Annotated in this window: 108 protein-coding genes, 2 tRNA genes, 1 other RNA gene and 1 pseudogene (1 of these 112 cut by a window edge); 49 read left to right on the forward strand and 63 right to left on the reverse strand. The window is 63.6% G+C overall.

The window, feature by feature from the left end:
* Positions 1-505: pseudogene (locus KKP04_RS05850) on the forward strand (hypothetical protein); the annotation flags it as partial.
* Between the two features lie 300 nt (positions 506-805).
* Here the strand turns inward: KKP04_RS05850 and KKP04_RS05855 are convergent.
* Positions 806-1237: a hypothetical protein gene (locus KKP04_RS05855; protein WP_215027935.1), complete on the reverse strand. Its 432-nt coding sequence runs from the start codon at positions 1235-1237 to the stop codon at positions 806-808.
* A gap of 140 nt (positions 1238-1377) precedes the next feature.
* Between KKP04_RS05855 and KKP04_RS05860 the strand changes: the two genes are divergently transcribed.
* Positions 1378-2181, forward strand: coding sequence for a M15 family metallopeptidase (locus KKP04_RS05860; RefSeq protein ID WP_215027937.1), 804 nt, complete (start codon positions 1378-1380; stop codon positions 2179-2181).
* Positions 2182-2206: 25 nt separating this feature from the next.
* On the opposite strand, the gene KKP04_RS05865 is transcribed toward KKP04_RS05860, so the two are convergent.
* Both KKP04_RS05865 and KKP04_RS05870 read right to left on the reverse strand, forming a co-directional pair.
* Positions 2207-2908, reverse strand: a complete 702-nt coding sequence (locus tag KKP04_RS05865; protein WP_215027939.1) for a phosphatase PAP2 family protein — start codon at positions 2906-2908, stop codon at positions 2207-2209.
* Positions 2909-3098: 190 nt separating this feature from the next.
* Positions 3099-5018: a cation:proton antiporter gene (locus KKP04_RS05870; RefSeq protein WP_215027941.1), complete on the reverse strand. Its 1920-nt coding sequence runs from the start codon at positions 5016-5018 to the stop codon at positions 3099-3101.
* Positions 5019-5407: 389 nt separating this feature from the next.
* Between KKP04_RS05870 and KKP04_RS05875 the strand changes: the two genes are divergently transcribed.
* The 16 genes from KKP04_RS05875 to tcuB all read left to right on the forward strand — a co-directional run bounded on the left by KKP04_RS05875 (position 5408) and on the right by tcuB (position 22823).
* Positions 5408-5611 carry a hypothetical protein gene (locus KKP04_RS05875; RefSeq protein ID WP_215027943.1) on the forward strand — a complete coding sequence of 68 codons (204 nt, stop codon included), beginning with the start codon at positions 5408-5410 and terminating at the stop codon, positions 5609-5611.
* A gap of 300 nt (positions 5612-5911) precedes the next feature.
* Complete coding sequence (locus KKP04_RS05880) at positions 5912-6475, forward strand: GNAT family N-acetyltransferase (RefSeq protein WP_215027945.1); 564 nt, start codon at positions 5912-5914, stop codon at positions 6473-6475.
* 409 nt (positions 6476-6884) lie between these two features.
* Entirely contained in the window at positions 6885-8984 is a 2100-nt protein-coding gene (gene nuoG / locus KKP04_RS05885) for an NADH-quinone oxidoreductase subunit NuoG (RefSeq protein WP_215027947.1), read from the forward strand.
* Positions 8977-10008 (forward strand): NADH-quinone oxidoreductase subunit NuoH, encoded by a 1032-nt coding sequence (gene nuoH / locus KKP04_RS05890; protein ID WP_215027949.1) that lies wholly within the window; start codon positions 8977-8979, stop codon positions 10006-10008. The genes nuoG and nuoH overlap by 8 nt, the downstream gene beginning before the upstream one ends.
* Positions 10009-10036: 28 nt before the next feature.
* On the forward strand, positions 10037-10528 hold the full coding sequence (gene nuoI, locus KKP04_RS05895; RefSeq protein WP_215027951.1) for an NADH-quinone oxidoreductase subunit NuoI: 492 nt from the start codon (positions 10037-10039) through the stop codon (positions 10526-10528).
* Between the two features lie 444 nt (positions 10529-10972).
* Positions 10973-11575, forward strand: coding sequence for an NADH-quinone oxidoreductase subunit J (locus tag KKP04_RS05900; protein WP_215027953.1), 603 nt, complete (start codon positions 10973-10975; stop codon positions 11573-11575).
* A gap of 5 nt (positions 11576-11580) precedes the next feature.
* Complete coding sequence (gene nuoK, locus KKP04_RS05905) at positions 11581-11922, forward strand: NADH-quinone oxidoreductase subunit NuoK (protein ID WP_215027955.1); 342 nt, start codon at positions 11581-11583, stop codon at positions 11920-11922.
* Between the two features lie 7 nt (positions 11923-11929).
* On the forward strand, positions 11930-13864 hold the full coding sequence (nuoL, locus tag KKP04_RS05910; protein WP_215027957.1) for an NADH-quinone oxidoreductase subunit L: 1935 nt from the start codon (positions 11930-11932) through the stop codon (positions 13862-13864).
* Positions 13861-15399 (forward strand): NADH-quinone oxidoreductase subunit M, encoded by a 1539-nt coding sequence (locus KKP04_RS05915; protein WP_215027959.1) that lies wholly within the window; start codon positions 13861-13863, stop codon positions 15397-15399. The genes nuoL and KKP04_RS05915 overlap by 4 nt, the downstream gene beginning before the upstream one ends.
* Positions 15400-15401: 2 nt before the next feature.
* A complete protein-coding gene (gene nuoN / locus KKP04_RS05920) occupies positions 15402-16880 on the forward strand; it encodes an NADH-quinone oxidoreductase subunit NuoN (protein WP_371818716.1) in 1479 nt (492 codons plus the stop codon).
* A 6-nt stretch (positions 16881-16886) separates the two neighbouring features.
* Positions 16887-17636 carry a biotin--[acetyl-CoA-carboxylase] ligase gene (locus KKP04_RS05925; protein ID WP_215027961.1) on the forward strand — a complete coding sequence of 250 codons (750 nt, stop codon included), beginning with the start codon at positions 16887-16889 and terminating at the stop codon, positions 17634-17636.
* Between the two features lie 48 nt (positions 17637-17684).
* Positions 17685-19373: a ribonuclease J gene (locus KKP04_RS05930; protein WP_215027967.1), complete on the forward strand. Its 1689-nt coding sequence runs from the start codon at positions 17685-17687 to the stop codon at positions 19371-19373.
* Between the two features lie 27 nt (positions 19374-19400).
* On the forward strand, positions 19401-19805 hold the full coding sequence (gene mce, locus KKP04_RS05935; RefSeq protein WP_215027970.1) for a methylmalonyl-CoA epimerase: 405 nt from the start codon (positions 19401-19403) through the stop codon (positions 19803-19805).
* A gap of 6 nt (positions 19806-19811) precedes the next feature.
* Positions 19812-20039 carry a hypothetical protein gene (locus KKP04_RS05940; protein WP_215027972.1) on the forward strand — a complete coding sequence of 76 codons (228 nt, stop codon included), beginning with the start codon at positions 19812-19814 and terminating at the stop codon, positions 20037-20039.
* Positions 20040-20488: 449 nt separating this feature from the next.
* Entirely contained in the window at positions 20489-21730 is a 1242-nt protein-coding gene (gene tcuA, locus KKP04_RS05945) for an FAD-dependent tricarballylate dehydrogenase TcuA (protein ID WP_215027973.1), read from the forward strand.
* A complete protein-coding gene (gene tcuB / locus KKP04_RS05950) occupies positions 21717-22823 on the forward strand; it encodes a tricarballylate utilization 4Fe-4S protein TcuB (RefSeq protein WP_215027976.1) in 1107 nt (368 codons plus the stop codon). The genes tcuA and tcuB overlap by 14 nt, the downstream gene beginning before the upstream one ends.
* A 12-nt stretch (positions 22824-22835) precedes the next feature.
* Here tcuB and KKP04_RS05955 read toward each other — a convergent pair whose 3' ends face one another.
* Genes KKP04_RS05955 through cbiE form a run of 4 tightly spaced genes read right to left on the reverse strand, consistent with a single transcriptional unit; the run spans position 22836 to position 26561 of the window.
* On the reverse strand, positions 22836-24173 hold the full coding sequence (locus KKP04_RS05955; RefSeq protein WP_215027978.1) for a cobyrinate a,c-diamide synthase: 1338 nt from the start codon (positions 24171-24173) through the stop codon (positions 22836-22838).
* Positions 24170-24934, reverse strand: coding sequence for a precorrin-4 C(11)-methyltransferase (gene cobM, locus KKP04_RS05960; RefSeq protein ID WP_215027980.1), 765 nt, complete (start codon positions 24932-24934; stop codon positions 24170-24172). The genes KKP04_RS05955 and cobM overlap by 4 nt, the downstream gene beginning before the upstream one ends.
* The gene (locus KKP04_RS05965) at positions 24931-25329 is read right to left on the reverse strand and encodes a cobalamin biosynthesis protein (protein ID WP_215027982.1); all 399 of its coding nucleotides are present in this window, start codon (positions 25327-25329) and stop codon (positions 24931-24933) included. The genes cobM and KKP04_RS05965 overlap by 4 nt, the downstream gene beginning before the upstream one ends.
* Entirely contained in the window at positions 25326-26561 is a 1236-nt protein-coding gene (gene cbiE, locus KKP04_RS05970) for a precorrin-6y C5,15-methyltransferase (decarboxylating) subunit CbiE (RefSeq protein WP_215027984.1), read from the reverse strand. The genes KKP04_RS05965 and cbiE overlap by 4 nt, the downstream gene beginning before the upstream one ends.
* A gap of 41 nt (positions 26562-26602) precedes the next feature.
* Here cbiE and KKP04_RS05975 point away from each other — a divergent pair, with 41 nt between their 5' ends.
* The gene (locus KKP04_RS05975; RefSeq protein WP_215027986.1) at positions 26603-27385 is read left to right on the forward strand and encodes a cobalt-precorrin-6A reductase; all 783 of its coding nucleotides are present in this window, start codon (positions 26603-26605) and stop codon (positions 27383-27385) included.
* On the opposite strand, the gene cobJ is transcribed toward KKP04_RS05975, so the two are convergent.
* The 4 genes from cobJ to cbiB form a co-directional block, all read right to left on the reverse strand.
* A complete protein-coding gene (gene cobJ / locus KKP04_RS05980) occupies positions 27352-28113 on the reverse strand; it encodes a precorrin-3B C(17)-methyltransferase (protein WP_215027988.1) in 762 nt (253 codons plus the stop codon). The two genes, KKP04_RS05975 and cobJ, sit on opposite strands and share 34 nt — an antisense overlap.
* Positions 28110-28868: a precorrin-2 C(20)-methyltransferase gene (locus KKP04_RS05985; protein WP_215027990.1), complete on the reverse strand. Its 759-nt coding sequence runs from the start codon at positions 28866-28868 to the stop codon at positions 28110-28112. The genes cobJ and KKP04_RS05985 overlap by 4 nt, the downstream gene beginning before the upstream one ends.
* Positions 28865-29530 carry a precorrin-8X methylmutase gene (locus KKP04_RS05990; protein ID WP_215027992.1) on the reverse strand — a complete coding sequence of 222 codons (666 nt, stop codon included), beginning with the start codon at positions 29528-29530 and terminating at the stop codon, positions 28865-28867. Before KKP04_RS05990 ends, KKP04_RS05985 begins: the two co-directional genes overlap by 4 nt.
* Before the next feature lie 123 nt (positions 29531-29653).
* Positions 29654-30628 (reverse strand): adenosylcobinamide-phosphate synthase CbiB, encoded by a 975-nt coding sequence (gene cbiB / locus KKP04_RS05995; protein ID WP_215027994.1) that lies wholly within the window; start codon positions 30626-30628, stop codon positions 29654-29656.
* Between the two features lie 28 nt (positions 30629-30656).
* Here cbiB and cobD point away from each other — a divergent pair, with 28 nt between their 5' ends.
* A complete protein-coding gene (gene cobD / locus KKP04_RS06000; protein WP_215027996.1) occupies positions 30657-31871 on the forward strand; it encodes a threonine-phosphate decarboxylase CobD in 1215 nt (404 codons plus the stop codon).
* On the opposite strand, the gene KKP04_RS06005 is transcribed toward cobD, so the two are convergent.
* Positions 31817-32815, reverse strand: coding sequence for a glutathione S-transferase family protein (locus KKP04_RS06005; RefSeq protein WP_215027998.1), 999 nt, complete (start codon positions 32813-32815; stop codon positions 31817-31819). The genes cobD and KKP04_RS06005 overlap by 55 nt on opposite strands.
* A gap of 351 nt (positions 32816-33166) precedes the next feature.
* A complete protein-coding gene (locus KKP04_RS06010; protein WP_215028000.1) occupies positions 33167-34024 on the reverse strand; it encodes a DUF1499 domain-containing protein in 858 nt (285 codons plus the stop codon).
* Between the two features lie 441 nt (positions 34025-34465).
* On the opposite strand from KKP04_RS06010, the gene zapA reads away from it, so the two are divergent.
* Entirely contained in the window at positions 34466-34819 is a 354-nt protein-coding gene (gene zapA / locus KKP04_RS06015; RefSeq protein WP_215028001.1) for a cell division protein ZapA, read from the forward strand.
* 17 nt (positions 34820-34836) lie between these two features.
* On the opposite strand, the gene KKP04_RS06020 is transcribed toward zapA, so the two are convergent.
* Positions 34837-35226 carry a DoxX family protein gene (locus KKP04_RS06020; RefSeq protein ID WP_215028003.1) on the reverse strand — a complete coding sequence of 130 codons (390 nt, stop codon included), beginning with the start codon at positions 35224-35226 and terminating at the stop codon, positions 34837-34839.
* Positions 35227-35385: 159 nt separating this feature from the next.
* On the opposite strand from KKP04_RS06020, the gene ssrS reads away from it, so the two are divergent.
* From ssrS to tam, 4 genes are all read left to right on the forward strand, one after another.
* Positions 35386-35548: non-coding RNA, 6S RNA (ssrS, locus tag KKP04_RS06025), on the forward strand.
* Positions 35549-35565: 17 nt separating this feature from the next.
* The gene (locus KKP04_RS06030; RefSeq protein ID WP_215028005.1) at positions 35566-36174 is read left to right on the forward strand and encodes a 5-formyltetrahydrofolate cyclo-ligase; all 609 of its coding nucleotides are present in this window, start codon (positions 35566-35568) and stop codon (positions 36172-36174) included.
* On the forward strand, positions 36174-37031 hold the full coding sequence (locus KKP04_RS06035) for a TIGR00282 family metallophosphoesterase (RefSeq protein ID WP_215028007.1): 858 nt from the start codon (positions 36174-36176) through the stop codon (positions 37029-37031). Before KKP04_RS06030 ends, KKP04_RS06035 begins: the two co-directional genes overlap by 1 nt.
* Positions 37032-37297: 266 nt before the next feature.
* A complete protein-coding gene (gene tam / locus KKP04_RS06040; RefSeq protein WP_215028009.1) occupies positions 37298-38065 on the forward strand; it encodes a trans-aconitate 2-methyltransferase in 768 nt (255 codons plus the stop codon).
* 10 nt (positions 38066-38075) lie between these two features.
* On the opposite strand, the gene KKP04_RS06045 is transcribed toward tam, so the two are convergent.
* The 3 genes from KKP04_RS06045 to KKP04_RS06055 all read right to left on the reverse strand — a co-directional run bounded on the left by KKP04_RS06045 (position 38076) and on the right by KKP04_RS06055 (position 39902).
* Positions 38076-38657: a TIGR00730 family Rossman fold protein gene (locus KKP04_RS06045; protein ID WP_215028011.1), complete on the reverse strand. Its 582-nt coding sequence runs from the start codon at positions 38655-38657 to the stop codon at positions 38076-38078.
* A 322-nt stretch (positions 38658-38979) separates the two neighbouring features.
* Positions 38980-39633, reverse strand: coding sequence for a 50S ribosomal protein L19 (gene rplS / locus KKP04_RS06050; RefSeq protein WP_215028013.1), 654 nt, complete (start codon positions 39631-39633; stop codon positions 38980-38982).
* A 56-nt stretch (positions 39634-39689) separates the two neighbouring features.
* The gene (locus KKP04_RS06055) at positions 39690-39902 is read right to left on the reverse strand and encodes a hypothetical protein (protein WP_215028015.1); all 213 of its coding nucleotides are present in this window, start codon (positions 39900-39902) and stop codon (positions 39690-39692) included.
* Positions 39903-40079: 177 nt separating this feature from the next.
* Here KKP04_RS06055 and KKP04_RS06060 point away from each other — a divergent pair, with 177 nt between their 5' ends.
* Positions 40080-40439: a hypothetical protein gene (locus tag KKP04_RS06060; RefSeq protein ID WP_215028017.1), complete on the forward strand. Its 360-nt coding sequence runs from the start codon at positions 40080-40082 to the stop codon at positions 40437-40439.
* 140 nt (positions 40440-40579) lie between these two features.
* On the opposite strand, the gene KKP04_RS06065 is transcribed toward KKP04_RS06060, so the two are convergent.
* The 3 genes from KKP04_RS06065 to KKP04_RS06075 are packed head-to-tail and all read right to left on the reverse strand — an operon-like array spanning position 40580 to position 43564.
* Positions 40580-41668 carry an HlyD family secretion protein gene (locus KKP04_RS06065; protein ID WP_215028019.1) on the reverse strand — a complete coding sequence of 363 codons (1089 nt, stop codon included), beginning with the start codon at positions 41666-41668 and terminating at the stop codon, positions 40580-40582.
* A complete protein-coding gene (locus KKP04_RS06070) occupies positions 41661-42449 on the reverse strand; it encodes an ABC transporter ATP-binding protein (protein WP_215028021.1) in 789 nt (262 codons plus the stop codon). Before KKP04_RS06070 ends, KKP04_RS06065 begins: the two co-directional genes overlap by 8 nt.
* The gene (locus KKP04_RS06075; RefSeq protein ID WP_215028023.1) at positions 42446-43564 is read right to left on the reverse strand and encodes an ABC transporter permease; all 1119 of its coding nucleotides are present in this window, start codon (positions 43562-43564) and stop codon (positions 42446-42448) included. Before KKP04_RS06075 ends, KKP04_RS06070 begins: the two co-directional genes overlap by 4 nt.
* Positions 43565-43854: 290 nt before the next feature.
* Between KKP04_RS06075 and dksA the strand changes: the two genes are divergently transcribed.
* Entirely contained in the window at positions 43855-44271 is a 417-nt protein-coding gene (dksA, locus tag KKP04_RS06080; RefSeq protein WP_215028025.1) for an RNA polymerase-binding protein DksA, read from the forward strand.
* Between the two features lie 65 nt (positions 44272-44336).
* Here the strand turns inward: dksA and KKP04_RS06085 are convergent, their stop codons facing one another.
* A complete protein-coding gene (locus KKP04_RS06085; RefSeq protein ID WP_215028027.1) occupies positions 44337-46679 on the reverse strand; it encodes an NADP-dependent malic enzyme in 2343 nt (780 codons plus the stop codon).
* Positions 46680-47116: 437 nt separating this feature from the next.
* Between KKP04_RS06085 and KKP04_RS06090 the strand changes: the two genes are divergently transcribed.
* Together KKP04_RS06090 and KKP04_RS06095 are read left to right on the forward strand one after the other, a co-directional pair.
* A complete protein-coding gene (locus tag KKP04_RS06090) occupies positions 47117-47962 on the forward strand; it encodes a formylglycine-generating enzyme family protein (protein ID WP_215028029.1) in 846 nt (281 codons plus the stop codon).
* Positions 47963-47983: 21 nt separating this feature from the next.
* Positions 47984-49606, forward strand: coding sequence for a L,D-transpeptidase family protein (locus KKP04_RS06095; RefSeq protein WP_215028031.1), 1623 nt, complete (start codon positions 47984-47986; stop codon positions 49604-49606).
* 232 nt (positions 49607-49838) lie between these two features.
* On the opposite strand, the gene KKP04_RS06100 is transcribed toward KKP04_RS06095, so the two are convergent.
* Together KKP04_RS06100 and KKP04_RS06105 are read right to left on the reverse strand one after the other, a co-directional pair.
* Positions 49839-49913: transfer RNA gene (locus KKP04_RS06100), tRNA-Gly, on the reverse strand.
* Between the two features lie 161 nt (positions 49914-50074).
* Positions 50075-50428 (reverse strand): carboxymuconolactone decarboxylase family protein, encoded by a 354-nt coding sequence (locus tag KKP04_RS06105; protein WP_215028033.1) that lies wholly within the window; start codon positions 50426-50428, stop codon positions 50075-50077.
* 68 nt (positions 50429-50496) lie between these two features.
* On the opposite strand from KKP04_RS06105, the gene KKP04_RS06110 reads away from it, so the two are divergent.
* The 3 genes from KKP04_RS06110 (at position 50497) to KKP04_RS06120 (ending at position 51421) form a co-directional block, all read left to right on the forward strand.
* On the forward strand, positions 50497-50820 hold the full coding sequence (locus tag KKP04_RS06110; protein WP_371818718.1) for an ArsR/SmtB family transcription factor: 324 nt from the start codon (positions 50497-50499) through the stop codon (positions 50818-50820).
* A gap of 29 nt (positions 50821-50849) precedes the next feature.
* Entirely contained in the window at positions 50850-51212 is a 363-nt protein-coding gene (locus KKP04_RS06115) for a rhodanese-like domain-containing protein (RefSeq protein WP_215028035.1), read from the forward strand.
* Between the two features lie 134 nt (positions 51213-51346).
* Positions 51347-51421: transfer RNA gene (locus KKP04_RS06120), tRNA-Gly, on the forward strand.
* A gap of 43 nt (positions 51422-51464) precedes the next feature.
* Here KKP04_RS06120 and dusB read toward each other — a convergent pair.
* Complete coding sequence (dusB, locus tag KKP04_RS06125) at positions 51465-52481, reverse strand: tRNA dihydrouridine synthase DusB (protein WP_215028038.1); 1017 nt, start codon at positions 52479-52481, stop codon at positions 51465-51467.
* Positions 52482-52706: 225 nt separating this feature from the next.
* Between dusB and KKP04_RS06130 the strand changes: the two genes are divergently transcribed.
* The gene (locus KKP04_RS06130) at positions 52707-53468 is read left to right on the forward strand and encodes a tyrosine-protein phosphatase (protein ID WP_215028040.1); all 762 of its coding nucleotides are present in this window, start codon (positions 52707-52709) and stop codon (positions 53466-53468) included.
* A 33-nt stretch (positions 53469-53501) separates the two neighbouring features.
* Here the strand turns inward: KKP04_RS06130 and KKP04_RS06135 are convergent, their stop codons facing one another.
* The 3 genes from KKP04_RS06135 to KKP04_RS06145 form a co-directional block, all read right to left on the reverse strand.
* Positions 53502-55352 carry an ABC transporter ATP-binding protein gene (locus KKP04_RS06135; protein ID WP_215028042.1) on the reverse strand — a complete coding sequence of 617 codons (1851 nt, stop codon included), beginning with the start codon at positions 55350-55352 and terminating at the stop codon, positions 53502-53504.
* A gap of 233 nt (positions 55353-55585) precedes the next feature.
* The gene (locus KKP04_RS06140) at positions 55586-55879 is read right to left on the reverse strand and encodes a hypothetical protein (protein ID WP_215028044.1); all 294 of its coding nucleotides are present in this window, start codon (positions 55877-55879) and stop codon (positions 55586-55588) included.
* Between the two features lie 254 nt (positions 55880-56133).
* Entirely contained in the window at positions 56134-56409 is a 276-nt protein-coding gene (locus KKP04_RS06145; protein WP_215028046.1) for a hypothetical protein, read from the reverse strand.
* A gap of 168 nt (positions 56410-56577) precedes the next feature.
* Here KKP04_RS06145 and KKP04_RS06150 point away from each other — a divergent pair, with 168 nt between their 5' ends.
* Positions 56578-57738, forward strand: a complete 1161-nt coding sequence (locus tag KKP04_RS06150) for a hypothetical protein (protein ID WP_215028048.1) — start codon at positions 56578-56580, stop codon at positions 57736-57738.
* Between the two features lie 99 nt (positions 57739-57837).
* Here the strand turns inward: KKP04_RS06150 and eno are convergent, their stop codons facing one another.
* Positions 57838-59118, reverse strand: a complete 1281-nt coding sequence (gene eno, locus KKP04_RS06155) for a phosphopyruvate hydratase (protein WP_215028050.1) — start codon at positions 59116-59118, stop codon at positions 57838-57840.
* Positions 59119-59224: 106 nt separating this feature from the next.
* Between eno and queC the strand changes: the two genes are divergently transcribed.
* Positions 59225-59953 (forward strand): 7-cyano-7-deazaguanine synthase QueC, encoded by a 729-nt coding sequence (gene queC, locus KKP04_RS06160; protein WP_215028057.1) that lies wholly within the window; start codon positions 59225-59227, stop codon positions 59951-59953.
* A 5-nt stretch (positions 59954-59958) separates the two neighbouring features.
* On the forward strand, positions 59959-60600 hold the full coding sequence (gene queE / locus KKP04_RS06165) for a 7-carboxy-7-deazaguanine synthase (protein ID WP_215028059.1): 642 nt from the start codon (positions 59959-59961) through the stop codon (positions 60598-60600).
* Positions 60601-60637: 37 nt separating this feature from the next.
* On the opposite strand, the gene KKP04_RS06170 is transcribed toward queE, so the two are convergent.
* Positions 60638-61021 (reverse strand): helix-turn-helix transcriptional regulator, encoded by a 384-nt coding sequence (locus KKP04_RS06170; RefSeq protein WP_215028061.1) that lies wholly within the window; start codon positions 61019-61021, stop codon positions 60638-60640.
* A gap of 253 nt (positions 61022-61274) precedes the next feature.
* Here KKP04_RS06170 and KKP04_RS06175 point away from each other — a divergent pair, with 253 nt between their 5' ends.
* Genes KKP04_RS06175 through KKP04_RS06185 form a run of 3 tightly spaced genes read left to right on the forward strand, consistent with a single transcriptional unit; the run spans position 61275 to position 64354 of the window.
* Positions 61275-62864: a lysine--tRNA ligase gene (locus tag KKP04_RS06175; protein ID WP_215028063.1), complete on the forward strand. Its 1590-nt coding sequence runs from the start codon at positions 61275-61277 to the stop codon at positions 62862-62864.
* Positions 62865-62876: 12 nt separating this feature from the next.
* Positions 62877-63290, forward strand: a complete 414-nt coding sequence (locus KKP04_RS06180; protein WP_215028065.1) for a DUF952 domain-containing protein — start codon at positions 62877-62879, stop codon at positions 63288-63290.
* Positions 63287-64354, forward strand: coding sequence for a quinone-dependent dihydroorotate dehydrogenase (locus KKP04_RS06185; RefSeq protein ID WP_215028067.1), 1068 nt, complete (start codon positions 63287-63289; stop codon positions 64352-64354). The genes KKP04_RS06180 and KKP04_RS06185 overlap by 4 nt, the downstream gene beginning before the upstream one ends.
* 19 nt (positions 64355-64373) lie before the next feature.
* On the opposite strand, the gene KKP04_RS06190 is transcribed toward KKP04_RS06185, so the two are convergent.
* From KKP04_RS06190 to KKP04_RS06250, 13 genes are all read right to left on the reverse strand, one after another.
* Positions 64374-64910: a bifunctional adenosylcobinamide kinase/adenosylcobinamide-phosphate guanylyltransferase gene (locus KKP04_RS06190; protein ID WP_215028069.1), complete on the reverse strand. Its 537-nt coding sequence runs from the start codon at positions 64908-64910 to the stop codon at positions 64374-64376.
* Between the two features lie 5 nt (positions 64911-64915).
* Positions 64916-65542, reverse strand: coding sequence for a dethiobiotin synthase (bioD, locus tag KKP04_RS06195; RefSeq protein WP_215028071.1), 627 nt, complete (start codon positions 65540-65542; stop codon positions 64916-64918).
* Between the two features lie 19 nt (positions 65543-65561).
* A complete protein-coding gene (locus tag KKP04_RS06200) occupies positions 65562-65966 on the reverse strand; it encodes a Rieske (2Fe-2S) protein (protein ID WP_215028078.1) in 405 nt (134 codons plus the stop codon).
* Between the two features lie 19 nt (positions 65967-65985).
* Complete coding sequence (nifA, locus tag KKP04_RS06205; protein WP_215028081.1) at positions 65986-67806, reverse strand: nif-specific transcriptional activator NifA; 1821 nt, start codon at positions 67804-67806, stop codon at positions 65986-65988.
* Between the two features lie 330 nt (positions 67807-68136).
* Positions 68137-68634, reverse strand: coding sequence for a ferritin family protein (locus KKP04_RS06210; RefSeq protein ID WP_215028082.1), 498 nt, complete (start codon positions 68632-68634; stop codon positions 68137-68139).
* A 203-nt stretch (positions 68635-68837) separates the two neighbouring features.
* Positions 68838-69134 (reverse strand): ferredoxin family protein, encoded by a 297-nt coding sequence (locus KKP04_RS06215; protein ID WP_215028084.1) that lies wholly within the window; start codon positions 69132-69134, stop codon positions 68838-68840.
* A 21-nt stretch (positions 69135-69155) separates the two neighbouring features.
* Entirely contained in the window at positions 69156-70460 is a 1305-nt protein-coding gene (locus tag KKP04_RS06220) for an FAD-dependent oxidoreductase (protein WP_215028086.1), read from the reverse strand.
* 30 nt (positions 70461-70490) lie between these two features.
* Positions 70491-71603 carry an electron transfer flavoprotein subunit alpha/FixB family protein gene (locus KKP04_RS06225; protein ID WP_215028088.1) on the reverse strand — a complete coding sequence of 371 codons (1113 nt, stop codon included), beginning with the start codon at positions 71601-71603 and terminating at the stop codon, positions 70491-70493.
* Between the two features lie 27 nt (positions 71604-71630).
* Positions 71631-72482, reverse strand: coding sequence for an electron transfer flavoprotein subunit beta/FixA family protein (locus KKP04_RS06230; protein WP_215028090.1), 852 nt, complete (start codon positions 72480-72482; stop codon positions 71631-71633).
* A gap of 25 nt (positions 72483-72507) precedes the next feature.
* Entirely contained in the window at positions 72508-72849 is a 342-nt protein-coding gene (nifW, locus tag KKP04_RS06235; protein ID WP_215028092.1) for a nitrogenase stabilizing/protective protein NifW, read from the reverse strand.
* 29 nt (positions 72850-72878) lie between these two features.
* On the reverse strand, positions 72879-74162 hold the full coding sequence (gene nifV / locus KKP04_RS06240; RefSeq protein WP_215028094.1) for a homocitrate synthase: 1284 nt from the start codon (positions 74160-74162) through the stop codon (positions 72879-72881).
* Positions 74163-74393: 231 nt separating this feature from the next.
* Positions 74394-74708, reverse strand: a complete 315-nt coding sequence (locus KKP04_RS06245) for a DUF2852 domain-containing protein (protein ID WP_215028096.1) — start codon at positions 74706-74708, stop codon at positions 74394-74396.
* Positions 74709-74801: 93 nt separating this feature from the next.
* The gene (locus KKP04_RS06250; RefSeq protein ID WP_215028098.1) at positions 74802-75494 is read right to left on the reverse strand and encodes a site-2 protease family protein; all 693 of its coding nucleotides are present in this window, start codon (positions 75492-75494) and stop codon (positions 74802-74804) included.
* A gap of 217 nt (positions 75495-75711) precedes the next feature.
* Here KKP04_RS06250 and KKP04_RS06255 point away from each other — a divergent pair, with 217 nt between their 5' ends.
* The 6 genes from KKP04_RS06255 to KKP04_RS06280 all read left to right on the forward strand — a co-directional run bounded on the left by KKP04_RS06255 (position 75712) and on the right by KKP04_RS06280 (position 89289).
* Entirely contained in the window at positions 75712-78222 is a 2511-nt protein-coding gene (locus tag KKP04_RS06255; protein WP_215028100.1) for a glycogen/starch/alpha-glucan phosphorylase, read from the forward strand.
* Positions 78223-78226: 4 nt separating this feature from the next.
* Entirely contained in the window at positions 78227-80425 is a 2199-nt protein-coding gene (gene glgB, locus KKP04_RS06260; RefSeq protein WP_215028101.1) for a 1,4-alpha-glucan branching protein GlgB, read from the forward strand.
* Positions 80426-80631: 206 nt separating this feature from the next.
* Positions 80632-81894 (forward strand): glucose-1-phosphate adenylyltransferase, encoded by a 1263-nt coding sequence (glgC, locus tag KKP04_RS06265; RefSeq protein WP_215028103.1) that lies wholly within the window; start codon positions 80632-80634, stop codon positions 81892-81894.
* Positions 81891-83366: a glycogen synthase GlgA gene (gene glgA / locus KKP04_RS06270; protein ID WP_215028105.1), complete on the forward strand. Its 1476-nt coding sequence runs from the start codon at positions 81891-81893 to the stop codon at positions 83364-83366. The genes glgC and glgA overlap by 4 nt, the downstream gene beginning before the upstream one ends.
* Positions 83363-87538: a glycogen debranching protein GlgX gene (glgX, locus tag KKP04_RS06275; protein ID WP_215028108.1), complete on the forward strand. Its 4176-nt coding sequence runs from the start codon at positions 83363-83365 to the stop codon at positions 87536-87538. Before glgA ends, glgX begins: the two co-directional genes overlap by 4 nt.
* 140 nt (positions 87539-87678) lie before the next feature.
* A complete protein-coding gene (locus tag KKP04_RS06280; protein ID WP_215028110.1) occupies positions 87679-89289 on the forward strand; it encodes an oleate hydratase in 1611 nt (536 codons plus the stop codon).
* Positions 89290-89613: 324 nt separating this feature from the next.
* On the opposite strand, the gene atpC is transcribed toward KKP04_RS06280, so the two are convergent.
* The 9 genes from atpC to KKP04_RS06325 form a co-directional block, all read right to left on the reverse strand.
* Positions 89614-90015, reverse strand: a complete 402-nt coding sequence (gene atpC, locus KKP04_RS06285) for a F0F1 ATP synthase subunit epsilon (RefSeq protein ID WP_215028112.1) — start codon at positions 90013-90015, stop codon at positions 89614-89616.
* 209 nt (positions 90016-90224) lie between these two features.
* Positions 90225-91658 carry a F0F1 ATP synthase subunit beta gene (gene atpD / locus KKP04_RS06290; RefSeq protein WP_215028114.1) on the reverse strand — a complete coding sequence of 478 codons (1434 nt, stop codon included), beginning with the start codon at positions 91656-91658 and terminating at the stop codon, positions 90225-90227.
* Between the two features lie 318 nt (positions 91659-91976).
* On the reverse strand, positions 91977-92837 hold the full coding sequence (locus tag KKP04_RS06295) for a F0F1 ATP synthase subunit gamma (RefSeq protein ID WP_215028116.1): 861 nt from the start codon (positions 92835-92837) through the stop codon (positions 91977-91979).
* A gap of 21 nt (positions 92838-92858) precedes the next feature.
* On the reverse strand, positions 92859-94400 hold the full coding sequence (gene atpA / locus KKP04_RS06300; protein WP_215028118.1) for a F0F1 ATP synthase subunit alpha: 1542 nt from the start codon (positions 94398-94400) through the stop codon (positions 92859-92861).
* Positions 94400-94957, reverse strand: a complete 558-nt coding sequence (locus tag KKP04_RS06305) for a F0F1 ATP synthase subunit delta (protein WP_215028120.1) — start codon at positions 94955-94957, stop codon at positions 94400-94402. The genes atpA and KKP04_RS06305 overlap by 1 nt, the downstream gene beginning before the upstream one ends.
* A 192-nt stretch (positions 94958-95149) precedes the next feature.
* The gene (locus KKP04_RS06310; RefSeq protein WP_215028122.1) at positions 95150-95650 is read right to left on the reverse strand and encodes an RNA pyrophosphohydrolase; all 501 of its coding nucleotides are present in this window, start codon (positions 95648-95650) and stop codon (positions 95150-95152) included.
* A gap of 160 nt (positions 95651-95810) precedes the next feature.
* On the reverse strand, positions 95811-96110 hold the full coding sequence (locus KKP04_RS06315; RefSeq protein WP_215028124.1) for a hypothetical protein: 300 nt from the start codon (positions 96108-96110) through the stop codon (positions 95811-95813).
* A gap of 91 nt (positions 96111-96201) precedes the next feature.
* Positions 96202-97560 carry a S41 family peptidase gene (locus KKP04_RS06320; protein ID WP_215028132.1) on the reverse strand — a complete coding sequence of 453 codons (1359 nt, stop codon included), beginning with the start codon at positions 97558-97560 and terminating at the stop codon, positions 96202-96204.
* A gap of 7 nt (positions 97561-97567) precedes the next feature.
* Entirely contained in the window at positions 97568-98980 is a 1413-nt protein-coding gene (locus KKP04_RS06325) for a murein hydrolase activator EnvC (protein WP_215028134.1), read from the reverse strand.
* A gap of 312 nt (positions 98981-99292) precedes the next feature.
* Here KKP04_RS06325 and KKP04_RS06330 point away from each other — a divergent pair, with 312 nt between their 5' ends.
* The 3 genes from KKP04_RS06330 (at position 99293) to KKP04_RS06340 (ending at position 100957) form a co-directional block, all read left to right on the forward strand.
* Positions 99293-99778: a peroxiredoxin gene (locus KKP04_RS06330; protein ID WP_215028136.1), complete on the forward strand. Its 486-nt coding sequence runs from the start codon at positions 99293-99295 to the stop codon at positions 99776-99778.
* Between the two features lie 163 nt (positions 99779-99941).
* Complete coding sequence (locus KKP04_RS06335) at positions 99942-100319, forward strand: hypothetical protein (protein ID WP_215028138.1); 378 nt, start codon at positions 99942-99944, stop codon at positions 100317-100319.
* A 68-nt stretch (positions 100320-100387) separates the two neighbouring features.
* Positions 100388-100957 (forward strand): YcjF family protein, encoded by a 570-nt coding sequence (locus KKP04_RS06340; protein ID WP_215028140.1) that lies wholly within the window; start codon positions 100388-100390, stop codon positions 100955-100957.
* Between the two features lie 4 nt (positions 100958-100961).
* Here KKP04_RS06340 and rnhA read toward each other — a convergent pair whose 3' ends face one another.
* The 3 genes from rnhA to ispH are packed head-to-tail and all read right to left on the reverse strand — an operon-like array spanning position 100962 to position 103377.
* The gene (rnhA, locus tag KKP04_RS06345; RefSeq protein WP_215028142.1) at positions 100962-101444 is read right to left on the reverse strand and encodes a ribonuclease HI; all 483 of its coding nucleotides are present in this window, start codon (positions 101442-101444) and stop codon (positions 100962-100964) included.
* A complete protein-coding gene (locus KKP04_RS06350) occupies positions 101434-102393 on the reverse strand; it encodes a homoserine kinase (protein ID WP_215028144.1) in 960 nt (319 codons plus the stop codon). Before KKP04_RS06350 ends, rnhA begins: the two co-directional genes overlap by 11 nt.
* 21 nt (positions 102394-102414) lie before the next feature.
* Positions 102415-103377, reverse strand: coding sequence for a 4-hydroxy-3-methylbut-2-enyl diphosphate reductase (gene ispH / locus KKP04_RS06355; RefSeq protein ID WP_215028146.1), 963 nt, complete (start codon positions 103375-103377; stop codon positions 102415-102417).
* A gap of 254 nt (positions 103378-103631) precedes the next feature.
* Between ispH and KKP04_RS06360 the strand changes: the two genes are divergently transcribed.
* Complete coding sequence (locus KKP04_RS06360; RefSeq protein WP_215028148.1) at positions 103632-104270, forward strand: hypothetical protein; 639 nt, start codon at positions 103632-103634, stop codon at positions 104268-104270.
* 133 nt (positions 104271-104403) lie between these two features.
* Here the strand turns inward: KKP04_RS06360 and KKP04_RS06365 are convergent, their stop codons facing one another.
* The 9 genes from KKP04_RS06365 to fba form a co-directional block, all read right to left on the reverse strand.
* Positions 104404-105291, reverse strand: a complete 888-nt coding sequence (locus KKP04_RS06365) for a hypothetical protein (protein WP_215028150.1) — start codon at positions 105289-105291, stop codon at positions 104404-104406.
* 141 nt (positions 105292-105432) lie between these two features.
* On the reverse strand, positions 105433-105864 hold the full coding sequence (locus KKP04_RS06370; RefSeq protein WP_215028153.1) for a hypothetical protein: 432 nt from the start codon (positions 105862-105864) through the stop codon (positions 105433-105435).
* A gap of 37 nt (positions 105865-105901) precedes the next feature.
* Positions 105902-107113 (reverse strand): 23S rRNA (adenine(2503)-C(2))-methyltransferase RlmN, encoded by a 1212-nt coding sequence (gene rlmN, locus KKP04_RS06375; RefSeq protein ID WP_215028304.1) that lies wholly within the window; start codon positions 107111-107113, stop codon positions 105902-105904.
* A gap of 71 nt (positions 107114-107184) precedes the next feature.
* On the reverse strand, positions 107185-107688 hold the full coding sequence (locus KKP04_RS06380; RefSeq protein WP_215028155.1) for a hypothetical protein: 504 nt from the start codon (positions 107686-107688) through the stop codon (positions 107185-107187).
* A 153-nt stretch (positions 107689-107841) separates the two neighbouring features.
* Positions 107842-108681, reverse strand: a complete 840-nt coding sequence (thiD, locus tag KKP04_RS06385; protein WP_371818721.1) for a bifunctional hydroxymethylpyrimidine kinase/phosphomethylpyrimidine kinase — start codon at positions 108679-108681, stop codon at positions 107842-107844.
* Positions 108678-109505, reverse strand: a complete 828-nt coding sequence (soxA, locus tag KKP04_RS06390; protein WP_215028157.1) for a sulfur oxidation c-type cytochrome SoxA — start codon at positions 109503-109505, stop codon at positions 108678-108680. Before soxA ends, thiD begins: the two co-directional genes overlap by 4 nt.
* A 39-nt stretch (positions 109506-109544) precedes the next feature.
* Entirely contained in the window at positions 109545-109964 is a 420-nt protein-coding gene (gene soxX / locus KKP04_RS06395; RefSeq protein ID WP_215028159.1) for a sulfur oxidation c-type cytochrome SoxX, read from the reverse strand.
* Positions 109965-110257: 293 nt separating this feature from the next.
* The gene (gph, locus tag KKP04_RS06400) at positions 110258-110941 is read right to left on the reverse strand and encodes a phosphoglycolate phosphatase (RefSeq protein WP_215028161.1); all 684 of its coding nucleotides are present in this window, start codon (positions 110939-110941) and stop codon (positions 110258-110260) included.
* A 198-nt stretch (positions 110942-111139) separates the two neighbouring features.
* Positions 111140-111760, reverse strand: the 3' portion of a protein-coding gene (gene fba / locus KKP04_RS06405; RefSeq protein WP_215028163.1) for a class II fructose-bisphosphate aldolase. The gene runs 444 nt beyond the window's last position; 621 of the gene's 1065 nt are visible here — the last part of the coding sequence; the start codon falls outside the window, past its right edge; it ends in the stop codon at positions 111140-111142.

Genomic DNA, 111760 nt, shown 5'->3' on the forward strand with positions numbered 1-111760 from the left:
GAAGGTTGTTCAGCCCGTCGCCGCTGAGAAGCCCGCCGCCGAGCCCGCGAAGGAAGCTGTGAAGGCCGACGAGGCGAAGAAGCCCGCTCCGGTCGAGGCCGCCAAGGCGGAAGGCGAAAAGAAGGCCAAGCCCGCCGAACAAGCTTCAAAGCCTGACGAGAAGGCCAAGCCAGCGGGAGCGGAAAAAGCCAAGGAAGCTGCGAAGCCCGAGCCTGAGAAGAAGGCAAAGGCCGCAGACACCGAGAAGAAGCTGAAGGGCAAAGCTGCCGCCAAGGAAGAAGAAAAGGCCAAGTCCAAGAAGAGCAAAGGCGAGGATGCGAGCAAAGGCCCGGCAAAGGTCAGTGTCGAGCAGCCGAAGCGCGGCCTGTTCGCCAGCGAGCGCAAAGCGGCGGCCAAATGTCGTGGCTCGGTCGTGTGGGTGGACAAGAACGGGCTCAACCACTACCCCGGCACCCGCCAGTACGGCCGGAAGCCTGGCGGCTTCAGCTGTGAAACCGGCTTGTGATGCAAGACGCCGCCTTCGGGCGGCGTTTCGTCCGCCAAGCTTTGCCTTGGCTCGATCCAGATAAGCCTGCGTTAGATCGGACTCGATTTGACGCAGAGAAGCTGAAGACAGCAACAATTTACAGCGTTGTGCCGCTTCTGATTTACGGCACGACGCTGTATCCGCACCGGATTTGGTTCGGCGGATAGATCGACCATGCGAAACCGGAGGCGTTCTGTTTGCAAGGGCGCTCGACGCCAGACAAGGCGCGTTCTCCAGGCGCTAGCTCCGAACGGCTGCGATCACTCTGATGCCGGTCCCTTAACCCTGCCGGAATCGCGCTGGCGGTTGGGGATTGTTGGCGGGGTTGGAGTCGTGCTTCGTGACGCGCGTGAGCGCGCCATGCTCGACGAGCGGCAACAGGTCCGCTTCGAGAGCATCTGCAACGGACTTTTCATAAACCTCATCGCCGTTGACGTGCAGCGTGCATAATTTCGCGAATTTCTCTCTTTTGGCCGGATCTTCCAGCGCAGCCTTCGTCCAGGCGTAGAGCGGATATTTCTCGACGCCCTGTTGCTCGGCCTCGCTGACATATCCGGCGAACGCGTCAAAGACTGTAATCGCCGCAGCGCGATGTTTCTGCAGGACGTCGGTTAAAGATTGCAGAGCCGTGTTTTGCGGATCGACATTGAGAAGGCTCGCCGCCTGATCGCTTAACCCGACGCGGATTTGATAAAGCCATTCCTCGGCCACGAAATACCTCCTGCCGGTTTCCCATTCTGTCATCTTATAATGGAAATAGACACAAAAACGGTTTTTCGGTTCGTTTCTTAGCCATCGATTTACGGATTATAACAAACAATTTCGTGAGAAAATCGTGAGGACGAAAGCAAATGAATTGGCGAAGCTTTGCGGTGGCTCTTTTCTGTTTCGCGGCAGGGCTGACTTCAGCGACCGCAGAGGCCGACCTGCCGGACGGCTTCGTTTATCTTCGCGACGTTGCCCCCGATATCGAGCAGGACATGCGCTATGCGGGGCTGAATAATTTCACCGGGGCGCCCGTTCCCGGCTATGAGGCACCCGAATGCGTGATGCGGCGCGATGCAGCCGAAGCGCTGAAACGTGCGCAGCGCTCGGCGCAGGGTCTCGGCCTCTCGCTCAAGGTCTTCGATTGTTACCGCCCGCAACGCGCGGTGCGGGCGTTCGGGGCGTGGGCGCGTGCGCCGGAGGACGGGCGCACGAAAAGCCAGTATCCGCGTCTGCCGAAGGACGCGCTCGTGCCGAATTATATCGCGTCGCGCTCGTCGCATTCGACGGGGCTTGCCGTGGATCTGACACTTGTCCGGCAGGGCGGAAGCGACCGCCCACCGCTCTTGCGTTCCACCTGTATCGCCGCCGCTCAAGCTCCGGCGGACGAGCCGAAAGCCGTGCGCAGCAATGCGAATGCCCTCGCGCTCGGCGAACTCGGTCCGGGCGAGCTAGACATGGGCACCTCTTTCGATTGCTTCGACCGCGCCTCCAAGACGGCGTTTCCCGAACTCACGCCGGAGCAACGGCAATCGCGCGATGTTCTCGTCACGTTGATGGAGCGGGCCGGTTTCACCAATTACCCCGCCGAATGGTGGCATTTCAGCCTCGCTCGGGCCAAGGACCGCCGTAGCTACGACGTCCCGATCACGCCACGCCCGCTGCGATAGGGGGCTTTCGCGCCCCCGCGCTGTCTCATGCAGGCCCGCGCCTTCCGAACCAGTCTGCGGCGGCCAAGCATAAAAGCGCCCAACTCGCTCCCGCGCACCACCCCGCAAGCACGTCCGATGGCCAGTGCATCCCGAGATAGACGCGGCTCAAACCAATGAGAAGCGTCAGCGCGACGGCAACGGCAAAAACGAAGGTTCTCCCCATAGCGCCGGGCCGCGCACGGGCGATGAGCGCGCCGAGGATCAGGAAGGTGACGGCCGACATGAAGGCATGGCCGCTCGGAAAGCTGTAGGTCGATGTCTCCGCGATTTCGGCGACGAAATCGGGGCGCGCGCGCTGCACCAGAGCCTTCAGCGTGTTGTTGACGAGTGTGCCGCCGACAATGGCGGCGAAGACCAGCGCGAAACCGCCCCAGCGCCGTTCGAGCGCGAAATAGCCGAGCGCGACGATGGTCGCGAGTGTCAGCACCGCCGTCGACCCGAGGGCAGTGACATCGCGCGCCGCGACGGCAAGCCAGCGCGGGCCAAGCGCGTTGGCGGGGTTCGCAGGATCGCGCAGCGCGAGAAGCAGGCCGCGATCGAAGTCGACCAGTCCGCCACCGTAAACCGCTGCCGATACCCCCGCGAACAGCGCGAAAAGGGCACCCGCCGCAACAAGGGCGGCGATGCGCGGCGGTGACGATCCACGCCGCGCGGGCAATGCGGTATTTTGAAGGGTGGGCGGCATCCGGGCTCCGGGAGGTTGCGAAGTGGGGCATTATCGCTCGCGCGCTCTTCCGGGTGGTAAATGCTCGGCGTCGGCGATGGCTCCGCAAGCCAAGAGTCGCTTCAAGCCGCGTCAGGCGGGAGGCTAGAGCCCGTTCCGATCTGATTGAATCGCAACCAGATCGGTAAAACGGTCTCTTATTTTTAGTTTATTACGTCACCGGCTTGCCATCGGCCAACGCAACCGCAGTCTTCGCCTTGGCTTCGGATCGCTTCTTTTCCTCGGTCTTCTTGTCGTCCTGCCGTTTCTTGTCATCCGCGCGCTTCGTGCGCTCGGCGGCGTTCTCCCAATCCTGCGCGAGGAGCTGCGCAAGCTCTTCCGACCGCTGCATCGCAAGCGCGGCCATCCTCTCGACATCGGTATAATGCGCGTAGTCTTCGTAAAGCCGCGCCTCGTCGTGCTCGCGGAATGTCTCGATGGTGAAACGGATCTCGCCTTCGGAAAGACCGAGGCCGCGCAGCAGGTCGCGGGTGATTTCGAGTGTCGAATGGAAGGCTTCGCGCTCGATGTTTTCGACGCCGAGATCCATGAGCTGATGCACATGGCGGCGGTTTCTCGCACGCGCATAGATGGGCACATGCGGGAAATAGGCCTTCACGAGTTGCGCCGCCTTGAGCGAACTTTCGACATCGTCGATGGCCAGCACAAAGGCGCGCGCCTTGCCGACTTCCGCCGCTTCCAGAATGGCGAGACGGCTCGCATCGCCGAAATAGCTCTTGTTGCCGAACTGCCCCACAAGCTGCACCTGATCGGGGTCTGCGTCGAGCGCGGTGAACGGAATGCCCTTGGCGGTCAGAACGCGTGCCACGACCTGCCCGACGCGGCCGAAGCCTGCAATCACCACATGCCCCGCGCTCGATGGAAGCTCGTCGTAGAGGGGTTCCGCCTTCACCGCCCGCTTTCGCAGGAAGTCGTCCAGCCCCAGAAGCAGAGGCGTCGTCATCATCGAAAGGGTGACGATGATCGCGAGCGAGGAAGCGAGCGGCGAGGTCAGCACCCCTCCCTGCTCGGCGCCGGCGAAAACCACGAAGGCGAATTCGCCGCCCTGCGAGGCGATAATGGCGAACCGCCGCGCCGAGGAGACGTTCAGCCGCTGCCAGCGCCCGACAGCATAAAGAACGGTGAATTTCACCGCCACGAGCGTGATGACAGCAAACGCGATCAGAAAGGGCTGGCGCAGCAGCGCGTGGTAATCGAGCGCCATGCCGATGGAGGTGAAGAAGAGCGCGAGAAGCAACATCTCGAACGGCTTGATGTCTGCTTCGATCTGATGACGGAAGCGCGAGTCGGCCAACAGAACGCCCGCGAGGAACGCGCCGAGCGAGGCCGACAGACCGATCGACGTCATCAGCAGCGACACCGCCGCAACCGTCAGCAGCGATGCCGCGATCATCGCTTCGCGCACCTGCGTCAGCGCGAGGACATGATACAGCCGGTCGAGAAGATAGCGCCCGGCCACGATGATCAGCGCAATGGCGGCGAAAATCTTCACCACGCCCGCGATGGTGAGAAGCTCCGGCGACGAAGCCTTGACCGCGAGAAGCGGCACCGCGGCGAGAAGCGGGATCGCGGCGAGATCCTGGAACAGCAGGACTGAAAAGGCGAGGCGGCCGTGGCGCGACGTCAGTTCGCCTTTCTCTTCCAGCGTCTGGAGCGCGAGCACGGTGGAGGACAAGGCGAGGGCGAGCCCGACGAGCATCGCTTCCGAGAAGGAAAGGTCGGTACTCGGATTGATGCCCCAGATCAGCACGACGAGCAGGATGCCCGTTATGATGAATTGGGCCGACCCTGCGCCGAAGACGGCCTCGCGCATCTTCCAGAGGCGTTTGAGGCGCAGTTCGAGGCCGATGAGAAACAGGAACATCGCGACCCCAAGCTCTGCGATATGACGCAACATTTCGGGATCGCTTGTCGAATAGCCCAACATGTAGCCGATGCCGTAGGGACCGATGAAGGCGCCCGCCAACAAATAGCCAAGAATTGAGCCGAGCTTGAGCATGCGTGCGAGAGGCGCCGCCAGCGCAGCGACCCCCAGAAACACGACAAGCTGAATGAGGAGTTTTCCGTCCATCGCTCTTTTTTTCAGAGGAACCGCAGCGGATGGCCTGCGTGAACTGCCCGAGCCATTAAGGCAGGAAACATTGTCGCTGCCAACCCGGATCAGACCGCGTTTCTGGTTTCGATTGCCCCCGGCGGAGCCTTCGCTCAATTGGTGCTTGTGCTTTCGAGGCGCAGACATTTGCTGGAGAGCGTGCAGGAACGTGGGCCAAATGAGCGAGAGCACCAGGGCGATAAGCAGCAGTGTTTAACTATTCATGCGCATTCTGATTCAGCTACCATTTGGTATCGAGTTATGATTACAATCTTAAGATGTGATTGCGAGGGTGCGAGTGATAGCGTGAAATGACGAACCTGTCTGTCTTTCCGTCCCGATTCGATTATGCCTGCCGGGCAAAAAGGATGCCCCCGGAGGAAGTGGCAGAGCGCGCCGGGCTTCCGGCCGAGGCGGGACAGGATCTTGCCGTGACGGCGATCCATCTGCCGCTTTATCGGCTTTGCTACGTCGCCGACGTGCTCGACGTCAGTCTCGATTGGCTGCTTGGACGCGAACCCGCAGCGCAAAGCGAGAAGCAGCAGCAGGCCCGCGCGGCGCCTTGGACGTAAATGGCCGCGCGCTTCGCATAAACTCGCGCTGTGCGCTTCCTCTCACAGGTGGGGGCTCCGGCCACAGGCCCCGAAAGATGAATGCGCTTCCCGGCGCGTATCCGGCAGCATTCCCATAGACGCCACCTGTTTACGTGCACCGCCCTTCGTGGTATGGGCAGGCCCATGGCCAGACTGGACGCACAGCCCCTGTCAACTTTCGCGAGCCGACGAAGATAGCGCGCCTTGCGTGAGGCTGCGCGCGCCCGAAGCGCCGCGAGCCGCTCCGTCCTTCCCGGTCTTACAGAGAACAGGTTCGCGATGACGATGCCGTCCGCCACGATCCGGCTGCAAACGCCCGACGATCAATCAGCCCTTTCCTATCTGAATGAATGCGCCTTCGGGCCGGGCCGTTTCGCGCGCACCGCCTATCGCGTCCGCGAGAACGCGGTCCGCGATCCGCGCCTCAATTTCTGCATGGAACTCGATGGCGAGATGGTGGCTGCGATGGACCTGACGCCGGTTACGGTCGGCGACGTGCCGGGCGCGCTGCTGCTCGGCCCGCTGATCGTTTCGGGGGAACACAAGAGCCTTGGGCACGGCCTTCGCCTGATGCTCTACGGCCTCAAGCGCGCGAAAGACCTCGGCCACCGGCTCGTGATCCTCGTCGGCGATCTGCCTTATTACGCGCGCGCCGGCTTTCGTCCGATACCGCACGGCCGCATTGAGCTTCCGGGGCCGGTCGATCCGGCGAGGCTTCTTTATGCCGACCTCGTGCCGGGGGCGCTCGACGAGTACAGTGGCGTTGTTCGCGGCGTACGCGTCGGGCCGCCCGTCTGCGCCGATGACGCCATCGACAGCGCGTTCCCGGCTCTTGTTGGATGACCGGTGGAATAATGCTTTAGGATCACCCTGCCTGAAATCATTGGAATGGCGAGGTCAACCTGAGATACAGATTGTTACCGCAAGCGTTGCGTCTGGAAGCGGAAGCAATGCGTTTTTCCATCCGGTCGAATCCTTCCGACTCGGTCGTCTCCGATAAACGACCGGGTTTGAAGGGCCATCAGCTTGTTCTTTGCCGTGCCTGCGATAAGAGCAAACGCGGCACACATGTTGGGCAATTCGTCCGTCAAATGATCACTGCGAAAGGGTGCGCTTTTAGGTCGCGCGTCGACTTGTTCTAAAAACAGCTCGTTGAAGCGGTCTGTTTGCAGTTTGGCTTAGTTAACCGTTGCCGCGCGCGGCCCCTTGATGACATAAAGGCGTCCGGGGGATGGGCTAATAAAGGACAAAAATGCCGAAGCTGAATATCAACGGCAACGAGGTCGAGGTCGAGGACGGCATAACGCTTCTGCAGGCATGCGAGCAGGCTGGCGCGGAGATACCGCGCTTCTGCTATCACGAGCGGCTGTCCATCGCGGGCAACTGCCGCATGTGCCTCGTGGAAATCGCGGGAATGCCCAAGCCGATGGCATCTTGCGCGATGAATGTCAGCGATTTAAGGCCGAACCGTGACGGCACGCCGCCCACGATTCTCACCGATTCGCCGCTGGTGAAGAAAGCGCGCGAAGGCGTGATGGAGTTCCTGCTGATCAATCATCCGCTCGATTGCCCGATCTGCGATCAGGGCGGCGAGTGCGATCTTCAGGATCAGGCGATGTATTACGGCTCCGAAGGCAGCCGCTACCGCGAGAACAAGCGCGCCGTCGAGGAAAAATATCTCGGGCCGCTCATCAAGACTTTCATGACGCGCTGCATCCAGTGTACGCGCTGCGTCCGTTTCATGTCGGAAGTCGCGGGCGTGCCGGAACTCGGCGCGATCGGACGCGGCGAGGACATGGAGATATCCACTTACCTCGAACGTGGGCTCCATTCGGAACTGAGCGGCAACGTCATCGATCTCTGCCCCGTGGGCGCGCTGACGTCGAAGCCCTATTCGTTCCTGGCGCGGCCATGGGAATTGCGCAAGACCGAATCCATCGACGTGATGGACGGTCTCGGCTCGAACATTCGCATCGACAGTCGCGGTCGCGAAGTCATGCGCATCCTGCCGCGCAACCATGACGGCGTGAACGAGGAGTGGCTCTCCGACAAATCCCGCGCGCTCGTCGACGGCCTCAAGAAGAAGCGGCTCGACCGGCCTTATATGCGCCGTGACGGCGTGCTCGAAGAAGTGTCGTGGTACGAGGCGTTCACCGAGATCGCAGCGCGGGTCGAGAAGGCCGGCGCGCGGAAAGTGGGCGCAATCGCGGGCGACCTTTGTTCGGTCGAAGACATGTTCGCGCTGAAGACGCTGCTTGAGCTTCTCGGCTCGCCGAACATGGATTGTCGCCAGCACGGCCAGAAGCTCCACCCGAGACACGGGCGCGGAAGCTACCTGTTCAACGCGACCATCGCGGGCATCTCGAAGGCCGACGTCATCCTTCTCGTCGGCACGAACCCGCGCAAGGAAGCGGCGGTGCTCAATGCCCGCATTCGCGGCGCTTATCTGCACAATCACGCGCGCATCGGGCTGATCGGCCCGCAGGTCGACCTCACTTACCCCTACGAATGGCTCGGCAATTCGCTGGCCATGCTCGACGAGATCGCAAAGCCCGACAATCCGGTGCTGAAAGCGCTGGCCGATGCTTCGCATCCGCTCATCATCGTCGGGCAGGACGCGCTTTCGCATGAGGCGGGCGATGCCGTGCTGGCGAAGGCGGCCGAAATTGCGGCGGCGGCGATGAAGGGCCGCGAGGATGCGGGCTGGAACCCGCTCTCGATCCTTCACGCGAGCGCGGCGCTCGTCGGCGGCCTCGACATCGGCTTCGTGCCGGGCGACGGCGGTCTCGACACCGCGGGCATCCTCGAAGGGACGCAGAGCGGCGATATCGAAGTGCTCTATCTGCTCGGCGCGGACGAGTTCGACGTGAGCCGCACCGGCGACGCCTTCGTGATCTATCAGGGATCGCACGGCGATTCGGGCGCTCGCATTGCGGACATCATTCTTCCCGGCGCGGCCTATACCGAAAAGAACGGCACCTACGTCAACACCGAAGGCCGCGTTCAGCTTGGCGAACGCGCGATCTTCCCGCCCGGCGATGCCCGCGAGGACTGGACCATTCTCCGCGCGCTATCCGAGCATCTCGGCGCGAAGCTGCCTTTCGACTGTTTCGGGTCGCTGCGCAGGGCGCTCTACAAGGCGCATCCGCATCTCGCCGCCATCGACACGGTTGAGGCAGCCCCGCTTGAGCTGAAGCTCGGCGATTTGCCGCCTCTGCCGGATGCGCCATTCGGCGTTTTCATCGAAGATTTCTACCAGACCAACCCGATTGCGCGGTCCTCGGCGGTTCTCGCCGAGCTTTCAGCGCTGCATCAGGAATACGAGCAGGGACTTGCGGGCGCCGATGGCTGATTGGAGCACACTTTGGAGTAACTACGGCTTCCCGACCGCGCTGATCCTCGGTCAAAGCCTGTTGACGCTCGTCGCGTTGCTCCTGTTCATCGCGTATCTGCTGCTGGCGGATCGCAAGATCTGGGCGGCGGTGCAGCTTCGGCGCGGCCCGAACGTCGTCGGCGCTTACGGGCTCCTTCAATCCTTCGCGGACTTCCTGAAATTCGTGGTGAAGGAGCCGGTCATCCCGGCGGGAGCGGACAAGACGCTTTTCCTGCTGGCGCCGCTCGCGACGACGGTGCTTGCTCTCGCCGCCTGGGCAGTGATCCCGGTGGCGGACGGGTGGGTTGTGTCCGACCTGAATGTCGGCATTCTCTATATCTTCGCGATATCCTCGCTCGGGGTTTACGGCGTCATCATCGGCGGCTGGGCTTCGAACTCCAAATATCCGTTTCTGGGGGCGCTTCGCTCCGCCGCGCAGATGGTTTCCTACGAGGTGTCCATCGGCTTCATCCTGGTGACGGTGATCCTGTGCGCGGGCACGATGAACCTGTCCGGCATCGTCGAGGCGCAACGCGGCGATTACGGCCTCTTCGGCTGGTACTGGCTGGCGCTGTTCCCGATGTTCGTGGTGTTCATCATCTCGGCGCTCGCCGAGACGAACCGGCCGCCGTTCGACCTGCCCGAGGCCGAGTCCGAACTCGTCGCGGGCTTCATGGTGGAATACTCCTCGACGCCCTATCTTCTCTTCATGCTCGGCGAATACGTCGCTATCACCGTGATGTGCGCGCTGGCTACGATCCTCTTCATGGGCGGTTGGCTGCCGCCGTTCGAGGTCGCGCCCTTTACCTGGGTGCCGGGGATCTTCTGGTTCGTTCTGAAATTCTGTTTCGTCTTCTTCGTGTTCGCGATGGTGAAGGCGATCGTGCCACGCTACCGCTACGATCAGTTGATGCGGCTGGGTTGGAAGATCTTCCTGCCGACGTCGCTCGCGATGGTTGTGGTTGTGGCGGCGGTTCTTCAATTCGGAGGTCTCGCGCGCTAGCGCGGGCTTATCCAAAGGGAGTGCATGCATGGGCGGCTTCGGCCAGTCTTTGAGATCAGCGGTTCTCGGCGAGTTTATCGTCGCGACGTGGCTTGCCATGAAGTATTTCTTCGCGCCGAAAGCGACGATCAACTATCCGTTCGAGAAGAATCCGCTCTCGCCCCGCTTTCGCGGCGAGCACGCGCTGCGCCGTTACCCGAACGGCATGGAGCGCTGTATCGCGTGCAAGCTTTGCGAGGCCATCTGCCCGGCCCAGGCCATCACCATCGAGGCTGGGCCGCGCCGCAACGACGGCACACGCCGGACGACTCGCTACGATATCGACATGGTGAAATGCATCTATTGCGGCTTCTGTCAGGAAGCCTGCCCGGTGGATGCCATCGTGGAAGGACCGAATTTCGAATTCGCCACAGAGACGCGAGAGGAACTGCTGTACGACAAGGAAAAACTGCTCGCGAACGGGGACAGATGGGAGCGCATTCTTGCAAAAAATATTGAACTCGATGCGCCCTACCGTTAACCTTTACTAACGGTAGCTTCCGAATGTCTCCACCCACGGGCTTGCGCGTGTAACGCCTCAACGGCGCAAATGGCGCGCGAACGATTGGCTTTCTTCCGACGAGGGGCGGAAGGAGCTTGAACCGCCATGATCGGCAAGTTCTTCCCCCTCACCGCAGAACGCCGCCGCCGGCAAGTGGGCACGAACCGGAGGCGGCCCCCTAGAGGGTTCACACGAGATCGATCCGTCGTCAGGCCGAAATGCCCCGGCGGATGCGATAGCAGGGCACGGCGCCGCGCGTTCACCGACGGTGGGGTGTTCCGAAAGGTCGATTTGCGAGGGCGCTTGGCGGCCTTGCTGTCGAGCTTGAACGAAAGGACGGGTTGCGTTCGTTTGGCGGGCGCGATCCAGAGGACGAACCATGTCTTCCACGGCTTACGCCGCATTTTTCGAGATCGGCCGCGCATGACAATCGCTGGATACTTCTTCTACCTGTTTTCCATCGTGCTCATCTCATCGGGCGCGATGGTGATTTCCGCGCGAAATCCGGTCCATTCCGTGCTGTTCCTCATTCTCGCCTTCCTGAACGCGGCGGGGCTTTTCGTTCTGCTCGGCGCCGAGTTTCTCGCGATGATCCTGATCATCGTCTATGTGGGCGCGGTCGCGGTCTTGTTCCTGTTCGTGGTGATGATGCTCGACATCGACTTCGACCAGCTTCGAAAGGGCATGAGCCGTTATCTGCCCGTCGGCATTCTGGTCGGGCTCGTGCTGCTCGCCGAGTTGATCCTCGTCGTGGGCGGCTTCTCCGTTGCGCCGGGCGCGTTCCGGCCGGTAACGGGCGAGCAGGTCACCAACACCGAAGCGATCGGGCGCGTCCTCTATACGGATTACCTCTATTTCTTCCAGCTTTCCGGGCTTGTGCTTCTTGTCGCGATGATCGGGGCTATCGTGCTGACGCTCCGTCACCGCTCCGATTCGAAGCGGCAGAACATCGCGCGCCAGGTCGGACGCAAACGCGAGGACGCCATCGAAGTGGTTAAAGTCGAAACCGGGAAAGGGATCTCCTGAGGGCCATGCTGAACACGATCTCACCCGTCGAGGCCGCGACCGGCATCGCACTCCAGCAATATCTCACCGTCGCCGCGATCCTGTTCACGCTCGGCGCCTTCGGCATCTTCCTCAACCGGAAGAATGTGATCATCATCCTGATGTGCGTCGAACTGATGCTGCTTGCAGTGAACGTGAACCTCGTCGCCTTCTCGGCCTATCTGAACGACCTTACTGGCCAGATCTTCGCGTTGATGGTGCTGACCGTTGCTGCGGCGGAAGCAGCCATCGGGCTGGCCATCATCGTCATCTACCACCGGAACCGCGGCTCCATCGCCGTTGACGACATCAACTCGATGAAAGGCTGAGGCGGGCATGTATCAGGCCATCGTCCTACTTCCGCTGATCGGCGCGCTTTTTGCCGGCTTTTTCGGGCGCTCGCTCGGCGACAAGAATTCGGGCTTTCTGACGAGCGCTCTGGTCCTCGTCTCGGCGGCTCTTTCGTGGCTCGCCCTCTATCAGGTTGGCGTCGAGGGGCAGGAAGCGCGCATAACGCTATTGCCTTTTATTGGCGTCGGCGATCTGCAAACGACGTGGTCGCTTCGAATCGACACGCTCACAGCCGTCATGCTGGTGGTGGTGAACACGGTTTCAGCTCTCGTTCACATCTATTCGGTCGGCTACATGTCCGACGACGACCGCCAGCCGCTGTTCTTTTCCTATCTATCGCTGTTCACGTTCGCCATGCTCGCGCTGGTGACGGCCGATAACCTCGTTCAGCTCTTCTTCGGATGGGAGGGCGTTGGCCTCGCATCCTATCTCCTCATCGGCTTCTGGTATCGACGCGAGAGCGCGAATGCGGCCGCGATCAAGGCGTTCGTGGTGAACCGCGTCGGCGATTTCGGCTTCGCGCTCGGCATCTTCGGCATCTGGTACATCTTCCGCGATGTGAATTTCGACACGATCTTCGCCGCCGCGAAGGAGCATCAGGCCACAACGATTCCCTTCTTCGGCTATCAGGTGCCCGCGCTCGACCTGATCTGCCTGTTCCTGTTCATGGGTGCGATGGGAAAGTCGGCGCAGTTCCTGCTGCACACGTGGCTGCCCGACGCGATGGAAGGCCCGACGCCGGTCTCCGCCCTCATCCACGCCGCCACCATGGTGACGGCGGGCGTGTTCATGGTGGCCCGCCTGTCGCCGCTGTTCGAACTGTCCCCGACGGCGCTCATCGTGGTCACCTGTGTCGGCGCGATCACCGCATTCTTCGCGGCGACGGTCGGCGTGGCGCAGAACGACATCAAGCGCGTCATCGCCTATTCCACGTGTTCGCAGCTCGGCTACATGTTCGTCGCGCTCGGGCTTTCGGCCTACGGCGCGGCGATCTTCCATCTCTTCACGCATGCCTTCTTCAAGGCGCTTCTGTTCCTCGGAGCCGGTTCCGTTATCCATGCGCTGCACGGCGAGCAGGATCTGCGCAAGATGGGCGGCATGCGAAAGGCCATCCCGCTCACCTTCGGCATGATGGTCATCGGCACGCTATCGCTCACCGGCTTTCCGTTTACGGCGGGCTATTTCTCGAAGGACATGATCATCGAGGTAGCGGAAGTTTCGCATTCCGGGTTGGCGCATGTCGTCTACTGGATGCTGATATCCGCTGCCTTCCTCACGTCGTTCTATTCGTGGCGGCTGATCTTCATGGCGTTCTACGGCCAGCCGAAAGATCATCACGCTTTCGAGCACGCGCATGAATCGCCGCCCGTCATGACCGGGCCGCTCCTCATCCTCTCGGCCGGCGCGCTGTTTGCTGGGCTTGTCTTCGCACCGTACTTCGTCGGCGCCGACTACGCACAGTTCTGGCGTGGCTCCCTGTACTTCCTTCACGGCTGGCACGAGCCGCATGTGGCCGACATCGTCATGAAGTGGCTGCCGACGATCGTGATGGCTGCGGGATTCGGCGTCGCCTGGTGGGCCTATATCGCGTCGCCCGGCGTTCCGGCCTGGACCGTCAAGACCTTCAGGCCGATCCATGCCTTCCTCTACAACAAGTGGTACTTCGACGAGCTGTACGACTGGATCTTCGTGCGGCCGACGCGATGGCTCGCCCGTGTGCTGTGGAAGTACGGCGACGGCGCGATCATCGACGGGCTCGGTCCGGACGGTGTCGCCGCCAGCGTGGTTGCCACCACGAAGCGCGTCGTCCGCATCCAGACCGGTTTCGTCTACACCTACGCCTTCGTCATGCTGATCGGCGTGACGGTCCTCATCACCTGGTTCGCCTACCTTTATCGCGGGGCTTTGTTCACCCTATGAAAGAATGGCCCATCCTGACGACGCTCATGCTGCTGCCGGTCATCGGCGCGCTTTTGCTCGCCGTCCTCCGAGGCACCGACGCAGCCGCACTCAAGAACGCGCGCTGGATTGCGCTGTGGACGACCGTCGTCACCTTCGCGCTGTCGCTCATCCTTCTGAACGACTTCGACCATGCCAATCCGGGCTTCCAGTTTGTGGAGCACCGGCCCTGGCTGTCGGACACAATCACCTATTATGTCGGCGTCGACGGGCTCTCGCTGCCCTTCGTGATCCTGACGACCTTCCTCATGCCGCTGACGATCCTTGCGAGCTGGAATTCGATCACCGTGCGCGTGAAGGAGTACATGATCGCGTTCCTGATCCTTGAAGCCCTGATGATCGGCGTTTTCTGCGCGCTCGACCTCGTGCTGTTCTACCTGTTCTTCGAGGGCGGCCTCATCCCGATGTTCATCATCATCGGCGTGTGGGGCGGACCGCGCCGCGTCTATGCGAGCTTCAAGTTTTTCCTCTACACGCTGCTCGGCTCGCTGTTCATGCTGATCGCGATCCTCGTCATGTACGGCATGGCGGGCACGACCGAGATTCCGGCGCTGCTGAAATACGACTTCCCCGTCAATGTGCAGGCGTGGCTCTGGTTCGCCTTCCTCGCGTCCTTCGCGGTGAAACTGCCGATGTGGCCGGTTCACACATGGCTGCCGGACGCCCACGTCGAAGCGCCGACGGCGGGTTCCGTGGTTCTGGCGGCAATCCTGCTGAAGATGGGCGGCTACGGCTTCATCCGTTTCTCGCTGCCGATGTTCCCCGATGCGTCGGTGCAGTTCGCGCCGCTGATGTTGACGCTCGGCGTTGCGGCCATCATCTACACCTCGCTCGTAGCCTTCGCGCAGAAGGACATGAAGAAGCTCATCGCCTATTCATCTGTGGCGCATATGGGCTTCGTCACCATCGGCGTGTTTTCCGGCACCGAGCAGGGCGTGCAGGGCGCGGTGTTCCAGATGATCAGCCACGGCATCGTGTCGGGCGCGCTGTTCCTCGCGGTCGGCGTCGTCTACGACCGCATGCATACGCGCGAAATCGCGGCCTATGGCGGGCTTGCCGACCGCATGCCGATCTACGCCTTCTTCTTCATGGTATTCACCATGGCGAATGTCGGCCTGCCCGGCACGAGCGGTTTCGTCGGCGAGTTCCTGACGCTGATGGGCACGTTCGAGGCCAACACGGTTGCGGCGTTCTTCGCCTGCTTCGGCCTCATCCTCTCGGCCGTCTATGCGCTCACGCTCTATCGCAAGATGATCTTCGGCAAGCTCGAAAAACCGTCCCTCGCCACCATCAAGGATATGAGCCCGCGCGAAATCGGCATCATGGCGCCGCTCTTGATCCTCACCATCGTGCTCGGCTTCTATCCGAAGCCGGTGCTCGACATGACGAGCGGGTCGGTCAAGGCGATGATCGAGCCGTATCAAAAGGAACTTCAGGCGAAAGCCGACACGGGCGCGGCGGCGAAGTCGTTCGCCGAACTTGAGAACAGGCGGTGACAATGCTGTCCGACGCTTTCACCAAGGCTTCCACAATGTTTTCGACCTACGCGCCGATCTACCCGGAACTGTTCGTCGTCCTAGCGGCCTTCGTGCTCCTCATGTGGGGCGTGTACAATCGCTATCCGGCGGGGCTTTCCATCAGCATCGTGGCTGTCGGCGTCCTCGTCGGCGCGATGTTCCTCATCGCGCGCCAGCCATCGGTCGCGCAGGAACTCTTCAACGGCGCTTTCGTGGATGACGGCTTCGCCCGATTCATGAAGATCCTCACGCTTGCGGGCGCGGCGCTGGCGATCCTGCTCTCGCTCGACTATATGCGCCGCGAGCGCATCCTTCACTTTGAATATCCGGTGCTGATCCTGCTTGCGACGGCAGGCATGATGCTGACGATCTCGGCGAACGACCTGATTTCGCTGTATCTCGCACTCGAATTGCAGAGCCTCGCGCTTTACGTCCTCGCCGCATTCCACCGCGATCAACTGCGCTCGACCGAGGCGGGCCTGAAATACTTCATCCTCGGCATCCTGTCTTCTGGCCTCCTGCTCTACGGCGCGTCGCTCGTCTACGGCTATACGGGCGCGACGAACTTCGCGCGCATCGCAGAAGTGGTGCAAGTGAGCGGCGCATCGGTGGGCCTCGTCTTCGGCCTCGTCTTCATCCTCGCCGGGCTTGCCTTCAAGCTCGCGGCGGTGCCGTTTCACATGTGGACGCCCGACGTTTACGAAGGTGCGCCGACGCCCGTCACCGCCTTTTTCGCGACCGCCGCCAAGATGTCGGCGATGGCGATGCTCATCCGCGTGGTGCTGACGGCCTTCCCCGACGCGACGCAGCAATGGCAGCAGATCATTATCGCGATCTCGGTCGGGTCCATGGCGCTCGGCGCCTTCGCCGCCATCGGCCAGACCAACATCAAGCGGCTGCTCGGCTACTCGTCCATCGGACATGTGGGTTACGCGCTTGTCGGCCTCGCGGCAGCCGTTCCGGGGGGAGCCGCCGCCGATGGCGTGTCGGCCGTGCTGATCTATCTCGCGATCTACCTCGCGATGACCGCCGGGGCCTTCGCCTGCGTCCTCGCCATGCGCAACGGGCGCACGACCTACAGCGAAAGCATTTCCGATCTCGCGGGCGTCTCGAAGGAGCAGCCGCTGTTCGCCTTCCTGTTCGCGATGCTGCTGTTCTCGCTCGCCGGTATCCCGCCGCTCGCCGGGTTCTTTGCCAAGCTGTACGTCTTCAGCGCCGCCGTTCAGTCGCAGCTTTACTGGCTTGCCATCGTCGGCGTTGTGCTTTCGGTGATCAGCGCCTACTATTATCTCCGTATCGTGAAGGTGATGTATTTCGATGAGAAGGGCGAAACCTTCCAGCCGATTGCACCGTCCGTGAAGATCACGCTCGGCATTACAGCCGCATTCACGCTGTTGTTCTTCCTCTATCCGAGCCCGCTCAAGCTTGCCGCCGACGCAGCCTCGCGCACGTTCTTCTGAGGCTCGATGACGCTCCCTGACATACCGGTTCTTCGCTTCGACAGTATCGATTCCACGAACGAGGAGGCCCTGCGTCAGCTTGCTGGCGGGGCGCGCCTTCCGTTCTGGATCGTGGCGCGGACGCAGACGAAAGGGCGGGGCCGCGCGGGGCGCTCGTGGCAGTCGCCGGCGGGCAATGTCTACGCGACGCTCGTTCTGAAGACAGGCGCCAGCGCGGCAACCGCAACGCAGCTTTCCTTCGTCGCGGGGCTCGCCGCCTACGACGCGGCGGCCGCGCACCTTGCGCCGGATGAGGCGTCCCGCTTGCGCCTGAAATGGCCGAACGATCTCATGCTCGGGCGCGCGAAGCTCGCGGGGAACCTGTTGGAAAGCATCTCGCTCGCCGAAGATCGCAGCCTCGCCGTCGTGCTCGGCGTTGGAATGAATGTCGCCGCGCCGCCCGCCGACACCGGCCGCGAGGTTGCGTCGCTCGGCCTCGTATCGTCATCGGTGGAGGCGGTCTTCGCCTCGCTCGCGCGCGCCTTCGACATAAGGCTTGCGCGCTGGGATGAAGGCCGGGGCTTTCCCGCGATCCGCGAGGCGTGGCTTTCCCGCGCGCTGGCGCTCAACGAAAAAATCAGCGTAAATTTGAACAATTCCATTATTCGCGGTAGATTTTGCGGCGTCGACGATACCGGCGCATTGATGCTTACGACCGAGGCGGGGGTTGTCATGACCGTCACCGCGGGCGACATTTATCTGGATGCGCTTCGCTGACCGCCACGGCCGGCGACTTAACTCCCTTTGTTGGAAACCATAAAAAGAATGACAGTGACAGGAACGCCTGCCAATCCCGAACTCGTTTTTTTGCCCCTCGGCGGCATCGGTGAAATCGGCCTCAACGTCTACCTTTACGGCATCGGCCCCGAGGTAGACCGGCAATGGCTCATGATCGATTGTGGCATCACTTTCCCCGACGATTCCGAGCCCGGGGTGGACGTGGTTCTGCCCGACCTCCGGTTCATCGAGAACGATCGACAGAACCTCGCGGGCATCCTCATCACCCACGCGCATGAAGACCACATCGGCGCGGTCGCCGAGATGTGGCCGAAGCTGCGCGCGCCCGTCTATGTGACGAAGTTCGCCGCGCATCTCCTGCGTTCGAAGCTTCAGGAACACAGCCATGGTTCCGAAGTCCCCATCGTCGAGATGGTGCAGGGGTCTCGGTTCAACATCGGGCGGTTCGATGTCGATCTCGTTACCGTCGCGCACTCCATCCCCGAGTGCAATTCCGTGTTCCTTCGCACGCCCGCCGGCAATGTGCTCCATACGGGCGACTGGAAATTCGACGATACGCCGGCCTATGGCGATCCGAGCGACGAAGCGAAATTCGCGCGGCTCGGCGACGAGGGCGTGCGCGCCCTGATCTGCGACAGCACGAACGCGCTCGTCGAAGGCATCAGCGTCACGGAAGAAGTGGTCGCGAACAATCTCAAGCTCGTCGTCGGCCGCCAGAAGGGCCGCGTCGCGCTCACCACCTTCGCGTCGAACGTCAACCGGCTGATTTCCGTCGCGGAAGCGGCTCGCGCGGCGGACCGCGAAGTGGTGCTGATCGGCCGCGCGATGCACCGTATCGTGGAGGCTGCGCGCGATTCGGGCCTCTGGCCGGAACATCTCACCTATTCGGATCAGGACGCGTTTCCGTCCATCCCGCGCGACAAGGTGCTGGCGCTCGTGACCGGCAGCCAGGGCGAGGCCCAGGCTGCGCTCGCCCGGATCGCCAAGGGCGAGCATCCTTTCGTGAAGTTCGACAGAGGCGACAGCGTGATCTTCTCTTCGCGCACGATCCCCGGCAACGAAGACTCCGTGATCCGCATCCAGAACCAGCTTGCGGATCGCGGCATCTCGATCATCACCGAGGCGCATGAGGGGCCGATCCACGCATCCGGCCACCCGCGCCGGGGCGAACTCACCCGCATGTACCGGCTCACGCGCCCGCAATACCTCATCCCCATGCATGGCGAGCCGCGCCACCTCGAAGCGCACGCCACCTTCGCCGAAGGTCACGGGATCATGGCGCTGCGCGGCGTCCGCGACGGGAAGCTTGTGCATCTCGGGCCGAGCCATCCGCATATCGCGGACAGCGGCATACCGATCGGCCGCCTTTATCGCGACGGCAATCTCGTGCTCGACGCGGGCGACCCATGCGTGACGGAACGCAGGCGGTTGTCCTGGAACGGGTATATCGCCGTGTCGGTGGTGATCTCGCGCAGCGGCGACATCGCGGCCGATCCGGTCGTCAGCATGGCGGGCCTTCCCGCTCGCGACTCCAAGGGCTCGCCGATGAGCGAACGCGCGTTGTCAGCGGTCTACAATGCGGTCGAGAGCATCCCCCGCCCAAGGCGCAAGGATCCCGCGTTGATCCGCGACGCGGTCGCCCGCTCGATGCGTGCGGAAATGCGCCTCGTTTGGGGCAAGAAGCCGCTTTGCTCAGTGCTGGTTTCCGTGCTTTAACACCTGCGAAATATGAGGACCAGCCGCATGATCGGACGCTTGAACCACGTTGCGATTGCCGTGAAGACTATCGAAGCGGCCGCCGCCGTCTATCGCGACACGCTCGGCGCGGAGGTGTCGGAAACCGTGGCCCAGCCGGACCACGGCGTCACCACGATCTTCATCGCGCTGCCGAATACGAAGATCGAGCTTCTGGAACCGCTGGGCGAGAACTCGCCCATCGCGAAGTTTCTGGAAAAGAACCCGGACGGCGGCATCCATCACATCTGCTACGAGGTGGACGACATCCTCGCCGCCCGCGACAGGCTTGTGGCAAAGGGCGCGCGCGTGCTCGGCAGCGGCGAGCCGAAGACCGGCGCACATGGCAAGCCCGTGCTCTTCCTTCATCCGAAGGATTTTTGCGGCACGCTGGTAGAACTGGAACAAAGGTAAGACGCCATGAATATCCTGCTGGCGATTGCGCTGTTCGTGACTTGCTGGTGGATTGTGTTTCTTTTCAGCATCCCCCGAAAGGTCGGCGCCGATGGCGAAATTGCTGTCCCCAGTACGGGACTGTTCGCTAATGCGGTGCTGGCAACCGTCGTGGCGACGGTGATTGTTGCGGCGTTGCATGAGGCGATCTCGCTCGGGATCATCGATACCGCCGCCTTCCTCCGCCGGGACTAAAAATAAAAACAGCAAGGCGAACCTTGCTGTTTCCAAGTTTTTCTACTGCCTGGCTTTTATATTTGGAGCACCCGCGCCCTTGGGGGCGGCGCAAGCGCTTTCCTCCCTAGACTTGGGCGCCGTGCCTCGTTCTCTGCTCAACCATCCGTTACCCATGTCGAATTGTTATGGCAGACTAGCGAAAAACGCAGAGGTTGTCACCTTCAACTTATGGGCAACAGAGCAAAAAAATACGCTCATTGCCTAATCGCGCGTCATATCGTCGGTTTTCGCCGATTTCAGCGTGCTTTGGCCAAGCTCCTGGAATAATCTTGCGCTGTTCCGACGCCGAAGCGCTGGCTTGGGGTAGAATCGGTTCCCCATTGCCGGGCAACGGTGCATCACGCAATGCGCTGGCGGCATGAGGAAAATTCCTATATGTGAGGCCAACCTCAACACCCTCGCGCGGCATGACAGGCGCAAATCCCGAACAGGTTCTGGTGATCGGCGGCGGCTTGGCCGCGCTCGCGGCTGCGATCTCGGCGCGTCGCGCGGGCGCTCGCGTGACGATGCTCGAAGCCGCTCCGCGCGAGCTTCGCGGCGGCAACACGCGCCATTCGCGCAACCTTCGGATCGCCCATGACGGGCCGACAGCGCGGATTCCCGGCATCTACCGTGAGGAGGAGTATCTCGCCGATCTTGCCAAGGCGAGCGATGGCCGGAACGACGCGCATCTCTCGCAGCGCTTCGTGCATGCGTCGACCGATCTGCCGGACTGGCTCGCCGCGCAAGGGGTTGTATTTCAGACGCGAGGCATTCCTTATTCGCGCAAGACCGCGTTCTTTCTTGGCGGCGGCACGGCGGCGGTGAATGCGTTGTATGCGACAGCGGAGCGTGTCGGCGTTCGTATCCTGTACGACGCGCAAGCGGACGGCGTTGACCTTGAGACCGGAGCGGCGGGGCCGTTCCGCCCGCGCGCGACGGTGCTCGCGTGTGGCGGCGCGCAAGCCGCCATGCAAGCCGCATCGCCGAGGCTCATCAATCGCGGCACACCCTACGCGCTAGGCGAGATTTTGCGCGCGGCTCTGGCGCAAGGGGCGCAAGCCGTGGGCGACGCCGACGCCGCCCATCTCGTGGCAGTCGACGCGCGCTCGCCCTCGGCCGATGGCGGTATCGTCACCCGCGTGGACGGAATGGAATACGGCATGGCTGTCGATGCTCGGGGCGCGCGCTTCACGGATGAAACCGCAGTCACCGGCCCGACGCGCTACGCGACGTGGGGACGGCTCATCGCCGCTCTGCCGGAACAGCGCGCCACCCTCGTTCTCGACGCCGACGGCATCGACCGCGCGCCGCTTTCGGTATTCCCGCCGCTCGAAGCGCCGACGCTCGCGGACCTTGCGGCACGCATCGGCGCTGACGCCGCCACGCTGGAGGCATCCGCGCGCGAAGCAGGGCGCGTGACACGCCCGCCCTTTTTCGCCTTCCCGATTCGCCCCGGCATCACCTTCACCTGCCAGGGGCTCCGGGTCGACGAAACCGCGCGCGTGATCCGTGGCGACGGCTCGCCTTGCGCGAACATCTTCGCGGCGGGCATGATCATGGCGCCGAACATCCTCGGCACTGGCTACGTTGCGGGCGGCGGCATGACCGTGGGCGCCGTCTTCGGCCGCATCGCGGGAGAGGAGGCCGCCTGCCATGCGCTCGCCTGATGCGCCTTCGCCCGAAAGGCTCGCTCCGCTGGCCGAAGCCGGTCGGGTCGCCACAATTTGCGCCGTCTGCAACTATTGCAACGGCTTCTGCGAGGCGATGCGCGCCATCGAGCAGCGCGGACAATCTCCGCGCCCTTCCATTGCCGACAACGGCGCGGGCAAAACCGGCGTGGCGCCAGCCTTCAGCGACGGCGACATCGCCTATATCGCGCACCTCTGCCACAACTGCGGAAACTGCCTCACATCATGCCAATACGCGCCGCCGCATGTCTTCGCGGTGGACGCCCCCAAGGCTTTGGCGGACGTGCGCGCCCTTTCGTGGCGTGAGCGGCCATGGCTCGCGCTCGCGATCTTCGTCGCCGTCATGGTGCTGACCGTTGCGCTCGTCCCGTGGGGCATGCTCACCGCGCGACACGCGGGCGAGGGCGCGTTTTACGCCGTGATCCCGTGGGCGACGATGACGGCGGCGACGCTTGCGCCATTCCTGTTCGGGATCGCGCTTGTGGGCATCCGCGTGACGCGGTTCTGGCGCGCGATTTCGGGCGGCGACGACGCGCCAATGGCGGGCTCGGCGTGGCGCGCCATCCCGCTTGCGATCCGCGACGCGGCAACCTTGCGCAACCTCGAAGGCGGCGGCATCCCGTGCGAGCAAAGCGCCGCGCGCCGCTTCTTTCACCATGCGCTCGCTTACGGCTTCCTGCTCTGCTTCGCGGCGACCTGCACCGCAACCGTCTATCATCACGGCTTCGGCTGGCTCGCGCCATATCCGCTCTTGAGTTTGCCCGTAATCCTCGGCACGGTCGGCGGCGTCGGCATGGTGATCGGCGCGGCGGGGCTCGCGGGTGTGCGCACGGGCGGCGGCGCGGCCTTCGACACGACCGGCGACTTTATCCTGCTAACCCAGCTTTTCGCCGTCGCCGCGTCCGGCCTCGCGCTGCTGGCGCTGCGCGATACGCCCGCGATGGGGGTGCTGCTCGCCGTGCATCTCGGCACGGTGCTTGGCTTTTTCGCGACGCTACCATTCGGCCGGTTCGCGCATGCGCCCTACCGCGCGGCGGCGCTTTTGAAAGCGGCGATGGAGCGGCGGCGATAGTTACGCTGCGGCTCAGGCTTCCACAGCGATGGCGTGGAAGAACGTGCCGCCGACGCTTCCGCGCCGCGACCCCGTTTCGGCGCAAGGCTCGCCGCGCGCGTCCACGGCATCGAGCAGCGGCGCGTCGTTGACCGCGAGCACGCTCGCATAATGAAACTCGTGGCCCCAGAGCGTGCCGCCCGCCTGCCCAAGCGCGCCATCCGCCAGCAGCCGCGCGCGCCGATAGCCGAGATGCAGCTTGCGCCTGGCGAAACTCGTCTCAAGGCCGAGCAGGCCGGCCATGGCGTGCCGCGCGCCGTCCGTATCTTCGAGCCCGGAGCCCAGCACCATGTAGCCGCCGCACTCGCCATGGATGCATGCGCCGCGCGCGGCCGCATCGCGAAGCCCGTCGAGGAGGCGCGAGGCGGCGGCAAGTGCTCCCGCGTGTAGCTCCGGGTATCCGCCCGGCAACCACACCGCATCCGCTGAGGCGTCCGGCGCTTCGTCGGCCAGCGGCGAGAAGAAAAGAAGGTCTGCCCCCGCGTCGCGCCAGCCTTGCAGCATGTGCGGATAAAGGAAGGAGAACGCACGGTCCTTCGCAACCGCGATGCGCTGACCGGGCGGCGGCAGCGGCGGCGCGGATGGGGCGGCTCCGAGCGTTGAGGGCGCGGCACTCGCGACAATGGCGTCGAGCGAAACCTGCGCGGCGACCTCATCCGCCAGCGCGTCGAGCCAGCCGTCGAGATCCGCATGCTCGCCCGCCTGCACGAGGCCGAGATGCCGATCCGGCAGCGCGATGGCGGCGCGCCGCCGCAATGCGCCGAGCACCGGCATGCCGATGCGCTCCAGCGCCGCGCGGATGGGCCGCTCATGCCCCTCCCCTGCCACGCGGTTGAGGATCACGCCCGCGAGCCTCACATCGTCGCGATAGAGCTTGCAGCCGAGCGCCACGGCCGCCGCCGTCTCGGATTGCGCGGACACGTCGAGCACGAGCACCACCGGCCAGCCCGTCAGCGCGGCGAGGTCGGCGGTCGCGCCGCGCGCCGTCCGCCCTTCCGCCGCCACGCCGTCGAACAGGCCCATCACGCCTTCCGCGATGCAGAGATCCGTGTTTGCGCTTGCGCGCGCGACAAGGCCGCCGATCATTGCGCGCGGCATCGCCCAAGTATCGAGGTTGAAGCTTGGCCGTCCGCAGGCCGCTTCGTGGAAGGCGGGATCGATGTAATCCGGCCCGGATTTGAACGGCTGCACCGTATCGCCGCGCCGCGTCAATGCGCGCATCAGGCCGAGCGAAAGCGTGGTCTTGCCCGCGCCGGACCTGACGGCCGAGATGATGACGCCGCGCGGCCCCGATGGGCCATCGCCGCTCATTCTCCTCGGCCCCGGTAGCGGCGCTGATAGCCCGGATCGTAGAGCGAGCTTTCGCGGAAATCCGTCGCGCCGAGCGAGCGCCCAACGAGGATGAGCGCGGTACGGTCGATCGTGCCCGCTTCCGCCACCTTCGCGGCGAGTTCGCCAAGCGGCGCGCGGATGATCGTTTCCTCGGGCCAACTCGCGCGGTAGACGACCGCCGCCGGGCAATCCGCGCCGTAGAACGGGAGAAGCTCCGACACCACGCGGTCGAGCGCGTGGATCGACAGATGCACCGCGAGCGTGGCGCGCGTGGCGGCGAAGGCGGCGAGCGTCTCCGTCTCCGGCATGGCTGATGCGCGCCCCGATGTCCGCGTCAGCACGACCGATTGCGCCACTTCGGGCAGCGTAAGCTCACGGCCGAGCGCCGCCGCCGCCGCCGCAAAGGACGGCACGCCGGGCGTCACGGTGTACGGGATGGCGAGCGCGTCGAGGCGGCGCGTCTGCTCGCCGAGCGCGCTCCAAACCGACAGATCGCCAGAATGGAGCCGCGCCACGTCATGGCCTGCCGCCGTCGCATCGACGATTTCGGCGACGATCTCGTCGAGCGACATGGGCGCGGTGTTCACGATGCGCGCGCCGGGCGGGCAATGGCCGAGGATCGCCTGCGGGACGAGCGAGCCCGCATAGAGGCACACGGGGCATCGCGCGATGAGGTCGCGGCCGCGCAGCGTCAGGAGATCGGGCGCGCCCGGCCCCGCACCGATGAAATGAACGGTCATTCGGTCTCTCCCTTAGCGATGGCGCAAGCGGCTTCGCGGTTGGTGACGCGCGGGCCAAGCAGTCGCGCGCCCGGACCGGCTGCTGCCAGCGCGGCGGCTTCGGCAACCGAGGGCACGCCCTTTTCCGCCATCACGCGCGCCGACACCGTGAGCGCGCCCGCCGATGCCTCGGCCAGATCCGCCTCGCTCACGAGCGCCACGCGCAGGCGAAAACGCTGCGCCGCTTCGAGAAATCCCGGCTCGGCGGCTTTATCCGCGAGCGTGGCCAGCGCGCCGAGCGAAGCAGCCTGGACGCCCGCCGCTTCGAGCGCCGCCGCCACAGCGTCGACGATGGCGTCCGCGCCTGCATTCTTGCGGAAGCCGAGCCCCGCGACGATGGTCGCCCTGTCCGTCATGATTTCACCGCGCGCCACTGCGTGACGGGCATCGCCGCGCGCCACCCGGTGAAGCTGCCGAGCGCCGCCGCGCGCGAAATCTCGATGCGCGTGAGTTCGCCGCCGCGCCGCTTGAACGCGTCGACCAGCAGGGCCTCGCTTTCGAGCGTGACGGCGTTGGCGACGATGCGGCCGCCCGGCTTCAACGCGGCCCACGCGGCGTCGAACACGCCCGCGTCCGTCAGACCGCCGCCGATGAAGATCGCGTCCGGCGAAGGCAGGTCGGCCAACGCATCGGGCGCGCGGCCCTCGACCACGCGAAGGTCAGGCGCGCCGAGTGCCAGCGCGTTGCGCATCGCCCGCGCGGCCCGCTCCGCGTTCTCCTCAATGCCGATGGCGCGCATGGACGGATGACGCAGCAGCCATTCGATGGCGATGGAGCCGGAGCCAAGACCGATGTCCCACAGGAGTTCGCCGGGGCGCGGCGCGAGGGCCGACAGCGTCACGCTGCGCACCTCGCGCTTCGTCAGTTGGCCGTCGCTCTCGAACAGCGAATCGTCGAGGCCGGGTGTCAGCGGCACGATGCGCGCGCCCGCGTCGCCCGCGACTTCGATGGCGAGCAAATTCAGCGCGGCGATATCGTCGAGCGCAAAGCCATCGGCGCGCGCGCTGCTGATGCGCTCACCCATCCCGCCCATTTCTTCCAGCACCGTGAGCCGGGACGCGCCGAAGCCGAGGTCCGTGAGAAGCCGCGCGGCCTTCGCGGGTGTCGTGCCGTCCCACGACAGCGCGAGAATGCGCGCGCCGGGAAACAGATGCCGGATCAGCCCTTCCAGCGCCCGGCCGTGCAGCGTGATCGCGGCGACGTCCTGCAACGCCCACGCCATGCGCGACGCGGCGAGGCTGAAGGATGACGGCTGCGGGATGCAGAAAATTTCGTCCGCCCCGGCAAAGGTCGCGATCTGCTTGCCGACGCCATAATGAAACGGATCGCCGCTCGCCAGCACGCACACTGGGCGCCCGCGCCGCTCCACGATCAGCGGGAAGGCGTCGGAGAGCGGGCTCGGCCATGCGAGCGCCTCGCCCCGGATCAGCGGCGCCGCGAGCGCCAGATGTCGCGCGCCGCCGACCACCAGCTCCGCGCCCGAAACGAGCGCGCGCGCATGCGCCGTCAGCCCGTCGACGCCGTTCTCGCCGATGCCGACGATGGACAGCCAGCGTCGAAGCGTGTTTGTTTCTCGCGTTTCCATCATGAGGCCCGTCGCGCCTTTGCGACATAGCGTGAGAGTTTACGATGCGACTTCTCATCCTTGGCGGCACGGCTGATGCTTCCGCGCTCGCGAAGTTGCTGGCGGGCGACGCGCGGTTCGAGCCGACGCTGTCGCTCGCGGGCCGCACCGCTTCGCCCGCAACGCCGCCCATTCCATACCGCATCGGCGGCTTCGGTGGAGCGCACGGCCTCGCGGCATACCTCCGCGACGAGCGCATCGCAGCGATGATCGACGCAACGCATCCCTTCGCCGCGCGCATCTCCGCCAATGCCGTGAAGGCGGCGGAGGCGACGGGCGTTCCGCTTGCGAGCCTCGTCCGTCCCGCATGGGCGCGGCGGGAGGGCGACCGCTGGATTTCCGTTCCATCGCCCGAAGCCGCCGCCGCCGCGCTTGGCGACGCGCGGCGCAATGTGTTTCTCACGGTGGGGCGCCTCGAACTCCCCGCCTTCGCAGCCGCTCCGCAGCATCGTTACGTCGCGCGTGTGATCGACCGGCCCGAGGACGTGCCATTGCCGCCGGACCTCGCCTTCATCGAGGCGCGCGGCCCCTACGACGCCGAAGCCGAGTTGCGGCTGATGCGCGAAGGCGGGTTCGATGTGATCGTTTCGAAGAACTCGGGCGGCGCGGCAACCTACGGCAAGATCGAGGCGGCGCGCGCGCTCGGCCTGCCCGTGGTGATTATCGAGCGGCCCGAGAAGCCAGCGGGCCAGGCGCTCGGTTCGCCCGCCGAAGCGATGGCGTGGCTCGAAACGCAGCTCGCCGCGCGCGGGTCTCATGCGGGAGTGCGCTCCGAACGCGGCGTATAAACCCAGGGTCGCGCGCCGTCGCGCTCGATGAGACGCGTGGTGCTCGCGCCGATCATGACGAGCGTGCGCATGTCGGCGATGGATGGGTCCGCTTCGGCGAGCGTGGTGATGGTCGCGCGCGCCTCCGCCGTGCCCGCCGCGCGCACGAACAGCACGATTGTTTCGTCCGCCTTCACGCTGCGCAGGATGTCGAACGCGTGGCCCAATTGATGCGGCCGCGCGAGCGACTTCGCGTTGTAGAGCGAGATGACGAAATCCGCTTCCGCCGCCGCGCGAAGACGGCGCTCTACGGTCTCCCAGCTCTTGAGATTGTCGGAAAGCGAGATGGCGCAGAAATCGCCGCCGAGCGGCGCACCGACCGCCGCCGCCACGGCCAGCATCGCGGTCACGCCCGGTTCGACGCGGATGTCGAGCGCGCGCCAAGCGGGATCGCCCGCGTCGACCGCCTCGAAGATGGCTGCCGCCATGGCGAAAACGCCCGCATCGCCGCCTGAGACGACGGCAACCCGACGCCCCTGCGCGGCAAGCTCCAGCGCATGGCGCGCGCGGTCGATTTCCACGCGGTTGCCGGATGCGTGGCGCGTCTGCCCCTCGCGCTCGGGCACGCGGTCGAGATAGAGGCCGTAGCCGATGAGGTCGGTCGCTTCCGCCAGCGCGAGGCTCGCGGCGGGCGTGGTGTAGTCCGCATCGCCCGGCCCGACGCCGACGATGACGAGCGAGCCCGTCATATGCGCCTCCCGTTGCCGGGGATGAGGATCATGGAGAAATAGGGAGCCCTCGCCGCCTCGATCTCGGCCAGCGGCGCGATGCGCTCGCCGGGCATGGTGCCGCGCTCCACATAGATGGCACGGTCGAGAAGCCCTGCCTGAGCCACGGCACGGCGCACCTTCGCGAGGTTGCGGCCGACTTTCATGATGGCTGCGGCGTCTGTGTCCGCGAGACGGCGAGCGAGCGTCGCCTCGTCAAGCGTGCCGGGCAACACCGTCAGCACGTCGTCGCCCCAGGTGAGCGGCGCATTGGCCGAAGCCGCGCAGCCCGAAATGCCGATGACGCCGGGCACGATCTCCACCGGAAACTCGCGATCAAGCCGCCGCCACATATGCATGAACGAGCCGTAAAAAAATGGGTCGCCCTCGCCCATCAGCCCGACCGATCTGCCTGCACGAAGCAGCCCAGCCAGCCGCTCCGCCGACGCCTCGTAGAAATCGCGCATCGGACTCGTATAGGCGGCGTCATCAACCGGCGCTTCGGTCGTGACCGGATAATACAGCGTCAATTCCTCGCGGTCCGGCTCGATCAGCGGCGCGGCCACGGCGCGGGCGCAGCTTTCGCGGCCCTCCTTCGCGAAACACGCGAGCACATCGACCGAGCGGATAAGCCCCGCCGCGCGCAGCGTCATATAGCGGACGTCGCCCGGCCCGACGCCGATCCCGTAGAGCGTGCCGCCGGTAGCGCCACCCGCGATAAGGTCGAGCGCGCTCATTCCTTCTCGCTCGCAAGCGCGTTGACGGCCGCTGCGGCCATGGCGCTTCCGCCCCGGCGGCCTCTCACCACGAGATACGGGACGCGGCCATCGGCGGCGAGCGCGTCCTTCGACTCGGCCGCGCCGACAAAGCCGACCGGCGTGCCGATGATCGCGGCGGGCTTGGGCGCGCCTTCGTCCAGCATTTCGAGGAGGCGGAACAGCGCGGACGGCGCGTTGCCGATGGCGACCACCGCGCCTTCGAGATGGGGCCGCCACAGTTCCATCGCGGCGGCCGAGCGCGTGTTGCCGATGTCCTTCGCAAGGTCGGGCACGGTTTCATCCGCAAGCGTACAGATCACGGCGTTGCTCGCAGGCAGACGGGCGCGCGTGACGCCGAAAGCCACCATGTTCGCGTCGCAGAGGATCGGCGCGCCGTTCAGCAGCGCCTCGCGCGCGGCGGCGGCGAAGCCCGGCATCATGTCGAGGTCGTTCACCACATCGACCATTCCGCAGGCGTGGATGATGCGCACGGCGACCTTCGCCTCAAGCTCGTCGAAGCGCGAGAGGTCGGCCTCGCTGCGGATGATGGAGAAGGAGCGGCGATAGATCTCGGCTCCGTCGCGGATATAGTCCCTCGGTGCGGGCTTCTGGGCGTCGGTCATCGATTTCGGGGCGGACATGGACGTGGCTCGGATCAGTCGGATCGGCTCAATAGATCGGCTTGGCGCTCCGGCAAAAATGCAGTTAGCCAACGCGCGCGCGGACTGTCAAACGCAATCGGGGCGCGTGGAATGCCGGAAGCCTCAAAGCGCGGTGAAGGCAACGACGGCGACTGCAAGCGCATTCGCCTGAATGAGGCACGCCGTGCGATACAGGCGCAGCGCCGCGCGGATGTCCTCCGCCGCGAGCGCGCTTCGCCCGTCACCCATCCATGCGTCCTCCACCAGCGTGCCGCCATAGATGCGCGGGCCGCCGAGCTTGAAGCCGAGCGCGCCCGCCATCGCGGCTTCCGGCCAGCCCGCGTTGGGCGAGCGATGACGGCGGGCGTCGCGGAACACGGCACGCAGAGCGTTTTCGGCGGAGGCGGAAGGCTGAAGCAGCGCGGCAAGCACGAGCCACAGCGCGGCAAGGCGCGAGCCCGGCAGGTTCAGGAGATCGTCGAGCCGCGCCGACGCCCAGCCGAAGGCGTGATAACGCTCGGACTTGTGGCCGATCATGCTGTCGGCGGTATTGACGGCCTTATAGGCAGCCGCTGCCGGAATCCCGCCCACCGCCAGCCAGAACAGAGGCGCGACAACGCCATCCGAAAAATTCTCGGCGAGGCTTTCCACCGCCGCGCGGCTGACGCCTGCCTCGTCGAGCGCGGACACGTCGCGGCCGACGAGAAAGGTCACGGCCTCGCGCCCGCCGTCGATCCCATCCGCTTCGAGCCGGTCGGCGACAGCCTCTGCGTGCTCGGCGAGGCATCGCTGCGCGAGGAGCGAACTCGCGAGAATGCCGCCGACGACGATGGCGGCAAGCGGCGGCAGGGCGCTTTCGAGGGCGGCCCATAGACCGGCGCTGATCGCGACCGTTGCGCCAAGCATTAGCGCGAGCGTGACGACGCCGCCTACGCGCCGCTGCGCGAACGTCCACGCTGGCCGGTTCAAGTTCCGGTCGCACCATGATAAGAATGCGCCGATCCACGTCACCGGATGGCCCACGGCGCGGAACAGCGCTGGCGGGTAACCTGCTGCGGCTTCAACCAGAAGCGCGATGAGGGCGAGCGTGACGAACATGATCCAAAGGCGAAAGCGCGGACGCGCGATGAAATGTAACGCTCCTATAGATGAAGCCGAGGCTGCGGGAAATCGCCGGGACGAAAAAAATCCGGGCGAGCGCTCGCTTGCGGACGACCGAGGCGATGCTTCGGCGAGCGGTATCATTGCCCATGGGGGCGCAATCGACGAGGCGCGGCGGCGCTGGCCGAACGCACCCAAGCCGTGGATCGATCTTTCGACCGGCATCAACCCGGTGGCTTATCCGGTGCCGGAGATCGGCGCGGAGGCGTGGACGCGGCTGCCGCTGGCCGCCGAAGAACGCGAGCTTCTGCGGGCGGCGGCGGCGCGTTACGGCGCGACCGGCGCGGACTGCGTTGTCGCAGCGCCCGGTACGCAGGCGTTGATCCAGATTCTGCCGAGGCTGATGGCGTCCCTTTCCGCGCGACCTATTCCGAATAGGGGGGATACTGCCGAACATGATGAAGGCGCACGGCCGTGGGTGGCGGTGCTTTCTCCGACCTACGCCGAGCATGCGGCGGCGTGGCGGCGCGAGGGGCACGATGTGCGAGAGGTCGCCTCGCTCGCGGAAACACACGGCGCGGGGGCCGTCGTGGTCGTCAACCCGAACAATCCGACCGGCCGACTGATGGCCCCCGAAGCGCTTTCCGAATGGGCCGCCTCGCTCGCGCGGCGCGGCGGCCTGCTCGTTGTCGATGAAGCGTTCGCGGATGTGTCGGAGCCGGGTGCGAGCCTTGTCCCGGTGCTGCCGCCGTCCACCATCGTGCTGCGCTCCTTCGGCAAGATGTACGGGCTTGCGGGCGTGCGTCTCGGCTTCGCCATGGCGGAGCCGGCCCTCGCTGCGCGGCTTCGGGGCATGCTCGGCCCATGGGCGGTTTCCGGCCCCGCGCTAGCCATCGGCACGGCCGCTCTCAACGACGGCGCGTGGCTCGAAGCGGCCCGCTTGCGTCTCGCCGCCGATGCCGCGCGCCTCGACGCCCTTCTCGCGGATTCGGGATGCGCAATCGTCGGCGGAACGACCCTCTATCGCCTCGTCGCGTGCGCGAAAGCACCCGCGCTCGCGGACAGCCTCGGCGCGCATGGCATCCTCGTGCGGCGCTTCGAGTACGAGCCCTCGTGGCTGCGTTTCGGCATTCCGGGCAGCGCGGACGCCTGGAAGCGCCTCGAACGCGCGCTCGGTGTCGGCCGTCACGCCGCACCGGCCGCCGCCGGGAGCCTGTCGCGGCCGTGCGGCGCGCCGTAATCGATGTCGGGCCCGACCGGCACGATGCCTGTCGGATTTATCGTCTTGTGGCTCTGATAATAATGTCCCTTGATGTGCTGGAAATTGACCGTCTCCTTCACGCCCGGCCATTGATACAATTCGCGCGTGAGGCCCCAGAGATTCGGATAATCCGCGATACGGCGGATGTTGCATTTGAAGTGGCCGACATAGACGGGATCGAAACGTAGAAGCGTTGTGAACAATCGCCAGTCCGCCTCGGTAATACGTTCGCCGCACAAATAGCGGTTTGAGGCGAGCCGCGCTTCGAGCTTGTCCAGTGTCTCGAACAGCGGGCGCACGGCCTCCTCGTAAGCCTCCTGCGATGTGGCGAATCCCGCCTTGTAGACGCCGTTGTTGACGCGATCGTAGATTTCGGCGTTCAGAGCGTCGATTTCCGGGCGCAGTGACTCGGGATAATAGTCGCCTTGTTTCGCGCCGATGCCATCGAAGGCGGAGTTGAACATCCGGATGATCTCGGAGGATTCATTGCTGACGATTGTCTGCCGTTGCTTGTCCCAGAGCACGGGCACGACCACGCGGCCGGAATAGTGCGGGTCGGCCTTTGTGTAGATCTGGTGAAGACGCGTCGCGCCGTTGACTGTATCCGGGATCACGCCGGGGCCCGGTTCGAAAGTCCACCCCTCCGAACCCATGTACCAGTTCACAGCCGAAATCGGGATCAGGTCTTCAAGCCCCTTCAGCGCCCGAAAGATGAGGGTACGGTGAGCCCAGGGGCAGGCGTAACAGACATAGAGATGATAGCGGTCCGGCTCGGCCTTGAAGCCCGCCACGCCGCCTGGCCCAGCGCTTCCGTCAGGTGTAATCCAGTTGCGAAACCGGCTTTCCTGACGCTCGAAGCGACCGGCGGACGAGCTTGTGTCGTACCACTGATCTTTCCATTCGCCTTCAACCAGAAGCCCCATGGTTCAACTCCTTCCGCAGCACATTTCGATTCACGCGGTTGACTTGATCCGACTACGACGTTAAGTTCGATATATGTTCTCTATCCGTATCGTTTCGTTCTCATGATCGGGCGCGCGTGTCAAGGAAAACGTGGAGGGGGGCGGCAACGTTCCTGAATCGGGGAATCGAAATGGAGCGAAGTTGTTTTCGCGTTTGTGGCAATGAACGTTCGAGTTTTTCACCGCGCATGACACAAGAGATAAATATACTCTATGCGGGAGCGGACGACGCAATTTATCGCGAGAAAGGGCTGTAGATGAAATCCAGTTAAGAACTCCGGTGAGAGGTTATTCTGACAAAAGTGCGTTCGATCAGTTGTTGTCGCGCTTTCGGCTCCCGGTGCCGGGCTTTGCCTTCTCTTTCTCTTCGGCCTGACGAGCAGCCACGACACGCTCCATGCGCTCAAGACGCTCCAAAGCGGCGAGACGGCTCTTCACCTCCGCCATGAACCGCCGTACACGCTCGGCATTGCGGCCAAGGTCGTGCTGGCCAAAACGCGAAGACGAGCGGATATCGACGCGCGCCGACTCCGAATTGCCCGTGACGCGGATCACCACATCTTCCAGAAAGCCGAAAAGGAGGGTTTTATCCACGGCCTCGATGCGGCCCGCCCTCCTGGCCTCGGGCGCTTGCTCTTCCAGTATCTGCCAGTCGAGCGTCTTCACGACATCGCGGACGGAGGTGTAGACGTCGACGAGCGGCCGCTGGACAATAAGCGGCTTCACGTCCGGGTAGGCCTGCGCCTGAAGCGGGGCGAATGCCGTTTCGTAGCGCACAGGGTTAGCCTGGCCCTGGCGGATTCTGGCGACACGATCGAAGGCGAGAGGGGCCGCCGGATCGCTTGTCACTTCGTAAAGGCGGGGAAGCGTGACCAGCGCGGGAAGCGACCACAACGGAGCCGCCAGCACGAGAGCGGCGAAAAAAAGAGCGGCCGTTGCCCGGCCCGCGCCCCGATCGCCGTCTTTCCAGATCGCGACAAGAGCGGCGACTGCAAGGACCGCGGCAATGATTGCCCCGGCGATTGCCGCGCCCATGATCTTGAAGGCGAGCGGTGTTGCCAGGCCGAAAAAGCGATGCCAGATGAAACCGCCGGCGAATACGAGCACCGAAAGGGCTGCGATCCGGTAGCTCCACACTGCCCGCCTCGAAAGAGTTTCGTAAAGTCGCAATTTTTCTCTCCGCCGCTTCAACCTGCCCGGGAGAGGCGCGGCCGCATCGCCGCGACGGCCGAACAGGAGCATTTCGCGCACCATCAAATCGCAAAAATGTTTCATCGTCATGTTCCAAGCGTCGGTTTCGCTCGAAATCGATGTCGCGGCTCCCTTCATGATCGCATTCGCGCCCTGCAAGGAGGGCTACTCGGCCGCCTTGCAGCTTACCGGAGGGCATGGCATCGCATCAAGGTTAAGAAGCATTTACCGATTTTTTACGACCTTCACTCATAATGCACGATGGGTTGGCACGATATTTTAACCCTGATGGAGTTAAGTTACCGGTAGCTTTTCGATTTCATCGAACCCACTAGCCGACATGTGTCCCGTGATTCGCGAGTGCTCAAGCCGATGCGGCAAAGTCGGGCTTGAAGCGTGATGTAACGAAGGAGGGCGTCGATGGCCCAAGTGTCTTTTGTCGTTAACGGTCGTAGTTTCAGGCTGTCATGCCGCGACGGGGAAGAACCCCGCGTTCAGGAGTTGGCCCGCGAAATCGATGCACTGATCCAGAAGCTCAATGGCAACGCGAAATCCGCGCAGGACGACCGCCTGTTTCTCATGGCGGCCCTGTTGCTGGCCGATCAGCTTTCCGATGCCCAAGCGGAGTTGCAGCGGCTGCGCCAACTCGCGGACGGGCGCGCCTACCACGTCATCGAAGGCGGCGCGCAGGCGATGCAGCGCGACCTGTCGCGGGCGCTCGAAGCCGCGGCTGCACGGGTGGAACCGTTGCCGCGGATCTCGAACGGCTCGTAAGCCTCCGCCCGCGCGCCTTATTTCGGGCGGCTGTGCGTCAGCGCAAAACCGCCCGAGCCGAAGGCGAAGACCTGAATGAGGCCGCCCGCGAGAGCGATATTCTTCATGAAGTGCTGAAGCTGGTTGGAGTCGCCGAGATTGCTGTGGAACCCGATCGCGGCCACGAGTATGTAAAACGCGAGGATGAGGGCCACGTAGCGGGTGCCGAGGCCCAGCGCGAGGAAGATGCCGCCGAAAATCTCGATCGATGTCGCGATGTAATAGACGGCCGTCGGCTCGATCATGCTGATCGACGCGAATTTAGCGATCGTCTCGTCCTTCTGCAGCAAATGGAAAAATCCGTAGGCAATGAATATCAGCGCCATCATGATGCGGCCGATGGCTGCCATGTAATTGATGCTCGTCATTGCGGCTCCTTCATTGCGACGTTGACGCCGAACAAGATGGATAGACGTCCAGCCGGACGTCGATAAAAGCGCGCACCACTCGAATTACGCAAATGCGCTTTGTTTTTTAGCTTTTGGCCGCCGCTGGGGCTAGCATTTTCCGCTGCGTCATTTATATCTCGATAGCTGCGGGGTGCGTTAGGGGCTCACTGAATACCCGGGCCCTATAAGATCCTTAAGGGAGCTGACCCTGACCGAGGCCCTGGCCTCGGATATTCGGCGCCCACCTGCTAGCCAGGGACCCAGGGGATCGAAACGCCCCGACGGCCTTCGCGGCTCCATTATTCAAGACCGGTTTTCGTGCTGACAGAAGCGATTCACGGCCTCGACACGGTATCGGGGATCAAGATCCGGCTCCGTGCGCAGGCTCTCGTGCGCCGTTCCGAAGCGTGGATTCGGGCGGGCGAAAGCGCGGCTGAAGCGCTGGCCGAGGCGGGACTGCGCCTCGTCGCAGCGCTTGAAGGTCGGCCGGTCGTCGCCGGTTATCATCCCTTCCGTCACGAACTCGACGTGGTGCCGCTTCTCGCAGCCCTCCATGCGCGCGGCTATCCCATCGCGTTGCCGCGCTCGCACCCGGAGCGGAGGCTCACCTTTCACGCCTGGACGCCCGACGCGCCCCTCGAACGCCGAAAGTTTGGGATGCTTGAACCGCCGGAAACGGTCGAGGAACTGCATCCGTCCGTCATCTTCGTGCCGCTTCTCGCCTTCGACGCGCGGGGCAATCGCCTTGGCTACGGCGCAGGCTTCTACGATGTCGCGCTGGGCACGATGCGCGCCGATGGTCGCGTGCTGGCGGTTGGCGTCGCATTCGATGAACAGGAGTTTCCCGCCATTCCCGCCGAACCGCTGGATCAGCCGCTCGACATGGTGCTGACACCGAGGCGCCTCCTCACCTGCGGGGCTTCCTGATGCGCCTTCTTTTTCTCGGCGATGTGCTCGGCCGCGCGGGCCGCAATGCAGTGTGCGAGGCGTTGCCCGACCTTCGCGCGCGGCTGGCGGCGGATTTCGTCATCGTCAACGGCGAGAACGCGGCGGGCGGCTTCGGCATCACCGAGGTGATATGCCAAGATCTGCTCGATGCGGGCGCGGACGTCGTCACCACCGGCAATCATGTGTGGGACCAGCGGGAAGCGCTCGTCTTCATCGGCCGTCAGCCGCGCATGCTGCGTCCGCTGAACTTCCCCTCAGGCACGCCCGGCCTTGGCGCGGGGCTTTTTCGGGCCGCGAACGGCGCCGATGTGCTTGTGCTGAATGTCATGGGCCGTGTGTTCATGGATCCGCTCGAAGATCCGTTCAAGATGGTCGAGCGGGAGATAACCGCCTGCCCGCTCAAGCGCGGCGCGGACGCGATCTTCATCGATTTCCACGCGGAGGCGACATCGGAGAAGCAGGCTCTCGGCGCGGCGTTCGATGGGCGCGTGAGTGCTGTCATCGGCACGCATACGCATGTGCCGACGGCCGACGCGCGCGTGCTTCCCGGCGGCACGGCCTATCTCACGGATGCTGGCATGTGCGGCGACTATAATTCCGTCATCGGCATGGACAAGGAAGAGCCGGTGCATCGCTTCCTGACGCGCATCCCCTCGGGGCGGTTCACGCCCGCGCTCGGGCCCGCCACGATCTGCGGCGCGTTCATCGAGATCGACGACGCGACGGGGCTCGCAACCTCCATCGTGCCGGTGCGCGACGGCGCGGCGCTCGGCGGCAAGCGCGAGGACGAACTGACAAGCCGCGCCATCGCCGAATGGCTGGAGAAGAATCGCTAGCCTGGATCAGGCTCGCGAAATGACGGAGCTGGTGAAGTACAAGGTGCGCGCACTCGCGAAGCTTCAGCCGACGACGGCTGACGGGTAACGCACTGACAGGGCTTGGGATTCGGCTGCTGCCGCCAATTCACGCCAGACCGCGCTCACCACCTTGCCACCATTCATGACGTCTCTGGCCATCAATGGCCGCGCTGCTGGAGCGACAAATCATGATAAGCTCGCTGGCGAAGCGCTGCTGCTTGAGCGATGTGCAATCGGAGGCGTGCATGCCGTGGTCGTCCGAGCAATATCTGAAATTCGAGGATCAGCGCACGCGCCCCGCGCGCGACCTGCTCAACGCCGTGCCCGCCGAGGTGATCGCGAGCGCCGCCGATCTCGGCTGCGGGCCGGGCAATTCGACCGAACTCATCGCCGGGCGCTTCCCGGAAGCCGACATCGTGGGCGTGGACAGTTCCGCAGATATGCTCGACGCGGCGAAGAAGCGCCTTCCCGGCGTGAAATTCCGCTTCGGGCGCATCGAGGAGTGGAGCGAGCCGGGGCCGTGGGGCCTCATCTACGCGAATGCCTCGCTGCAATGGGTGGGCCAGCATGAGCGGCTCCTGCCGCGGCTCGCGGAACGGCTTTCGGAGGGCGGATCGCTTGCCGTGCAGATGCCGGACAACCTCGCCGAGCCGTCGCATGCGAGCCTGCGGACCGTCGCGGGCACGCCCGCCTATGTCGCCAAGCTGGGCAAGGCGATCAAGCTCAGGAACCCTCTGCCGCGCGCTGAGTGGTATTACCGCCTGCTGAAGCCTTATGCGTCGCGTGTCGACATCTGGCGCACGACCTATCTGCACGTGATGGAGAGCCACGACGCCATCGTCGAGTGGGTGAAGGGCACAGGCGCGCGGCCATTCCTGAAGCCCCTCGACGAGGACGAGCAGACCGCGTTTCTTGCCGCCTATCGCGAGGAACTGGCAAAAGCCTATCCGGCGCTCGACGACGGCACGGTGCTGCTGCCGTTCCCGCGCTTCTTCTTCGTCGCGACGCGGTGAACGCGTCGGCTCAATACTCGCTTTCCTCGATCCACTTGACGGCGGCGGGCGCGCGATAAGCGTCGAGCGCCGAAAGCAGAGCGCCGGGATCGTCCGCCACGATCAGCATGTCGCGGTGCAGCGGGCGAAGAAAACGCTGCGCAACGACATGGTCCAGAAAGCCGACCAGGCCGTCATAAAAGCCGTTCACGTTGAGAAGCGCGCATGGCTTTTCATGGTCGGAAAGCTGCGCCCACGTCCAGACCTCGAAAATCTCCTCAAGCGTGCCGATGCCGCCCGGCAGCGCGACGAAGCCATCCGAAAGCTCCGCCATCAGCGCCTTCCTCTCGTGCATCGAGCCTACGATGCGAAGGTCCGACAGGCCCGCATGCCCGACCTCCTTGCGCATCAGCGCGTCTGGGATGACACCCGTCACCGTACCGCCCGCCTCCAGGCACGCATCGGCCAGAACGCCCATAAGGCCGATGGCCGCGCCGCCATAGACGAGACCGATATCGGCTTCGGCGAGCGTGACACCAAGTTGGCGCGCGGCCTCGGCATAGGCCGGGTCCACGCCCCGGCTCGATCCGCAGAAAACGCAAAATCTCTTCATGATGTCTTCCCCATACTGTCAGGGCGCGCCGCGTGGAAGAGAAGACGCACTCCGCGATTCTGCAACGCCGACTCCTATCTAACCGGGATTCTCTCTTCGGCCATGCCCACTCATTTCCGCCCAGGATCGAAGACGGCCCAGGATCGCGCCAAGCGGCGGCATGCCCGCGCATCGCGCAACCGCATGACGACACCCCGACAAGAAAAGGGCCGGGCATTGCCCGGCCGTAGCTGACCGCCGAAGCGGTTAGTTGAGCGGTTCTGATTGCCGCTGCTGATTTCCGGCATCTGGCGGGCGATGAACCGCGTTCGCCGCGAATCGCTTACGCCTCGGCCTTTTCCTCGGCCGGAACTTCGTCCGCCGTGGTTTCGGCGAGAAGCTTCAGCGCCTGACCCGGCCAATCTTCGCGTTCAAGGCGACCGCCAAGCTTCAGGTAATCGTCCACGAGAGCGATTTCGTCGTCGGTAAGGTTCGCGAGCTGCTCGAACTTGATGACGTTAAGCTCGGCGAGGCGCTTTTCGTCAGCGGCCTGCAGGCCCTTGATGAGCTTGAGGTCGTCCGGGTTGCCCTTCGGACGCTTGAAGCCTTTGAACTCGGCCTTGAGCGCCTTGGCGCGGACGTCAGTGCGCTCCGGGATACGGGCAGCCTTGCCGCGCAGGCCGCGCAGATAATAGAGTTTCGCGCGACGAACCTTGCCGCGGCGAATGACCGTGATGCTGTCGATCAGCGGCGAATACAGCGGGAACACGCGCTCCACGCCTTCGCCATAGGAAATCTTGCGGACGGTGAAGCTTTCCTGGAAGCCGCCGCCGAACCGCGCAATGCATACGCCTTCATAGGCCTGAACGCGCTCGCGCGTGCCTTCAACCACCTTCACGTTGACGCGCAGCGTGTCGCCAGGCTGGAACGTCGGGATGCGGCGCTTTGCCTCAAGCTGCGCCATCTGCTCTTTTTCAAGCGTCTGGATGATGTTCATCTCTGCGAAATCCTTCTACGGCGATCAAAGGCACCTTCTTGCCGCGCTGAAGAGCGCTAGCCGCCGCGCCAGTTGAGCTGGAATTCGGCTTGTGTAAGCGAAAAAAACCGGCTTGTCGATTGCAACGTTTCGGTGACGGGCCGATTTCCGCGCAAGATAACCGGATTATGTTGGCGGAAATGCAACGTAGCCCCCACATCAGGAGCATGATGCGACACCTCACTTTCGGCTTGGCCGCCGCCGCATTTATTGCGCTTTTCGCGTTTCATTCTCCGGCCCGCGCGGGGGATCAGGCGAAGACGATCGTCAATTCGCTGGACCCGAAGAGCATGACCGAGTTGTTCGAGGTTTCGCGCCGTCAACCCGACGCCGCGTTGACGAACATCACTCCCGTTTCAGCGAACACATTCCGCTTTCTGTTTATTTGGCCCGGGTCGAACCCTGTGATGACATATGATCGCGTCGGGCGCAGTTTCGCCGAGCGATTCGTCGGCTTCGCGGATCAGCTCAAACTGCTGGTAAGGGGCTTCTGCCTGCCGACGAGTCACATGTTCTTCGGCACCGCGGCCTATGGCGGCGAAAAGGTGAACGTCGCGTACCGCGATATTCAGGTGCGTTTCCGCGCCGGTTGGCAGCCCGATTGCGCGGGCCGGTATCTTTCCGTGGCGGATGTGGATCGGCTTTTTTCCCCGCTGCCGATGACGGGCTATGGCGCGGCGTTGCCCTATCGTCCGCGCCCGGAAACGCCGCCCGCGAACGAATTGCAGCCCTTCCTCAATCCCGTTCAGCCCGCGCCGGTTCGTTAGATCAGCCTGCGTTTAATCGGACTCGATTCGACGCAGAGAAGGTGATCGACAACAGAAACCTACAGCGTCGTGCCGCGTCTGATTTGCGGCACGACGCTGTAGGCACGGGCACGCTGGACTAATCGCGACGAGCGATCCGCCTACCGCGCGGTGACGTCCTTCGCGAGCGAAGTCTGTTCGGCGCTTTCCGCATCGCGAAACATCACGTCGACGCGCATGCCGGGAAGCAGCGGGCCGCCAGGCTCCATGTCGAGAACCACTTCGAGAATGTCGACATCGGTATGTTTGCGCGGACCGCGCGAGGTAAGCTGCGGGCCGCCGAGCGTTTTCGCCATGGTGGCGACGCGCGCGTCGAAGACGCGATCCGGAAACGCTTCGGACTTCACGACGGCGCGCTGGCCAACGAACACCTTTCTAACGTCTCGCTCTTCCACTTCGGCGCGTGCCTGCATGTGCTCGCTGTCGCCGAGCAGGATGAGCGGTGTCCCCGCGGCGGCCATCTCGCCTGCGCGCGCGTCGACCTTGAGGACGGTCGCGTCGTTCGGCGCGCGGACGCGGAGCCGTTCGAGATTGGCGGAGATAGCGGTCACTTCCGCGCGCGCGGCGGCAAGCGCCGCTTCCTCACGCGTGAGCGCCGGAGGGTCTCGATCTTCCACGCGCCTGAGCTTCTGCCGCTCGCGTTCGACACGGTCGGCGGCGGTGGAGACAGCCGCGCGCGCTTTCGCAACATCGGCTTCGCGCGTCCTGTATTGCTTCCAGCTTGCGAGCGTGGCGTCGAGGTCCATGCGCGAATCGAAGGCTTCGCGCTCGGCATCGTACACCGCGTCTTCCGCCTTGCGTCGGTCGAGCGCCGCTCCTTTGACCTTGGCGTCGTCGCGGTCGGCGAGCTTGACCGCCACCTGCGCTTCGAGCGCAGCAAGTCTCGCGGCGAGTTCTCCATCGTCGAGACGAAACATCAGGTCGCCCGTTTTCACATGATCGTCCGCACCGACGAGAACGTCCTTGATCGTCGCATGGACAGGCGCGGCGATGCGAAGCTCGCGCCCCTTCGGTTCGACACGGCCGGGCGCGGCCGCCGCCCATAGCGACGTCGCGGGCGCGGCGGGCTGCGGCTCTGACCAGGCGGGACCGCCGCCCGGCTGGTAAACGCCGGTCGCAATGAGGATGGCGAGGCCGAGGCCAGCCGAGCCGAAGACGAGCGCCACTGAATTGGAACGAAAATTACGCATGCGCCTGTCTCTTTCTATCCTGATAGGGGGCGGCCTTGCCGTGAGCCGCCTGCGATTGTCTCGGCCGCGCCGGGATGACGGTCGCGGCGTGCTTTTTCCGCTCTCCGGTGATGATGCCGTCTTCTATTTCGATCACGCGGTCGGCGAAGGGAACGGTGCGAGGGTCGTGCGTCACGGCGAGCACGGCGCGGCCGTTTTTGCCGGCGACGCGGCTCAGAAGCTCCATGATCGCGTAGCCGTTTTCGGTATCGAGGGCGGCCGTCGGCTCGTCCGCGAGAATGACGGGCGGTTCCGGCGCGATGGCGCGGGCGATGGCGACGCGCTGTTTCTCGCCGCCCGACAGCGTGCCGGGATAAGCCTTCAGCCGATGACCGAGGCCGACCTCGATCAGCGCCTCTGCCGCGCGCTCCTTGCATTCGCGAGATGAGAAGCCGCGCACGTCGAGGCCGAGCCGCACATTGTCGAGCGCGGAGAGCGTCGGAAACAGGTTGTAGGACTGGAAGATGAAGCCGAGATGGCGGCGGCGCAGATCCGCGAGGTCTTCGGCCGAGCGGTGGGTGACCGCTTCGCCGCCGAGCGTCAGCGTCCCGGATGTGGGGGTCAGCAGACAGCCGAGGATCGACAGCAGCGTGGTCTTGCCGCTGCCGGACGGCCCCATCAAAAGCGTGAACTCGCCCTCGTGAAGCGCGAGGTCGACGCTCTTCAGCGCCTGCACCTTGCCCTCGCCCTGACCGAGTTCCTTCACGATCTGACGGGCTTCGAGAATGGGAAACGCTCTCATCGTGCAAACACCATGGCGGGATCGATCTTCGTCACCTTGAAAATTGAGGAAAGGGCCGACACCGCGCACATGACGACGGTCACGACGAGCAGCATCGCGGCGAGCTGCGGCGTCAGCATGATCGGCATCGGCGTGTGGAGACTCGCCTGCGCGACCGCGAACGAGACCGCGATGCCGAGCCCGTAGCCCAGGAACGCACTGACGGTCGCCTGTGTGAGGATGACCTTGTGAATGTAGAAGGACGACGAGCCGAGCGCGCGCAGCGTGGCGAACTCCGCGAGGTGGTCCTTGGTGCTGGAATAGAGCGTCTGCGCGACGACGACCGTGCCGATGATCAGGCCGAGCACCGCGCCGCCCAGGAGCGCGACGCCCGCCCCGGTACCGAACAGCCAGTAGTCGAGGTTCGTCTGGCGGAATTCCGCATTGGTGAAGATGGAGGTGCCGGGAAGCTTCTTTTCGAGCGCATGCTTGACGCCGGAAACGTCGACGCCCGGCTGCACCTTCACGAGATAGAACGTCGCCTGATCCGACGGCACGGAGAGAAGCTCCCGCGCCTTCGCGAGCGACATGAAGATGTAGGGCGAGGTGGTGAATGAGCGGATGCCGTCCGTCAACGCATCGACGCGAAGGCGCTGGCCATTGATCTCGGCGACCGCGCCGATCCCCGAAATGCCGAGCGTATCTGCATAAGTGCGGTCGACCGCGACGCCGTCGGGCGAGAGCGCGGACACGCTGCCTTCAACCACGTTCCACGGCGACAGGGTGCCGTTGTCGGCGCCGACAACGACCACGCTCGTGGTGCTGGTGTCGCCTCTCGTCCACGGCGCAAACGAGGCGACGAGCGGCTCGACGGCGCTGACGCCGGGAACCGAGAGCGCCGCGAAGCGCTCGCGCCCGTGAAGGATCGTCGCCTGCTCGAAGCTGTTCGAACCGTAGGCGGCTATCCAGATGTCGCCGCCCGCGTGGTCGATGGTGTCGACGATCATCTTGCGCGCGCCGAGATACAGCCCGAGCTGAACCGCCAGCAGGACGACAGCAAAAAGGATGCCGATGAGCGTCACGAGAAAGCGAGCTCGATCGTGAACGAGATTGCGTATTGCGAGTTTGGTTACCATATGAGCGCGGGCGTATCCGTCCTTTTGGCGCGGCGAAGGGCGGGTTCCCGGAGCAATATCTGCCACGCGCCGTGGCCGGCAAATGTGGACGCCCAACTTCTGATAGGTGTCGGTTGATCAAACAACTGTGGCAAGATGCGGGCGAAGTGTATCGGGCCTTCGCGCCGGTGCTGCGATCTTGACTTGCGACGCGTTGAACGTCATAAGGGCTGCAATCATCGCGATTACAAGTTTTTGGCGTCTTCAAGAACCTGCCGGACCAGGCAGGCATTCGTGCGATAGGGGGCGACATGGGAGCAGTCGATCTGCCTCCGGACTACCGGCCAACTGAAGACGAACCTTTCATGAATGAGCGCCAGCGCGCTTATTTTCGGAAGAAACTTCTGGATTGGCGAGACGAGATTCTTCGCGAAAGCAGAGAAACGCTCGATTTTCTTCAGGATTCTACCCAGCATCCCGACGTAACCGACCGTGCGAGCCATGAATCCGATCGCGGGATCGAACTTCGCGCGCGGGACCGTCAGCGGAAACTCATCTCCAAGATCGATGCGGCGTTGAGCCGGATCGATGACGGCTCCTACGGCTATTGCGATGAGACGGGTGAGCCTATCGGCGTGAAGCGCCTTGACGCGCGCCCGGTTGCGACGTTGAGCCTCGAAGCGCAGGAGCGGCACGAGCGCCGTGAGCGCATCTATCGCGACGACTGATCGCGTCGAACTTTCTTCCGACAATCGCACCCGCCGCCTGCAAGGGCGACGGGTTTTTTGCATCGTCAGCCCGTGACATCGAAGGCCGCAAGCGCCGCCATATTGACGAGGTCGTTGTCCGACGAACCGAGCGAGGCGATCTGCACCGGCTTCGACAGGCCGACCAGCATCGGGCCGATCACGATCCCGCCGCCAAGCTCCTGAAGCATCTTCGTCGCGATGCTCGCCGCGTGGAAGGCGGGCATGATGAGTACGTTCGCCGTATCCGACAGGCGGCAGAACGGATAGAGCGACATCGCCCGGCGGTTCAGGGCCACGTCCGCCGCCATCTCGCCGTCATACTCGAAGTCGACGCCGCGCTCGTCGAGCAGCTTCACCGCGCCGCGAAGCTGATCAGAGCGGTCGCTCTGCGGGTTGCCGAAAGTCGTCGCGGCGAGCATGGCGACGCGCGGCGTCATGCCGAAGCGGCTGGCCACGCCCGCTGCTTCCACCGCGATGTCTGCAAGCTCCTGCGCGTTCGGCATGTCATGCACCGATGTGTCCGCGATGAGCACCACCTTGCCACGGCTCACGATGACCGAAACGCCGATCACGCGGCGGCCCGGCATCGGATCGAGCACGCGGCGAACGTCCTGAAGCGCGGTCGACCAGTTGCGCGTGACACCCGTCACCATCGCGTCGGCGTGGCCCATCGCGACCATGCAGGCGGCGAAGACGTTGCGCTCGTTGTGCACGAGGCGCAGGCAATCGCGGTAGAGATAGCCCTTGCGCTGGAGCCGCTGATACAGGAATTCCGCGTATTGCTGGTTGTGCTCCGATGTCGCGATGTTGTGCTGCTCGAAGCTCTCGACGTTGTTCACGCCCGCCATGAAGAACGCCTGCCGGATCTGCGCCTCCCGGCCGATGAGGATCGGCGTTCCGAGCTTCTGGTTCGCGAACGAGCTTGCGGCGCGGATGACCTGTTCTTCCTCGCCCTCGGCGAAGACGACGCGCTTCGGGCGCAGACGCAGCGCATCGTAGATCGAGTTGATGAAGCCCGCCGCCGGATCGAGCCGGGCTGAAAGGCGCACCCTGTAGCCGTCCATGTCGACGATGGGGCGCCGCGCAACGCCGGAATCCATCGCTGCTTTCGCCACGGCGGACGGGATCGCGGTGATAAGGCGCGGGTCGAACGGCGCCGGGATGATATAGTCCGGGCCGTAGCGGAGCCGCCGCCCGTAGACCTTCGCCACGGCATCGGGCACGTCGGCACGGGCGAGTTCGGCGAGCGCATTGGCCGCCGCGATCTTCATCGGCTCGTTGATGGTGCTCGCCTGCACGTCGAGCGCGCCCCGGAAGATGTAGGGGAAGCCCAGCACGTTGTTGACCTGGTTCGGATAGTCGGAGCGGCCCGTCGCGACGATGGCATCGCTGCGCACTTCGGCCACCTCTTCCGGGGTAATTTCCGGGTCCGGGTTCGCCATCGCGAAGATGATGGGTTTGTCGGCCATCGAGGCGACCATGTCTTTGGTCAGCGCTCCGGCCGCCGAGAGGCCGAAGAACACGTCCGCGCCCTCGATCGCATCGGCGAGCGTGCGCGCTTTCGTGTCGATGGCATGCGCCGACTTCCACTGATTCATGCCCTTCTCGCGGCCGCGATAGATCACGCCCGACGTGTCGCACAGCGTGGAATTTTCGTGGCGTATGCCCATCGCCTTCATCAGTTCGAGACACGCGATGCCCGCCGAACCCGCGCCGTTGACGACGAGTTTCACGTCGGCCATCTCGCGGCCCGTGAGGTGAACGGCGTTGATGAGCCCCGCCGCCGCGATGATCGCGGTGCCGTGCTGGTCGTCGTGGAAAACGGGGATGTCCATCAGTTCGCGCAGGCGCTGTTCGATGATGAAGCAGTCGGGCGCCTTGATGTCTTCGAGGTTGATGCCGCCGAAGGACGGCCCGAGATAGCGCACCGCGTTGATGAAAGCGTCAACGTCCTGCGTATCGACTTCGAGGTCGATGGCGTCGACGTCGGCGAAGCGCTTGAAAAGCACCGCCTTGCCTTCCATCACCGGCTTCGACGCGAGCGCGCCGAGATTGCCGAGGCCGAGGATCGCGGTGCCGTTCGAGATGACGGCGACGAGGTTGCCTTTCGCCGTGTAATCATAGGCGAGGCGCGGATTTTCGGCGATGGCCTCCACCGGCACGGCCACGCCCGGCGAATAGGCGAGCGAAAGATCGCGCTGCGTGGCCATGGGCTTGGTCGGCACGATTTCGAGCTTGCCGGGCTTGCCTTCTGCGTGGAACTGGAGCGCTTCCTGCCGGGTGAATTTCGGCGGCGCGGCAACCGGCGTGGCATGGCGATGTTCGCCGGACTGGCTCTCGGAAACGGCTTTCGGTCGCGTCGGCGACGTGTTTTTGGAAACGGACATGTCGATCTTCTGATGAGATGGAGACGCGGCCCGGTCTCGCACGCCGGAACGCTTTGGGTCAGGACGTTAGCGCCCGCGAACCGGGCACACAAGCGCGCTGGCGCCTCATGCCGAACCTTTTTCGTCACAACCTTTCGATTGATAACAGCTTTTGGGTATCTATCCCGCTGGCGCGCGAGCTTCTCCGATGCAGCCGGAAGGCGATCTGTCGAGCCTATGCAATTATAGGACGTGTAACGATTTTTTTGCTTCCGGGCGATCGGTTTTTATTCCTATTTGTTGATCGGATAGGAAAGCAAAGTTTTAGTCATGACGTGCAAAAAACGGGGCGGCCCCATGGCCGGGCCGCTGTGGGAGCCTCCTTCGCGTTCGATCTCAGCACTGTGGTAACGATGGGTGGGTTAGACGTGGGGCAGTGTATCGATTGGAAGCATCCCATGATTGGCGCATTTCTCGTTGTGCTCGTTCTTCTGTTCATGCCGCAAAGCGCCGACGCGCAGCGGCGCGCCCCGCGCGATGACGCTGCAAAAACCTTCCGCGACTGCCCGAACTGCCCTGAAATGGCGCCCGTGCCCGCCGGCGAGTTCCTTATGGGGTCGCCCGAAACCGAGCGCGGTCGCAACCGGGACGAGGGGCCGCAGCACCGTGTTGCGGTTCCGGCCTTCGCGGCGGGCAAATACGAAGTGACCTTCGCCGAATATGACGCCTGCGTGGCGGATGGCGGCTGCGCCTACAAGCCCGCGGACGAGGGATGGGGACGCGGCCGCAAGCCCGCGATCAACGTGTCGTGGGACGACGCGCAAGCCTATGTCGCGTGGCTCGCACGGAAGACGGGCCAGCCCTATCGTCTCCTCACGGAAGCCGAATGGGAATACGCCGCGCGCGGCCAGACAACCGTCGCGGAGCGCACGCTGCCCTTCTCCACGGGGCGAACCATCAGCTACCGCCAGGCGAACTACGACGCGAATTTCGTGTACCCCGGTGGCCAGCAGGGCGGCTACAGACAGAAGACGACCAATGTCGGCTCGTTCCCGAGGAATGCCTTCGGTCTTCACGACATGCACGGCAACACGTGGGAATGGGTCGAGGATTGCTATCGCCCGACCTATGAAGGCGCGCCGACCGACGGCACGGCCGTTCAAGATGCGGCCTGCGAGCTTCGCATTTTGCGGGGCGGCTCATGGAACTATCACCCCCGCCTTTTGCGTTCGGCGTATCGGTATGCGACGCCCGGAACCATTCGTCTCAATTCGTTCGGGTTTCGCGTCGCGAGGCCGATGTGATGCATTTTTGAGGGCCACGACATGAAATTCAAGCTCATCACGTCCTGCGCGTTCGCGGTTCTCGTGGTGGCGGGATTGACCGCTCCCGCGCCGACGCCCGCCGACGCCCGTTCGAACCGCTACATGGACGACGACTATACGCGGCCCAGGTTCGGACCGGCGCCCGTGCTCGCCATCGTCGGCCTGAAAGAGCAGCGCATCACCGTCTATGACGCGCGCGGCAAGATGCTGGAGTCGCCCGTATCGAGCGGCGCGACCGGCTATGAGACGCCGCCCGGCATTTACAGCATCGTGCAGAAAAAGGAACAGCATCACTCCAATCTCTATGACGATGCGTCGATGCCCTATATGCAGCGCATTCTCTGGACAGGCATCGCCCTGCATGAGGGCGTTCTGCCGGGCTATGCCGCAAGCCATGGCTGCATCCGGCTGCCGGGCTCGTTCGCCCGGCGTCTGTTCGGCCTGACGAACATGGGCATGCGCGTGATCGTGGCGCGCGAGGACATCGAGCCCGCTCCCATCGCACAGCCCTTTCTGTTCGGGCCGCGGGAAATGGCGGACGGAAATGACGGTGAAACCTCGATCCTCGGCATTCCCGTGAGCGTCGGGCGCGATAACGGCTCCGACCTGTTGCAGCGGCTGCGCCTTACCGCCATGGCGAAGACGGGCGAAGCCGAAGCCGCCGCCAGGCGCGAGAAGGAACTGAAAAAGATCGCGCAGAGGAAAGCCGCCGAAGCCGCTCCCGCGCTGAGGGTGGTCGCGGCGGCAGAGCGCGATGTCGCGAAGGCCGAGGCGAGTCTCGCGGCGGCGGCGAAGCTGATCGAGGCCGCCGACACGGACGCGAAGGCGGAAAGGGCGGCGAAGGCGAAGGAACTGGCCACGGCGAAACTCGCCTCCGCGCGCGAGAAGCTTGAGCAGGCGAAGATCCAGGCCGAAGCAAAGACCACGGCGGCAGCGACGGCAAGGCAGGAGGCCGAGGCGGCCGAAGATGCGAAGATCGCGGCGCAGGATGCCGCCGAGGAGGCTGAACTCAACACCGCGCCGGTTTCGGTGCTCATCAGCCGCAAGACGCATCGGCTTTATATCCGCAAGGCAAACCAGCCGATTTACGAGGGGCCGGTCTCGATCCGCGATGACGACAAGCCTATCGGGTCTTTCGTCTACACGGCGGTCGACACATCGCGTTCCGGCGCGCTGAACTGGAATGTCGTTTCGTTGTATAAGGATGCGCTGAACGTCGAGCCTTACGTGAAGCAGAAGCAACCGGCTTCGAAGAAGAAGCAGCCCCCGGCGCCTCCGCAAGCGACCGACGTCGCGGCCGCGACAGCGGCTCTCGACCGGCTGACGGTGCAGCAGGAAGCGCTCGACAAGATTTCGGCGGTGGTGCTGCCGGGATCGTCGCTCATCATCACCGATGAAGCTCCGAGCGTCGAAACCGGCAAGGACACCGATTTCGTTGTGCTCATGAGCGGCGAACCGCAGGGCAGCATGGCAATCCGCAAGCGCGCGCCGAGCCGCGGCTGGGTGCGTCGCAGTGGCGAGACCGACTTCTGGGGTAATCCGCGTCCGCGCCGGCATGGCGGCGGCGGTGGCTGGTCGCGCGGCGGGGGCGGAGGCTTCCCGTCGTTCTTCGGGGGCTTCTAGTGGCCGGATCCGATCTGATTGCGATTCGGTCAGATCGCAACGGGCTCTAGCGGCGCTGAATTGCAGAAGGCCGGGGCGCACTCCGGCCTTTCCTGCTTGCGAATCCGCCCGCTACCGGGAAGCGGCGGCGAAGCTGGAGACCGATAGCCAAGTCGAGCGGCGGGCACGCGCGATCACGCGCCGGAAGCAGCAAGCTTTCCGATCAAGGGATACGCGTAGTGTCTTTGAAAATTGGAGCGGGCGAGGCGATTCGAACGCCCGACCCTAACCTTGGCAAGGTTATGCTCTACCCCTGAGCTACGCCCGCTCTGGCGATGCGGCAACATCCTGAAGGACGCCGCCGCCGGGTCCGTGTCTTATTACGCAAAGCCGACGGCGATGCAAGCCCCTTTTGCCGCCGTCCCCCGCCAATCTCAGAGGGTGTGGAAAGCCTGCGATTGCGGCGGCGTGAGGCGAAACACTTGCCGCTCAGGCGGCGCGCTTTCCTGCGTACTGGTCGTAAGCGCCGATGGCGTCCGCAGCGTACATGAGCGAGGGGCCGCCGCCCATGTAGACGGCCATGCCCAGCACTTCCAGCACCTCTTCGCGGGAGGCGCCCAGCCTGACGAGCGCCTCGGTGTGAAAGCCGATACAGCCGTCGCAGCGCGCCGCGACGCCGAGGGCAAGCGCGATGAGTTCCTTGGTCTTCTTGTCGAGCGCGCCGTCCTTGGTGGCGGCGGCCGCAAGCGCGCTGAAGCCTTGCATCGTCTCGGGGATGCCCTTGCGCAGTTCCTTCATGTTGGTGGAGATGGCGCGCGTGATGTCGGCGTAATTCTTTTCCATGAGGGCCTCTTGGGGCTTGTGTGGCATCGTGTTGATCGTATATTAGAGGACGCTAATATGGTGTCAAGATGAAGCCAGAGAATTCCCCTGTCCCGGCAGCGGCGGACGCCATGAAAGGCCATGCCGAAGCGGCGGCGGAGATGCTGAAGCAACTCGCCAATGCGCATCGTCTGCTCATTCTCTGCCAGCTCATCGGCGGGGAGAAGTCGGTCGGCGAGCTTTGCGAAACGATCAACCTGTCGCAATCGGCCGTTTCTCAGCATCTTGCCAGGCTACGCGAGTCCGGCGTGGTCGCCGCCGAAAAACGGGGGCAAATGGTGTATTACCGGCTGTGCAGCATGGAGGTTCACGCGCTGCTCTCGACGCTCTATCTCATCTACTGCCGACCGTGAAAACATTAGAACAAGCTTAAGGAAATCCCATGCCGATCCAACCCGTCAAACCCGCTGCGCTGAAGACCTGGCTGGAACGCGGCGATGCCGTCCTCGTCGACGTGCGGGAGCCGCAGGAATACGCGGCGGAGCACGTCGCGGGCGCAACGCTCGTTCCGCTGGGGACGGTCTGCTGCGCGGAACTGCCCGATTACGCAGGGAAGAAGCTCGTCATCATGTGCAAGCTCGGCGGGCGCGGGGGAAAAGCCTGCGAGAGGCTGGCGGCCGAGCTTTCCGCCCATTCCGTCGTCTACAACCTCGATGGCGGCATCGAGGCCTGGAAACAGGCGGGGTTGCCCGTCGAGCGCGCGCCGCGCCGGGGCTTCATGAACTGGCTCACGGGACGCGGCTGAACGACGGCGCGCCGCAACTTACGGCGCCTCGACCGGAAACAACGCGGATGTAAATTTCGGCTCGCATTCCGTCAGGCTTTGCTTATAAGACACGGACCCGGCGGCGACGTTCAGGACGTTGCCGCATCGCCAGAGCGGGCGTAGCTCAGGGGTAGAGCATAACCTTGCCAAGGTTAGGGTCGGGCGTTCGAATCGCCTCGCCCGCTCCAGTTTTCCTGAACGTCGGAAATCGCTATCAGCCGTAGCACGCTCTCACAGGAGCGGCTCCCACAACGCGCGCATCTGCCGTCGCACTTCCGCCGCCCCCTCCGCCCCGTTGATTGCGTCCCGAAACCCGCTCGCTCCCGGCAGCCCCGCGCTGTACCAGCCGAGATGCTTGCGCGCGATGGGCACGCCTGTCCGCTCGCCGTAATAGTCGACCATCGCCTCGAAATGCTCCGCCATCGTATCGGCGCGGGTGCGCAACGAAGGCTCGCCCGTGCCGGTTTCGCCGCGAAGGGCCGCCGCCACCTGTGCGATGATCCACGGGCGTCCGTAAGCGCCGCGCCCGATCATCACGCCATCGGCTCCGGACGCCGCCAGCGCGCGCGCCGCGTCGTCGGGAGTGACGATGTCGCCGTTGACGATGACGGGGATGGAAACGGCTTCCTTGACGCGCCGCACGAAGCCCCAGTCGGCTTCGCCGCCGTAGAACTGGCATCGCGTTCGGCCATGCACCGTCACCATGACGATTCCGCAGTCTTCCGCGATTCGGGCGAGGCGGGGCGCGTTGAGCTGGTCCGCGCTCCAGCCAGTGCGCATCTTGAGCGTGACCGGCACCCTCACCGCTTTCGCCACCGCTTCGAAGATTTTTGCGGCGTGAACTTCGTCGCGCATCAGCGCCGAGCCGACCAGATCCTTGACCACCTTCTTCACCGGGCAGCCGAAATTGAGGTCGATGATGTCGGCGCCGCCATCCTCCGCGAGACGCGCGGCGTCGGCCATGATCGCGGGATCGCGGCCGGCAAGTTGAACCGCCATGAGGCCACCGTCGTCTTCGCGCTCCGACATGCGAAGCGTCTTCCTGTGCTGGCGCACGACGGCCTTGCTGGCGAGCATCTCGGTGACGACGAGATCGGCGCCGAATTTCCGCACGATGCGCCGGAACGGCCTGTCGGTGACACCCGACATCGGCGCAAGGATGACCGGCTTTTCGAGCGTCAGCGCGCCGATTCGGACGGGCGGCACGCGCGCCGTGCCTTCTATCGAGTGCGCCGCTTCATCGAGCATGGGGCAGTATCTCTCCGGCATATTCCGTGAGTGTGCAGCGTCCCTATATCAACACGCCAAAGAACTCAAGTTTACGTCTGTGTGGAATCAAACACATGTCTACTTCCGCTCGGAAGACTGGTTCGAGGTTACGGCCCGGTGTGGCGATCAATTTTGGCGCTTGGAGGTCGGCCCGGAAGCGGGGTATATCAAACGATCGAAGCCAATTCCAACGTCACAGGTTGCATGACCTTCAATCCGTTTCGATCAGCCAAGCGCTTCCTGAAGCCCTACTCCAAGGCAGTGGGCGGCAGCTACCGCCGTTGGCGGCATAAGCTCGACGAGCGAGCGCCCGAACGGACCAGGCGTCGAGCGAACAAGGTGCTCGACTATTTCGATCTGTTCTTCATGGACCATCATTTTTTCCGCTCGGTCTATTCCAACCGGCATCAGATCGCGCCGGGAGTGTGGCGTTCGGCGCAGCCGAGTCCGGCGCATGTCGCGTGGCTGGCGAAGCGCGGCATCAAGACGGTCGTCAACCTGCGCGGAGAGCGCGATTGCGGCAGCTACCGGCTTGAGGCGGAGGCCTGCGAGCGCCACGGCATCCGGCTGATCAACTTCCCGCTTCAGTCGCGAATGGTTCCGCGTGCCGATGTCATCCGGCAAGCGCGCGCGCTTTTCGACGAGATCGAATATCCGGTGCTGTTTCATTGCAAGTCGGGCGCGGACCGCGCCGGAATGATGAGCGCGCTGCTGATGTATATGAAGGAGGGCCAGCCCATCGAGCAGGCCGCGAAACAACTTAGCCTCAAGTTCGGTCACATCCGCAGTTCCGAGACCGGCGTCCTCGATTATCTCTTCGAGCGCTACCTGGCCGACAATACGGAAGAGCCGATGACCTTCTTCGAGTGGGTCGAGACGCGCTACGATCCGGGCGAGATCAAGCGCGGCTTCAAGCCGAGCAACTGGGCGAACCTTGTCGTCAACCGCGCGCTTCAGCGGGAATAGCAGGCAGCGGGGTGGGCACGGTTCGAGCGGCGATCAGGCCGCGCTCACTTCGGCAGCCTTTTCCTGCTTCTCGGCCTGTGCCGCGGTGCGCTTCGCATGGTCCTGATCCTCGGGAGTAAGCATCTGCGACTTGCAGAACTGCGCATAGGCGCCGTCCTGCGCCAGAAGTTCGGCATGCGAACCCTTTTCGACGATGCAGCCATCCTCCATCACGCAGATCAGATCCGCGTTCTTCACGGTCGAAAGCCGATGCGCGATGACGAGGGTGGTGCGCGACTCGCTGAACTTTGCGAGAGCCTCCTGCACCAGACGCTCGGACTCCGCATCGAGGGCGCTCGTCGCTTCGTCGAGGAGCAGGATTGGCGCGTCGCGGAGAATTGCACGGGCGAGCGCCAAGCGCTGACGCTGCCCCCCGGACAGCCGCAGGCCCCGGTCGCCCAGACGCGTGTCGTAACCTTCAGGCAGGTCCTCGATGAAGTCGTGAGCGTGGGCAGCCTTCGCGGCGGCGACGATGTCGTCACGCGTGGCATCGAGCCTGCCGAGTGCAATGTTTGCCGCGACCGTGTCGTCGAAGAGGGTGATGTCCTGGCTCACCAGCGCCATCTGATCGCGCAGCGATTCGACGGTGATATCGCGGAGGTTCTGGCCATCGATCGTGATGCGGCCGAGTTGCGGATCGTAAAGGCGCGGGACGAGATTGAAAATCGTCGACTTGCCGGCACCGCTCTTGCCGACGAGCGCTACGGTCGTGTCGGGTTCAACCGTCAGCGAGAAATCGCGCACGGCGTTGCGGCCGTCGTCATTGTAAGAGAATGAAACATCGTCGAAGACGATCCTGCCGCCGCCAGTCAGCGTCAACGGCTTTGCGTCCGGCGACGAGACCACGCTCGGCTTCTCGTTCAGCACACCATAGTAGCGCTCGGCAGCCGCCAGCCCTTCCTGAATGCGGTTGTTCAGGTTGCCGAAGGAGCGGATCGGTTGCGCCGCCATGAGAAGCGCCGCGATAAACCCGGTGAAATCGCCGACAGTCTTCGAATCCTGCGAGATGCGGTAGGCGGCGAGCCCGACGACGCCCGCGACGGCGATGCCACCGAAGACTTCAAGCGTCGGGTTCAGCGCCGCCTTGACGCGAACGGTCTTGCGCTGAAACTCCACCGCTTTTTCGAGCTGCTCGCTGACGCGATCGAAGGAGTACTGTTCGAGGCGGTAAGTCTTGATCAGCCGCTGCGATGACAGATGCTCGACCAGGACGGCCGTCGTGTTGCCGATCTGCGCCCAGCCGTGCGAGGAATATTTCCGCACGATGCGCCCGACCTGAGCGATGGGAAAAGCGGCCAGAGGGTAGAACAGCAGGATGACGAGCGTCATCACCCAGTCGAGATAGAGCATCGAACAGACGAGCGAGAAGACGGTCAGCACATCGCGGATCGCAACCGTGAACACCGTCATGATCGCGCCTTGAACCTGGCCGAGGTCGCCATTGATGCGCGTGACGAGATTGCCGGGGGGCTCCTTGGTCAGCCGCGCGAAGTCGGACCGCATGAGGTGCGCATAGAGGCGCTTCTGCATGTTGAGGCCAAGCGTGATGCTGATTCGGTTCGTATACACCGCCTGAAAATAATCGAGCATCCCCTTGAGCGCCGTCACCCCCACCATGGTTAGCATGATGAGCCAGAGATAGCTCATCTCGCCCTTCGCAAGCAGGTCGTAGGAATATTTGATGACGATCGGATAGAGGCCGGTGACGCCCGCGAGGATCGAAATCAGGATGAAGGCGCCGATGAGCCGCCACAGGTAGATCCTGATATGATCGGACCAGAGCTGGCGTATGAGCCAGAGGGAGTTTTTGTGGATCGGGCGATCCTGTGGGCGACTGTTCGACATGTAACCGCGCGATAATGGGGCGCAGCAACAAGGCCGCGCACAAGCCTTGACGTCAGCTTGCACAAGTGCCGTTCGCTGTCAAACGCCCCTCTACCGCCGGTTGACAAGTGCGGGGATATCGCCTGGACAGGGCGCCGATTGCTGCGCGGGGGAGACCCGCTCCGTCAACGCGACTCCTGTCTTAAAACAGAAAACGGCCCCCGAAAGGGCCGTTCGAAGCGGTTAGAAGGCGCCTACCAGCGCGAGCCCCAGCGCCAATGGCTGCGACGACGGTTGTGGCCCCAATTCGGGCGCGGACCCCAACCCGGACGCCAGCCGCGACCGCGCGAGCCCCAGCGCCAATGGCTGCGGGAGCGGTTATGCCAGCCGCCGGAACCCCAACGCCAGTGCTGAACCTTCACCACCGCGTCGGCTTTCGCCACTTCGCTCTGAATGACCGAGGCTTGAGAAGAAACGGGAGCAGCCTGCACCGAAGCTCCGAACAGAGCCGTGCATGCGACTGCAATCGCAACGAGATACTTTTTCATTTGATCAGACCTTATCTGAACGCTCCTTTCCTCGGCACACTGAGTATATGGCATGCAAAAAAGAAGTCCAGCCCCTAAAACATGACATTTTTTTTATGAAAAGCGGCGATTCCGGTCACGGAAGCACCTTGAAGCCACCAAAATTGGAGCAAACGCAAAATAAAACCTGCGGTCCAGCCGAAACCGGACCGCAGGTTATCGAACATGCCAATGCGCCTGTTGAACGCATTGGCTGAAGGAGACGTTCGCCGTGATTAGCGGCGCGATCCCCAGCGCCAGTGGCTACGCGCGCGATTGTGGAAGCCGCGGCCGCCCCAACGCGGACCGCGCGAACCGTGGCGCCAATGGCTGCGGTCGCGCCGGTGATAGCCGCGCGAACCCCAGCGCCGGTGCTGAACCTTCACCGTCGCCCCCGCCACGGCTGCTTCAGCCTGAAGCACCGGAGCCACGGACGAGGCCGGCGCGGCCTGGGCCGAAAGTCCAAACAGAGCGCCGAACGTGATGACGGCGGCGAATGCAAATGCCTTCATGAGAAAAACCCTCTCGTGTTGGTTACGTTGGTGAGCATACGGAAAACCAACGCTCAGATCTATGGGTCCATTAACATTAATTTTACGACAGATTTTCCGTCGCGCTTTACCTCGCCTCATTGCTTTGTTAGCCCCGTAGTGCCGAGAAAGACAAAGAGATGCTTCATCATGACGGTTTCCCGACGCTCCCTTACCCGAACTATTGCCATCGTTATCCCAACACTTTTTGTTGTGTCGCCTCTGGCCGCCGCTGATAAGGCCACACTCAAGCTCCGCACGAACCAGCAGGTCATAGAGGATCTGACGCGGCAGACGCCGGAGATCGACATGGCCAATCCCGATGCCGTGTTCGCGGCCGTGTTCGAAGCGCTGCCCGAGAAGGCGGTCGTATACCCGACCGAGAGCTATTATTATTTCACGTTTCCCTACAAAGGCATGGTCTACGCGGGCAACATCCGCCTCGACGCATGGGACCAGTTCGACGGGAAGGTGCACTTCGCCTATTTCCCTGAGTATGCCTTCTGGCGGAAGCCGCTCGATCCCGCCTACAAGAAGCTCGGCACGGAAGACGGCGTCGACGTGAAGCAGATCGACAAGCTGCATTACACGGTGACGTTCAAAGGCAAGACGGTCGCCTTCGAACTGCCGGACTTGTCGAAGACAAAACCGGCGCCGGGCGCGGTTCGCGACGACGAAACCTATATCGGCCCGATCTGGGACGAGTCCGGCGTGAAGTTCGAGCTGGTGTTCAACAAGCCGTCGAAGACGTTCCTCTACGTGCTGAACGACATGCCGAAGGTCGATCAATATGAAGACACGACCATGCCGGGCGTTACAGTCGGCCACCGGACGAGTTTCGCCTTCTACAAGGACAAGCTCGCCGACCGCCGCATCCTCATCGGCGTCTTCATGGGCAATACGCAGCTCAACAACTATTTCGACGGCCCCTTCGACCAGTTGCCCGACAATTTCATCGAGGGCGATGCGCTGCGCGACGCGCTGATCGAAATCGAACCGAACATGAAGGGGAAGATGGACCGCTACGGCTCCGACCCCAGCGGCGAGGTTCGCTACGCGATCACCACCTACATCTATTACGACGGTGTCGCGGATCTGAAGCCGATTGTCGATTGCGCGGCGAAGGAAAGCGACGCGCCGAAATATTACGCGTGCTTCGACGCCAAGCAGCCGGGCGAGGACGGCCCCGAGCAGGGCGACGGCAAGGGCGAGCCAGCGTCGGGCAACGATGCTGGCGAGGCCCCGGCCGCAGCCACAGCTCCAGAGCCGACAAAAGCAGAACCGAAGTCCTCCGAGAAGAAGACGAAGTAAATAAAAAGGCGGCCAATCGGTCGCCTTTTTCGCGTCTCGCGGGCCTCGCGAATCAACGCGAGGTCTGCTTGGAATATCACTTCGAGCGCGGTTATAGACTTAATGCGCGCCGCGCAGGATGCTCCGCCCCGCGAAAACTGCGGTATCGCCAAGCTCTTCCTCGATGCGGATGAGCTGGTTGTATTTCGCAATGCGGTCCGAGCGCGACAGCGAGCCGGTCTTGATCTGGCCCGCATTCGTGGCGACCGCGATGTCGGCGATGATCGAGTCCTCGGTCTCGCCGGAGCGGTGCGAGATGACCGCCTTGAAGCTCGCGCGCTGCGCGATGTCCACGGCGTCGAGCGCTTCGGAGAGCGTGCCGATCTGGTTCACCTTCACGAGGATCGCATTGCCCGCGCCCATCGCGATGCCCTCGCGCAAACGCTTCGGGTTCGTCACGTACAGGTCGTCGCCGACGAGGTTGACCTTCCCGCCGATTTCGTCCGTGAGCGCCTTCCAGCCCTCCCAATCGTCCTCGGCCATGCCGTCCTCGATGGAGATGATCGGATAGCGCGAGACGAGGTCGCGATAGAGCGCCACCATCTGGCCCGCATCGAGGCTCTTGCCCTCGCCCTCAAGCTCATACTTGCCGTTCTTGTAGAATTCGGTCGAGGCCGGATCGAGCGCGATGGCGATATCCTCGCCCGGCTTGTAGCCCGCCTTCTCGATGGCGCGCATCACGAAGGTCAGCGCCTCGTCGGCCGATTTCAGGTTCGGCGCGAAGCCGCCTTCGTCGCCGACGTTGGTGCTGTGGCCGCCGTCCTTCAGAAGCTTCTTCAGCGTGTGGAAAACCTCGGCGCCCCAGCGCACGGCTTCCGCAAGCGTCGGCGCGCCGAGCGGCGAAATCATGAATTCCTGGAAGTCGATCGGGTTGTCGGCATGCGCGCCGCCATTGATGATGTTCATCATCGGCACCGGCAGCACGCGGGCGTTGACGCCGCCGAGATAGCGATAGAGAGGCGCGTCCGCCGCGATGCTGGCCGCCTTCGCCACAGCAAGCGATACGCCGAGGATGGCGTTCGCGCCGAGGCGGCTCTTGTTTTCCGTGCCGTCGAGGTCGATCAGCATTTGATCGATACGGCGCTGGTCTTCCGCGTCGAAGCCCTGAAGCGCGTCGAAGATTTCGCCGTTCACCGCGTCGACGGCCTGAAGCACGCCCTTGCCGAGATAACGGTCGCCGCCGTCGCGCTTCTCGTTCGCCTCATGAGCGCCGGTCGACGCGCCCGACGGCACGGCCGCGCGGCCAACGGCGCCGTCTTCGAGCACCACGTCCACCTCGACGGTCGGATTGCCCCGGCTGTCGAGAATTTCGCGGCCGATGATGTCAGTAATGGCGGTCATGTAAACCTCGTGAAAACGAAAGCGTGAGCGGACGCGCGTCCGGCTGGAATCCCGCGGTTGTCATAAAGGACTCGCGCGCCCGCTTAAAGCGGTTTAATCGGTCCGCATGACAGCTACACCCGAAAGCGCGACGAAAAGTCTTGTTCTTTTCTCCGGCGGACAGGATTCCGCCGTCTGTCTTGCCTGGGCGTTGACGAATTATGCGCAAGTCGAAACGCTGGGCTTTTCCTACGGCCAGCGCCATAGCGTCGAACTTGAATGTCGGCCGAAGCTGCGCGACGCGATGGCGGCGCTCTCGCCGGAGTGGGCGGCGCGGCTCGGCCCCGATCACGTGCTCGATCTCTCGGTTCTCGGCGCGGTGAGCGATACGGCGTTGACGTCGGATGCGGAAATCGCGTTCGGCGCGAGCGGCCTGCCGAACACGTTCGTGCCGGGCCGCAATCTCCTGTTCTTCACGCTGGCGGCGGCGCTCGCCTATCGCCGCGGCATCCGCGACCTCGTCGGCGGCATGTGCCAGACCGATTTTTCCGGCTATCCCGACTGCCGCGACCAAACGCTCCAGACGCTCGCCACCGCCATATGCCTCGGCACGGACGAGCAATTTCGGATCGTGACGCCGCTCATGTGGCGCACCAAGGCCGACACCTGGTCCATGGCGCACGCGCTCGGCGGCAATTCATTTGTGGATATCGTTGCGGAGCATTCACACACTTGTTACAAAGGCATTCGCGATCATCGGCATGAGTGGGGTTATGGATGCGGGACGTGTCCGGCCTGTGATCTTCGCGCGAAGGGCTATTACGTCTGGCGCGATATGGCAGCTTCGCAAGAATAGGCGGCATGTACACGGTCAAGGAAATCTTTCCGACGCTTCAAGGCGAGGGCGCGCAAGTGGGCCGCGCCGCCGTTTTCCTGCGCTTCGCGGGCTGCAACCTCTGGACCGGCCAGCACAAGGACAAGAGCAAGGCGTTCTGCCGGTTCTGCGACACGGATTTTGTGGGCTATGACGGACCGAACGGCGGCAAGTTCGAGACGGCCGACCGACTGGCCGACGTCGTGCTCGGCATGTGGAATTCGCTGACGAAGGGCAAGACCGCATCGCCCTATGTGGTTTGCACGGGCGGCGAGCCGACGCTTCAACTCGACACCCCGATGATCGATGCGCTGAAGAAGCGCGGCTTCACCGTGGCCATCGAATCGAACGGCACCCGCCCCGCGCCGCGCGGCGTCGACTGGATCTGCATCAGCCCGAAGGCTGGCGTGCCGCTCGCCCAGCGCGAGGGCAACGAACTGAAGCTCGTCTATCCGCAGACCGGCGCGCTGCCGCAGCTTTTCGAGCGGCTGAAGTTCGACCACTTTTTCATTCAGCCGATGGACGGCCCGCAGCATCGGGACAATATCGAAGCGGCGATCCGCTATTGCATGGCGAACCCGCCGTGGCGGCTCTCGATGCAGATGCACAAGCTCGTCGGCATCCGCTAGCACGCGGCAAAATCCACGCGCAGGCAAAGCCGCTGCGTCAGCCGCAAGCCTCGCCCTCGGTCGGAGCCGCGCCGCACTGTTCCGCGTGAGACCGCGCGGCGGCGCAAGCGTCCATGTTCCTGAGCACGGCGTCGAGAAGCCCCGGAAAGCGCGCGTCGATCTCTCCGCGACGAAGCGCCGTGATGAAGCACACGCCTTCCTTCCGCTGCGCAATGATTCCCGCCTCACGCAGGACGCGGTAGTGATGGGATTGCGTGGATTTCGCAATGTCGAGACCTGTCACCGCAGCGTAGCAGGCGAGTTCGCCACGCTCGGCGAGATTCCGCACGATGTGCAGCCGCACGGGATCGCTCAACGCGTAAAGCACCGCTTCAAGCCTGAGCGGCGCATATGTTTCGCGGATGGGAGCGTCCTCGGCCATGGCCTAGAGATGGCGCGCCAGCGGCCGAGTTCAACGCTTGGAGGCCATCGAACGGGCACGCTTGCGCCTCGATTTCGCCATGCCGCCCCAAGCCGGAAATCCTTTGGCAAAGCTCGGTGCTCGCCTCGGACCGGATGCATGCAATCGAGGGGCGGTTGTTGTGCGTTCGATGCGATGGCGGTTGACGCGATAGGCGCGGCTTTCCATAGTCCGCCACAACCGAAATGCACAAATACCGATAAGCACAGAACCCATGACCGCCGCCGACACCCTCGCCGATCTTGCGCACACCTCCAAGGCCTGGCCTTTCGAAGAGGCACGCAAGCTCCTGAAACGCCTCGAAAAGGCGGACCCGGCGCGGGAGGTCGTGTTCGAGACCGGCTATGGCCCCTCTGGCCTGCCGCATGTCGGCACGTTCGGCGAGGTGGCGCGCACAACCATGGTGCGGCACGCGCTCGAAGCGCTGAAGCCCGGCGTGAAGACGCGGCTCGTCTGCTTCTCCGACGACATGGACGGCCTGCGCAAGGTGCCGACCAACGTGCCCAATCAGGGGCTGCTGCAGGCCGCGCTCGAAAAGCCGCTGACCGCCGTGCCTGATCCGTTCGGCACGCATTCGAGCTTCGGCGCGCATAACAACGCGCGGCTGCGGAGCTTTCTCGACAGCTTCGGCTTCCAGTATGAGTTCCTGTCCGCGACGGAGTGCTACCGCTCCGGCATGTTCGACGAGACGTTGCTCAAGATGCTCGCCGTCTACGATGATGTGATGGCCATCATCCTGCCGACGCTCGGCCCGGATCGCCGCGCCACCTACTCGCCCTTCCTGCCGATCTCGCCAAACTCGGGCAAGGTGCTGCAAGTGCCGATCGAGGCGCGCGACGTGGACGCGGGCACCATCGTCTACACCGACCCCGACACCGGCAAGCGCGTCGAAACGCCCGTCACCGGCGGGCATGTGAAGTGCCAGTGGAAAGCCGATTGGGCCATGCGCTGGGTCGCGCTGGGCGTCGATTACGAAATGGCGGGCAAGGATCTCATCGACAGCGTGACGCTCTCGTCGAAGGTGGCACGCGCGCTCGGCGGCCGTCCGCCCGAGGGCTTCAACTACGAACTGTTCCTCGACGATCAGGGCCAGAAGATTTCGAAGTCGAAGGGCAACGGCATCGCGGTGGAGGAATGGCTGGCCTATGCCACGCCGGAGAGCCTCGCGCTGTACATGTTCCAGAAGCCGAAGACGGCGAAGCGGCTTTACTTCGACGTCATCCCGAAGGCGGTGGACGAATATTTCACCCTTCTCGACGCGTTTCACAAGGAAACGCCGCAAAAGCAGATCGACAACGCCGTCTGGCATATCCATGGCGGCACGCCGCCGCAACATGGCGTGCCCTTGAGTTTCAGTCTTCTGCTGAACCTCGTCAGCGCTTCAAACGCCCACACGAAGGACATTCTCTGGCAGTTCGTGCGGAACTACGCGCCGGAAGCGAACCCGGAGGATTATCCGGAACTCGACCGGCTCATCGGCTTCGCGATCCGCTATTTCGATGAGCGCGAGAAACCGTTCAAGGTGTACCGCGCGCCGACCGATGTCGAACGCGCCGCGATGCTCGATCTGGACGGGCGCCTTGCCTCCGCCGATGCGTCTCTCGACGCGGAAGCGCTGCAAGGCATCGTCTACGAGGTCGGCAAGTCGCATCCGTTCGAAAATTTGCGCGACTGGTTCAAGGCGCTCTACGAGGTTCTGTTCGGCGAGAGCGCGGGGCCGCGTTTCGGCTCGTTCATCAAGGCGTACGGGATCGAGAACACGCGCGCGCTGATCGCGGAACGGCTCGCGGCGGCGCAGGCGTAACGGGAGGCGGCGGTGAGCGACAGGCCGCGCATCATCTACAAGCTCGTGACGCGCGGCGAATGGGAAGCCGCGCGCGCGGGCGGCATCTTCGCCGGTTCGGAGGTGGATCGCCGCGACGGCTTCATTCATTTCTCGACCGCTGCACAGGTGGCGGAAACCGCGCGTCGCTACTTTGCGGGCGTGCCGAGCCTCCTGCTCGTCGCGGTGGACGCAGACATGCTCGCCGCCCTGCCCTCGCTCGCGCTCGATGCGGCAAGCGCGAGCAACGCCGCCGAAACCGGCCAACTCCGTTTCGAGGCATCGCGCGGCGGCGAACTGTTCCCCCACCTTTACGCACCGCTGCCGTTCGCTGCCGTCATAAGCGAAACCGACATCCCGCTCGGGCCGGACGGCGTGCCGCTCATCCCCGAGGATCTCGCGTCGTGAGCCTGTGGCGGGCAGCGCAGGCGGGGCTATTCCTCCTCGACCCCGAAACGGCGCATGAGGCATCGCTGCGCGCGCTTGAAGCGGGCATGCACCCGCGCGCCGCGCTCGACGATCCGCGCCTCGGCGTCGATCTCTTCGGCCTTCGCTTCCCGAACCCGGTCGGCGTCGCGGCGGGCTACGACAAGGACGCGCGGGTTTACAATCCGCTGTTTGCCATCGGCTTCGGCTTCGTCGAGGCGGGCACCATCACGCCGAAGCCGCAACCCGGCAATCCGCGCCCGCGCTCGTTCCGGCTCATCGCGGATCGTGGTGTCATCAACCGCTTCGGCTTCAACAGCGAGGGCCACGCGGCGGCCCTGAAGCGGCTCGCCGCACATCCGCCGCGCGGGCTTCTCGGCGTGAACATCGGGGCGAACAAGACGAGCGAAAATCGGATCGCGGATTATGTCGCGGGCGTGGCTGCCTTCGGCCCGGTCGCCGCATATCTCGCGATCAACATTTCCTCGCCGAACACGCCGGGCCTGCGCGATTTGCAGGCGCCGGATCAACTCGCGGCGCTGCTCGACGCGGTGATGGATGCGCGCGCGAAGCTCGCGCGCAAGGTGCCGGTGCTCGTCAAGCTCGCGCCCGACCTGCGCGACGACGACATCGCACCGACGATGCGCTGTCTGCTCGACCACGGCGTCGATGGCGCGATCCTCACCAACACGACGCTTTCGCGCGAAGGCGTGACCGACCGGCGGCGCGGCGAAGCCGGCGGGCTTTCCGGGCGGCCGCTGTTCGCGCGCTCAACGCGCTTCCTCGCGCGCTGCTTCATCGAGACGGACGGGCGGCTGCCGCTGATCGGCGTCGGCGGCGTCGATTCCGGCAACGCGGCGGTTGCGAAGATCCGCGCGGGCGCGTCGCTCGTGCAGCTTTATACCGGCCTCGTCTATGAAGGCGCCGGGCTTCTGCCCGCCATCAAGGCCGCGCTCGTCGCCGAAACCGTCGCCTCGGGCGCGCCGCTCGCCGCGCTCGTCGGGGCCGACGCGGAGAAATGGGCCGCCTTCTCTCAGCAAGCCTGATGGCCAGCGGTGACGCGCCCTATTTCAGCCGGACGCCGCAGCCCGCCACCATAAGCCACGCCTCGCTCGCCGCCGCCGCCGTGCGCTGGCCGAGAAAGCCCGCGAGGTCGCGGAAGCGGCGCAACTCGGCCTCCATCGGCACGATGCTCCAGCCCACCTCATCGCCGATGATTACTGTCGGCCAGGGCGCGGTGCGAAACCCATCAAGCTCGCGGCTCCACGTGTCGAGAATCGCCTCATCGCTCATCCCTTCTGTGCCGCCAAACCCCGTGCGGAAGGCGAGCCACGTCACAAGACTGTCGATCAGCACACACGAGGGCGCGGGATCGAGAGCGGCGAGCGACGCAGCGATGTCGTCCGGCGCTTCGAGCGTGCGCCATGTTGCGGGCCGCTCGGCCTGATGACGGCGCACGCGCTCGGCCATCTCGGCGTCGGCGGGATCGCGCGCATAGGTGGCGACGAACGCGACGCGGTCGCCGTAGCTTTCGGCGATGTCGACCGCGCGGCGGCTCTTGCCGCTCCGGACCGGCCCTGTGAGGAAGATGATGTCGCCCATGCTGCCTACCTGAACGCGGCGAGGTCGAAACTCTGCCGGAATGCGAGAGCGAGCGTCGGGGCGTCGAGCGGATCGACGCGCGGCAAGCGCCCGAGACGGCGCGCGCCGCTGAAAGCCGCGACCGCCGCTTCTTCTTCATCCGCCGGATCGCCGAGAAAGGCAACGCCGTGGACGCGCATGCCGCGCCGCGCCAGTGCTTCGAGCGAGAGCAGCGTGTGATTGATCATGCCGAGCGCCGTCCTCGCGCAGAGGATCACGGGGAGCCCCATGCGCGCGAAAACGTCGATGGTGAGAAGCCCCGGTGCGAGGGGCACGAGCAAGCCACCCGCGCCTTCGACGACGAGCGGGCCGTCGACGTCGGGCACGGCGAGCCGAGACGCTTCGATGGTGACGCCCTCGCGCGCCGCCGAGATATGCGGCGAGGCGGGGAGCGCCAGACGGTAGGCTTCGGGCAGGATGCGCGTCGGCGGCAGGCCGGAGAGACGGCGAACGGTGTCGCTGTCGGTTTCGTCTTCAAGGCCCGATTGCACCGGCTTCCAGTAGTAAGCGCCGAGCGCACCCGCAAGCGCCGCGCTGAACACAGTCTTGCCGATGCCGGTGTCTGTGCCGGTGACGATGAAGCCAGCGCTCATTTTCCCTCTCAGGACGGCCTCAGAGCGCGGGCGGCGCGGCTTCCGCCTCGTCGTCGTCCAGCTCGGCAAGCTCCACGCCGATAACGCAGATGTCTCCATCAAGCACGCACACCGCGACCGGTTCTAGGTCTTTTCCGAGACACGGCCCGTCGATGCATTTGCCGGACGCAAGCTCGAACAGCGAGCCATGCTTTCCGCACACGATATTCTTCGTTCCCGGCTCAAAAAACTGGTTCGTTTCCCAGTCGAGATTGACGTTGTTGTGCGGGCAGCGGTTCACATAGGCGAAAACCTGCTTGTCCCAGCGCACCACGAAAATGGGCCACGGCTTTTCCGCGCCATCGGCCACGCGCACAAGCTCGAACCCGCGTCCCCGGCGATTCGGGATGTCCGACACGGCGCAGATGGCATAGGCGACGCTCATCGATTCTTCCTCCACTGCATCAATAGCGCTTCATCTCGATGCCGTGCTTCTTCAGCGCATAGCCGACCTGACGCGGTGTCAAACCCAGCATGCGCGCGGCCTTCGCCTGAACCCAGCCTGTCTTTTCGAGCGCGTTGATGAGCGCATCCTTGCTGAGTTGCGCGTAGCCGCTGCCGTCGTCTTCATGCGCGGCCGAGCCGTTGCCATGCGGGGCGCCATTATGCGCCGCCCCGTTATGCGAAGCGCCGTTTCCATTGGCCGCGCCGTTCGAGTGGCCGTTCATGCTTTCCGCATATTCAGCGGGTGGCGGCGTATAAGGCGACGGCGCGGCTGGCGGGCTGACGCGCGGCTGACTGCTGTTGCCCTCGGTAAAGCGATGCTGCTGGGGCGGAACATAGGTCACCTCGCCGCTTGCCGGTCCTTTCCACAGCATCGACGAGAGACAATGCCCGTGCTGGCAGGCGAAATCGGCCGCGTGAATCTCGTCGCCAAGCGTCATCGCGGCGGTGCGGCGGATGCAGTTTTCCAGTTCGCGGATATTGCCGGGGAAGTAGCATTTGCAAAGAACCTCCATCGCATCCGGTCCGAAGGAAAGCTGATAGCCGTTCTCTTCGGCGAACCGGTTCAGGAAGTGCTGGGCAAGTTCGGGGATATCGCCCTGCCGCTCGCGCAGAGGCGGCAGCATGAGCGGCACGACGTTGATGCGGTAATAAAGATCGGCGCGGAACTTGCCGTCCGCGACCATCTGTTCGAGCGCGCGGTTCGTGGCGCAGACGAGGCGGAAGTTGATCTTCAGCGTATGCTGGCCGCCGACGCGTTCGAACTCGCCCTCCTGAAGGATGCGGAGCAGCTTTGCCTGGAAAGACGGCGAGATTTCGCCGATCTCGTCGAGGAAAATGGTGCCGCCGTCCGCCAGTTCGAAACGGCCCTTGCGAAGACCGACAGCGCCGGTGAACGCGCCCTTCTCGTGCCCGAAAAGCTCCGACTCGATGACGCCTTCGGGCAGCGCCGCGCAGTTCACCTTCACGAACGGCTTGCCCTTACGGCGCGAAAGCTCGTGGATCGCGCGGGCGAAAAGCTCCTTGCCGGTGCCGGTTTCGCCGCGAATGAGAACCGGCGCGTTGGACTTCGCCACCTGTTCGATGCGCTCCGTCACCGCACGGATCGCGCGGCTCTTGCCGAGGATGCCCGTCACCTTCGGCGGCGGCGCCTTTGCCTTGATGTTCGACAGTTCCTTGGCGAGGCGGTGCTGTTCGTGGATGAGGCGTTCGCGATCCTCGGCGACGACGCGATGCAGCTTCAGCGCCTGGCCGACAAGGTTCGCGACCATCGTGAGGAAGCGGACATCGTGATCGATGCGCACGTCCATGCTGCCCTGCCAGACGCGTTCGATGGCGAGTGTGCCCACCACCTTGGCGTCGACGCGGATCGGAACGCCGATGAACGTCTGCACGACATTCGGCCCGGCGCTGCCCAGGCGCTTCCAACCGGCGAACGACGGGTGAAGGGCGCAGTTCTGCACGACCAGCGGCGACGCGGTGGCAACGATCTGGTCGATAACAGCGAGAGGGAGGTCGCCATCCTCGTTGGGGTCGATGCTCGGCTCCGTCGAGGCCGAAACCTTGATCTCGGGATCGCCCGCCTTGTCGAGCAGCATGAGCGTCGAGAGCCTCATATCGAGGAACGAACTCATCACCGAGACGACATTGTTAAGCATCACCCTCAGGCTTGAGGGGGATGTCACGATCTTCGAGATTTCGTAGATGCCGCTCAGCGCTGTGTCGCTGTATCTCACGCTTCCCGGAACCGTGACGGTGCCCGCCGGTGCGGAAGATGTCATAAATAACCTCATCCGACAAACTCGGGCTGGGCCGAAGGCCAACCCACGAGCCTGCTTGGTAGTTTCACGTTTGAAGCTATTATAACAATGACCTGCGACAATGTCGCGCCCATAGAATAGTCAATTCTGCCCTCGCCTGATCCCACGCATCGCGAAAAAACGCAAAAAAGTCAATTTAGATCAAAGGCCAATACAGAGATTGCCTCAAAAGAGGGCAAAAATTATTTTTTGTTCAATTCCAGACTCGCCCGCTGAAGGACGGGCATTGCCCGCCCGTGAGGTGTGAGACCGCAGACGTTCTCAACACGATGAAGAGAGAGGCGTCCGTTTTCAATGCGGGGCCGTGAGATTGGTTTCCTGCGGAAGCTGCTCGCCCGCCTTGTGCAGCGCCATCCACCGCTTCAGTTCCGCCACGTGCTCCTCCTCCTCGGCGACAAACTCCTTGGCGAGGACCTTGATCTCCGGGTCGGTCGTCGTGTCGTAGACATGCTTGTAGAACTGATAGCCGCGAATCTCGGCGTCGAGCGCGATTTCAAGCGCCTGTCCGCGCCCGATGAGCGGGTCCGTTCCCCAGATCGCCGCCGCTTCGGGGCTTTCGAGGTCCGGCCATTCGAAATCGCCCGGCGCCTTTTTCGGAATGTCGCGATAACCGGCGCGCGCCATCGCGTCGCCCATATGAAGACGCGAATAATCCGAAAGCTGGCGGAACAGCTTTCCCACTTCACGATTGCCGGCGCCGTCCATGGCGTCGGCGAGTTGCGCGAAACGAAGCGTGGCTTCCTGTTCGAGCTTGATGGAATAGGCGAGAAATTCCTCGACGGAATCCATGATCAGTCCCCTTGTGTATCTGCGACCAAGCGCCTGTCCGGCTAGCCTGAACTGCCGGTGCGCTGAACGCGACCCCATTATAATCGATTTTGCGGGCGCGTTTCCAAGTAATTCCGCGGAGACCGGTCAAGCCGAACCCCGCATACCGGAAGCCCGGCTGCTTTCAGAGCCCTCTGAAAGCGCCGCCTCTAGCTCCCAAAGCTTTAGCCGAACTTGAACAGAATGCCGTAGCCGCCGCGTGGATAGGTCCACGTCAGCGCGCCCGAGCCTTCCGCCAGCACGCGACAGGTGCCGCATTCGAGGCAACCGTCGGGGCTCACCTCGACCTGACCCTTGCCGTTCACCTCGTAGCAGTGCGCGGGGCAAAGCTTGACGAGGAGCAGAAGCTCCTTCGACGGCTTCTCGTGCGGCGCGACGACGATATGAGGGCGCCCGGCATCGACGAGATAGCGGTTCTGATAGAGCTTCTCTTCGACGCGCACCGTTGATGTGTCAGCCATTCCAGTGTTCCTTTCCTGTTCCTAGCGCCACGACCTTGCGAGCTTCCAAGCGTCGCTCGCGAGGCCTCTCACGCCGCGCGCCTTGACGAAGGAACGAACGATTTCCTTTTCCTTGCTCTTCTTGTCCTTGCCGTCCACGCGGAACCAGTTCTGCGCGGCCTTGGACACGAGTTCGGGATAGCTGCCGAAGAGACGATCGCGCGCGCCGTGCATGAAATCGGGCAAGCGCTTGTACTTCTTGAGATCCTTCATCACGAAGGACTGTTCGAGCATCTTCTGGTAGAGGGACAGGTTCTCCGCCGAGAACTTGTCCTTGCGGGACTTGATCTGGAAGATCGCTTCAGCCGCGATTCGGCCCGTCGTCATGGCGAGGTTCGAGCCTTCGCGATGGACCGCGTTCACGAACTGGCCCGCGTCGCCGACGATCACCCAGCCATCGCCGAACAGCTGCGGCACGGCGTTGTAGCCGCCTTCCGGGATGAGATGCGCCGCGTATTCCTTCACTTCCGCGCCCGCGATCAGCGGAGCAACGGCCGGGTGCTTCTTGAAGTCTTCGAGAAGCTCGTAAGGAGCCTTGCCGGTCAGTGCGAAGTCGGAGACGAGGCAGCCGATGCCTATCGAGATGCTTTCCTTGTTCGTGTAGAGGAAGCCCGTGCCCGCCATGCCCCTGGTGATCGTGCCGGCGGCCTCGATCACGACGCCTTCGTCGCCCGAGATGTTGAAGCGGCTTTCGATCACATCGGACGGCAGGAAGTGCATTTCCTTCACCGCGAGCGCCACCGTGTCCGGCTTCGGACGCGGACGCAGACCCGCCTTCGTGCCGAGGACGCCGTTCACGCCTTCGGCCATCACGACCACATCGGCGAGAATGGTGCCGCCCGCGCGGTCCGTCTTCACGCCGATCACCTTGCCGCCCGAAAAACAGAGATCGGTGACGGTCGTCTCAAGAATGAGGAGCGCGCCCGCCTCCTGCACCTTCTTCGAAAACCACTTGTCGAACTGCGCGCGGATGATGGTGTAGCGGTTCGGCGCTTCCTCGTTGAAGTCGTCGGAACGATAATGCACGCCCGTGTAGGAGGAGTCGTCCATGTACCACAGACGCTGCTCGATCAGGTGGCGCTCAAGCGGAGCGTCGTCCCGGAAGTCCGGGATGATCTTTTCGAGCATGTTGGCGTACATGATCGCGCCCTGCACGTTCTTCGAGCCCGGATATTCGCCGCGCTCGATCTGGAGCACTTTCAGGCCGCGCTTCGCCAGAGTGTAAGCACAGGAATTGCCGGCCGGTCCGGCCCCCACGACAATGACGTCGAATTTTTCTGCGGGCATGCGAGTTCTCCTTCGAAACCTTCCGCTCAATCAGCCGACGAGGCGCGAGCGCGTGTTGGGGGCGATCCGCTGACGGACTTCCTTCGCGAGCGCGGGGAGGAAGCGGACGGCGTCGGTGATCAGGCCGATATGGGCGAAGTCCATGATCGGCGCGTTCTTGTCGGTGTTGATCGCAAGGATCAGGTCGGCGCCCTCGACGCCCACGCGATGCTGGATCGCGCCGGAGATGCCCGCGGCGATGTAGAGTTTCGGACGGATGGTCTTGCCCGTCTGGCCTATCTGGCGGTCGGCCGGGATCCAGCCGCGCTGCACGAGCGGACGCGAGCCGCCCCATTCCGCGCCGAGAGCTTTCGCCAGATCCTTCACGAGCTGGTAGTTTTCAGCGCTGCCGAGACCGAGGCCGCCCGCGACGACCACGTCCGCATAGGCGAGGTTCGACTTGTTCGAGTCGCGATCCGGGATGAACTGAAGCAGCTTCGTGACGATCTCGTCCTCGATCATCTTGAATTCATATTCGATGACCGGGCCGGACTTGCCCTCCTGGCGCTCCGGCATCGAGAACACGCGCGGGCGAACCGTCGCCATCTGGGGGCGGAAGTTCAACGTGTAGATCGTGCAGAGAAGCGAACCGCCGAAGGTCGGGCGCGTCGCGGCAAGGGAGCCGTCGGCGTCGACCGCGAGTTCCGTGCAGTCTGCCGTGAGACCCGTCGCCAGCGTCGTCGCAACCGAGCCCGCCAGGTCGCGGCCGAGCGTCGTTGCGCCAAGAAGCAGGATTTCCGGTTGGAACTTATTAACCAGTTCCATCATGCAGCGGCTGTAGGGCTCGTTGCGGTAGTCCGCCAGAACCGGGCTTTCCACGAGATAGGCCACGTCCGCGCCGTAGGCGTAGCACTCCTGAACGGCTGCGCGCGTGTCTTCGCCTGCGCCGCCGAGCACGACGCCCGCGAGCTGGACACCGAGCTTGTCGGCGAGCTTGCGGCCTTCGCCCATGAGTTCCCACGAGACGGGATGCACGTGACCGCGCTCAAGCTCGATGAAAACCCAGACGTGCTTGTAGGACCTGAACTTCTCGGGAAGTTCTTTCTTCATTCCGGCGCGGCCGCCAGCTGCTGCTGCGGGCTTCGGGGCGGGTGTCGTTGTCATAACCAAATCTCCGTATTGCGCGCTGGCTCAACCTTGGGCCATGGCCGTCAGTTCTTTTTCGATGGTCGGCAGACGGTTGAAGATCTCGTCCAGCGTCTTGGTCGCAATCGCATCCGGGGTAAGGCCGCCAATGTCGATGATCTTGGCCTTGTCGGCGCGCGGCGACGGCGCAAACACGCGCTTCACCACGGTCGGCGAGCCCTTGAGGCCGCACTTGCCCATCTCGGCGACGCCGGCGGCGGCGGCGTTCCATGTCACGATCTCCGCGCGGGCGGCGGCGAGCGCCACGTCGATGGAGCCGCGACGGATTTCGTTCGTGCCTTCGAGCATGGTGATCAGGCACGGCAGGTTCGACTTCAAGATCTGCACGCCGCCTTCGGCGCGACGCTCGACGGTGATGGTCTTGCCTTCGAGGTTCACCTCGTTGACGCCGGAAACGTAAGTAAGCTGTTGCAGGTCGAGGCGCTTTGCGATGCCGGGACCGACCTGCGCCGTGTCGCCGTCGATGGTCTGCTTGCCCGTGAAGACGATGTCGACCGGCTCGTAGGTCTGGCCGATCTTGAGAATGGCCTGCGAAAGGGCGTAGCTCGTGGCGAGCGTGTCGGAGCCTGCAAAGGCGCGGTCGGTGAGAAGCACGGCGCGGTCGACGCCATAGGTCAGCGCGCGGCGCAGGCTGTCTTCCGCCATCGGCGGACCCATCGTCAGCACAGTCACCTTGCCGCCGTGCTTGTCGCGCAGGCGAAGCGCCGCCTCGATGGCGAACAGGTCATAGGGGTTGATGATGGTCGGCACGCCCTGCCGCATGATGGTGTTCGTGACCGGATGCACGCGAATCTGCGCGCTGTCCGGAACCTGTTTGATGCAAACGACGAGATGCATGGGTCAACCCTTCCTGCGTGCCGCTTCAGCGGCCGATGATAGTGAGTGAGTCAAGGGGCACGAAAGCCTTGGGCGCTTCTTCCTTCGGCCGGTCGGGGTGGTGCTCCTGCAAGACCTTGAAAACGCGCTCCTGAAGCGGCGTCGACTTCAGAAAATCGTCATAGGCATGGGCCAGCGTTTCACGCGCGGCGGCATAAACGTCTTCATCGGTCGCGGCACTGAAATCCTTCTGCGCGAGATACTGCCCCATGCGCTTCAGGATATGAAGGCGCGCCACCTTGAGGCGCTCAGGATCGTAATCCACCTTGAGATACGCGAAGAAATCCTCCGCCGAGGGGAGCTTTGCGAGATCCGACAAAACGCTCATTGATGCCAACCTTTCGTTTCCACCGCGCGTCACGATACCGCCTTCAGACGAGACGACGAGGCCGACCGCTTTATGGGGCAGACACCCGCGTTGCCGTCCGACCGCTCGTCCATAAGGGCAGCGGCGAGCCTCAGCAGGGTGAAGGACGGAATGCAGGCTTTGTGCTTTTCCGCATAGCCCCTGACAGCGGCAAGAAGACGGCGCTCTTCGTCTTCGGTGAGTTGCAGGCCGAGATAAGACAACTCATGGCGCAATCCCGCAAGCCCGGAATGCTTGCCGACGACGAAACGATGGTTTCGACCGAGTCGGCGCGGCGACAACGCCTCGTAGCAGTCCTTGCTCTTGAGGATGCCATCGACGTGGATGCCGGACTCGTGCGTGAAGACGTCCTTGCCGACGATAGGCGCCGAGCGCGCTATTTCGCGCCCGCTGCACCGGGCCACGAGTTCGCTCAGGTGGCCGAGGGCGGGAAGATGGATGCGCGTGGCCTGCGCGAAGAGCGAGTCGAGCGCTACGGCGATCTGTTCGAGCGGCGCATTGCCCGCCCGCTCGCCAAGACCGTTGACGGTCACGCTGGCCGCGCTCGCTCCTGCTTCCAACGCGGCCAGCGTGTTGGCTGTGGCCAGACCGAGATCGTCATGGCCATGAAACTCGATGGGAAGATCCGTAATGCGCTGGACGGCTTCGATGGCGCCGCGAACCGAGACCGGATCGAGCACACCGAGCGTATCGGCGAACCGGTAGCGCACCGCTCCGGCTTTGGCAGCCGCTTCGAGGATGGGTTCGAGCGTGTCGCGGGTGGCGCGCGACGAGTCCTCGCCGCCGAAGGCAACTTCGAGGCCCTTTGCTCGGGCGTATCCGATCACGTCGGTGACGGCTGCCACCACGCGCGGCAGCGAACCGCCGAATTTCGCGGCAATCTGAAAGCGCGAGACGGGCGCCGAAAGGTTCACGATGGAGACGCCTGAAGCGAGCGCGTCGTCCACGTCGCCGCGCCGCATGCGACACCACGCGATGACGCGCAACGGCAGTCCCGCCTTCGCGATACGCCGGATCGTCTCCTGCTCGTCGCGACCCATGGCGGGCGTACCCGCCTCGATTTCGTCGACGCCGACATCGGCAAGCGCGGCCGCGATCTGCATCTTCTCCGCGGCTGTAAAGGCGACGCCCGGCGTCTGCTCGCCATCCCTCAGCGTCGTGTCGTTGATCGCAACGCGACCTGACAGAGTGCGCCGCAAGAATAGCGCGTTGTCGCCGCCCGCAGCCCCTTCGCCGTCGTTCGTTGCCTTGAGACCGTTCGAAAGGTCGCGCATCCCGCATTCCGCCTGATTAAGCCGCCGCGTCGATCCGCAGCGCGCACCTCTTAAAGCAGGAGGCGTGCCAAACGCCTAAGCGGCTGAAATGTGCGGAATAGTTTTAAATCGGCGGCGGTGTCGAAAGTCCGACATGTGTCGCACATGCGACATCGGGAAATGACGGCGGATAGGTAAAAGGTTCGCGCCCGGAGGAAAGCCGGGCGCGGCCGAAAATCGCTCACGCTTCGATCAAATGTCGATGATCGGCGACTTCCGTTCGGCCATGAATCGGTCGAAATCGGCGCGTTCTCGCGACTGGCGCTGACGCTCCATGAACGCGGCGAACTCCTTCTGCTCCCGGTCGAGACGGCGCATCGCCTCCGCGCGATATTCGTCGAACGCGCTGCTGCCGCTTCCGGCTCGCGACGCCGAGTCCGCGGCTGCCTGCTTTTTTTGTTGCGCCTCCCGGCGCTCCTTCGCACGGCGGCCGTATCCATAGCCGTATTTTCCGCCGCTCTGCCCCTTGCCGCCGTTTCCCTGAGTGCCCTGGTTATCGCCGCACATGTCGATGCCTCCAATCTTGAGATCTATCGATAATGTACCAAAGAGGGAACAAGGCAAGTCTGCTGGCCGCATGGCCGCATGGCCGCATGGCCGCTATCTGATGCCGGTGATCGACAGGATGGCGTCTACCACTCCGCGCGACGCCCAGATCAGATATCGCGAGAAGAAATCGAGGTCGAGCCCGGCGCTGCGTCCCGCATAGGGCAGAAGGAAGATCAGCGTCAGGATCAGAAGCAGACCGTAGGGTTCCAGCCCCTCGAAACGATAGGCGAGGCGGCGCGGCAGAAGCCCGGTCAGCACGCGCCCGCCGTCGAGCGGCGGGATCGGCAGCATGTTGAACACGGCGAGAATCGCGTTGATAAGGATGCTGTTCACAAGATTCTGGGCGACCCAGGCATTCGCGGGCGATGGCAATTCCCGCGCCACGTAAAACAGGAGCGCCGACACGACCGCGAGAAAGATGTTTGCGCCGGGGCCCGCGAGCGCCACGATAATCATGTCGCGGCGCGGGTTGTTCAGATTGCGAAAATTCACCGGCACCGGCTTCGCCCAGCCGAATAAAAATGGCGCGCGGACCAGAAGCAGCATCGCGGGGACAAGGATCGTGCCGACCGGATCGACGTGCTTGAACGGATTTAGCGTGACACGGCCGAGCATCCATGCGGTGTTGTCGCCGAGGCGGCGGGCCGCGAAGCCATGGGCTGCCTCGTGCAGCGTGATCGCGAGCAAAAGCGGAATGACCCAGGTCGAGACCGTGTAAAGGATTGCATTCACATCTCCGCCCATGGTTCGCCCCCGCTGCGCTTTCGCCTGCCGCTACTCTCAGGTTAAAGTGTTTATACGGCGTGTCTCGCGCAAGACGCCCGACGAAAGCGGCTTCAGACGGCCCGACGTTCTTGTTTTATCATCCAGCTGCGGCTATCGAGCCAAAAGCGTTCGGCTTCACAGCCGTGTCAGAACGGCCCTGCATTATCAGTCGATGCGGACCGGGGGAAAAGGAACCATGACCGAAACGAAGTCGCAGCCAGAGTCTAGAATTCGCGCCGCCGAAAGCGGCGGACGCGAAAACGCGCAGGAACGGATCGTGGAGCTTCGCGAGCAGATCCTCGCGCATCTCATTTCCGAGACGGGCAGGGATCGCTCGTCCGCCAGCCCCCGGGACTGGTTTCTGGCCACCGCGCTTACCGTGCGCGACCGTATCGTCGAGCGGTGGATCGACTCGAAGCAGGAGAGCTTCGACAAGGGCCAGCGCCGCGTCTATTATCTCTCGCTCGAGTTTCTCATCGGGCGGCTGCTGATGGACTCCCTGAACAACCTCGACCTCACCGGTCCGGTGCGCGAGGCGCTGGCCGGGCTCGATGTCGACCTGGAAGAGCTGCGCGAGATCGAGCCGGACGCCGCCCTCGGCAATGGCGGCCTCGGCCGCCTCGCCGCGTGCTTCATGGAGAGCATGGCGACGCTCTCGGTCGCGGCTTATGGCTACGGCATCCGCTACGATCACGGCCTGTTCCGGCAGGCGATCAAGGACGGCTGGCAGCACGAATATCCCGAGGACTGGCTGGCGTTCGGCAACCCGTGGGAATTCGCGCGGCCCGAAATCGAATACGAGATCGGTTTCGGCGGATCGGTGGAAGCGCAGGCGGACGGCCGCGCCGCGCAAATCTGGAAACCGAACGAGATTGTCGAGGCTGTCGCCTACGACACGCCCGTCGCGGGATGGCGCGGCGCGTCGGTCAACACGCTGCGCCTTTGGCGTTCGCGCGCACCCGACCCCTTGCGCCTCGACGTGTTCAACGCAGGCGATTACGTGGCCGCGCAGGCCGATCAGGTGCGCGCGGAAAGCATCTCGAAGGTGCTATACCCGAGCGACTCGACACCCGCCGGGCTTGAACTGCGCCTCCGGCAGGAATATTTCTTTGCGTCCGCCTCGCTTCAAGACCTGATCCGCCGCCACCTCAATCAGCACGGCGACATCGCGACTCTTGCCGACAAGGCAGCGATCCAGCTCAACGACACGCATCCGGCCATCGCCATCCCCGAAATGATGCGGCTGCTGGTAGACGTCTACGCGCTCGAATGGGACGAGGCGTGGCGCATCACGCAGGCCACCTTCTCCTACACCAATCACACGCTTCTGCCGGAAGCGCTCGAAAGCTGGGCCGTTCCGCTGATGGAGCGCTTGCTCCCGCGTCACATGCAGATCATCTACCTCATCAACGCGCTGCATCTCGACCATCTGCGCGAGGCCGGCGAGCACGATTGGGGCGTTCTCTCCAACCTGTCGGTAATCGACGAGCATTCCGGTCGGCGCGTTCGCATGGGGACGCTCGCCTTCCTCGGCTCGCACAAGGTCAACGGCGTGTCGCAGCTTCACACCGACCTCATGAAAGAGACGGTATTCCGCGATCTGAATGAGCTTTACCCCGACCGAATCGTCAACAAGACGAACGGCATCACTTTCCGCCGTTGGCTCTTCGAGGCCAATCCCGGCCTGACGCGCCTCATATCGGAAACCATCGGCAACGCCTTCCTCGACCATCCGGAAGAGCTGCTGAAGCTCGAAGCCCTCGCCGCCGACAAGGAATTTCAGGCGCGCGCGTTGAGCGTGAAGCAGAAGAACAAGGAGGCGCTCGCCAAGCTCATCACGGACCGGCTCCTCATCAAGGTCGACCCTGACGCGTTGTTCGACGTGCATGTGAAGCGCATTCACGAATACAAGCGCCAGCTTCTCAATATTCTGGAGACGATCGCCTGTTACAACGACATCCGCGCGCATCCCACCAAGGATTTCGTGCCGCGCGTGAAGATCTTCGCGGGCAAGGCGGCGGCGAGCTACCATCAGGCGAAACTCATCATCAAGCTGATCCACGATGTGGGCCGGGTGATCAACAACGATCCGTCGGTGCGCGGGCTGCTGAAGGTGGTGTTTCTGCCGAATTTCTGCGTGAGCCTCGCCGAGCGGATCATTCCGGCCGCCGACCTGTCCGAGCAGATCTCGACGGCGGGCATGGAGGCGTCCGGCACCGGCAATATGAAATTCGCACTGAACGGCGCGCTCACCATCGGCACGCTCGACGGCGCGAATGTCGAAATCCGCGAGCGCGTGGGCGAGGACAACATCTTCATTTTCGGCCTGACGGCGGAAGAGGTGCAACAGCGGCGGTCGAAGGGCATCGACGCGCGGCAAACCATCGCGTCTTCGCCGGTGCTGAAGGACGTGCTCGACGCGATCGCTTCCGGCGTCTTCTCGCACGACGACAAGGACAGGTACAAACAACTGGTGGATATCCTCACCTACCACGATCATTTCATGGTGACAGCGGATTTCGACGCCTATTGTCAGGCCCAGCGGCTGGCGGATATCCGCTGGCGCGACAAGAAATCGTGGTGGCGCGCAAGCATCCTGAACACCGCGCGGGTCGGGTGGTTTTCCTCCGACCGGACCATCGCAGAATATGCGGAAGACATCTGGCGGGTTCCCGTCCGTACCGCCAGCTCAAACCTGATAGGGTGATATTGTGACCGAAGCCAGCTGGCGAGCGCGGGAAGAGGACGTTTCAAAGATCGCGTCCGCCACGCATGGCGATCCCTTCTCCGTGCTCGGCCTGCATCGCGCGGGCGACGGGATGGCGATTCGCGCTTTCGTGCCGGGCGTCGAACGTCTCGGGGCAGTGCTCGAAAGCGGTGTGACCGTCCCGCTGGAGCGGCGGGGCTTCGGCGACTTCTTCGAAGCCTTCGTTCCGGGAGTGGCGGAGCGCTTTCGCTATCGGCTGCGCGCGGTCATCGCCGGGCACGCATTGGAGTTCGAAGACCCGTATTCCTTCGGCCCCGCGCTCGGGCCGCTCGACGATTACCTGCTCGTGGAAGGGACACACAAGCGCCTGTATGAGCGGCTTGGTTCGCACCCGCTTTGCCATGAAGGCGTGGATGGCGTGCTGTTCGCGGTCTGGGCGCCGCATGCGAGCCGCGTCTCGGTCGTGGGCGATTTCAACCAGTGGGACGGCCGCCGCCACACGATGCGAAAGCGCGTCGACAGCGGCATCTGGGAACTGTTCGCCCCCGGCATCGGCGAGGGCACCGTCTACAAATACGAGATCATCGGCGTGAATGGCGATCTTCAGCCGCTCAAGGCCGATCCGTTCGGCTTTTCCGGCGAGATGCGCCCCTCCACCGCCTCCGTCGTCGCGCGAACCGACAGCCATGAATGGGGCGACGAGGCGCATATGGCCTGGCGGCCGACGGTCGAGGCGCGCCGCGGGCCGATGTCGATCCTTGAGGTGCACGCAAGTTCGTGGCGGCGCAAGTGGGACGGCGGCTTCCTGTCCTACGACGAGCTTGCGGACCAGCTCATCCCCTATGCCGTGGACATGGGTTTCACGCATATCGAGCTGATGCCGATTTCCGAGCACCCGCTCGACGCATCATGGGGCTATCAGCCCATCGGGCTTTTCGCGCCGACGCGCCGCTTCGGCGATCCGGCGGGCTTTCAGCGGTTCGTCGACGGCGCGCACCGTGTCGGCCTCGGCGTGATCCTCGACTGGGTGCCCGCGCATTTCCCGACCGACGAGCACGGGCTTGCGAAGTTCGACGGCACCGCGCTTTACGAGCATCCCGATCCGCGCCGGGGCTTCCATCCCGACTGGAACACGGCGATATACGATTTCGGCCGCGCTGAAGTCGCGAGCATGCTCGTCTCGAACGCGATCTACTGGCTCGACCGCTACCACATCGACGGCCTCCGCGTTGATGCGGTGGCTTCCATGCTCTATCTCGACTATTCGCGGAAAGCGGGCGAATGGCTGCCCAACTCGGAAGGCGGCAACCAGAACCACGACGCCGTGCGCTTCCTGCAAGACGCGAATGCAAGCGTCTACGGCGCCTATCCGGGGATCGCGACCATCGCCGAGGAGTCGACCTCCTGGCCGGGCGTGTCGCAACCGACGAACACGGGTGGCCTGGGCTTCGGCTTCAAGTGGAACATGGGCTGGATGAACGACACGCTGTCTTACATGGCGCTCGATCCGGTCTACCGGAAATGGCACCACAACAAGCTCACCTTCGGGCTGATCTACGCCTTTTCCGAAAACTTCATCCTGCCTATCAGCCACGACGAGGTGGTTCACGGTAAAGGCTCGATGCTCGGCAAGATGCCCGGCGACGATTGGCAGAAGTTTGCCAACGTTCGGGGCTATTACGGGTTCATGTGGGGGTATCCGGGCAAAAAGCTGCTCTTCATGGGGCAGGAATTCGCCCAGCGGGCCGAGTGGGATTTCGATGCGGGGCTGGACTGGTGGTCGCTCGACAATGCGCCGCATCGCGGCGTGCAATCTCTCGTGCGCGACCTGAACCGCCTGCATCGCGAAAAGCCCGCGCTTCATGCCCGCGACTGCGAACCGGAAGGGTTTCAGTGGATCGTCGTCAACGACGAGGCGCAATCGATTTTCGCATGGGTGCGCTATGGCGGGCCTGGCGCAAAGCCGGTGGTGGTCGCCTGCAACTTCACTCCGGAACCGCGCCATAATTATCGCATCGGCTTGCCTTTTGCCGGGCGCTGGCGCGAGATTCTCAACACGGATGCTCCGGAATATGGGGGCGCGGGCATCGGCAATCTTGGCGAAGTCCAAGCTTCGATGCAGGAAAGCCACGGTTTGCCGGCATCGGCGGAAATTACCCTGCCACCGCTCGCCACTGTTTATTTCGAGCATGACTCGGTTTAGACCCCGATTGTGTGCATCGTTCAAAAAACTGTGATGGTTCTCCATCACTTTCGAAGGGATCGGTCAGCGCCAGCGCGCACTGTTTTGGGAACGGTTCCGTTAATTCCCCGGCGTTCGCGTCGAGGCAAAAGCCGCGTAACACGAGTGCAGTCTGTTATCGTGCCGCCTCGGTTCGGGCAGGCAGAAACTCGACTCGGAGGACAGTAATGAGACCAGTTGGAAGCTCCCCTCTTGCACGTCACACCATGGCCTATGTCCTCGCGGGCGGACGTGGCAGCCGCCTGCTCGAACTGACCGACCGGCGGGCGAAACCCGCCGTCTATTTCGGCGGCAAATCGCGGATCGTGGATTTCGCGCTGTCGAACGCGTACAATTCCGGTATCCGGCACATGGCGGTGGCGACACAGTACAAGGCGCACAGCCTGATCCGCCATCTGCAACGCGGCTGGAATTTTCTCCGCCCGATCCGCAACGAAAGCTTCGATATCCTGCCCGCAAGCCAGCGCGTTTCCGAATCGCTCTGGTATCTCGGCACAGCCGACGCCGTTTACCAGAACATCGACATCATCGAAGATTACGGCACCAAATATATCGTCGTCCTCGCAGGCGACCATGTCTACAAGATGGATTACGAGTTCATGCTCCAGCAGCATGTCGATCAGCGCGCGGACGTGACGGTGGGCTGCATCGAAGTGCCCGTCGGCGAGGCCAGCAGCTTCGGCGTGATGCATGTCGACGAGACGGACCAGATCTTTTCATTCGTCGAAAAGCCTGCCGATCCACCGACCATGCCCGGCAAGCCGGAAACCTCGCTCGCCAGCATGGGCATCTATGTTTTCGAGACCCAGTTTCTCTTCGACATGCTGCGCCGCGACGCCGCCGACCCGAATTCGAACCACGATTTCGGCAAGGACTTGATTCCATACATCGTGAAGAACGGAAAAGCCGTCGCGCACAGCTTCGAGCGCTCCTGCGTTCGCGCGGAAACCGAGGCTGGCGCCTACTGGCGCGACGTCGGCACCGTCGACGCCTTCTGGCAGGCCAATATCGACCTGACGCATGTCGTTCCCGATCTCGACATCTACGATCAGGAATGGCCGATCTGGACCTACAACGAAGTGACGCCGCCCGCCAAATTCGTCCACGACGAGGACGGGCGTCGCGGGTCAGCGATCGCCTCGCTCGTCTCCGGCGGCTGCATCGTGTCCGGCGCGACGATCCGCAACACGCTCCTTTCGACCGGCTCGCGCATCAACTCGTTCTCCAAGGTCGAAAACGCGGTCATCCTGCCTTATGTTCAGGTCGCTCGCTCCTGTCGCCTTCGCAACGTCGTCATCGACGCCAATGTAAAAATACCCGAAGGGCTCGTCGTCGGCGAGGATCCGGAAGAAGACGCGCTGCGATTCCGCCGGACCGAGCGCGGCATTTGCCTCATTACCCAGCCCATGATCGACAGGTTGGAAGCGTGAGCCGTCTCAAGGTCCTGTCAGCCGCTTCGGAACTCTATCCGCTCGTGAAAACGGGCGGCCTCGCCGACGTCACGGGCGCGCTTCCGGGCGCGCTGTCCGGCCTCGAAATCGACGTTCGCTCACTGATTCCCGGATATCCCTCGGTGATCGGCGCGCTCGAAAGCTGCGAGACGGCCCTTGAGATCCCCGACCTGTTCGGCGCACCGGCGCGCGTGCTCGCGGCAACGGCTGGCGAGATCGATCTTTTCGTGCTCGACGCGCCGCATCTGTACGACCGCCCCGGCAATCCCTACACGCAGCCCGACGGCACGGACTGGCCCGACAACGCGTTCCGCTTTGCCGCGCTCGCCAAGACGGCCGCGCTAATTGCCGAGGGCGCAATCCCCGCCTTCCAGCCCGACATCCTCCATGTGCACGACTGGCAGGCGGCGCTTGCACCCGCCTATCTGCGCTATGGCGGCAAGGGCGGCGCGGCCACCGTCGTCACCGTTCACAATCTCGCGTTTCAGGGCCAGTTCCCGCCCGAACTGCTCGGGCCTTTCGGCCTGCCGCCCGACTCCTTCTCCATCGACGGCGTCGAGCATTACGGCATGATCGGTTTCCTGAAAGCCGGCTTGCGCCTCGCCGACCGGATCACCACCGTTTCGCCGTCCTATGCGCTCGAAATCCAGCAACCGGAAACGGGAATGGGCCTCGACGGCCTGTTGCGCGAGCGCGCCGCGCGGCTTTCCGGCATCCTGAACGGCATCGATACCGGCGTATGGGATCCGGCGACCGACCCCCGCATCGTCGCCACCTACAGCGCCGAAACTTTCGACACTCGCGCGAAGAACAAGACGGCGCTTCAGGACATCTTCGGCCTCGCATCCGAGCCGGGCGCGCTCGTCGTCGGCGTGGTCAGCCGCCTGTCATGGCAGAAGGGTCTCGACCTCCTCGCCGATGCGCTGCCCGTGCTTCTTGACGAGGGGATGCAGCTTGCGCTTCTCGGCGCGGGCGATGCGGACCTCGAAGCACGCTTCCGCGCGGCAGCAGACGCAAATCCCGGCCGCGTCGGCGTGAAGCTGGGCTATGACGAAGCGGTCGCGCACCGCATTCAGGCGGGATCTGACGCGCTGGCCCTGCCGTCGCGCTTCGAGCCATGCGGCCTGACGCAGCTTTGTGGTTTGCGCTATGGCGCCGTTCCGCTGGTAGCGCGCGTCGGCGGCCTCGCGGACACGATCATCGACGCGAACGAGATGGCGCTCGCGGCGGGCGTGGCGACGGGCATCAAGTTCCAGCACGGCACGCGCGAAAGCCTCGAACTCGCGCTTCGCAAGGCGGGCCGCCTGTTCCGGGATCGCGACACGTGGCGGCGGCTTCAAACGAACGGCATGGCCACCGACGTATCCTGGCGCGCACCGGCAAAACGCTATGCCCTGCTCTATCGCGAGCTTGTCGCCGAGCGCTCGACGGTTTCGGGCGCGTCGGCGTGACGGCGATCCGCGTCGGCGAAGGCTCGCCCGAGCCGCTTGGCCTGACGCTCGATGAACGCGGCGCGAACGTTGCCGTTTTCTCCGCGCATGCAACCGCCATCGAGCTTTGCCTGTTCGATGCAACGGGCGAACGCGAGTTGGAGCGTATTCGCTTGCCCGCTCGCACCGGCGATGTGTGGCACGGCCACGTTGAAGGGATTGCCGCCGGAACGCGCTACGGGCTTCGCGCACACGGGCCATACGATCCAGCGAGCGGCCATCGCTTCAACCCTGCGAAACTCCTCGTCGATCCTTATGCGCTGGCGCTCGACCGCCCGTTCGAGCTTCATCCCTCGATGTTCGGCTATCGGCTCGGCACCGACGACCTCACGCGCGACGATGCGGACAGCGCGCCTGCAATGCCGAAGGCTATCGCGCTCGACCTCCCGCATGGTGCCCGCGATGCGCGCGCCCTCGCCACGAACGGCGCGCCTGCAATCCTCTACGAACTGCACGTCAAGGGCTTCACCAGACGCCACCCGCGCGTGCCGGAACCCGTGCGCGGCACCTTCGCCGGGCTTGCCGACTCCGCCGCCATTGAGCACCTCGTGAAGCTCGGCGTGACGGCGGTGGAGCTTCTGCCCGCAGCCGCGTGGATCGATGAGCGGCACCTCGCGGCAGTGGGCCTCACGAATTATTGGGGCTATAACCCCGTCGCCTTCATGGCCCCGGACCCGCGCCTTGCGCCCGGCGGCTGGGCCGAGGTGCGTGCCGCCACCGACGCGCTGCACGCGGCGGGCATCGAGATAATCGTGGATGTGGTCTTCAACCATACGGGCGAGGGCGACGAACTCGGCCCCACGGTCAGCTTTCGCGGCCTCGATAACGCCACCTACTATCGCCTTCGCGCCGACGATGCGCGCTTCTACGTGAACGACGCGGGGTGCGGCAACATCCTCGCCGCCGACCGTCCCGCCGTGCTGCGCCTTATCATGGACAGCCTGCGCGCCTGGGCGACGCTCGGCGGCGTGGACGGCTTCCGCTTCGACCTCGCGACGACGCTCGCCCGCCGCGAAACGGGCTTCGACGCCCACGCGCCGCTGCTCGCGGCCGTCGCGCAAGATCCGCTCCTGCGCAGCCTTCGCCTCATCGCGGAGCCGTGGGACATCGGTCCGGGAGGCTATCAGGTCGGCGCTTTCCCCGCGAATTGGGGCGAGTGGAACGACAGGTTCCGCGACGGCGCGCGCCGCTTCTGGCGCGGCGACAGCGGACTCGCTTCGGAAATGGCGACACGGTTTTCCGGCTCGCAGGATATTTTCGGCAGGCGCCGCCCGTCCGCGAGCGTGAATTTTGTGGTCGCGCATGATGGCTTCACGCTGGCCGATCTCGTCGCGCATGAGCGCAAGCACAACGCGGCCAACGGCGAAGAGAACCGCGACGGCACGAACGACAATCTCTCCTGGAACAATGGCGCCGAGGGCACGACCGACGATTCGGCCATCCTAGCGGCGCGGCGGCGCGACGAACGCGCGCTTCTCGCGACGCTGCTCTTTGCACGCGGCACGCCGATGCTCGTCATGGGCGCGGAAACCGGGCAGACGCAGCACGGCAACAACAACGCCTACGCGCAGGACAATGAAACGGCGTGGCTCGACTGGGCCAAGGCGGACGCGGTGCTGACCGCGTTCGCCGCGCGCGCGATTGCACTGCGGAAAGCGCATCCGGCGCTCTGGCGCGACCGTTTCCTTTCCGGCGAACCGCAGGATGCGAGCGGTTTCCCCGATGTGCAATGGCTGTCGCCGTCCGGCGCGCCGATGCAGGCGGAGGACTGGACGCGCGGCGATCTTCACACCGTGATCGCTGCGCTTTACGCGCCTGAGGCGGAGGGCCGCGCGGCGGATCGCGTGCTGGTCGCGCTTCATGCCGGGCGGGACGCGGTGCGGATTGCGCTGCCGGAGCCGCGCGAGGGCTTCGCGTGGCGCACCGTGCTCAACAGTTCGGACGAAACCGGCGAGCCGCGAAGCGCATCGACGGATGGGCTGGCCGAAATCGCGCCGCGCTCGGTTCTCGTGCTGGCGGAGGTCACAGGCGCGAGCGGCGGCGGGATGCGCCGCAGCGCCGAGCCGGGGCTTCTCGACCGCCTCGCGCAGGCGGCGGGCATCGCGCCGGACTGGTACGACATCAAAGGCGAGCGCCATGTCGTGCCGGACGAAACGAAGCGCGCGCTGCTCTCCGACATGGGCTTTCCCGCCGAAACGGGCGGCGAGGCGCGGGCGAGCCTTGGCCGCCTTTCCGATGAGCGCTTTCGCCGCAAGCTGCCGTTTTCGGCGGTCGCGCGGGAAGGCGAGGCGGCGACGCTTTGCATCGCGGTCGACGACCGCCGCGCGCCTCGTTGGCTCATCGCCCGGCGCGAAGACGGCGGCGAAGACGCCGTCGCGCTTGCGGAAACCACCTCCGAAACAATCACCGCGCCGGACGGCCGCCGCATCGACACGATCCGCGCGCCCCTGCCCCCGCTTGCGCCCGGCCGCTACACGCTGCGCCTCGAAACGCATCCCGACGCCGCCTGCCGCCTCACGATCGCGCCGCGCCGCTGCTATCTGCCCGAGCGGCTCCGCGACGGCGGAAAGGCGACCGGCCTCGCCGCGCAGCTCTATTCGCTCCGGCGCGACGGCGATCAAGGCATCGGCGATTTCACGACGCTTGGCCGGATCGCCGAAGAAACCGCGCGCGCGGGCTACGCCACGCTCGGGTTGAACCCGATGCACGCTCTGTTTCCGGGCGACCGCGAATGCGCCAGCCCATATTACCCGTCCGACCGGCGCTTCCTCGACCCGCTTTATATCGATGTTTCGGCGCTCGGCGGCCCGCGCGTGCGCGCTGCCTTCGCGGAGCACGCCGCCGCGTTTGCTGTGCTTTCAGCCACGCCGACCGTGGATTACGCGAGCGTCTGGCATGCCAAGCGCGCCGTTCTCGAAGCGGCGTTCGCGGACTTCGAGGCGGCGCCTGACAAGACAGGCTTCAATGCCTTCGTGGCAGCGGGCGGCACGTCGCTTGCGGGCTTCGCGCTGTTCGAGGTCATCGGCGAGACACGCCCCGGCGAGCCGTGGCCCGCATGGCCCGACGCGCTTCGCAACCGCGATCCGTCCGCGCTCGCGTCCTTCGCGGCGGAGCATGCGCCGCGCCTTCGCTTTCATCAGTGGATGCAATGGATTGCTGAAACGCAGCTCGATGGCGCCGCCAGTGACGGGCGCGAAGCCGGGCTGTGGCTCGGCTTCTATCGCGACCTCGCCGTGGGCGCGGCGCCCGACGGCGGGGAAGCCTGGGCGAACGCGGATCAGATGCTGAAGCGCGCCGCCATTGGCGCGCCGCCCGATCCGTTGGCCGAAGGCGGCCAGAACTGGGGGCTTCGGCCGCCGAACCCGCTCGCATGGACGCGCAACGGCTATGATTTGTTTCGCGGCGTCATCGCGGCGAACATGCGCCACGCGGGCGCGCTTCGCATCGACCACGCGATGGGCCTTGCGCGGCTTTTCGTGATCCCCGAAGGCGCGAGCGGGCGCGACGGGGCGTATATCGGCTTTCCGGTCGACGACCTCATCGGCGAACTCGCGCTCGAAAGCCAGCGCGCGCGCTGCGTCGTCATCGGCGAAGACCTCGGCACCGTGCCATGGGACTTCCGCGAGACGATGGAAGCGGCGGACGTGTTGAGCTACCGCGTCTTCTGGTTCGAGCGCGACGGCGACGGTTTCGCCGCGCCCCGCACCTATCCGGAGAAGTCTCTTGCCTGCCTCTCGACGCACGATTTGCCGACGCTGAAAGGCTGGTGGGAGGGCGTGGACATCCGCGAGAAGGAAGCGCTCGGCCTGATAGCGCCGGACGAGGCGACGGCAGCCCGCGACCGCCGGGCCACCGACAAGGCCGCGCTGATCGCGCTTCTAGCGGCGGAAGGTATCGCGTTCGATGGATCGCCGGACGCGCCTTTCGATCCCGCTCTGACGGAAGCCGCGCATCGCCTGCTCGGCGCCGCGTCGTCGCTCATCGCCATCGAGCAGATCGACGACCTTGCGGGCGAGACGACCGCCGTCAACCTCCCCGGCACCGACCGCGAGCGCCCGAACTGGCGGCGCAAGCTCGCCGCCATGCCCGCGCTCGCCAAGCGGACACTCGCGCCAAACGTGACAAGGCCATGACAGCGCCGCTGTCGCCGATCCAGACTGTGCGGTGACTTTTACGTTATCGCGACACCCGAACCAATTGCTTCAGACGAGTAGCAAGAATAGTTTGCTACATTCGCAATCGACACGCGATTTGCGAGATTTGGAGCTTGGCCTTGAGCATAGAACCGCAAACGGAAAAGTCCGACTTTCCCAATCCCCATGAGGCCCGTTTTCATCTCATCGGGGCGGGCATCTCCTCTCTCGCGGCAGCGGCCTTTCTCATACGCGACGGCAAGATCGCCGGACGCAACATCACCATCTATGGCGACCAGCCGAGGCCCGGCGGCAGCCTCGATCAGGCGGGCTCGGTCGAGACGGGCTATGTGGCGCGCGGGAGCCGCGTGCTCGAACCGCATTATGTCTGTACGTTCGATCTGTTCTCGACCATTCCCGCGCTCGACGGCTCGCGCTCGGTCACGCAGGACATTTTCGCCTGCAACGAGGCGTTGAAGACGAACGCGCGTGCCCGTATCGTGCGCGGCGGCCAGAAAGTTGAATCGCCGGAATTCGGCCTCAGCGAAGATCATCGGCTTGGCATCATCAACATCGCGTTGAGCCCCGAAAGCGTTCTCGGATCGAGCGCGGTCAAGGATCATTTCGACGAGGCGTTCTTCTCGACGGGCTTCTGGACGCTGTGGGCCACAACCTTCGCGTTCCAGCCCTGGCACAGCGCGGTTGAGATGAAGCGCTATCTGATGCGCTTCGTGCATATGATGCCTGGCTTCAGCCGCCTTCAGGGCTTCATGCGCACGCCCTACAATCAGTATGACACCATGGTGCGGCCGCTCGCGCGCTGGCTCGAACAACGCGGCGTGCGTTACAAGACGGGCGCGGCCGTCACCGACATCCGCTTCGAGCGCATCGAGGACGCGCAACGCCCCGCCGCCCTCATTCTCGAAAAAGACGGCGTGGCCGAGGAAATCAGGCTCGACTCGAACGACTACACCATCGTTACGCTCGGCTCGATGATCGACTCCGCGTCCACCGGCGCTATGGACAGGGCTGCACCGTTCGAGCCGAACCGGCGTGGCGCGGCGTGGCGACTGTGGGAAAAGATCGCCGAGGGCCGCGCGGAATTCGGCAAGCCGTCGGCGTTCGACAACCGCGTCGACGAGGCGAAATGGGTGTCCTTCACAGGCACGATGCGCGATCCGGCCTTTTTCCGGCTGGTCAAGGACTTCACCGGCAACGTGCCGGGCGAAGGCGGGCTCATCACCTTCGCCGACTCCGGCTGGCTGCTTTCGATCACGCTCCCGCAGCAGCCGCATTTCATCGGCCAGCCCCACGATGTGGAGGTGTTTTGGGGCTACGGGCTTACCGTCGACCGCCCGGGCAATTTCGTGAGGAAGCCCATGGCGGCGTGTACGGGCCGCGAAATCATGATGGAGGTGCTGGGCCACCTCAGGGCCGAGAACAAGGCCGCGCAGGTTCTCGACAACGCCATCGTCATCCCCCGCGCGATGCCCTACATCATGTCGGAATTCCTGACGCGCGCGCCGGGAGACCGGCCGCATGTAATGCCGAAAGGCTGGTGGAACCTCGCCTTCGCGGGGCAGTTCTGCGAGCTTTCCGACGATACCGTGTTCACGGTGGAATATTCGGTGCGCTCGGCGCAGACGGCGGTCTACTCGCTGCTTCAACTCGATAAGGCACCGCCGCCCGTCTACAAGGGCCACCATAATCCGGTCGTGCTCTACAGGGCGTTCATGGCGCTGATGACCTGAACGTAGATCGCTTCCGACGAGATCTCGCCGCAATATCCACGCTCTTGTCTGGATAGATGCCGAATGCTGCCCAACCGAAGCGCGGCTTGCTTTCCTTGCAAAGGGGCTTGCCGCTTCTCGTCGGGCTGAAGGCGCGCGCCATCGATGAGGAGAGACATGCGCGGAACCAGCCGCCATTTCGACATCGCGACCGAGCGTGCAATGCTGACCGATGAAGCAGCTTTCCCCGATGGCTACGGCGCGATAAAAAGCGGCGCTTGCGCCGGAGCCAGGAGAAGGGTGCGCTCGACGACGCGTCGCCGAACGAGTTTGAACCCGCCTTCGTTAAAGAGCGAGCCGAATCTTCAAGGTCTGCAAACGTTCGAGCCGATCCCAGGACGAGATCTTGCGGGCATCGTCTTTCGCGTCGTCGAGCGCTTGTTGAGCCTGCGCGATTTCATCCGTCAGAACAGCGCCGGTGAGTTCTTCGAGCGGAATGGCGTATTCGGCCAGCACCGTCGTCTTGTCCGGCCCGACATCGGCGAACCCGCCGCGCAGAAAGAACTGCTTCTCGCCGTCCTTCGCGCGTGTCGTCAGGATGCCCGGGCGCAACTTGAGGATCAGAAGACCACGTCCCGCCTGCGCTGCAAGGTCGCCTTCCTGGCCCGGAAGCACAGCCTCCGAGACGTCGGCGGATAAAAGCCGCTTATCCGGCGCAATAAGTTCGAAGTAAATAGTCTCGGCCATCTCGGGTCCGTTCTCCGGCGCTGAACCGTGAAAATCCGCAGGCCACCCTCACTCGCGCGTCCAAGCGCGGGGCGAAAGCGGCCGTTACCGTTTACCTGGAGCCGGATCCGATCAGGTTGCCCCAACCTGATCGGTGAATCCGTCTCTAAACCTCAGAAAAGAGACCGTTTTACCGATCTGATCGCGATTCAATCAGATCGGAACGGGCTCTAGGCTGCCGCCGCCATCTCTTCGGCCTTCGCAATGGCCTCGTCGATGGTGCCGACCATGTAGAACGCCTGCTCCGGCAGGTGATCGTAATCGCCTTCGCAGAGTCCCTTGAAGCCCTTGACCGTGTCCTTCACGTCCACGAGCACACCGGGCTTGCCGGTGAACGCCTCGGCGACGTGGAACGGTTGCGACAGGAAGCGCTCGATCTTGCGGGCGCGCGCGACCGTGCGCTTGTCCTCTTCGGACAGTTCGTCCATGCCGAGGATCGCGATGATGTCCTGAAGCGCCTTGTAGCGCTGGAGGATGACCTGCACCTGGCGAGCGACCTTGTAATGCTCTTCGCCGACGATGCGCGGCTCAAGCGCGCGGCTCGTGGAGTCGAGCGGATCAACCGCCGGGTAAATACCTTTTTCCGCGATGGAACGCGAAAGCACGGTCGTGGCGTCCAAGTGAGCGAACGAGGCCGCAGGTGCCGGATCGGTCAAGTCGTCGGCTGGCACGTAAATGGCCTGCACGGACGTGATCGAACCCTTCGACGTGGAGGTGATGCGTTCCTGAAGGGCGCCCATGTCGGTGGCGAGCGTCGGCTGATAGCCCACCGCCGAAGGGATACGGCCGAGAAGCGCGGACACTTCCGAGCCCGCCTGCGTGAAGCGGAAGATGTTGTCCACGAAGAACAGCACGTCCTGGCCCTGATCGCGGAAATATTCAGCGACCGTCAGACCGGTCAGCGCAACGCGGGCGCGCGCTCCGGGGGGCTCGTTCATCTGGCCGAACACCAGCGAGCACTTCGAGCCCTGCGCGGACCCGCTCTCATGCGGATCGACGTTCACCTTCGACTCGATCATTTCCCAGTAAAGGTCGTTGCCTTCACGTGTGCGCTCGCCAACGCCCGCGAACACGGAGTAACCGCCGTGGCCCTTCGCGATGTTGTTGATGAGTTCCTGAATGAGCACCGTCTTGCCGACGCCCGCGCCGCCGAACAGGCCGACCTTGCCGCCCTTGGAATAAGGCGCCAGCAGGTCGACGACCTTGATGCCGGTGACAAGCACTTCGACTTCGGTCGACTGATCGACGAAAGAGGGAGCCTGCGCATGGATCGGGCGACGCTGGTTCGACTTGATCGGGCCGGCTTCGTCGATCGGTTCGCCGATGACGTTCATGATGCGGCCGAGCGTCTCTTCGCCGACAGGAACGGAGATCGCTTCGCCGGTGTCGGTGACTTCCTGACCGCGGACGAGACCTTCGGTTGAGTCCATGGCGATAGTGCGGACCGTGCTCTCACCGAGATGCTGCGCGACCTCAAGCACAAGGCGGCTGCCGTGATTCTGTGTCTCAAGCGCGTTCAGGATCGACGGCAGCGGCCCATCGAACTGCACGTCCACCACGGCGCCCGTGACCTGCCTGATACGGCCAACTCGTCTATCGCTCATCTTGTCTTCCCCAAAAACCGGTCCATCTTTGTCCGATACGACGACCATCTCCTAATTCGTCCGATGCCGCCGAACTCAATTCGTTTCACCGCCGCGCAATCCTTGCGGGTTGCCTTGTTCGGCTGCTTGTCTCGCCGGTCGCGACCGGCCTGAAGGGCACACCTCGCGACGGACGCCGCGCCGAGGGCCGCAATCCTGCGTTTCGACAGGCGATCCCACCTGAATAGGACGGAAACGGCCCCAAAACAACAGCCGAAACAAACACGTTGCCTGGCAGAGCGGCGCGGGCGTATCCGCACGCGCCTTCGGAACCGCAGGCTAGACCGCCTCCGCTCCCGAGATGATTTCGATCAGTTCCTTCGTGATCATCGCCTGACGCGCGCGGTTATACTCAAGCGTATAGCGGCTCACCATATCGCCTGCGTTGCGCGTTGCATTATCCATCGCGGTCATCTGCGACGCGTAGAAGCCCGCATTATTCTCCAGCAGCGCACTGAAGATCTTGGTTGCGAGCGCGCGCGGCACGAGATCGAGCAGGATTTCGGCCTCGTCCGGCTCGAACTCGTAGTCGCCTTCGGAGGCAGGGAGTTCTACCGGAAGAAGCGGGCTCGCCGTGGGCTTCTGCGTGATGATATTCTGAAACTTCGAGAAGAAGAGAGTGGCGACGTCGAATTCGCCCGCCTCGAACCGCTTGACGACGCGCTGCGCGATATCGATCGCATGAACGTAGCCGATCTGGCGCACGCCGCGCAGGTCGACATGGTCGATCATCAGCTTGCCGAAATCGCGCCGGAGCACGTCAGCGCCTTTTCGGCCGATGGTGACGATCTTGACTGTCTTGCCTTCGGCAAGGAGCACTCGCACGTGATCGCGTGCAAGTCGCGCGATATTCGAGTTGAACGCGCCCGCGAGCCCGCGCTCGCCGGTGGCGACCACGAGCAGATGCGTTTGCGTCTTGCCGGTTCCCTCCAACAGCAGTTGCAGGGGGCCGGTCGGCATGGCCTTGCCCGCGAACTTTCCGAGGATCTTGTCCAGACCCTCGGCGTAGGGGCGAGCCGCTTCGGCCTGGTCCTGAGCACGACGCAATTTCGCTGCGGCCACCATCTGCATGGCCTTCGTGATCTTGCGCGTGGCCTTAACCGACGCGATGCGGCCTCTTAGGTCTTTCAGGCTCGCCATGAGTGTCTCCGCTAAACCCGATTACGCCGAGAAGCGCTTCGAGAAATCGGTAAGAATGTCCTTCAGCTTCTGCTCTGAATCCGGCGAAAGCGCTTTCGATTCGCGGATCGTGTCCAGCAGATCCTTGTGCTCGTTGCGGAGCAGCGTCAGGAACTCGCGCTCGAACTCGCCGACCGACGAAACCGGGATCGGATCGAGAAAGCCGCGCGTGCCGGCATAGATCACCACAACCTGCTCTTCCACCTTGAGCGGCGAGAATTGCGGCTGCTTCAGAAGCTCGGTGAGGCGTGAGCCGCGAGCCAGAAGCCGCTGCGTCGCGGCGTCGAGGTCGGAGCCGAACTGCGCGAACGCGGCCATTTCGCGGTACTGCGCAAGCTCGCCCTTGATGGCGCCCGCAACCTGCTTCATGGCCTTGATCTGCGCGGACGAACCCACGCGGGAGACCGAGATACCGACGTTCACCGCCGGGCGAATGCCCTGGTAGAACAGATCCGTCTCAAGGAAGATCTGGCCGTCGGTGATCGAGATCACGTTGGTCGGGATATAGGCGGACACGTCGTTCGCCTGCGTCTCGACGACCGGAAGAGCGGTCAGCGAACCCGAGCCGTGGTCCTTGTTGAGCTTCGCTGCGCGTTCCAGAAGGCGGGAATGCAGATAGAACACGTCGCCGGGATAGGCTTCGCGTCCGGGCGGACGGCGGAGCAGCAGCGACATCTGGCGGTAAGCCACGGCCTGCTTCGACAGATCATCATAGATGATGAGCGCATGCATGCCGTTGTCGCGGAAATATTCGCCCATCGTGCAGCCCGTGTAAGGCGCGATGAACTGCATCGGCGCGGGGTCCGAGGCGGTAGCGGCGACGACGATGGAATATTCCAGCGCGCCCTGCTCTTCCAGCACCTTCACGAACTGCGCAACCGTCGAGCGCTTCTGGCCGACCGCGACATAGATGCAGTACAGCTTCTTGCTCTCGTCGCCCGTTGCATTCACGGACTTCTGGTTGAGGATCGCGTCGAGCGCGACAGCGGTCTTGCCGGTCTGGCGGTCGCCGATGATCAGCTCGCGCTGGCCGCGGCCGATCGGGATCAGCGCGTCGATGGCCTTGATGCCCGTCTGCATCGGCTCTTTCACGCTCTCGCGCGGAAGAATGCCGGGCGCCTTGACGTCAACGCGACGCTTCTCGGTGTGCTGGATCGGACCCTTGCCGTCGATCGGGTTGCCGAGACCGTCGACCACACGGCCGAGCAGCCCCTTGCCGACCGGCGTTTCCACGATGGCGCCCGTACGCTTGACGGTGTCGCCTTCCTTGATGTTCGTGTCCAGGCCGAAGATAACGACACCGACGTTGTCGGCTTCGAGGTTCAGCGCCATCCCGCGGACGCCGCCCGGAAACTCGACCATTTCGCCGGCTTGGACGTTATCGAGACCGTAAACGCGAGCGATACCATCGCCCACGGAGAGCACTTGCCCAATCTCGGAGACTTCTGCTTCCTGACCGAAATTCTTGATCTGATCCTTCAGGATCGAAGAAATCTCGGACGGGCGGATTTCCGTTAGCTCCATCAGCTGGCCTCTTTCATCGCCTTTTCGAGGTTTTTCAATTTTGTACGCAGGGACGTGTCGATCATCCGGCTGCCGACGCGGACCACAAGGCCGCCCAGCAGCTTCGAATCGACGATCGCCGCAAGTTTCGGCGTCTTGCCGAGCTTCTGCCGAAGCGTGTCGACCAGATCCTGCGTCTGGGCTTCGCTCAACGGCACGGCCGAAATGACTTCGGCCTCGACCTCGCCACGTTCATTGGCAGCACGTGAGCGAAAAGCCGCGATCACGCTCTCGGCAGCGAAGAGCCGCCGGTTCTTCGCGAGAACGATAAGGAAATCGCGCGCGAGCCCGTCGATCCCCGCCGCCTTGAGCACGGACGAGAGTCCTTTTTCCTGCTCGGCGATAGAGAACGTCGGGTTCAGCACGAGGCGACGAAGATCGTCGCTTTCGCGCAGCATTTTCTGGAAGATTTCGAGCGAAGCTTCGACGCTGCCGATCGCGTTATCCGCGCGGGCGAGATCAAAAAGCGCTCCAGCGTAACGTTCAGCTACCGTCGATCCTGCGATGGTCCGCGCCAAGACGTGCTCTCCAACAGTCAAAGAGCAGCCGTACGCGATGAGCGTCGATGCATGCCCTGAAATCGGTGATTTAAATGTCCGGATTTGAAGCCCGGCTTATGCCTGAGGCGCTTCTAGCATAGACCCTTCACGCATTGCAACCCGGTGCAGCGAATTGAATGATCGTTTTTCGCCTTTGCGAAAGATCGTTCTTCATGGACCGAGAAGTTCAGCAAATTCAGCGAAAACCGCTTCGTAGGCCGCACGCTTGAAGCCCACGATCTCATCCACGACTTCGGCGGGCGTGGCCCACCGCCAGGAATCGAACTCCGGCTTGTGGCCGTCGAGCTTGAGGTTCATCTCGGAGTCGTGGCCCGTGAACTGCATCGCGTACCATTTCTGCTGCTGTCCCCGATACTTACCCTTGAGGGCCTTGCCGACAGAATCGGGCGGCAGGTCGTAATAGATCCAGTCCCGCGATTCCGCGAGGATCGAGACGCTCGTCACGCCCGTTTCCTCATACAGTTCGCGCAACGCCGCCGCCCTCGGGTCTTCGCCCTTGTCGATCCCCCCCTGCGGCATCTGCCAGCGCCGATTCGCCTCACCCGAAGCGAAGTCCTTCGTGCGGTGACCGATCCAGACGCGCCGTTCCGCGTTCAGAAGCACGATCCCGGCACAGAGCCGATAAGGGAGAATGGATTGTTGTATGAGCATCGCGGTTTTTTTCCTTATGATGCTGCGAGGGGCTTCGTCGCTTTTGAACCGCGAATAGCGGCGTTCTCCAGTGCAAGGCGGTTTACTTCTGTCGATGCGCTTCTAGCGCGCCAACGTTGCCGTCTCTCGGGGTTGGCTGAAGCCTTCGGGATCGGCGCTTCTATCGCGGCGCTTCCGATGCCGCGCCGGACGAGTAATCGAGTTGAACGGGAGGACGGTCCGGCAGAGCCGGCGCGGTTCCAGCTTCAGCGCGCCCATCCGCCGCAGGCTCGGAGTCGGCTCCCTCGGGCGATACGGCCTCGACCTTTGGCAGAGTGACCGGGCGAGGCATGTGACGCGTGTCGATCGGAATCACCAGACTGAGATCGTATTCATGCCCGGGATCGGACGAGGCGAACCACGCGATTGCACCTCCGAAGAACGCAAAGAACAGCCCGGCGACGATCAAAAGCGTTTTCATGGAGCATCCCTGTGCTTTGACAAAAAGCAAAAAGGCTCACGCTCTCGCATGAACCCTTTCACTATAGGATCGCGATCACAACTGCGGAAGTTTAATTCGGAACTTGCGCAGCCACGGCGGCCGCCGGAGCGGCTGCGTTTTCGACCTTCTTCGCCACCTCGATCTTCTTGCCGTGCAGATAGTCGATAGCGGCCTTCAACTGCACATCCTTTTCCTTCTCCTTCGGAACATAGGAGATACTGCCGGAAGCCTCCTGGGCGCCCTCGTTCTTCAGATGCCCGCGAAGGCTCGCTTCGCCCTTCGGCGTGAAGGACGCCATCTGCTGCTTGAGATCGTCGGGAAGCTCGGGCTCCACCAGATAATTCGGCGAAATGCCCGTGGCCTGAATCGAACGCCCGGATGGCGTGTAGTAGCGGGCGGTCGTGAGACGCAAGCCGCCATTCGCCCCGAGCGGGATCATGGTCTGGACCGAGCCTTTGCCGAACGAGCGTGTGCCGATGACTTCGGCGCGCTTGTGATCCTGCAAGGCGCCCGCCACGATTTCCGAAGCCGAGGCCGAACCGCCATTGATCAGAATGACCACGGGCTTGCCATCGGTTAGATCGCCGTTCTTCGCGCTCGCGCGGCTCGACTCGCTGGCGTTGCGGCCCTTCGTCAGCACGATCGCGCCCTTGTCGAGAAACGCGTCGGAAACTGCGATGGCCTGATCGAGAAGACCGCCTGGGTTGTTGCGGAGATCGAGGACGAAGCCCTTGAGCTTCGGACCGATCGTCTTCTTCAGATCCTCGATGCCCTGCTTCATGTATTCGTAGGTGTGCTCGCTCTGGAACGTCTTGACCTTGATCCAGCCGACATCGCCTTCGGCGCTATATTTCACCGGGTTGATGCGCACGATGTCACGCACGACCCGCGTCTGGATCGGAGCGTTCGCACCCTTGCGCATGATGGTCAGCATGATCGGCGAATCCACCGGCCCGCGCATCTTCTCCACCGCTTCGTTCAACGAAAGCCCCTGAATGGACTCGCCGTCGAGGTGGGTTATGTAGTCGCCCGACATAACACCCGCGCGATCCGCCGGCGTGTTGTCGATGGGCGAAATCACTTTCACGACGCCGTCTTCCATCGTGACCTCGATGCCGAGCCCGCCGAACTCGCCGCGGGTCTGCACCTGCATGTCCTGAAAGTCTTTCGGCGTGAGATAACTCGAATGCGGATCGAGCCCCTGCAACATGCCGTTGATCGCGTTTTCGATCAGCTTTGTGTCGTTCGGCTTTTCCACGTACTCCGCGCGGACGCGCTCGAGCACCTCTCCGAAAAGGTCAAGCTGCCGGTAAATTTCCGCGTTCGCAGCAATCGCCTGATCCCGGCGCGTGGATTGCAAAATGAAAAAGCTGGCCGTGCAAACCAGCGCAACAAGAAGGGTACCGAGCGCGAGTTCGGATTTGCGCATTGTATAATCAACCTTTTCCTCCCGCAGACCACCACGGTGCGGGATCGACAGACTGCTGCTCTCTACGAAATTCCACGTAGAGTGACGGGCGTTGAGGCGTCGCTCCGTCAGCGCGGGTCTCGGAACCCATCGCTGCCAAGGGCTCACCGGCGAGAACGAATTGACCCTGCTCGACCTCAATCCGCTCCATGCCTGCTATTACAACATGATAGCCCCCACCGGGATCGATAATCAAGAGTTGACCATAGGAGTGGAACGGGCCGGCGAACAAAACCTGACCGTCGCAGGGCGAAACAACCCGCGCTCCAGCACGCGACTCCAAGTGAATGCCCTTCGACGGGCTACCATCTTCGGTTGTTTGCCCAAAGTTGACAAGTGCTTTTCCCTGCACCGGCATCGGCAAGAGACCTTGCGCCGCAGCGAAGGGTATGGACGGTTTCATGCGGCCCGCCTGAAGCGCAACCCGCGTCGCGTCGGGCTTGAATTCGCTTCCCTTGCTGTCGGCTTCGGCCTTGCTCGCCGCGGCGCTGATGGCGGGAAGCATCTCCTCAAGGCTCCGGATGCCCGCCATATTGATCTTCGTCGCGCTGCGAAGCCTTTCCAGCGTGGCGGCGGTCGCCTGGATCTGCTCCCTGTTTTCGCTGAGAAGAAGATCGAGTTGCGCCTTGATCCTGATGTTCTGCGCCTGTTCGATCCTGCGGCGTTGCTCCTGAAGCGCGGCGTCTTTCTCGATCGCCTCCAGCGCGTCGACATCGGCGGTTAACTGTGTGGCGAGTTTTTCGACGTCTGCATAAAACGTCGCCAGAACCATGCCGCTGCGGATCATCTTCAGCGCGTCGCGCGTGTGCGTGATGAGAAGCGGCGGCGGCTGGCGCGAAAGCCCCTGCATGAGAGCGAAGAGCGCCGAAAGCTGCTCGCTTTTGGCGTCAAGCTTCGCCCGCTCTTCCTTCATCTTTTCGCGCGTTTCGGCGAGCCGCACCTCAAGTTGCGAAAGGCGCTTCTCGGACTGCCTCAGCGAGCGCGCCGTCTCGACGAGCCGCGACTGAAGCCGCGCGCGGTTGTTTGCCAGCGTGCGCCTGTCTCTCGCTAATTCGCCCTGACGCGCCTTGATCTCTTCGAGGCGCATCTTGCGCCGGATATAAAGCTCCCGAGCCTGCTCGATGTCGAGCTTCGCCTCGGCGGACCCCTTCTTGCCGGAGCGCCGCCTGGGATTGATGCGATTCTTGATGCCCTTGTTGACGGGCCTGGAGGCGCGAGCCCTCGTCGCGGGCGGTCCCGACGGGGACTGTGCGCCAGCCTTCTCGGCGTCGCCCGATCCGAAGAAGTTGCTGATCAGATCGTCGGCGGCGCGGCTAGCCTCCGGCGAGAACGCCAGAAGCGCCCCGCAAAGGACGAACGAAACGAGATATCGCCGCGCCAATCGCCTTCCCCCAAAAGAAAATCGCGCACTTTCCGATGGCGCGTCCGGTTCGGTTCTCGCACCGATATCGGCGCGAAATTATGAGCCTCATCGGTAAGCGGCAACATCTTTTGGACCAAAGCGAGGCTTCCGCCCACCGCTCGCCGAAAGACGGCACCCTTTTTTCCGCCCGCTCCGCGTTCAAGTCATCGTGAAGCGCCTCCTGCCGGATTGTCGGAAAATGGGTCGCTTCATAAGTGGCGAGCAAGAGGTCGTGTTCGGATGAAACGCGGTCCCCGGATCCGCAGGCACGGCGGCACAGAGGAGAGAACCATGGCAATCGCACCCGGCGCCCATCTTCCCCATGCGAAATTCACGATCATGACCGCGAGCGGCCCGGCCGAAATTACCACGGACGAGCTTTTCGGCGGCAAGAAAGCCGTGCTCTTCGCGGTTCCCGGCGCGTTCACACCGACATGCAGCCTCGCGCACCTGCCCGGCTTCGTCGAGCACGCGGACGACTTCGCCGCGAAGGGCGTCGAAGTGGTGGCGTGCACCGCCGTCAACGACGTGTTCGTTCTGGACGCTTGGGCGAAATCCACCGGAGCCGCGGACAGGATCGTGTTTCTTGCGGATGGCAGCGGCGATTTCGCCAAGGCGATCGGGCTCGATCTCGACGCGGGCGCGTTCGGCCTCGGCCTTCGCTCGAAGCGTTATGCGATGTTGCTCGAAGACGGCGCGGTGAAAGCGCTTCACGTCGAGGAAAACCCGTCCGTCGCGGAGGCGTCGAGCGCGGAGAAGCTTCTGGCGGAGCTTTAGCGGCGCATCGTTGCGATCGATTTTGGAAGCAGGGGGCTCTGAAGATCGGCACCGAAGAGCGACAATGTATGCATGCTTCATCAACGGAATCGCATTGCAAGTATTTATATAAATGCTATAATTGTCTTTATATAGACTGGATCGATTACTAGTGAGGGGCGGGATGGAGGACATCGTTCAAAAAATCTTTGACGCCTTGCGGGGAGAGGGGGCTGAGTTAGAAATATCGGAAGTGCATGGTTTCCCCGACCTTATTGAAGCACTTAACGCGTTAGGAATCAACGAGACGACATTTACAATAGACCAACTAAATATGCTGATCTCTCAACTAGATCGGTTGCCTACCCCCAATGCGGGAATTAGTTTAGATAATAACCATGACGCGTCCGGCCATGATTTTTCAGTTAGCCCTCGAGAGGTTTCTTTTGGTGCCGCAGGATCCTGCTATAACTGTTACGGCACTGGTGTAGTTTGGTCGTTTTCCGAAAGGAAAAACAAGAAGTGCTCAGTTTGCGGCGGCTCAGGGATCGGCCCCGTTTAAAACAACAGTACTGCTTGGCAATTATACCGCGAATTAATAATGTGGGTTAAACCATCTAAGGTGGGGATATGTCGGATCATCAATTTTCGAGAGACTTACAAAAAGGTCTTGAAAATCTACGTGATAAGATGGACAGCATTGAGGAAACAAAAGCAGTTATAAAGGAATTGGAACCGAAGGCAGAGGCTATCATTTGGGCGAATACAATAGTAAACGCTGGCCTTGGAGTTGCTCCTGTTGGGATTAACATACTAACATTTATCGCGGCAAATACAACAATGATAATTAGCCTTGGCCATATTTATGGCTATACTCTGTCGAGAGAGCAAGCAGGATCACTTATAAAGCAGATTTTTATGGCTGCGGGCATGGTCTGGGCCATGGGCGTGCTCGGAATGAAGCTTTTTTTGGAAATAGTAAAAGTTGCGGGTATAGCCACCGCAGGTACCGCAACAGCGGTTGGGATGGCGCTAGATGGGGTGCTTTGCGGAGGCCTTTCATATGCACTCGGCTATACGTCGAAGATGTATTTTGTGAAGGATTGCAAGCTGACAACCAAGGAGATGAGCGCAGAATTTAAGATTCGCTTCGAGGAAGGTAGACGGAAAGCGCGAGAAGCCGCCTCTAGTAAACGCTGATGCATCACGTGTTCGAGGAGCTGATGTCTTTCTGCTCGGCGATGGCCTTCTGCGTAAGCTTGTCGGCGCGCTCGTTCAGCGCGTTGCCCGCATGCCCCTTAACCCAGTGCCAGCGCACGTCATGACCCTGTCGCGCCGCGTCGAGGCGCTGCCAGAGTTCGGCGTTCTTGACGGGCTTGCGGGCGGCGGTCTTCCAGCCGTTCGCCTTCCAGCCGCCGATCCATTGCGTGATACCGTTGCGCACATATTGCGAGTCGGTGAACAGATCGACCTCGCAGGGGCGCGTCAGCTCTTCGAGCGCCCTGATCGCGCCCATGAGTTCCATGCGGTTGTTGGTGGTGAGCGGCTCGCCGCCCCACAGATCCTTCTCGCGGCCCTTGTAAATCAGCACCGCGCCCCAGCCGCCGGGGCCGGGGTTTCCGTGGCAGCCGCCGTCCGTGTAGACGACGACAGCGCCCTCGCGGGGGCCTTCGGCCTCAGAGGCCATAAGCGCTCGCCTGCTTCACGCCGTCGTGGAAGGTGAGCTTGCGCCAATATTCCATCGGGTCTTTCCGTTTCACGAAGGCGGTGTCGGGCGTGTTGAACCAGTCATAAGCGCGGGTGAGGAAAAAGCGGATCGCTGCCCCTCTCGCCAGCAGCGGCAGCGCGGCCACCTCGGCCTCATCCAGCGCGCGCACCGAATTATAGCCGGCGAACAACGCGCGCGCCTTCGTCACATTGAACGCGCCGTTCAGCTCGAAACACCACGCGTTCATAGAGATCGCAAGATCGTAGGCGAACAGGTCGTTGCATGCGAAATAGAAGTCGATCAGGCCCGAAACGCGGTCATCGAGGAAAAACACGTTGTCGGGAAACAGGTCTGCGTGGATGACGCCTCGCGGGAGGTCGCTTGGCCAATGGGCGGCGATGTCGCCGAGATGGCGGGTGAGCGAGGTGGAAATCTTCGGGACGAGTCTGTCCGCAAGCCCTTCGATGCTCGTGAAAAGCTCCTGCCATCCCGCCACCGACAAGGCATTGTCGCGGCCAAGCGTGAAATCGCGCCCGGCCAGATGCAGGCGCGCGAGCGCTTCGCCGAGCGATTGGCAATGAACCGGCCGCGGCCGGTTGAGCGAACACCCCGGCAGGAAAGTGACGAACGCGGCGGGCCTTCCGGCAAGCGTCTGTAGAATACGCCCCTCGCGATCATGCACCGGCAAGGGACAACTCACGCCGTTTCGCGCAAGATGTTCCATCAGGCCGAGGAAAAAGGGCAGATCGCCCGCCGCCACGCGCTTTTCATAGAGCGTGAGGATATATTGGGCCTTGTCCGTCCCGAGATAGAAATTGCTGTTTTCGACGCCCTCGGCGATGCCCTTGAAGGCCGTCACTTGTCCGATGTCGTACTTTTTCAGCAACGCGTCGAGTTCTTCGACCGATACTTCCGTGTAAACAGCCATGTCACGCGTGTCGCGCTGCGCTCACTGGGCAGCGGCCTGCTGGAGCGCGCGCGGAATCTTGAAAATGACGTCCTCGGTTGCCGTCCGAACGATTTCGACGGTGACGTCGTAGCGCGCCTTGAATTTTTCGATGATTTCGTCGACGAGCACTTCGGGAGCGGACGCACCGGCGGTCAGGCCGAGCACCGCGATTCCTTCTAGATCCTCCCACGGAATTTCCGAAGCCTTCTGCACGAGCATCGCCTTCGGGCAGCCCGCGCGCACCGCCACTTCGACGAGCCGCTTCGAATTGGAACTGTTGGGCGCGCCGACGACGAGAATGGCGTCGCACTTGCTGGCAATGGCCTTCACCGCGCGCTGCCTGTTCGTCGTGGCGTAACAGATGTCTTCCTTCGCCGGCCCCTGAATGAGCGGGAACCGGGCCTTGAGCGCGGAGATCATCTCGACGGTGTCGTCGATGGAAAGCGTCGTCTGGGTGATATAGGCGAGCTTCGATGGATCGCGCGGTTCGAAGTTTTCCACATCCTTCACCTGCTCGATCAGGGTCACCGCCCCCTCGGGGAGCTGGCCGAGCGTGCCGATCACTTCCGGATGGCCCGAATGACCGATGAGGATGATATCGAGGCCAGCCTTGTGGTGGCGCTCCGCCTCAAAATGCACCTTCGAGACGAGCGGGCAGGTGGCGTCGAGATAAAAGAACTTCCGCTTCGCTGCCTCCACGGGCACCGACTTCGGCACGCCATGCGCGGAAAAAATGACCGGAGCGTCGGTGTTGGGAATCTCGTTCAGCTCCTCCACGAAGACCGCGCCCTTGGCTTCGAGGCCCTCGACGACCGTGCGATTGTGGACAATCTCATGACGGACATAGACCGGAGCGCCGAACTTCTCGATCGCCATTTCCACGATCTGGATCGCGCGGTCCACACCCGCGCAAAACCCTCTGGGCGCGGCGAGGAGAACTTCGAGGCGTGGTTTTTCCGTCATCAGGCCCATCTCCAGAACTGAGCGATTCGCAAAAGGGGTGCGGAACTCCGCAAAAAGGTCAAATTTGGCAGGGAAGGGGAGCGTCGAAGCTTGCGGCCCTCTCTCCGGCTCGTTAGGCTCGCGGAGCGCTCGAAATCCGGTGCCATCTTGTAGCAATAAAGAGCGCGACAAACCATAAAAAAGCAACGCTACTCAAAGTCGCGGGCTTTGAGGGAAGTGTTTAATTCTTTGGTAAAGAAGGAACGATGGGGCAAATGAAGGTGTCTTCAACGGCAGTGTTGCGGCTGCTCGGTTGCGGTTGCATCGCCGTTTCGGTCAGTGCCTGCGGGCTGTCGCAAATGCCGTCTGTCGGCGATGGCGGCATCTTCGCAAGCAAAAAAGCAGAGCCTTCGTGGACCCCGATCATCACCGAAGACAGCATGATCACGGCTGCTCGAACGAATTCGGACGGCCCGGTGGAAATGGCGGCTGCGGCCGGATGCCCTCCCCTTCGGGTCGAGGGTGGCCAGCGCTACGTGACGATCTATGAAATCAACCGCATCGGCGATGCATCCGCTGTGATCCATCGCGCCGAAATCACGAAGACTGCGCGCGAATGCCAGGCCACGATGGGTGTCGTGCAGGTCAAATACGGCCTCGCGGGCCGTGTGCTTCTCGGCCCGAAAGGCAAGCCGGGAGCCGTAACGCTGTCCATCGAGATGCAAGTGATCGACAAGGCGAAGAACAAGGTCAAGTCCGAGGCGTTCAACGTCTCCGTGAGCATTAGCACGCAGAACCCGATTTCGTACTTCGCTCTGGTCCGGGATGTGACGATCCCCGTTCGCGAAGGCACGACACCGCAGGATTACACCATTTCGTTCGCTTTCGAGAAGAAGGGCCCAGGCGCGGCCTAGATCAGCCTGCGCTGATCGGCAATAGAAACCTACAGCCTCGTGCCGCGTCTGATTTGCGGCACGAGGCTGTAGATCCCGTTCCGATCTGATTGAATCGCAATCAGATCGGTAAATCTCTTCATCAGATTGCGCTCTAAACCGCGTGAGACCGCCGCGCCATGCTCGACTGGTTCGTTCTGTCGAGTTCCTTCAACCGCTGATAGGCGTTGACGCTGCCGAGATCGGCCGCCTTCCGATACCACTCGCGGGCACGCTCGACGTCGGCCGCGAGGCCCCAATCCGGGCGGTGCCTGACGTTCGCCGGATCGTAGGTTTCCGCGAGCGCGAGCGCGCCGCGCACGCTGCCGTATCGGGCCAGCACTTCCAGAATCGCGCGTCCGCCCGCGCCGTCGCCACGCGCGAGCTGGCTCAGGCCGCGCTCCATCAGGGCATCCTCGGTGCCCCTGTTCACTTCCGGCTCGGCTTCCACAGCCGACTCGCCGACACTCGCCTGAATCGTCTCCGGCGGCGCGATAGCGATTTCCGGACGCACTTCGACGTTAAAGGCCTTTTCGACGCGCGGCACGACCGGCATCGCGATTTCGCCGCCTTTGAAATAGCCGACAAGCACATAGCCGGACGCGGCCACCACAACGCTCGAGATCGAAACGGCCGCAACGTTTCTCCAGGCGCGGCTGCGCTTCGACCGGCGCGACTCGGCCTGCGGCGGTTTTACGGCGATAGGCCGGATGATCGACACGGGGCGAACGGGCGCGCCGCTTTCTCCGTTGGGCGCGGTCTCCAGCCGCTGAGGCTGCATCGTCTGGACGTAAGCTGTTGGAATGGACGCCGAGAGCACGGCCAATTCGCGCTCCAGAGCGGCGCGGCTTTCCTCGAAAGATCGATAGGACTGCGCCGCCGGCCGCGACAATGACGACGAATGATGCGGCGCGGGTCGAGGCGGCGGCGGTGCGGACGGATCGTGATCCACCGCGAGATTGGTTGCCGCTCGTTCCAGAATGTTACGCCACGAGTCGCCCATGACAAACGCCCCTTACCTCAACTTGCCCAGCCTCCCATTTAATGAGGCAATATGGCCACGCTGAGGTTAAAATCGGTCGTTTGTATGCGATTTTAGTAGGGTTGGGTCCAGCATGCCTCAGTTGAGGCAGGCGGCGGCGCTTCAGCGCGCCGGACCTGAATAACCCGCGATCAGCCAATAGATTGTGCCCGCGACGCAACCCGCCATCACCAGCGCGGCCGACACCGGCGAGGTGAGCGAGGAGAGATCCACGCGCCAGAACGCGCCCGCGAGCACCGCCGAAAGCGCGCCCGTCGCGCCCGCATAGAACAGCAACGACCGAGACCGCAGCACTTCGCCGAGCAGCACGCCCGCGATGGCGGCCGCCAGAACCACTGCCCCGCCGCCCTGAAGCGCGAGGATCGCGTTTTCGAAGTTCGCGTCGAAGATAAAAGCTTCGTCCGGCGCCGTCGCCTGAAGCCGCTCGACCTCCTTCACAAGCTTCACCGCATGCAGCGCGACGAGCGAAATCCAGCCGACGACGCCGGACAAGATGACGGCGAACAGCACGCGAAAGAAATGTCCTATGCTCATTGCCGTCCCCGTTTTTTCCGCGCTCGCTTGTGCCGCATCAAATCGCCGCGTCGACGGCCTGTGCTCCTGCTTCGCGCCGTGCGCTCGCGCGAAGCTTCTCGCTTGCCGATTTAAGCTGTCCGCAGGCCGCCATGATGTCGCGGCCGCGCGGCGTGCGGATCGGGCTCGCATAGCCCGCGCGGTTCACCACGTCGGCGAAGCGCTCGATCTGCGCCCAGTCCGAGCATTCGTAAGCCGTGCCCGGCCAAGGATTGAACGGGATCAGGTTGATTTTCGACGGGATACCCTTCAGGAGCCTCACCAGCTCCTTCGCCTCCGCGACGGAGTCGTTAACACCCTTCAGCATCACATATTCAAACGTCATGCGCCGCGCATTCGACAGACCCGGATAGGCACGGCAGGCGGCGAGGAGTTCCTTGAGCGGATATTTGCGATTGATCGGCACGAGTTCGTCGCGCAGGTCGTCGCGGACGGCGTGAAGCGAAATCGCCAGCATCACCCCCATTTCCTCACCCGCGCGATGCATCATCGGCACCACGCCGGAGGTGGACAGCGTGAGACGCCGCTTCGAGAAGGACAGCGCGTCCGCGTCGGTCGCAAGCCCCACAGCCGCCTTCACATTGTCGAAATTGTAGAGCGGCTCGCCCATGCCCATGAGCACGATATTCGTGATCTTGCGCTCCGACTCGGGGATGCCGTGCCGGTCGGCGGGGCCGTCCGCGTCCGGCCAGTCGCCCACACGGTCGCGCGCGACGAGGATCTGCCCGACGATCTCCGCCGCTGTGAGGTTGCGCACGAGCCGTTGCGTGCCCGTGTGGCAGAAGGAGCAGTTCAGCGTGCAGCCCACCTGACTCGAAATGCACAGCGTCCCGCGATCCGGCTCCGGGATGTAGACCGTCTCGATTTCCGGCGCGCGCTCGGCCGGATGCGATGGCGCGAGGCGCAGCAGCCATTTGCGCGTGCCGTCCTCGGAAATTTGCTCGGCGGCGATCTCCGGCCGCGCCAGCGTGAATCGCGCGTCGAGTTCGGCGCGAAGCGACTTCGCAATGTTGGTCAGCGCCATGAAATCGGTCGCGCCGCGCGCATAGGTCCAGTTCCAGAGCTGCGCGGCGCGCATCTTGGCCTGGTTCGCGGGAACACCCGCTTCGGCGAGCGCAGCCATTAGTTCGGGGCGCGTCATGCCCGCAAGCGAGGGCCTCAGCACCGCCGAGGCGGCCGCGACGGGCGGATTTTCGAGAAGCGTTGTCATGAACGCAAAATAGAAGACGGGCGCGCGCTTCACAAGCGCCGCCATCCTTCGCGGCGCCTGTATCTGGCCGATCAGCGCGTCAACTGCACCGAAGCGACGGGAACTTGCCGCCCTTTCGCGCTGTCGAACTGCGTGATCGAGACGGCGTGGCTGCCGGTCTCCTTGAAGGTCACGTGGAATCTGCCTCTGAAGTGCGGGCTGTCGGCGTCGAAAATGAGCTGATTTCCGTCGATGCTGCCGGTGACAGCGCCCGTATTATGCGCGACCTTTTCCTCGAACAAGCCTTCGACGCGATTGCCCATGCACGTGACCCGGCTCGCCGCCTCGATTTTCCACGCCGTTCCCGCGCAGACGATGATCTGGTTGATCTTGTCCCCACCGGCCAGCGAATAGGAGATACGGCACGCGATCCGCTCGGGCGAGCCGCCGATGGGCGTAACCGCGCCCCTGCCTTTCCACGCACCGTTGAGGCTTTTCATGAGTTCCAGCCCCTGGCTCGAACACAGGGCGAAGGCCGGGCTGGCCGCCGCCAGCATGAGACCGGCGGTGCAGCTTGCGACAACGGCTTTGAACATGAGACTTCCTCTCGCGGGCAACGAACCACATTTGCGGTTTCGACGCCGAATGCAGCAAAAGAATGATCCGCCGCTCACGTCTTCGAAACCGCTTCCCATTCGAATTAAGGCGGGGCGAAACCGGCGGCAATGGCGCACATGCGCTCAGGTTTATTAAATTTTTGGCATCTTCCAGAAATGCGCCAGCGGCCCCGCGCCGTCGCCGATATGAAGGGCGTCCGCGGCGAGCAGCGCGCCTTGGACATAGGCCTTCGCGGCTTCGATGGCGGCGACGAGCGGCAGCCCTTGCGCGCGGTGCGCGGCAATCGCCGCTGACAGCGTGCAGCCGGTTCCATGGGTGTTGCGGGTCGGCACGCGAGGCGCGATGAAGCGTTGAATTTCGGTGCCGTCGAAAAGCACGTCCGTCGCCGTCGCGCCGCCTGCGTGGCCCCCCTTGATCAGCACGGCGCGCGGGCCCAGCGCGTGAATGCCGCGCGCCTGAGCCTCGATTTCTTCGTCGGTACGCGCAATGGAAACGTCGAGAAGCGCAGCCGCTTCGGCGAGGTTTGGCGTGATGAGATCGGCGAGCGGAAACAGACCTTCGATCAGGGCATGCACGGCCGATGGTTCGAGAAGCCGCGCGCCGGAGGTCGAGACCATCACCGGATCGACCACCACAGGCACGCCGCCCGCCCAGTGCCGAAGCCGGTCCGCCGTCGCCTCGATCTGCTCCGCGCCGCCGAGCATGCCGGTCTTTACCGCGCGAACGTTCAAATCAGCGAACACCGCGTCGATTTGCGCGGCGACGATGTCGCCCGGCACGAGATGAACGGCGCTTACGCCTTTCGTGTTCTGCGCCGTGATGGCGGTAATCGCGGTCGCGCCGTAAATGCCGAGGGCCGCGAATGTCTTGAGGTCGCCCTGAATGCCAGCGCCGCCCGACGAATCCGATCCGGCGATGGACAGCACCGCCGGCTCCTTTGGCGGGGCGGCGGCGCTTGCATCAGCGTTCACGGCCGCACGCCGGGCGCGGTGATGGGCAAATTCCGGCTGCGCCAGTTAAGGAATAGTTCGAGCGCGATGTAATCGTCCGACCCGTCGGGCTGCCCCTTGCCACGAACCAGAGTATTGCACATGCGAAACCGCTCATGCAGCGTGATGACCCGCTGCTGGTCCGTCTTGTAGGCGGGATAGGCCACGGGATGCCCCTGACTGAGGGCGTCCCCTCCGAACTTCTGGCCGAACCGCTCATGGTGGCACTGCGCGCAGGACAATTGCAGAAGCCCCTGTTTCGTCTGGTAGAGAGCGCGCCCGCGCTCGAAGAGTTCCGCCGCCGGGCCGGTATTGTCGACGGTTTCAGGGATGCCGCGCGCGAGCCATCGGAGATAGGCCGTCATTCCGAGCATGGGCGTGCTGTCTTCCGCCAGCACGTCCGCGCCCAGATTGCCCTTGCGGCAAAGGTTGATGCGCGAGGTCAGCGTGATCACCTCTTTCAAACCCGAGACATATTTCGGATAGGTCGCGGCAGCCTGCCTGACGCCGTTTCTGTTGCCCGAGCCGTGGCAGGAGCGACACGATCTGCCGAGCGTTCCCTCCGGCGCGGCCCACGCCCTCTCACCCGTCTCGACGAGAGCGAAGGCCGGATTGTCGAAATCGTCCGCCTGCTGCGCGGCAATGGCCGGCGGAAGAAATTCCTCGCCGGGAATGAGATACCTCAGGGGGTTCGACGGATCGGCGGGCGCGAAGGCGCGCCGAGGCTGCCCATCCGCAGTGAAAACGGCAGCGGCAAAGATCCCTATTGCGATCTGAAACAGTGCCGCACCGAGGTTCCCTCTCACCGGTACGCCTCCCAGTAGCGGGCTTGCCTTTGGCCCGATTTATTTTAACGTCTTCAGGTATGCGATCAGATCCTCGACTTCCGCCGCGTTCAGGATCGACGGTTCGCTCGAGTCGGACTTGTAGTAGGGCGGCATGATGGCGTCTGGAAAGTAGACCTTCGCATCAACGAGAATTTGCCGAAGTTGCCCTTCCGAGTAGCGGCTGCCGATTCCGTCGAGCGCCGGGCCGATGCCGCCCTGATCGGCGACGGTCGTGACTGCGCTTATCTTGTGACAACTCAGGCAATCGCCCCGCTGGCGGTCGATGAGCACTTCGCGGCCGCGCACGATATCGCCGGGTTTTCCCGTAAGCGGCGTTGGCAGGCTCTGAAGCGAAAACGCCAGCCTCGCCGGGCCATCGGGATTCATGTATTCGAGATAATAACCTGCGGTTTTCCGTTTACATTCGGCGGCGGACACGTCCACAGCGCATGAAAAAGAAAATACAACCAACGATGCCGCCCACAAAAAAAGCGAGGCGCGCCCCTGCATCTTAGCCATTTCCTGCCCTCGGCTCGGCCGTTTCCAACAAAGTGGCAAAATCAGCGAGCGTCGAACAGGATCTATTCCACGCAACACGCCGATCTTCTACCCGTATTCAATGCATGAGGCGGAAATTCGCTCGATCCGTAACCACCCCCGTAGGCGCGCTACAATATTTAGCTTTCCGGGAGCGTCAACCATATAGTTTGATTCAAATTAAGGTTGTCGGCTCAAGCGTCGCGGCGCAACCCGTCAAGCGCCTGCGGAAGTTCCCCTAGCGACGCGATGAGGGCGTCGCCGCCGAGAAGGCCGGGCGCTATGCGGCTGTAGCCGAACGTCACGACGACAGAGCGCACACCCGCCGCTTTCGCACAGCCGACGTCGGCCTCGCTGTCGCCGACCATCACCGCGCAGCATGGAGAAACGTCGAGCGCCGCGAGCACTTCGAGCAGCGGCTCGGCGTCGGGCTTGCGCTTGAAGCCGTCTCGCTCGCCGATGACGGCGCCGAAATATTTCGCGAGGTCGAGTTGTTCGAGGATGGCGAGCGTCGCGGCGTGGTGCTTGTTGGTGCAAAGGCCGAGCTTGCGGCCCTCGGCTACGAGCCGCTCCAGCAGCTCGCGCGCGCCGGGATAGATCTCGGTGTGCGTCGTGAGGTTTTCGCGATAGGCGGCGATGAAGTCTTCCACCACGGGCTGGATGTGCGTCGGCGCCAGACCGCGTGCTACAAGGGCGCGCTGGACGAGCGTCGGCACGCCGCCGCCGACCATGTCCTTGACCTCCGCGCTGCTGAACGGCGCAAGGCCGCGCGCACCCGTTGCGGTGTTGAGCGCGTGCGTGATGTCGGGCGCGCTGTCGATCAATGTTCCGTCGAGGTCGAAAACCACCGCACGCGGCCAATTCGGTTCACCCGTCACGCCTTGCTTCCCTTTGTATCGGCCGCGGATGCGGCCCGTCAAAAATGGATGGCCGGGACGAGCCCGGCCATGGCGGCTTTTGTTCTGGCAGCGATATTACAGCCTCGTGTCTCAAATCAGACGCAGCACGAGGCTGTAGGTTTCTGTTGTCGATCAGCTTTTCTGCGTCAAATCGAGTCCGATTAAACGCAGGCTGATCTAGCTGATTTTCGGATCGAGTTCGCCACTGGCGTAGCGCTTCGCCATCTGCGCCGCCGGGATGATCTTGATCTTCGACGCGTTGCCCGCCGAGCCGAATTGTTCGTAACGCGCCTTGACGAGCTTTTTCTGCTCCTCGATGGCGGGCTTCAGGAACTTGCGCGGATCGAATTCCTTCGCGCTGGTGGCGAGCACCTTGCGCACCGCAGCCGTCACCGCGAGGCGAAGGTCGGTGTCGATGTTCACCTTGCGGACGCCGAAGCGGATGCCGCGCTGGATTTCCTCGACCGGCACGCCGTAAGTCTCGGGGATCGCGCCGCCGTGCTTGTTGATGATCTCAAGCAGCTCTTCCGGCACCGACGACGAGCCGTGCATCACGAGATGGGTGTCGGGAATGCGCTTGTGGATCTTCTCGATGACGTCGATGGCGAGCACTTCGCCCGTGGGCTTCTGCGTGAATTTGTAGGCGCCGTGCGAGGTGCCGATGGCGACGGCGAGCGCGTCCACTTTCGTCGCGGAGACGAACCGCGCGGCCTCGTCCGGATCGGTGAGAAGCTGCTCGCGCGAGAGCACGCCTTCCGCGCCGTGGCCGTCTTCCTTCTCGCCCATGCCGGTTTCGAG

Source organism: Rhodomicrobium sp. Az07 (assembly GCF_018619475.1).
Taxonomy (GTDB): Bacteria; Pseudomonadota; Alphaproteobacteria; order Rhizobiales; family Rhodomicrobiaceae; genus Rhodomicrobium.

Excerpts from the sequence above, each read along its gene's own strand:
- KKP04_RS05860 (WP_215027937.1), top strand. The coding sequence starts at position 1,378 with ATGAATTGGCGAAGCTTTGCGGTGGCTCTTTTCTGTTTCGCGGCAGGG.
- KKP04_RS05865 (WP_215027939.1), bottom strand. The coding sequence starts at position 2,908 with ATGCCGCCCACCCTTCAAAATACCGCATTGCCCGCGCGGCGTGGATCG.
- KKP04_RS05870 (WP_215027941.1), bottom strand. The coding sequence starts at position 5,018 with ATGGACGGAAAACTCCTCATTCAGCTTGTCGTGTTTCTGGGGGTCGCT.
- KKP04_RS05875 (WP_215027943.1), top strand. The coding sequence starts at position 5,408 with ATGCCCCCGGAGGAAGTGGCAGAGCGCGCCGGGCTTCCGGCCGAGGCG.
- KKP04_RS05880 (WP_215027945.1), top strand. The coding sequence starts at position 5,912 with ATGACGATGCCGTCCGCCACGATCCGGCTGCAAACGCCCGACGATCAA.
- nuoG (WP_215027947.1), top strand. The coding sequence starts at position 6,885 with ATGCCGAAGCTGAATATCAACGGCAACGAGGTCGAGGTCGAGGACGGC.
- nuoH (WP_215027949.1), top strand. The coding sequence starts at position 8,977 with ATGGCTGATTGGAGCACACTTTGGAGTAACTACGGCTTCCCGACCGCG.
- nuoI (WP_215027951.1), top strand. The coding sequence starts at position 10,037 with ATGGGCGGCTTCGGCCAGTCTTTGAGATCAGCGGTTCTCGGCGAGTTT.
- KKP04_RS05900 (WP_215027953.1), top strand. The coding sequence starts at position 10,973 with ATGACAATCGCTGGATACTTCTTCTACCTGTTTTCCATCGTGCTCATC.
- nuoK (WP_215027955.1), top strand. The coding sequence starts at position 11,581 with ATGCTGAACACGATCTCACCCGTCGAGGCCGCGACCGGCATCGCACTC.
- nuoL (WP_215027957.1), top strand. The coding sequence starts at position 11,930 with ATGTATCAGGCCATCGTCCTACTTCCGCTGATCGGCGCGCTTTTTGCC.
- KKP04_RS05915 (WP_215027959.1), top strand. The coding sequence starts at position 13,861 with ATGAAAGAATGGCCCATCCTGACGACGCTCATGCTGCTGCCGGTCATC.
- nuoN (WP_371818716.1), top strand. The coding sequence starts at position 15,402 with ATGCTGTCCGACGCTTTCACCAAGGCTTCCACAATGTTTTCGACCTAC.
- KKP04_RS05925 (WP_215027961.1), top strand. The coding sequence starts at position 16,887 with ATGACGCTCCCTGACATACCGGTTCTTCGCTTCGACAGTATCGATTCC.
- KKP04_RS05930 (WP_215027967.1), top strand. The coding sequence starts at position 17,685 with ATGACAGTGACAGGAACGCCTGCCAATCCCGAACTCGTTTTTTTGCCC.
- mce (WP_215027970.1), top strand. The coding sequence starts at position 19,401 with ATGATCGGACGCTTGAACCACGTTGCGATTGCCGTGAAGACTATCGAA.
- KKP04_RS05940 (WP_215027972.1), top strand. The coding sequence starts at position 19,812 with ATGAATATCCTGCTGGCGATTGCGCTGTTCGTGACTTGCTGGTGGATT.
- tcuA (WP_215027973.1), top strand. The coding sequence starts at position 20,489 with ATGACAGGCGCAAATCCCGAACAGGTTCTGGTGATCGGCGGCGGCTTG.
- tcuB (WP_215027976.1), top strand. The coding sequence starts at position 21,717 with ATGCGCTCGCCTGATGCGCCTTCGCCCGAAAGGCTCGCTCCGCTGGCC.
- KKP04_RS05955 (WP_215027978.1), bottom strand. The coding sequence starts at position 24,173 with ATGAGCGGCGATGGCCCATCGGGGCCGCGCGGCGTCATCATCTCGGCC.
- cobM (WP_215027980.1), bottom strand. The coding sequence starts at position 24,934 with ATGACCGTTCATTTCATCGGTGCGGGGCCGGGCGCGCCCGATCTCCTG.
- KKP04_RS05965 (WP_215027982.1), bottom strand. The coding sequence starts at position 25,329 with ATGACGGACAGGGCGACCATCGTCGCGGGGCTCGGCTTCCGCAAGAAT.
- cbiE (WP_215027984.1), bottom strand. The coding sequence starts at position 26,561 with ATGATGGAAACGCGAGAAACAAACACGCTTCGACGCTGGCTGTCCATC.
- KKP04_RS05975 (WP_215027986.1), top strand. The coding sequence starts at position 26,603 with ATGCGACTTCTCATCCTTGGCGGCACGGCTGATGCTTCCGCGCTCGCG.
- cobJ (WP_215027988.1), bottom strand. The coding sequence starts at position 28,113 with ATGACGGGCTCGCTCGTCATCGTCGGCGTCGGGCCGGGCGATGCGGAC.
- KKP04_RS05985 (WP_215027990.1), bottom strand. The coding sequence starts at position 28,868 with ATGAGCGCGCTCGACCTTATCGCGGGTGGCGCTACCGGCGGCACGCTC.
- KKP04_RS05990 (WP_215027992.1), bottom strand. The coding sequence starts at position 29,530 with ATGTCCGCCCCGAAATCGATGACCGACGCCCAGAAGCCCGCACCGAGG.
- cbiB (WP_215027994.1), bottom strand. The coding sequence starts at position 30,628 with ATGTTCGTCACGCTCGCCCTCATCGCGCTTCTGGTTGAAGCCGCAGCA.
- cobD (WP_215027996.1), top strand. The coding sequence starts at position 30,657 with ATGAAATGTAACGCTCCTATAGATGAAGCCGAGGCTGCGGGAAATCGC.
- KKP04_RS06005 (WP_215027998.1), bottom strand. The coding sequence starts at position 32,815 with ATGGGGCTTCTGGTTGAAGGCGAATGGAAAGATCAGTGGTACGACACA.
- zapA (WP_215028001.1), top strand. The coding sequence starts at position 34,466 with ATGGCCCAAGTGTCTTTTGTCGTTAACGGTCGTAGTTTCAGGCTGTCA.
- KKP04_RS06020 (WP_215028003.1), bottom strand. The coding sequence starts at position 35,226 with ATGACGAGCATCAATTACATGGCAGCCATCGGCCGCATCATGATGGCG.
- KKP04_RS06035 (WP_215028007.1), top strand. The coding sequence starts at position 36,174 with ATGCGCCTTCTTTTTCTCGGCGATGTGCTCGGCCGCGCGGGCCGCAAT.
- tam (WP_215028009.1), top strand. The coding sequence starts at position 37,298 with ATGCCGTGGTCGTCCGAGCAATATCTGAAATTCGAGGATCAGCGCACG.
- KKP04_RS06045 (WP_215028011.1), bottom strand. The coding sequence starts at position 38,657 with ATGAAGAGATTTTGCGTTTTCTGCGGATCGAGCCGGGGCGTGGACCCG.
- rplS (WP_215028013.1), bottom strand. The coding sequence starts at position 39,633 with ATGAACATCATCCAGACGCTTGAAAAAGAGCAGATGGCGCAGCTTGAG.
- KKP04_RS06055 (WP_215028015.1), bottom strand. The coding sequence starts at position 39,902 with ATGAAACGCGAAAAGCGCAATAAATGCGGCGGCGGCCAAGCCGAAAGT.
- KKP04_RS06060 (WP_215028017.1), top strand. The coding sequence starts at position 40,080 with ATGACATATGATCGCGTCGGGCGCAGTTTCGCCGAGCGATTCGTCGGC.
- KKP04_RS06065 (WP_215028019.1), bottom strand. The coding sequence starts at position 41,668 with ATGCGTAATTTTCGTTCCAATTCAGTGGCGCTCGTCTTCGGCTCGGCT.
- KKP04_RS06070 (WP_215028021.1), bottom strand. The coding sequence starts at position 42,449 with ATGAGAGCGTTTCCCATTCTCGAAGCCCGTCAGATCGTGAAGGAACTC.
- KKP04_RS06075 (WP_215028023.1), bottom strand. The coding sequence starts at position 43,564 with ATGGTAACCAAACTCGCAATACGCAATCTCGTTCACGATCGAGCTCGC.
- dksA (WP_215028025.1), top strand. The coding sequence starts at position 43,855 with ATGGGAGCAGTCGATCTGCCTCCGGACTACCGGCCAACTGAAGACGAA.
- KKP04_RS06085 (WP_215028027.1), bottom strand. The coding sequence starts at position 46,679 with ATGTCCGTTTCCAAAAACACGTCGCCGACGCGACCGAAAGCCGTTTCC.
- KKP04_RS06090 (WP_215028029.1), top strand. The coding sequence starts at position 47,117 with ATGATTGGCGCATTTCTCGTTGTGCTCGTTCTTCTGTTCATGCCGCAA.
- KKP04_RS06095 (WP_215028031.1), top strand. The coding sequence starts at position 47,984 with ATGAAATTCAAGCTCATCACGTCCTGCGCGTTCGCGGTTCTCGTGGTG.
- KKP04_RS06105 (WP_215028033.1), bottom strand. The coding sequence starts at position 50,428 with ATGGAAAAGAATTACGCCGACATCACGCGCGCCATCTCCACCAACATG.
- KKP04_RS06110 (WP_371818718.1), top strand. The coding sequence starts at position 50,497 with ATGAAGCCAGAGAATTCCCCTGTCCCGGCAGCGGCGGACGCCATGAAA.
- KKP04_RS06115 (WP_215028035.1), top strand. The coding sequence starts at position 50,850 with ATGCCGATCCAACCCGTCAAACCCGCTGCGCTGAAGACCTGGCTGGAA.
- dusB (WP_215028038.1), bottom strand. The coding sequence starts at position 52,481 with ATGCTCGATGAAGCGGCGCACTCGATAGAAGGCACGGCGCGCGTGCCG.
- KKP04_RS06130 (WP_215028040.1), top strand. The coding sequence starts at position 52,707 with ATGACCTTCAATCCGTTTCGATCAGCCAAGCGCTTCCTGAAGCCCTAC.
- KKP04_RS06135 (WP_215028042.1), bottom strand. The coding sequence starts at position 55,352 with ATGTCGAACAGTCGCCCACAGGATCGCCCGATCCACAAAAACTCCCTC.
- KKP04_RS06140 (WP_215028044.1), bottom strand. The coding sequence starts at position 55,879 with ATGAAAAAGTATCTCGTTGCGATTGCAGTCGCATGCACGGCTCTGTTC.
- KKP04_RS06145 (WP_215028046.1), bottom strand. The coding sequence starts at position 56,409 with ATGAAGGCATTTGCATTCGCCGCCGTCATCACGTTCGGCGCTCTGTTT.
- KKP04_RS06150 (WP_215028048.1), top strand. The coding sequence starts at position 56,578 with ATGACGGTTTCCCGACGCTCCCTTACCCGAACTATTGCCATCGTTATC.
- eno (WP_215028050.1), bottom strand. The coding sequence starts at position 59,118 with ATGACCGCCATTACTGACATCATCGGCCGCGAAATTCTCGACAGCCGG.
- queC (WP_215028057.1), top strand. The coding sequence starts at position 59,225 with ATGACAGCTACACCCGAAAGCGCGACGAAAAGTCTTGTTCTTTTCTCC.
- queE (WP_215028059.1), top strand. The coding sequence starts at position 59,959 with ATGTACACGGTCAAGGAAATCTTTCCGACGCTTCAAGGCGAGGGCGCG.
- KKP04_RS06170 (WP_215028061.1), bottom strand. The coding sequence starts at position 61,021 with ATGGCCGAGGACGCTCCCATCCGCGAAACATATGCGCCGCTCAGGCTT.
- KKP04_RS06175 (WP_215028063.1), top strand. The coding sequence starts at position 61,275 with ATGACCGCCGCCGACACCCTCGCCGATCTTGCGCACACCTCCAAGGCC.
- KKP04_RS06190 (WP_215028069.1), bottom strand. The coding sequence starts at position 64,910 with ATGGGCGACATCATCTTCCTCACAGGGCCGGTCCGGAGCGGCAAGAGC.
- bioD (WP_215028071.1), bottom strand. The coding sequence starts at position 65,542 with ATGAGCGCTGGCTTCATCGTCACCGGCACAGACACCGGCATCGGCAAG.
- KKP04_RS06200 (WP_215028078.1), bottom strand. The coding sequence starts at position 65,966 with ATGAGCGTCGCCTATGCCATCTGCGCCGTGTCGGACATCCCGAATCGC.
- nifA (WP_215028081.1), bottom strand. The coding sequence starts at position 67,806 with ATGACATCTTCCGCACCGGCGGGCACCGTCACGGTTCCGGGAAGCGTG.
- KKP04_RS06210 (WP_215028082.1), bottom strand. The coding sequence starts at position 68,634 with ATGGATTCCGTCGAGGAATTTCTCGCCTATTCCATCAAGCTCGAACAG.
- KKP04_RS06215 (WP_215028084.1), bottom strand. The coding sequence starts at position 69,134 with ATGGCTGACACATCAACGGTGCGCGTCGAAGAGAAGCTCTATCAGAAC.
- KKP04_RS06220 (WP_215028086.1), bottom strand. The coding sequence starts at position 70,460 with ATGCCCGCAGAAAAATTCGACGTCATTGTCGTGGGGGCCGGACCGGCC.
- KKP04_RS06225 (WP_215028088.1), bottom strand. The coding sequence starts at position 71,603 with ATGACAACGACACCCGCCCCGAAGCCCGCAGCAGCAGCTGGCGGCCGC.
- KKP04_RS06230 (WP_215028090.1), bottom strand. The coding sequence starts at position 72,482 with ATGCATCTCGTCGTTTGCATCAAACAGGTTCCGGACAGCGCGCAGATT.
- nifW (WP_215028092.1), bottom strand. The coding sequence starts at position 72,849 with ATGAGCGTTTTGTCGGATCTCGCAAAGCTCCCCTCGGCGGAGGATTTC.
- nifV (WP_215028094.1), bottom strand. The coding sequence starts at position 74,162 with ATGCGCGACCTTTCGAACGGTCTCAAGGCAACGAACGACGGCGAAGGG.
- KKP04_RS06245 (WP_215028096.1), bottom strand. The coding sequence starts at position 74,708 with ATGTGCGGCGATAACCAGGGCACTCAGGGAAACGGCGGCAAGGGGCAG.
- KKP04_RS06250 (WP_215028098.1), bottom strand. The coding sequence starts at position 75,494 with ATGGGCGGAGATGTGAATGCAATCCTTTACACGGTCTCGACCTGGGTC.
- KKP04_RS06255 (WP_215028100.1), top strand. The coding sequence starts at position 75,712 with ATGACCGAAACGAAGTCGCAGCCAGAGTCTAGAATTCGCGCCGCCGAA.
- glgC (WP_215028103.1), top strand. The coding sequence starts at position 80,632 with ATGAGACCAGTTGGAAGCTCCCCTCTTGCACGTCACACCATGGCCTAT.
- atpC (WP_215028112.1), bottom strand. The coding sequence starts at position 90,015 with ATGGCCGAGACTATTTACTTCGAACTTATTGCGCCGGATAAGCGGCTT.
- atpD (WP_215028114.1), bottom strand. The coding sequence starts at position 91,658 with ATGAGCGATAGACGAGTTGGCCGTATCAGGCAGGTCACGGGCGCCGTG.
- KKP04_RS06295 (WP_215028116.1), bottom strand. The coding sequence starts at position 92,837 with ATGGCGAGCCTGAAAGACCTAAGAGGCCGCATCGCGTCGGTTAAGGCC.
- atpA (WP_215028118.1), bottom strand. The coding sequence starts at position 94,400 with ATGGAGCTAACGGAAATCCGCCCGTCCGAGATTTCTTCGATCCTGAAG.
- KKP04_RS06310 (WP_215028122.1), bottom strand. The coding sequence starts at position 95,650 with ATGCTCATACAACAATCCATTCTCCCTTATCGGCTCTGTGCCGGGATC.
- KKP04_RS06315 (WP_215028124.1), bottom strand. The coding sequence starts at position 96,110 with ATGAAAACGCTTTTGATCGTCGCCGGGCTGTTCTTTGCGTTCTTCGGA.
- KKP04_RS06320 (WP_215028132.1), bottom strand. The coding sequence starts at position 97,560 with ATGCGCAAATCCGAACTCGCGCTCGGTACCCTTCTTGTTGCGCTGGTT.
- KKP04_RS06330 (WP_215028136.1), top strand. The coding sequence starts at position 99,293 with ATGGCAATCGCACCCGGCGCCCATCTTCCCCATGCGAAATTCACGATC.
- KKP04_RS06335 (WP_215028138.1), top strand. The coding sequence starts at position 99,942 with ATGGAGGACATCGTTCAAAAAATCTTTGACGCCTTGCGGGGAGAGGGG.
- KKP04_RS06340 (WP_215028140.1), top strand. The coding sequence starts at position 100,388 with ATGTCGGATCATCAATTTTCGAGAGACTTACAAAAAGGTCTTGAAAAT.
- rnhA (WP_215028142.1), bottom strand. The coding sequence starts at position 101,444 with ATGGCCTCTGAGGCCGAAGGCCCCCGCGAGGGCGCTGTCGTCGTCTAC.
- KKP04_RS06350 (WP_215028144.1), bottom strand. The coding sequence starts at position 102,393 with ATGGCTGTTTACACGGAAGTATCGGTCGAAGAACTCGACGCGTTGCTG.
- ispH (WP_215028146.1), bottom strand. The coding sequence starts at position 103,377 with ATGACGGAAAAACCACGCCTCGAAGTTCTCCTCGCCGCGCCCAGAGGG.
- KKP04_RS06360 (WP_215028148.1), top strand. The coding sequence starts at position 103,632 with ATGAAGGTGTCTTCAACGGCAGTGTTGCGGCTGCTCGGTTGCGGTTGC.
- KKP04_RS06365 (WP_215028150.1), bottom strand. The coding sequence starts at position 105,291 with ATGGGCGACTCGTGGCGTAACATTCTGGAACGAGCGGCAACCAATCTC.
- KKP04_RS06370 (WP_215028153.1), bottom strand. The coding sequence starts at position 105,864 with ATGAGCATAGGACATTTCTTTCGCGTGCTGTTCGCCGTCATCTTGTCC.
- rlmN (WP_215028304.1), bottom strand. The coding sequence starts at position 107,113 with ATGACAACGCTTCTCGAAAATCCGCCCGTCGCGGCCGCCTCGGCGGTG.
- KKP04_RS06380 (WP_215028155.1), bottom strand. The coding sequence starts at position 107,688 with ATGTTCAAAGCCGTTGTCGCAAGCTGCACCGCCGGTCTCATGCTGGCG.